Origin of the sequence: Pseudoduganella sp. UC29_106 (genome assembly GCF_044055365.1) — a bacterium.
Taxonomy (GTDB): domain Bacteria; phylum Pseudomonadota; class Gammaproteobacteria; order Burkholderiales; family Burkholderiaceae_D; genus Rugamonas.
Genome location: NZ_CP171977.1, coordinates 2,933,701 through 3,046,304 on the forward strand (window position 1 = coordinate 2,933,701; position 112,604 = coordinate 3,046,304).

Annotated in this window: 94 protein-coding genes, 1 tRNA gene and 24 pseudogenes (2 of these 119 only partly in view); 53 read left to right on the forward strand and 66 right to left on the reverse strand. The window is 61.8% G+C overall.

The window, feature by feature from the left end:
- The 7 genes from ACHMW6_RS15100 to ACHMW6_RS15130 form a co-directional block, all read right to left on the reverse strand.
- On the reverse strand, positions 1 to 259 hold the beginning of the coding sequence (locus tag ACHMW6_RS15100) for a hypothetical protein (protein ID WP_395407897.1). The gene continues 494 nt to the left of window position 1, outside the view; the window shows 259 of its 753 coding nt (coding positions 1-259); the start codon lies at positions 257 to 259; its stop codon lies off the left edge, out of view.
- A 19-nt stretch (positions 260 to 278) separates the two neighbouring features.
- Positions 279 to 1,055 carry an IS21-like element helper ATPase IstB gene (istB, locus tag ACHMW6_RS15105; protein ID WP_395408618.1) on the reverse strand — a complete coding sequence of 259 codons (777 nt, stop codon included), beginning with the start codon at positions 1,053 to 1,055 and terminating at the stop codon, positions 279 to 281.
- A gap of 2 nt (positions 1,056 to 1,057) precedes the next feature.
- Positions 1,058 to 2,671, reverse strand: coding sequence for an IS21 family transposase (gene istA, locus ACHMW6_RS15110; protein WP_395400544.1), 1,614 nt, complete (start codon positions 2,669 to 2,671; stop codon positions 1,058 to 1,060).
- Positions 2,672 to 2,759: 88 nt separating this feature from the next.
- Positions 2,760 to 4,127, reverse strand: a complete 1,368-nt coding sequence (locus tag ACHMW6_RS15115; protein ID WP_395407899.1) for a hypothetical protein — start codon at positions 4,125 to 4,127, stop codon at positions 2,760 to 2,762.
- Entirely contained in the window at positions 4,078 to 5,727 is a 1,650-nt protein-coding gene (locus ACHMW6_RS15120) for a tyrosine-type recombinase/integrase (protein ID WP_395407900.1), read from the reverse strand. Before ACHMW6_RS15120 ends, ACHMW6_RS15115 begins: the two co-directional genes overlap by 50 nt.
- A complete protein-coding gene (locus tag ACHMW6_RS15125) occupies positions 5,718 to 6,122 on the reverse strand; it encodes a tyrosine-type recombinase/integrase (RefSeq protein ID WP_395407901.1) in 405 nt (134 codons plus the stop codon). Before ACHMW6_RS15125 ends, ACHMW6_RS15120 begins: the two co-directional genes overlap by 10 nt.
- Positions 6,010 to 6,849, reverse strand: a complete 840-nt coding sequence (locus ACHMW6_RS15130; protein ID WP_395407902.1) for a tyrosine-type recombinase/integrase — start codon at positions 6,847 to 6,849, stop codon at positions 6,010 to 6,012. Before ACHMW6_RS15130 ends, ACHMW6_RS15125 begins: the two co-directional genes overlap by 113 nt.
- 68 nt (positions 6,850 to 6,917) lie before the next feature.
- Here ACHMW6_RS15130 and ACHMW6_RS15135 point away from each other — a divergent pair, with 68 nt between their 5' ends.
- The 3 genes and pseudogenes from ACHMW6_RS15135 to dcd all read left to right on the forward strand — a co-directional run bounded on the left by ACHMW6_RS15135 (position 6,918) and on the right by dcd (position 8,740).
- Positions 6,918 to 7,181: a ComEC/Rec2 family competence protein gene (locus tag ACHMW6_RS15135; RefSeq protein WP_395407903.1), complete on the forward strand. Its 264-nt coding sequence runs from the start codon at positions 6,918 to 6,920 to the stop codon at positions 7,179 to 7,181.
- Positions 7,182 to 7,238: 57 nt separating this feature from the next.
- Positions 7,239 to 7,991: an alpha/beta fold hydrolase gene (locus tag ACHMW6_RS15140; RefSeq protein ID WP_395407904.1), complete on the forward strand. Its 753-nt coding sequence runs from the start codon at positions 7,239 to 7,241 to the stop codon at positions 7,989 to 7,991.
- Between the two features lie 181 nt (positions 7,992 to 8,172).
- Positions 8,173 to 8,740: pseudogene (dcd, locus tag ACHMW6_RS15145) on the forward strand (dCTP deaminase).
- 16 nt (positions 8,741 to 8,756) lie between these two features.
- Here the strand turns inward: dcd and ACHMW6_RS15150 are convergent.
- The 3 genes and pseudogenes from ACHMW6_RS15150 to ACHMW6_RS15160 form a co-directional block, all read right to left on the reverse strand.
- Positions 8,757 to 9,038, reverse strand: coding sequence for a GRAS family protein (locus ACHMW6_RS15150; RefSeq protein ID WP_395408619.1), 282 nt, complete (start codon positions 9,036 to 9,038; stop codon positions 8,757 to 8,759).
- A gap of 56 nt (positions 9,039 to 9,094) precedes the next feature.
- Positions 9,095 to 9,832 (reverse strand): annotated as a pseudogene (locus ACHMW6_RS15155) (GRAS family protein); the annotation flags it as partial.
- A 106-nt stretch (positions 9,833 to 9,938) separates the two neighbouring features.
- The gene (locus tag ACHMW6_RS15160; protein ID WP_395407905.1) at positions 9,939 to 10,283 is read right to left on the reverse strand and encodes a sensor histidine kinase; all 345 of its coding nucleotides are present in this window, start codon (positions 10,281 to 10,283) and stop codon (positions 9,939 to 9,941) included.
- A gap of 21 nt (positions 10,284 to 10,304) precedes the next feature.
- Here ACHMW6_RS15160 and ACHMW6_RS15165 point away from each other — a divergent pair, with 21 nt between their 5' ends.
- Positions 10,305 to 10,430, forward strand: coding sequence for a hypothetical protein (locus tag ACHMW6_RS15165; RefSeq protein ID WP_395407906.1), 126 nt, complete (start codon positions 10,305 to 10,307; stop codon positions 10,428 to 10,430).
- Here the strand turns inward: ACHMW6_RS15165 and ACHMW6_RS15170 are convergent.
- Positions 10,420 to 11,454 carry a HAMP domain-containing protein gene (locus ACHMW6_RS15170; RefSeq protein WP_395407907.1) on the reverse strand — a complete coding sequence of 345 codons (1,035 nt, stop codon included), beginning with the start codon at positions 11,452 to 11,454 and terminating at the stop codon, positions 10,420 to 10,422. The two genes, ACHMW6_RS15165 and ACHMW6_RS15170, sit on opposite strands and share 11 nt — an antisense overlap.
- 4 nt (positions 11,455 to 11,458) lie before the next feature.
- A complete protein-coding gene (locus tag ACHMW6_RS15175; protein ID WP_395407908.1) occupies positions 11,459 to 12,148 on the reverse strand; it encodes a response regulator transcription factor in 690 nt (229 codons plus the stop codon).
- Between the two features lie 157 nt (positions 12,149 to 12,305).
- On the opposite strand from ACHMW6_RS15175, the gene ACHMW6_RS15180 reads away from it, so the two are divergent.
- From ACHMW6_RS15180 to ACHMW6_RS15190, 3 genes are read left to right on the forward strand one after another with little or no spacing between them, the layout of a single operon-like run.
- Positions 12,306 to 12,857, forward strand: a complete 552-nt coding sequence (locus tag ACHMW6_RS15180) for a Spy/CpxP family protein refolding chaperone (protein ID WP_395407909.1) — start codon at positions 12,306 to 12,308, stop codon at positions 12,855 to 12,857.
- The gene (locus ACHMW6_RS15185) at positions 12,854 to 13,465 is read left to right on the forward strand and encodes a hypothetical protein (RefSeq protein WP_395407910.1); all 612 of its coding nucleotides are present in this window, start codon (positions 12,854 to 12,856) and stop codon (positions 13,463 to 13,465) included. Before ACHMW6_RS15180 ends, ACHMW6_RS15185 begins: the two co-directional genes overlap by 4 nt.
- Before the next feature lie 8 nt (positions 13,466 to 13,473).
- Entirely contained in the window at positions 13,474 to 14,355 is an 882-nt protein-coding gene (locus ACHMW6_RS15190) for an intradiol ring-cleavage dioxygenase (RefSeq protein ID WP_395407911.1), read from the forward strand.
- 1 nt (position 14,356) lies between these two features.
- Here the strand turns inward: ACHMW6_RS15190 and ACHMW6_RS15195 are convergent, their stop codons facing one another.
- The 6 genes and pseudogenes from ACHMW6_RS15195 to ACHMW6_RS15220 form a co-directional block, all read right to left on the reverse strand.
- The gene (locus tag ACHMW6_RS15195; RefSeq protein ID WP_395407912.1) at positions 14,357 to 15,778 is read right to left on the reverse strand and encodes a DUF1501 domain-containing protein; all 1,422 of its coding nucleotides are present in this window, start codon (positions 15,776 to 15,778) and stop codon (positions 14,357 to 14,359) included.
- Between the two features lie 9 nt (positions 15,779 to 15,787).
- A complete protein-coding gene (locus tag ACHMW6_RS15200; protein ID WP_395407913.1) occupies positions 15,788 to 16,567 on the reverse strand; it encodes a DUF1800 family protein in 780 nt (259 codons plus the stop codon).
- A gap of 49 nt (positions 16,568 to 16,616) precedes the next feature.
- Positions 16,617 to 17,492, reverse strand: a complete 876-nt coding sequence (locus tag ACHMW6_RS15205; RefSeq protein ID WP_395407914.1) for a DUF1800 family protein — start codon at positions 17,490 to 17,492, stop codon at positions 16,617 to 16,619.
- A gap of 339 nt (positions 17,493 to 17,831) precedes the next feature.
- Positions 17,832 to 20,085: pseudogene (locus tag ACHMW6_RS15210) on the reverse strand (Orn/Lys/Arg decarboxylase N-terminal domain-containing protein).
- Between the two features lie 131 nt (positions 20,086 to 20,216).
- Positions 20,217 to 20,819, reverse strand: coding sequence for a DUF4337 domain-containing protein (locus ACHMW6_RS15215; protein ID WP_395407915.1), 603 nt, complete (start codon positions 20,817 to 20,819; stop codon positions 20,217 to 20,219).
- A gap of 18 nt (positions 20,820 to 20,837) precedes the next feature.
- Positions 20,838 to 21,331, reverse strand: a pseudogene (locus tag ACHMW6_RS15220) (dihydrofolate reductase).
- 174 nt (positions 21,332 to 21,505) lie between these two features.
- On the opposite strand from ACHMW6_RS15220, the gene carA reads away from it, so the two are divergent.
- From carA to ACHMW6_RS15245, 5 genes and pseudogenes are all read left to right on the forward strand, one after another.
- Entirely contained in the window at positions 21,506 to 22,663 is a 1,158-nt protein-coding gene (gene carA / locus ACHMW6_RS15225; RefSeq protein WP_395407916.1) for a glutamine-hydrolyzing carbamoyl-phosphate synthase small subunit, read from the forward strand.
- A pseudogene (gene carB, locus ACHMW6_RS15230) lies at positions 22,656 to 26,494 on the forward strand (carbamoyl-phosphate synthase large subunit). Before carA ends, carB begins: the two are co-directional and overlap by 8 nt.
- Positions 26,484 to 27,605: pseudogene (locus ACHMW6_RS15235) on the forward strand (Tar ligand binding domain-containing protein); the annotation flags it as partial. The pseudogenes carB and ACHMW6_RS15235, both read left to right, overlap by 11 nt.
- A 31-nt stretch (positions 27,606 to 27,636) precedes the next feature.
- Positions 27,637 to 28,242, forward strand: coding sequence for a methyl-accepting chemotaxis protein (locus tag ACHMW6_RS15240; protein ID WP_395407917.1), 606 nt, complete (start codon positions 27,637 to 27,639; stop codon positions 28,240 to 28,242).
- A gap of 14 nt (positions 28,243 to 28,256) precedes the next feature.
- Complete coding sequence (locus ACHMW6_RS15245; RefSeq protein WP_395407919.1) at positions 28,257 to 28,895, forward strand: type 1 glutamine amidotransferase family protein; 639 nt, start codon at positions 28,257 to 28,259, stop codon at positions 28,893 to 28,895.
- On the opposite strand, the gene ACHMW6_RS15250 is transcribed toward ACHMW6_RS15245, so the two are convergent.
- From ACHMW6_RS15250 to wrbA, 10 genes and pseudogenes are all read right to left on the reverse strand, one after another.
- A complete protein-coding gene (locus ACHMW6_RS15250) occupies positions 28,873 to 29,844 on the reverse strand; it encodes a thymidylate synthase (RefSeq protein WP_395407921.1) in 972 nt (323 codons plus the stop codon). The genes ACHMW6_RS15245 and ACHMW6_RS15250 overlap by 23 nt on opposite strands.
- 21 nt (positions 29,845 to 29,865) lie before the next feature.
- A pseudogene (locus ACHMW6_RS15255) lies at positions 29,866 to 31,442 on the reverse strand (DEAD/DEAH box helicase).
- A complete protein-coding gene (locus ACHMW6_RS15260) occupies positions 31,439 to 32,533 on the reverse strand; it encodes a threonine aldolase family protein (RefSeq protein WP_395407923.1) in 1,095 nt (364 codons plus the stop codon). The pseudogene ACHMW6_RS15255 and the gene ACHMW6_RS15260 overlap by 4 nt, the downstream one beginning before the upstream one ends.
- 11 nt (positions 32,534 to 32,544) lie before the next feature.
- Positions 32,545 to 34,388 (reverse strand): annotated as a pseudogene (locus tag ACHMW6_RS15265) (ABC transporter transmembrane domain-containing protein).
- A gap of 23 nt (positions 34,389 to 34,411) precedes the next feature.
- Positions 34,412 to 35,464, reverse strand: a complete 1,053-nt coding sequence (locus ACHMW6_RS15270) for a lipocalin-like domain-containing protein (RefSeq protein ID WP_395408620.1) — start codon at positions 35,462 to 35,464, stop codon at positions 34,412 to 34,414.
- Positions 35,464 to 38,031: pseudogene (locus ACHMW6_RS15275) on the reverse strand (FtsX-like permease family protein). The gene ACHMW6_RS15270 and the pseudogene ACHMW6_RS15275 overlap by 1 nt, the downstream one beginning before the upstream one ends.
- Positions 38,019 to 38,441 carry a DUF4124 domain-containing protein gene (locus tag ACHMW6_RS15280; RefSeq protein ID WP_395407924.1) on the reverse strand — a complete coding sequence of 141 codons (423 nt, stop codon included), beginning with the start codon at positions 38,439 to 38,441 and terminating at the stop codon, positions 38,019 to 38,021. The pseudogene ACHMW6_RS15275 and the gene ACHMW6_RS15280 overlap by 13 nt, the downstream one beginning before the upstream one ends.
- Positions 38,438 to 39,843: pseudogene (locus ACHMW6_RS15285) on the reverse strand (FAD-binding oxidoreductase). The gene ACHMW6_RS15280 and the pseudogene ACHMW6_RS15285 overlap by 4 nt, the downstream one beginning before the upstream one ends.
- Positions 39,844 to 39,972: 129 nt before the next feature.
- Positions 39,973 to 40,245, reverse strand: a pseudogene (locus tag ACHMW6_RS15290) (DUF2069 domain-containing protein); the annotation flags it as partial.
- Positions 40,242 to 40,849, reverse strand: a pseudogene (wrbA, locus tag ACHMW6_RS15295) (NAD(P)H:quinone oxidoreductase). The pseudogenes wrbA and ACHMW6_RS15290, both read right to left, overlap by 4 nt.
- 58 nt (positions 40,850 to 40,907) lie before the next feature.
- Here wrbA and ACHMW6_RS15300 point away from each other — a divergent pair.
- Positions 40,908 to 42,300 (forward strand): annotated as a pseudogene (locus tag ACHMW6_RS15300) (YihY family inner membrane protein).
- On the opposite strand, the gene ACHMW6_RS15305 reads toward ACHMW6_RS15300, so the two are convergent.
- Entirely contained in the window at positions 42,286 to 43,086 is an 801-nt protein-coding gene (locus ACHMW6_RS15305; RefSeq protein WP_395407925.1) for an alpha/beta fold hydrolase, read from the reverse strand. The pseudogene ACHMW6_RS15300 and the gene ACHMW6_RS15305 sit on opposite strands and share 15 nt — an antisense overlap.
- 1 nt (position 43,087) lies before the next feature.
- Positions 43,088 to 44,400, reverse strand: a pseudogene (locus ACHMW6_RS15310) (O-acetylhomoserine aminocarboxypropyltransferase).
- A 173-nt stretch (positions 44,401 to 44,573) separates the two neighbouring features.
- On the opposite strand from ACHMW6_RS15310, the gene ACHMW6_RS15315 reads away from it, so the two are divergent.
- Positions 44,574 to 45,032, forward strand: coding sequence for a CBS domain-containing protein (locus tag ACHMW6_RS15315; protein ID WP_395407927.1), 459 nt, complete (start codon positions 44,574 to 44,576; stop codon positions 45,030 to 45,032).
- 118 nt (positions 45,033 to 45,150) lie between these two features.
- On the opposite strand, the pseudogene ACHMW6_RS15320 reads toward ACHMW6_RS15315, so the two are convergent.
- Positions 45,151 to 47,413: pseudogene (locus ACHMW6_RS15320) on the reverse strand (EAL domain-containing protein).
- Positions 47,414 to 47,615: 202 nt separating this feature from the next.
- On the opposite strand from ACHMW6_RS15320, the gene aroC reads away from it, so the two are divergent.
- Both aroC and ACHMW6_RS15330 read left to right on the forward strand, forming a co-directional pair.
- Positions 47,616 to 48,716 carry a chorismate synthase gene (aroC, locus tag ACHMW6_RS15325; protein WP_395407929.1) on the forward strand — a complete coding sequence of 367 codons (1,101 nt, stop codon included), beginning with the start codon at positions 47,616 to 47,618 and terminating at the stop codon, positions 48,714 to 48,716.
- Entirely contained in the window at positions 48,716 to 49,864 is a 1,149-nt protein-coding gene (locus ACHMW6_RS15330) for an MFS transporter (protein WP_395407930.1), read from the forward strand. The genes aroC and ACHMW6_RS15330 overlap by 1 nt, the downstream gene beginning before the upstream one ends.
- Here ACHMW6_RS15330 and ACHMW6_RS15335 read toward each other — a convergent pair whose 3' ends face one another.
- Complete coding sequence (locus tag ACHMW6_RS15335) at positions 49,865 to 51,352, reverse strand: HDOD domain-containing protein (protein WP_395407931.1); 1,488 nt, start codon at positions 51,350 to 51,352, stop codon at positions 49,865 to 49,867.
- Positions 51,349 to 53,028 (reverse strand): putative bifunctional diguanylate cyclase/phosphodiesterase, encoded by a 1,680-nt coding sequence (locus ACHMW6_RS15340; protein WP_395407933.1) that lies wholly within the window; start codon positions 53,026 to 53,028, stop codon positions 51,349 to 51,351. Before ACHMW6_RS15340 ends, ACHMW6_RS15335 begins: the two co-directional genes overlap by 4 nt.
- 304 nt (positions 53,029 to 53,332) lie before the next feature.
- On the opposite strand from ACHMW6_RS15340, the pseudogene ACHMW6_RS15345 reads away from it, so the two are divergent.
- The 5 genes and pseudogenes from ACHMW6_RS15345 to ACHMW6_RS15365 all read left to right on the forward strand — a co-directional run bounded on the left by ACHMW6_RS15345 (position 53,333) and on the right by ACHMW6_RS15365 (position 57,079).
- Positions 53,333 to 55,019, forward strand: a pseudogene (locus ACHMW6_RS15345) (isovaleryl-CoA dehydrogenase).
- Positions 55,016 to 55,600, forward strand: a complete 585-nt coding sequence (locus ACHMW6_RS15350; protein WP_395407935.1) for a TetR/AcrR family transcriptional regulator — start codon at positions 55,016 to 55,018, stop codon at positions 55,598 to 55,600. The pseudogene ACHMW6_RS15345 and the gene ACHMW6_RS15350 overlap by 4 nt, the downstream one beginning before the upstream one ends.
- A 60-nt stretch (positions 55,601 to 55,660) precedes the next feature.
- Positions 55,661 to 56,311, forward strand: a complete 651-nt coding sequence (gene upp, locus ACHMW6_RS15355) for a uracil phosphoribosyltransferase (RefSeq protein WP_395407936.1) — start codon at positions 55,661 to 55,663, stop codon at positions 56,309 to 56,311.
- A 4-nt stretch (positions 56,312 to 56,315) separates the two neighbouring features.
- Positions 56,316 to 56,666: an Hpt domain-containing protein gene (locus ACHMW6_RS15360; protein ID WP_395407937.1), complete on the forward strand. Its 351-nt coding sequence runs from the start codon at positions 56,316 to 56,318 to the stop codon at positions 56,664 to 56,666.
- 209 nt (positions 56,667 to 56,875) lie between these two features.
- Entirely contained in the window at positions 56,876 to 57,079 is a 204-nt protein-coding gene (locus ACHMW6_RS15365) for a cold-shock protein (protein WP_395407938.1), read from the forward strand.
- A 92-nt stretch (positions 57,080 to 57,171) separates the two neighbouring features.
- Here ACHMW6_RS15365 and ACHMW6_RS15370 read toward each other — a convergent pair whose 3' ends face one another.
- Positions 57,172 to 58,086 carry a LysR family transcriptional regulator gene (locus ACHMW6_RS15370; protein WP_395407939.1) on the reverse strand — a complete coding sequence of 305 codons (915 nt, stop codon included), beginning with the start codon at positions 58,084 to 58,086 and terminating at the stop codon, positions 57,172 to 57,174.
- A 112-nt stretch (positions 58,087 to 58,198) separates the two neighbouring features.
- Here ACHMW6_RS15370 and aceB point away from each other — a divergent pair, with 112 nt between their 5' ends.
- On the forward strand, positions 58,199 to 59,788 hold the full coding sequence (gene aceB, locus ACHMW6_RS15375) for a malate synthase A (protein WP_395407940.1): 1,590 nt from the start codon (positions 58,199 to 58,201) through the stop codon (positions 59,786 to 59,788).
- Between the two features lie 88 nt (positions 59,789 to 59,876).
- Here the strand turns inward: aceB and ACHMW6_RS15380 are convergent, their stop codons facing one another.
- Positions 59,877 to 60,530: a 2-hydroxychromene-2-carboxylate isomerase gene (locus tag ACHMW6_RS15380; protein WP_395407941.1), complete on the reverse strand. Its 654-nt coding sequence runs from the start codon at positions 60,528 to 60,530 to the stop codon at positions 59,877 to 59,879.
- Between the two features lie 11 nt (positions 60,531 to 60,541).
- A complete protein-coding gene (gene gloB / locus ACHMW6_RS15385) occupies positions 60,542 to 61,327 on the reverse strand; it encodes a hydroxyacylglutathione hydrolase (protein ID WP_395407942.1) in 786 nt (261 codons plus the stop codon).
- 17 nt (positions 61,328 to 61,344) lie between these two features.
- On the opposite strand from gloB, the gene ACHMW6_RS15390 reads away from it, so the two are divergent.
- The 4 genes and pseudogenes from ACHMW6_RS15390 to ACHMW6_RS15405 all read left to right on the forward strand — a co-directional run bounded on the left by ACHMW6_RS15390 (position 61,345) and on the right by ACHMW6_RS15405 (position 63,409).
- Positions 61,345 to 62,127 carry a class I SAM-dependent methyltransferase gene (locus ACHMW6_RS15390; RefSeq protein ID WP_395407943.1) on the forward strand — a complete coding sequence of 261 codons (783 nt, stop codon included), beginning with the start codon at positions 61,345 to 61,347 and terminating at the stop codon, positions 62,125 to 62,127.
- A complete protein-coding gene (gene rnhA / locus ACHMW6_RS15395) occupies positions 62,114 to 62,554 on the forward strand; it encodes a ribonuclease HI (RefSeq protein ID WP_395407944.1) in 441 nt (146 codons plus the stop codon). The genes ACHMW6_RS15390 and rnhA overlap by 14 nt, the downstream gene beginning before the upstream one ends.
- 41 nt (positions 62,555 to 62,595) lie before the next feature.
- Positions 62,596 to 63,298, forward strand: a pseudogene (gene dnaQ / locus ACHMW6_RS15400) (DNA polymerase III subunit epsilon).
- 36 nt (positions 63,299 to 63,334) lie between these two features.
- Positions 63,335 to 63,409: transfer RNA gene (locus ACHMW6_RS15405), tRNA-Val, on the forward strand.
- 184 nt (positions 63,410 to 63,593) lie between these two features.
- Here the strand turns inward: ACHMW6_RS15405 and ACHMW6_RS15410 are convergent.
- The 7 genes from ACHMW6_RS15410 to ACHMW6_RS15440 all read right to left on the reverse strand — a co-directional run bounded on the left by ACHMW6_RS15410 (position 63,594) and on the right by ACHMW6_RS15440 (position 67,382).
- Entirely contained in the window at positions 63,594 to 64,415 is an 822-nt protein-coding gene (locus ACHMW6_RS15410) for an AbiJ-NTD4 domain-containing protein (RefSeq protein WP_395407945.1), read from the reverse strand.
- Between the two features lie 228 nt (positions 64,416 to 64,643).
- A complete protein-coding gene (locus ACHMW6_RS15415; RefSeq protein ID WP_395407946.1) occupies positions 64,644 to 65,078 on the reverse strand; it encodes a hypothetical protein in 435 nt (144 codons plus the stop codon).
- Positions 65,079 to 65,249: 171 nt separating this feature from the next.
- Entirely contained in the window at positions 65,250 to 65,423 is a 174-nt protein-coding gene (locus ACHMW6_RS15420; protein WP_395407947.1) for a hypothetical protein, read from the reverse strand.
- Between the two features lie 348 nt (positions 65,424 to 65,771).
- Positions 65,772 to 66,239, reverse strand: a complete 468-nt coding sequence (locus ACHMW6_RS15425; RefSeq protein WP_395407948.1) for a hypothetical protein — start codon at positions 66,237 to 66,239, stop codon at positions 65,772 to 65,774.
- A complete protein-coding gene (locus ACHMW6_RS15430) occupies positions 66,236 to 66,655 on the reverse strand; it encodes a hypothetical protein (protein WP_395407949.1) in 420 nt (139 codons plus the stop codon). Before ACHMW6_RS15430 ends, ACHMW6_RS15425 begins: the two co-directional genes overlap by 4 nt.
- A complete protein-coding gene (locus ACHMW6_RS15435) occupies positions 66,652 to 67,191 on the reverse strand; it encodes a hypothetical protein (protein ID WP_395407950.1) in 540 nt (179 codons plus the stop codon). The genes ACHMW6_RS15430 and ACHMW6_RS15435 overlap by 4 nt, the downstream gene beginning before the upstream one ends.
- Complete coding sequence (locus ACHMW6_RS15440) at positions 67,188 to 67,382, reverse strand: hypothetical protein (protein WP_395407951.1); 195 nt, start codon at positions 67,380 to 67,382, stop codon at positions 67,188 to 67,190. The genes ACHMW6_RS15435 and ACHMW6_RS15440 overlap by 4 nt, the downstream gene beginning before the upstream one ends.
- Before the next feature lie 1,327 nt (positions 67,383 to 68,709).
- Here ACHMW6_RS15440 and ACHMW6_RS15445 point away from each other — a divergent pair.
- The 3 genes from ACHMW6_RS15445 to ACHMW6_RS15455 all read left to right on the forward strand — a co-directional run bounded on the left by ACHMW6_RS15445 (position 68,710) and on the right by ACHMW6_RS15455 (position 70,022).
- Positions 68,710 to 69,345, forward strand: coding sequence for a hypothetical protein (locus ACHMW6_RS15445; RefSeq protein ID WP_395407952.1), 636 nt, complete (start codon positions 68,710 to 68,712; stop codon positions 69,343 to 69,345).
- A gap of 248 nt (positions 69,346 to 69,593) precedes the next feature.
- Positions 69,594 to 69,752, forward strand: a complete 159-nt coding sequence (locus ACHMW6_RS15450; protein WP_395407953.1) for a hypothetical protein — start codon at positions 69,594 to 69,596, stop codon at positions 69,750 to 69,752.
- Positions 69,753 to 69,803: 51 nt separating this feature from the next.
- Positions 69,804 to 70,022, forward strand: coding sequence for a hypothetical protein (locus ACHMW6_RS15455; RefSeq protein WP_395407954.1), 219 nt, complete (start codon positions 69,804 to 69,806; stop codon positions 70,020 to 70,022).
- A gap of 70 nt (positions 70,023 to 70,092) precedes the next feature.
- Here ACHMW6_RS15455 and ACHMW6_RS15460 read toward each other — a convergent pair whose 3' ends face one another.
- The 4 genes from ACHMW6_RS15460 to ACHMW6_RS15475 are packed head-to-tail and all read right to left on the reverse strand — an operon-like array spanning position 70,093 to position 71,838.
- A complete protein-coding gene (locus tag ACHMW6_RS15460) occupies positions 70,093 to 70,281 on the reverse strand; it encodes a hypothetical protein (RefSeq protein WP_395407955.1) in 189 nt (62 codons plus the stop codon).
- A gap of 10 nt (positions 70,282 to 70,291) precedes the next feature.
- Positions 70,292 to 70,708, reverse strand: coding sequence for a P27 family phage terminase small subunit (locus ACHMW6_RS15465; RefSeq protein ID WP_395407956.1), 417 nt, complete (start codon positions 70,706 to 70,708; stop codon positions 70,292 to 70,294).
- Positions 70,709 to 70,719: 11 nt separating this feature from the next.
- Positions 70,720 to 71,121 (reverse strand): HNH endonuclease, encoded by a 402-nt coding sequence (locus tag ACHMW6_RS15470; RefSeq protein WP_395407957.1) that lies wholly within the window; start codon positions 71,119 to 71,121, stop codon positions 70,720 to 70,722.
- 3 nt (positions 71,122 to 71,124) lie between these two features.
- Entirely contained in the window at positions 71,125 to 71,838 is a 714-nt protein-coding gene (locus ACHMW6_RS15475; RefSeq protein ID WP_395407959.1) for a hypothetical protein, read from the reverse strand.
- Between the two features lie 217 nt (positions 71,839 to 72,055).
- On the opposite strand from ACHMW6_RS15475, the gene ACHMW6_RS15480 reads away from it, so the two are divergent.
- On the forward strand, positions 72,056 to 72,748 hold the full coding sequence (locus ACHMW6_RS15480) for a hypothetical protein (protein ID WP_395407960.1): 693 nt from the start codon (positions 72,056 to 72,058) through the stop codon (positions 72,746 to 72,748).
- Between the two features lie 27 nt (positions 72,749 to 72,775).
- Here the strand turns inward: ACHMW6_RS15480 and ACHMW6_RS15485 are convergent, their stop codons facing one another.
- From ACHMW6_RS15485 to ACHMW6_RS15520, 8 genes are all read right to left on the reverse strand, one after another.
- Entirely contained in the window at positions 72,776 to 73,042 is a 267-nt protein-coding gene (locus tag ACHMW6_RS15485; RefSeq protein ID WP_395407961.1) for a hypothetical protein, read from the reverse strand.
- A 99-nt stretch (positions 73,043 to 73,141) separates the two neighbouring features.
- The gene (locus tag ACHMW6_RS15490; protein ID WP_395407962.1) at positions 73,142 to 73,348 is read right to left on the reverse strand and encodes a hypothetical protein; all 207 of its coding nucleotides are present in this window, start codon (positions 73,346 to 73,348) and stop codon (positions 73,142 to 73,144) included.
- 10 nt (positions 73,349 to 73,358) lie between these two features.
- Positions 73,359 to 74,417: a phage major capsid protein gene (locus tag ACHMW6_RS15495; RefSeq protein ID WP_395407963.1), complete on the reverse strand. Its 1,059-nt coding sequence runs from the start codon at positions 74,415 to 74,417 to the stop codon at positions 73,359 to 73,361.
- On the reverse strand, positions 74,414 to 74,695 hold the full coding sequence (locus tag ACHMW6_RS15500; protein WP_395407964.1) for a hypothetical protein: 282 nt from the start codon (positions 74,693 to 74,695) through the stop codon (positions 74,414 to 74,416). Before ACHMW6_RS15500 ends, ACHMW6_RS15495 begins: the two co-directional genes overlap by 4 nt.
- 828 nt (positions 74,696 to 75,523) lie before the next feature.
- The gene (locus ACHMW6_RS15505) at positions 75,524 to 75,973 is read right to left on the reverse strand and encodes a hypothetical protein (protein ID WP_395407965.1); all 450 of its coding nucleotides are present in this window, start codon (positions 75,971 to 75,973) and stop codon (positions 75,524 to 75,526) included.
- Between the two features lie 275 nt (positions 75,974 to 76,248).
- Entirely contained in the window at positions 76,249 to 76,455 is a 207-nt protein-coding gene (locus ACHMW6_RS15510) for a hypothetical protein (RefSeq protein WP_395407966.1), read from the reverse strand.
- Between the two features lie 104 nt (positions 76,456 to 76,559).
- On the reverse strand, positions 76,560 to 77,339 hold the full coding sequence (locus ACHMW6_RS15515; protein ID WP_395407967.1) for a hypothetical protein: 780 nt from the start codon (positions 77,337 to 77,339) through the stop codon (positions 76,560 to 76,562).
- 10 nt (positions 77,340 to 77,349) lie between these two features.
- Positions 77,350 to 78,585 carry a tyrosine-type recombinase/integrase gene (locus tag ACHMW6_RS15520; protein WP_395407968.1) on the reverse strand — a complete coding sequence of 412 codons (1,236 nt, stop codon included), beginning with the start codon at positions 78,583 to 78,585 and terminating at the stop codon, positions 77,350 to 77,352.
- Between the two features lie 190 nt (positions 78,586 to 78,775).
- On the opposite strand from ACHMW6_RS15520, the gene ACHMW6_RS15525 reads away from it, so the two are divergent.
- From ACHMW6_RS15525 to ACHMW6_RS15560, 8 genes and pseudogenes are all read left to right on the forward strand, one after another.
- Positions 78,776 to 79,225, forward strand: coding sequence for an FKBP-type peptidyl-prolyl cis-trans isomerase (locus ACHMW6_RS15525; RefSeq protein WP_395407970.1), 450 nt, complete (start codon positions 78,776 to 78,778; stop codon positions 79,223 to 79,225).
- 467 nt (positions 79,226 to 79,692) lie between these two features.
- Positions 79,693 to 79,842, forward strand: a pseudogene (locus tag ACHMW6_RS15530) (zinc ribbon domain-containing protein); the annotation flags it as partial.
- Between the two features lie 792 nt (positions 79,843 to 80,634).
- Complete coding sequence (locus ACHMW6_RS15535; protein ID WP_395408817.1) at positions 80,635 to 80,826, forward strand: hypothetical protein; 192 nt, start codon at positions 80,635 to 80,637, stop codon at positions 80,824 to 80,826.
- Between the two features lie 14 nt (positions 80,827 to 80,840).
- The gene (locus ACHMW6_RS15540; RefSeq protein WP_395407971.1) at positions 80,841 to 81,524 is read left to right on the forward strand and encodes a hypothetical protein; all 684 of its coding nucleotides are present in this window, start codon (positions 80,841 to 80,843) and stop codon (positions 81,522 to 81,524) included.
- 12 nt (positions 81,525 to 81,536) lie between these two features.
- The gene (locus ACHMW6_RS15545) at positions 81,537 to 82,652 is read left to right on the forward strand and encodes a hypothetical protein (protein ID WP_395407972.1); all 1,116 of its coding nucleotides are present in this window, start codon (positions 81,537 to 81,539) and stop codon (positions 82,650 to 82,652) included.
- An 8-nt stretch (positions 82,653 to 82,660) separates the two neighbouring features.
- On the forward strand, positions 82,661 to 83,719 hold the full coding sequence (locus ACHMW6_RS15550) for a zinc ribbon domain-containing protein (protein WP_395407973.1): 1,059 nt from the start codon (positions 82,661 to 82,663) through the stop codon (positions 83,717 to 83,719).
- Positions 83,716 to 84,810 carry a hypothetical protein gene (locus ACHMW6_RS15555; RefSeq protein ID WP_395407974.1) on the forward strand — a complete coding sequence of 365 codons (1,095 nt, stop codon included), beginning with the start codon at positions 83,716 to 83,718 and terminating at the stop codon, positions 84,808 to 84,810. Before ACHMW6_RS15550 ends, ACHMW6_RS15555 begins: the two co-directional genes overlap by 4 nt.
- 5 nt (positions 84,811 to 84,815) lie before the next feature.
- Positions 84,816 to 85,496: a zinc ribbon domain-containing protein gene (locus ACHMW6_RS15560; protein ID WP_395407975.1), complete on the forward strand. Its 681-nt coding sequence runs from the start codon at positions 84,816 to 84,818 to the stop codon at positions 85,494 to 85,496.
- A 55-nt stretch (positions 85,497 to 85,551) separates the two neighbouring features.
- Here ACHMW6_RS15560 and ACHMW6_RS15565 read toward each other — a convergent pair whose 3' ends face one another.
- Together ACHMW6_RS15565 and ACHMW6_RS15570 are read right to left on the reverse strand one after the other, a co-directional pair.
- Entirely contained in the window at positions 85,552 to 85,767 is a 216-nt protein-coding gene (locus ACHMW6_RS15565; RefSeq protein WP_395407976.1) for a hypothetical protein, read from the reverse strand.
- 255 nt (positions 85,768 to 86,022) lie between these two features.
- Complete coding sequence (locus ACHMW6_RS15570; RefSeq protein WP_395407977.1) at positions 86,023 to 87,087, reverse strand: substrate-binding domain-containing protein; 1,065 nt, start codon at positions 87,085 to 87,087, stop codon at positions 86,023 to 86,025.
- Positions 87,088 to 87,164: 77 nt separating this feature from the next.
- On the opposite strand from ACHMW6_RS15570, the gene ACHMW6_RS15575 reads away from it, so the two are divergent.
- The 4 genes and pseudogenes from ACHMW6_RS15575 to ACHMW6_RS15590 all read left to right on the forward strand — a co-directional run bounded on the left by ACHMW6_RS15575 (position 87,165) and on the right by ACHMW6_RS15590 (position 92,340).
- A complete protein-coding gene (locus ACHMW6_RS15575; RefSeq protein WP_395407978.1) occupies positions 87,165 to 87,668 on the forward strand; it encodes a formate dehydrogenase subunit gamma in 504 nt (167 codons plus the stop codon).
- On the forward strand, positions 87,665 to 89,224 hold the full coding sequence (locus ACHMW6_RS15580) for a formate dehydrogenase beta subunit (RefSeq protein ID WP_395407979.1): 1,560 nt from the start codon (positions 87,665 to 87,667) through the stop codon (positions 89,222 to 89,224). The genes ACHMW6_RS15575 and ACHMW6_RS15580 overlap by 4 nt, the downstream gene beginning before the upstream one ends.
- 10 nt (positions 89,225 to 89,234) lie before the next feature.
- Positions 89,235 to 92,107 (forward strand): annotated as a pseudogene (gene fdhF / locus ACHMW6_RS15585) (formate dehydrogenase subunit alpha).
- Positions 92,104 to 92,340: a formate dehydrogenase subunit delta gene (locus tag ACHMW6_RS15590; protein ID WP_395407980.1), complete on the forward strand. Its 237-nt coding sequence runs from the start codon at positions 92,104 to 92,106 to the stop codon at positions 92,338 to 92,340. The pseudogene fdhF and the gene ACHMW6_RS15590 overlap by 4 nt, the downstream one beginning before the upstream one ends.
- Positions 92,341 to 92,370: 30 nt before the next feature.
- On the opposite strand, the gene ACHMW6_RS15595 is transcribed toward ACHMW6_RS15590, so the two are convergent.
- Positions 92,371 to 92,778, reverse strand: coding sequence for a DMT family transporter (locus ACHMW6_RS15595; protein WP_395407981.1), 408 nt, complete (start codon positions 92,776 to 92,778; stop codon positions 92,371 to 92,373).
- A 177-nt stretch (positions 92,779 to 92,955) separates the two neighbouring features.
- Here ACHMW6_RS15595 and ACHMW6_RS15600 point away from each other — a divergent pair.
- Positions 92,956 to 93,878, forward strand: a pseudogene (locus ACHMW6_RS15600) (LysR family transcriptional regulator).
- A gap of 22 nt (positions 93,879 to 93,900) precedes the next feature.
- Here ACHMW6_RS15600 and ACHMW6_RS15605 read toward each other — a convergent pair.
- Positions 93,901 to 94,878: an NAD(P)H-quinone oxidoreductase gene (locus ACHMW6_RS15605; RefSeq protein ID WP_395407982.1), complete on the reverse strand. Its 978-nt coding sequence runs from the start codon at positions 94,876 to 94,878 to the stop codon at positions 93,901 to 93,903.
- 204 nt (positions 94,879 to 95,082) lie between these two features.
- On the opposite strand from ACHMW6_RS15605, the pseudogene frc (ACHMW6_RS15610) reads away from it, so the two are divergent.
- From frc (ACHMW6_RS15610) to ACHMW6_RS15620, 3 genes and pseudogenes are all read left to right on the forward strand, one after another.
- Positions 95,083 to 96,329 (forward strand): annotated as a pseudogene (frc, locus tag ACHMW6_RS15610) (formyl-CoA transferase).
- 13 nt (positions 96,330 to 96,342) lie between these two features.
- Positions 96,343 to 97,083 (forward strand): hypothetical protein, encoded by a 741-nt coding sequence (locus tag ACHMW6_RS15615; protein ID WP_395407983.1) that lies wholly within the window; start codon positions 96,343 to 96,345, stop codon positions 97,081 to 97,083.
- A 45-nt stretch (positions 97,084 to 97,128) separates the two neighbouring features.
- Entirely contained in the window at positions 97,129 to 98,076 is a 948-nt protein-coding gene (locus ACHMW6_RS15620; RefSeq protein ID WP_395407984.1) for a histone deacetylase family protein, read from the forward strand.
- Between the two features lie 49 nt (positions 98,077 to 98,125).
- On the opposite strand, the pseudogene ACHMW6_RS15625 reads toward ACHMW6_RS15620, so the two are convergent.
- Positions 98,126 to 99,071: pseudogene (locus tag ACHMW6_RS15625) on the reverse strand (LysR family transcriptional regulator).
- 124 nt (positions 99,072 to 99,195) lie between these two features.
- Here ACHMW6_RS15625 and ACHMW6_RS15630 point away from each other — a divergent pair.
- The 4 genes from ACHMW6_RS15630 (at position 99,196) to ACHMW6_RS15645 (ending at position 102,883) form a co-directional block, all read left to right on the forward strand.
- Positions 99,196 to 99,522: a hypothetical protein gene (locus tag ACHMW6_RS15630; protein WP_395407985.1), complete on the forward strand. Its 327-nt coding sequence runs from the start codon at positions 99,196 to 99,198 to the stop codon at positions 99,520 to 99,522.
- A 145-nt stretch (positions 99,523 to 99,667) separates the two neighbouring features.
- Entirely contained in the window at positions 99,668 to 100,999 is a 1,332-nt protein-coding gene (gene oxlT / locus ACHMW6_RS15635) for an oxalate/formate MFS antiporter (protein ID WP_395407986.1), read from the forward strand.
- Positions 101,000 to 101,085: 86 nt separating this feature from the next.
- Positions 101,086 to 101,853, forward strand: a complete 768-nt coding sequence (locus ACHMW6_RS15640; protein WP_395407987.1) for a fumarylacetoacetate hydrolase family protein — start codon at positions 101,086 to 101,088, stop codon at positions 101,851 to 101,853.
- A 16-nt stretch (positions 101,854 to 101,869) separates the two neighbouring features.
- Entirely contained in the window at positions 101,870 to 102,883 is a 1,014-nt protein-coding gene (locus ACHMW6_RS15645; protein ID WP_395407988.1) for a 2-dehydropantoate 2-reductase, read from the forward strand.
- Between the two features lie 23 nt (positions 102,884 to 102,906).
- Here the strand turns inward: ACHMW6_RS15645 and ACHMW6_RS15650 are convergent, their stop codons facing one another.
- Both ACHMW6_RS15650 and ACHMW6_RS15655 read right to left on the reverse strand, forming a co-directional pair.
- The gene (locus ACHMW6_RS15650) at positions 102,907 to 103,062 is read right to left on the reverse strand and encodes a hypothetical protein (RefSeq protein ID WP_395407989.1); all 156 of its coding nucleotides are present in this window, start codon (positions 103,060 to 103,062) and stop codon (positions 102,907 to 102,909) included.
- A 211-nt stretch (positions 103,063 to 103,273) separates the two neighbouring features.
- On the reverse strand, positions 103,274 to 103,882 hold the full coding sequence (locus tag ACHMW6_RS15655; protein ID WP_395407990.1) for a Crp/Fnr family transcriptional regulator: 609 nt from the start codon (positions 103,880 to 103,882) through the stop codon (positions 103,274 to 103,276).
- A gap of 253 nt (positions 103,883 to 104,135) precedes the next feature.
- Here ACHMW6_RS15655 and oxc point away from each other — a divergent pair.
- Both oxc and frc (ACHMW6_RS15665) read left to right on the forward strand, forming a co-directional pair.
- Positions 104,136 to 105,849, forward strand: a pseudogene (gene oxc / locus ACHMW6_RS15660) (oxalyl-CoA decarboxylase).
- Positions 105,850 to 105,870: 21 nt separating this feature from the next.
- Positions 105,871 to 107,124 (forward strand): formyl-CoA transferase, encoded by a 1,254-nt coding sequence (gene frc, locus ACHMW6_RS15665; RefSeq protein ID WP_395407991.1) that lies wholly within the window; start codon positions 105,871 to 105,873, stop codon positions 107,122 to 107,124.
- A gap of 102 nt (positions 107,125 to 107,226) precedes the next feature.
- Here frc (ACHMW6_RS15665) and ACHMW6_RS15670 read toward each other — a convergent pair whose 3' ends face one another.
- The 4 genes and pseudogenes from ACHMW6_RS15670 to ACHMW6_RS15685 all read right to left on the reverse strand — a co-directional run bounded on the left by ACHMW6_RS15670 (position 107,227) and on the right by ACHMW6_RS15685 (position 111,563).
- Entirely contained in the window at positions 107,227 to 108,465 is a 1,239-nt protein-coding gene (locus tag ACHMW6_RS15670) for an ABC transporter substrate-binding protein (RefSeq protein ID WP_395407992.1), read from the reverse strand.
- Positions 108,466 to 108,586: 121 nt separating this feature from the next.
- The gene (locus ACHMW6_RS15675) at positions 108,587 to 109,852 is read right to left on the reverse strand and encodes a glycerate kinase (protein ID WP_395407993.1); all 1,266 of its coding nucleotides are present in this window, start codon (positions 109,850 to 109,852) and stop codon (positions 108,587 to 108,589) included.
- A 2-nt stretch (positions 109,853 to 109,854) separates the two neighbouring features.
- Entirely contained in the window at positions 109,855 to 110,757 is a 903-nt protein-coding gene (glxR, locus tag ACHMW6_RS15680) for a 2-hydroxy-3-oxopropionate reductase (RefSeq protein ID WP_395407994.1), read from the reverse strand.
- Between the two features lie 36 nt (positions 110,758 to 110,793).
- Positions 110,794 to 111,563 (reverse strand): annotated as a pseudogene (locus ACHMW6_RS15685) (aldolase/citrate lyase family protein).
- Between the two features lie 319 nt (positions 111,564 to 111,882).
- On the opposite strand from ACHMW6_RS15685, the gene lldD reads away from it, so the two are divergent.
- Positions 111,883 to 112,604, forward strand: the 5' portion of a protein-coding gene (lldD, locus tag ACHMW6_RS15690) for an FMN-dependent L-lactate dehydrogenase LldD (protein ID WP_395407995.1). 412 nt of this gene lie beyond the right edge of the window; the window shows 722 of its 1,134 coding nt (coding positions 1-722); the start codon lies at positions 111,883 to 111,885; the stop codon falls past the right edge of the window.

A 112,604-nucleotide genomic window follows, 5' to 3' on the forward strand; every position in this document is an offset into this window, starting at 1 on the left:
TCTGATCCAATGTCCAGTGCCCGAGATGATCCTGCAGTGTAATGAGATCGCCCAGTTCGGCGCGGGCAACAAACCGAGCGTAGGATCTGCGGAATTGATGGGCATGAAGTCCATACGGAGCTCCGTCTAAGTCAACCGCGAATTGTTTGCAGAAGTTCTTGAGATCCCGGCCTATTTGGGCCCCGTTGGCCAGGTTAAATTCCTCCACCTTTGGCCAGGTCAAATTCCCCCAGGCAGGACAGTCCGGATTGTAGTTCATGTTCCTGCCGCCGGCCTTGTCAGTCCTGCTTGACGTCGGCAGACGTCAAGCGCGTAAGCCGCGACGCTGCCTCCTTCAGTCGGTAGCTTTTTCCCTCGAACTCCAGGATCTGCGCCCTGTGCATGAGCCGATCCAAGATGGTGGTCGCCATCGTGTTGTCGCCAAGGTACTTGCCCCAGTCCTGCACGACCCGGTTGGAGGTCACCACGATGCTGCGCTTGAGTTTGTAACGCTGGTGCACTAGCGTCTGCAGCAGCTCACCGGCCTTGTCGCCGATACGGCGCGCCAGGAACAGATCGTCGAGGACCAGAAGATCGGCGTCGATCAAGGTACGTAGCTGCTGCCGTTGTTCGGCATCGCCACCCAGCGCATAGGCCGCGAACGCGCCGTCGGCCTCCAGGTAGCGCACGTTGTGCCCCTGCAGCGTGGCCTGGTAGGCCACCGCCTTGGCGATGTGGCTCTTGCCGGTCCCTGGCCTGCCGATGATCAGGGCGTTCTGCCCCTCGGCGACGAACTTGAGGGTGTGCAGCTCGAAGCAGGCGGCCCGTGGCAGCTCGGGGTTGAAACGCCAGTCGAAGTCGGCCAGCGACATCCGTTCATCCAGTCCGCTTTGCTGGAAGCGCCGTTCCATCAGGCGCGAACGGCGCCGGTCCAGTTCATCCTGCAGGATCAGCGAGAAGGTGTCGAGGAAGGGCTCCTGGTTGGCTTGGGCCTGCAAGATGCGGGTGTCGAGAGTGGCGCGGATGCCCGACAGACGCAGCTCGCGCAGGGCGCGCTCGATTTCGTTCATGCTCATGCTCATGGTGCCTCCGTGGTCGGTGTAATGGCGGCGCTGGCGTTCGCCGCGCGCGTGAACAGGTCGGCGTAGTCCTCGCCTTCGCGGATCAGTGGATGGTGCTGCTGCAGGTCCAGTTCGGCCTGGAGCGGCGCGTCGATCTTGGCCAGCGCCTGCGCCAGCAAGCGTTCGGTCAGGACCTTGATCGACTTGTAGTTGCGCACGTTCTCCTGCAAAGCCTGGGCGCAAGCCTGGTCGATCAGACGGCGCGGAAAGCGCTTGGCCAGACCCACCACGCCGCGCAGCTTGCGCTGGCCCACTCGCCCTTCATGCTCGAACCATTGCTGGCACAGGGCCAGCGCGGCGTCGCCGATGTCGCCGGCCTGGGCCAGGATGCGGCGCGTTTCGCGTGAGGGGTTGAAGGGCCGCTCATCGTCGGGCAGCAGCACGCTGCCGGGGCGCTGGGCGCGCGGATGCGTGCGCAATAGGGCCAGCGTGAAGCGGTCGCGGATCTCGACGTGGCGCTCGAACAGGCGCACTAGCACCCGGCTGCCGATCTTCGCCGGGCGCGCCGCGTAGCTGCTATGGTCGATGCGGATGCAGGTGTCGTCGGCGACGGTGCGCTCGCACTCGGTGTAATAGCCGAAGCCCTGCTGCGGCAACGCGCCGAGGTGGGCGCGTTCCTCCTGAAACATGGCCTCGACCTGGCGCTTTGCGCTGCCGTGGATGCGCGGCGCCGCCCACTTGATTTCCCATTGTTCGAGGAAGGCGTTCTGCTCCTCGATGGTCTCGAAGCGGCGTCCCTTGAGCGCGGTGCTCTGGGTGTGCTGGATCGCGTTTTCGACCGTACCCTTGCGGTTTGGGTCACGCACCCTGGCCGGGTCGGCGACGACGCCGTAGTGGGCCAGCACGTCCCTGTAGACGGGGTTCAGCTCCGGTTCGTACAGGTCGGGCTTGATGACGCCTTCCTTGAGGTTGTCGAGCACGACGTAGGCCGTGGTGCCGCCGAAGTACCGGAAGGCCTGCTCGTGCAGTTGGGCCCACGTTTCCTTCGATGATTTCCAGACCACACGCCGGAAGCAGCGCCGCGAGTAACGCAGGGTCATGACGAACAGGCGTGGCCGCCGGTATCGGTCGCTGCCGGCGATGCGCGTCAGCGCGCCCTCGCCGTAGTCGACCTGGGCTTCCTCGCCGGGCGCGAACTCAAGGCGGTCGAACTGCTCCGGATCGCGCTGCACCAGACGGCCGGCGAAGCGCTTGACGCTGTTGTAGCGGCCCGTGAAGCCGAATTGGTCGACCAGGTCCTGATAGATCGCCGTGTAGTTGCGGCGAAGGCGCAGCTGGGCCTCGATGAAGGCACGGTGTGGTTCGCACAGGGACTGCGGGCCGGTATCTGGAGCCGGTGGCCGGGGTGGGGGAATTTCAAGCGGGGCGCCGGTGGCCGGGGTGGAGGAATTTGCTGTCGCTGATCCGGCGGCCAGGGTGGGGGAATTTGGTTCCGGCCCGGTCGTGCCCAGCGCCAGGCGGCGGATGGTTTTTCGGTCCACCCCGGTCAGCCGCGCTATCTCGCGCTGGCTGGTACCGGTTGCCAGCAGCGTGGCGACTGTGGTGCGTTTGTTTGGTTTCAAGACGTTCACCCTCCATGCTCCCCTTCGATGGTCGAAGGGGTAAGGTTACGTCCTGCCAGCGGGATTGCTCTCCGGGGACCGCCAGCCTACAGCAGCGCTACTCGGTCAGGAGGTGGGGGATTTTGACCCGGCCAGGGGTGGGGGATTTTGCCCGGCCAACGGGGATTTGGGCGCCGGAGATGACGGAGATTTCATTTTCAAATTTCGTCGAAATAGCCAGAAACAGCTTGTTTTGCTGGGAACGCACAAAATGACGCCTCTTTGAAAGGGCGGGAGATGGCCCGTCTATGGTTACCGACCTGTCATAAGAGTCGTGCTCGTTGCGAAGCCTATGTCTAAGCGGAGCGGAGAGTTGAGTGAGAACGGCAACGGCGTCGACGACTGGCTGGGGAACGAGCCATCTCTTCGGCCTTCTGCCCATCTTGTAAATGGTGCCGTGAAGCCAATTGACTTGCGTCTGCGTATCACTTGAGCTTTCGTGGGTCAGGCAGTCGGCCTCAAGCGATAATACTTCGCTGTCGCGCAGGCCTGAAAATATGTCGATTACAATGTAGCACGACGTCCGAAGAAGGATGGATTCTGAACGCAAGTGCATCGAACCCGAGAACCCACTTTCCCTGGCAGCATTCGTTCTTGCATCCACCACCGCTTGGCGAGGAAGCCCAAGAAGTGTATCGGTAATGCTCTGCGCCTTGTGTAATGCAGAGATGATTGTCGGCGCTCGTTGGTAAATGTAGTCGAAGGACGCTTTGATCAATGCTTTGGCGATTTGATCCGGAATCACCTCCGTTGTTGGTTTTCGATGATCACCGCCTCTCCGTTGACCGCTGATAGATTGTGCTGACTCCAACGGCCATGGTGCCTTAGTGAGCGCGTCCTTGAGCTTCTCGCGCTGTAGGTAAAGATATTCCAGAATGTGAAGACGGTAGTGAAGAGTGCTCTTACTGATCTCAACCTTACTTCCACTCTTGTAACGCGCATCCGCTGCATACTTCATCGTGTGGCCATCCAGCTGGTGAAATTGATCCATGCCTTGGACTACCATCCACCGAATAAGTGGGATCAGCAATTCGCCTTTAGCAATCAACGTGGCGTGGCTTAGCCGTCGGCCTGCTATAGGCGTAGAGAAAAGTGACCAGATGAAATCCTTGGCCGACTCAAGCAAGGGGGCATACTCCGGCGCAGTCAGTAGACTCCCGTTCTCAAGCCTGATGTTCCAATTCAGCTGCTTTTCTGATCTCTTCAGATTTTCTTGCGGAATGTAGGGGTAAAAATCCCAAATCGAATCAGCATACCGGCTCACAACTATCGTCTCGCCGTGGTCTGATTGGATTACGGATACAGGAAGAATATCTTTTGGTCCCTGGACATCAGTTTCAGGGAGCCGATAGGCATCTGCGGCGAGGGCTGTACCATCAAGTTCTCCAAGCTGGATGGGGAGAGTTCCGTGCTCGAGCGCGTGCATCCTCTACTTTGTCGATGGGGAATAGCGGGGCGATGTCTTCGTCTATCCGTCGAATGATGGGGCCGAATGTTTTCAACCAATGATCGCTTCTAAGCTTTGGGCGTTCTGAGAGTAGCTTCTCATAGAAGCTGAAAAGTCGCCAAAGATCATCCTCGAATACGATCATGTTAGGGCATTTGAAGCATGTAAAAAACTTCTTGCAGACCGACTCGTCTGACCGAAAAGGATTTTTGCAGTGCGCGACCCCAGTTGCGTATCCGGTTCGAAGCAGCTCCTTGACTTCGGCAGCAGGTATGGCCCCATCGGCCGCGAGTACGAAGCCGGCCGAAGTGCTCACGCGAGTAAACGAAGCACACATCGCATCCAGAACGATGGCATGGTCTCGTGTTGCATCGATGGATCTAGTGACATAATGCCGCGCGGTGGTCTCGGTTGAGGCATGACCTAATGCCGCGGACACCTGTCGAATATCCTTTGTTCGCCGATAGAGCTCCATGCCGAACGTCGGACGCAATCTGGCAAACGACAATGGGAACGGTTTCCCCATGCTGTCAAGAAGGCCATGACGCATTACGAAGCATCGAATACCTGCTTTAGCATCCGTGCGAGTCAAGCGCCGAACTTGGTCGATTCTCGGTCCCTTAGTTATGGGGCATAAGAATACGTAGTTATGAAGATCTGCACTAGCTCGAGCAATGTACCTGGCAGTGAATTCACCGATAGCTCGGATATGGTCTCCGAGGAAGTGCGGTATTGGATCAACTTTATTTGTAGTGGGCGCGGATGAGTCGATCGACTTCATTGAAATTGCGTGGGTGGTCCAACCCCGCCGCTTCTCCGTAATGAGAATTTCCCTGTCGGGCAGCGGGTGCGGCCGCAAGCTGTCGCGTTTGAGTTCCAGCAAGGGTTGCAGATTGAGCCCGGTGACAAGTCCTAGCGCTAACAGGTGCACGATCTGGATCTGGAGTGGGGAGAGCGAATCGAATCCATTTTCGTGCAGGAGTTTTAGGTCGCTGTTTATAGCAGCAGCGAGTCGTTGTTGTTCGTCTTGCGAATAGCTTTCCCTTGGTTTGCTAGAACGGTTGCAGTTGGGGAATGGGTTTCTTGGGAAATCAAGGTCAATAGCAACGCAGTTCGGATTCAGTCGCTGCCGATTGACGAGAATGCTCTTGATTCCACCATAAGTGTTTCGCTGGTGTGCCATCGAGAATGGTTTGCCTTCGTTTTTGTGCGCCGTTTGTATGACTTGCATTCCCAGCCAACTGAGGAATAATCCGATGATCGTGGTGTTGATCTGACGCATGTGGCGTATGGCTTCCCCATGTGCATCGCAATGATCCAAGAATTTCCAGAAGACCTTTACGGCCATGAAGTAGTTCGTAACGCTTGCAGCGGTGGTTGAGAACCGCATACTCCAAATGGCGTCGCGGAAGTCCTCCGCAAGTTCCAGGCGCCCGTCGTTGGCGAGCACGGAAAAGTCGAGGTCCACCACATCTCGATTTTCGAATGTCAGGCTGAAGGCCAGCCCGGGCGATAGCTCGGAAATTCCGTGCGATGCCGCTACCTGGACTCTCGAAATTTTTTTTCGTTTCAAGGCCATTTTGAGAATGCTCCTAAGAGCTCTGACTGATACAGGTCAATGTCATCATTCTTCAGGATTGCCGCGGTATGAAGATATTTTTCCGTTGTAGTTATGGACGTATGTCCCATTCGATCTCGGACCCAGAGAAGTGCTTGGCTCTGACTGTACTTGTTCACTACCCGCAGAAATTCATAGGTTCCATATGTGTGTCTCAGCATATGCGGGCGGCACACAACGCCTGTTTTCTTGGAATTGCTTGCGAATGCGTTGTTCAAGTACCTTGCCGAATATTCCTGTCCGTCAGTGGACAAAAAAGAGCCTGGTCGTTTCGCGACGATGGCGTTGTTCGAACATTCGTTGACGGAGTGGCCATTCCATGCAGAAGTAGTTCCACAATGCTGCAGCCAAATCATATGGCACCATGACCGTCCTCGTCTTCGACCCCTTCGTTGGAGTAAGGTTAGCATCTAACCTCATAGGTACAAGCTTCCTGGAGTCGAGCCCACATGGATTTGGAAGAACTTTAAAAGACAACGAGATGATTTCGTCTCGTCGCATTCCGCTAAGCAGGGCCAGGTAAGCCATGTGTTTTAACGTATGCGAGGTAAGCGCGGATATGAAGGCAAATGCGTCACGAATATGGATGAATTGAGGTGGCGCTTCGTATTGGGGTAGTGTGAGAACATTAGCGGTGGTTCGATTCGCGGAAGTATCAATATGAGATAGTAGTCCTCCGCGCTTAGTCACTCGCACAGACACCGTCGCTATCGGACTTTTCTCTATTAGATCTGAGTCACTTGCCCATTGAAAAAACGCTTGAGCGCAGCGTAGTCTCTGATTGACTGTCGATCGCGAACACTCTCGCTTGCGCATCGTGTCTCTCCAGGCTGCCATCTCGGCGATGCCGATTAGATCCCACCTAAGTTGGTTTGACTCCAGAAAACTGAAGAACTCATACAGGTGGTTGCCATAGGTCTCCCATGTTCGAGGAGAGGAGGTTTTTCCACTGATGATGGCAATGTAACGCAGGTACCTGTTCGGCGCGTCGACTAACCGCATCTGTGCATCACAAAGGAACGGGACTCCTGCGCGGCTTACGCCTTGCTGCTTGAAGGTGTCATCTGTGAAAAAAAGGTGCATCTTGCTGGCTCCCCGACGCTATCCCAGTGTGGAGGTTACACCTATCCGCACCACAATTGAGCTACACAGTGTGGCAGACCTATCACGGCAGCGGCACTTCGTCAACGCCGGCCTTCCTGCGGGCGGTACAGCCGCAGAGCGCCATATTCCAGCTGGGTTATCGCAACCGCTACCGGCACCCGCGCGCCGATGTGGTCGAGCGCTACCGGCAGCTCGGCGCAAGCCTGAACCGCACCGACGCGTCGGGCGCGATCCTGCTGCAGCTTGGTCAAAACGGCATCGCTGTTACAAAATATCGGGAGGAGCATGCTCGCTATTGGTACGGAAGGTGATGGATAATTAGAGGTTTTGTACCAAACATTTGCTGGTATTGTTTTTAGAATAAGCTGATGACGAAACCGAAAATCCATTTCTCGCACGCGAACAGCTACCCGTCGGGAACCTACCGCCAGTTCTTCGATTACCTGGGTAGGGATTTCGAGATCCAGGCCCTAGACATGCACGGCCATAATCCAGCCTATCCGGTGCACGACGGCTGGCATGCGCTCGTGCAGGAATTGATAACAGAGTTGGAAAATCGCTATGACCAGCCGGTGATCCTCGTCGGCCATTCGCTGGGCGGGATCCTGAGCCTGATGGCGGCGGCCGAACGTCCGGAGCTGGTGCGCTGCGTGGTGATGCTGGACTCGCCCGTGGTGGCGGGCTGGCGCGCCCTGTTGTGGCGACTCTTCAAGCGCTTCTCCTTCAGCGACCGCTTTTCCCCCGCGGCGCAATTCCGTCAAACGCCGCAATGTCTGGCCGGACCAGAGTGCCGCGATGCGCCATTTCGCCAGCAAGGAGCTGTTTGCCGCGTGGGCGCCCGGCGTGCTGCAGGATTACCTGGACGCCGGCCTGAAACCGCATCCGGCAAGGCGTGCAGCTGCGCTTCAGCCGCGAGACCGAGACGGCCATCTACCGCAGCTTGCCGCACCATATCGGCAATCTGGTCAGCGGCAAGTTCCCGGTGCCGGTTGGTTATATTGCGGGCCACCGCTCGGAGGAGAACCGCCAGGCGGGCCTGGACGCGACGCGCACCCTGGTCGGCCGCCATTTCCGCACCATGTACGGTGGCCATCTGTTCCCGATGGAGTCGCCGCAACTGACCGCCCAGCTGGTGAGCGACCTGATTCTGCAAATGGTGGGCGATGGCGAGGCTTTGCCGCATGCGATCCGGCGCCGGGCCTGATGTAAAAATGTTCAAACTGCGGGCTTTCGCGTAAAATCGCACCGGAACGGCGCCAGCCACCGGCGCGCGCCTCCCTGCAATCGAGAGAAAACACAGCGATGACGATTAAAAGCGATAAACGGATCCGCCGCATGGCGGAAGAGCATGGAATGATCGAACCCTTCGAAGCGGGCCAGGTCCGCTCGGTGGACGGCCGCAAGGTCATTTCCTACGGCACTTCGTCCTACGGCTACGATATCCGTTGCGCCGACGAGTTCAAGGTGTTCACCAACATCAACAGCACGATCGTCGATCCGAAGAACTTCGACTCCAACTCCTTCGTGGACATCAAGAGCGATGTCTGCATCATTCCGCCGAATTCCTTTGCGCTGGCCCGTACTATCGAGTACTTCCGCATTCCGCGTAATGTGCTGACCGTCTGCCTGGGCAAATCGACCTACGCGCGCTGCGGCATCATCGTGAACGTGACGCCGTTCGAGCCGGAATGGGAAGGCTACGTGACCCTGGAATTCTCCAATACCACCCCGCTGCCGGCGAAGATCTGACCCAGGCGAGGGCTGCGCCCAGGTGCTGTTCTTCGAAAGCGACGAGGTTTGCGAAACTTCGTACAAGGACCGCAACGGCAAATACCAGGGCCAGCACGGCGTGACCCTGCCGAAGGCGTAATTTCCACCGCGCCGCGTCAAACCGCCTGTATCACCGCCACCAGGGTCTGGTGGCCAAAATCCAATCCCAGATAGCCATCGCGCAAGGACACTGAGGTGATCCCGGCGGATGGCTGCTGCGCATCCTCCTGCCCTGGCGCCAGCACGCTGAAGCCGACGCGCCGCAGGCGGCCCATCCACATCGCGGCCGTTTCATGCCGTTCCACGCGGCGGTATTCGTCCTTCCCGAGTATGTCCTCGATCTCGCGCGAGAAGAAGTGCGTCTTGAGCGCGTTTTTTTCCAGTTGCGAAATCTCCATCTGGTCGATGGCGCGGAAGGCCAGGCCGAAGTGGCGCCAGCAGTTTCCAGCCTGGCCGACAGCACTGAAGTGTGATGGTCGGAGTGGGGTTCGCACAGCACGAAAGCCTTCGGCTGCAGGCCGCGCAGCCGGCGCAGCACATTGTCCTTGCAGTCGCCGCGCAGCAGGGAGGTGGCAACGTGGTGCAGCGAGAAGGCTTCGTTGATCACGAGCGGCCCTTGCAATGCCTTCAACTCGGCCCACTCGGCGTCGTCCAGGTCCTCCAGGCACTTTGCGATGGGGATGAATTCCAGCTCCACGCCGACAGCGGCCGCGATGCCGCGCACCGTCAGCTCGGCGGCGTGAAGACTGGCGAGCGCCGGCTCCACGCCCACTACCGTAAGCTTGCGCGGCAGCGTTTGCGTGTCCTCCATCTGGCGCAGCAGGGCTGCGATCTGCTGCCCGGAGCCGATGCCGATGTCCATGATGACTGCTTCGTCATGGCCGCGCAGGTGGCGCGCGAGCAGGCTGTTGGCGATGCGGCCGGCCTCCTTCACGAAGGGGAATTTGTTCACCATCAGGTTGAAAAGCTCGATCTGCGGCAGCGCGTAATCCTGCAGGTAGAGGTTTGAATGCTGGTGCGAGTCGGCATCTATGCGTTTCAGCAGCGCGGACGCGAAGATCATGCCGGACAGGTCGTCGCCATGCCGCGTGCATGACACCATGTCGATGAGGATTTGTTTTGCCTGCTGCGGCGCGCCGGCTTCGAGATGGGATACAGCTTTGGCGAGTGATGCGAAATTTGAATCAATCATGATGCAGGTTCCGGGAAAACAGACGCGATGAATTTATCAGCGCCTGTTTGCCGAAGCTGTCCTGCATTTGTCTTGAAAGTTCAACTGGGCCGAGATCAGTTTCAATTCATGCCAGAGGCAGTGCAATTTCGACACATAGGCCGCCATCCTGGCGATTGGCGGCTGCGATGCTGCCGCCGTGCTGCTGCACCACTTGCTGCGCGATGGCGAGTCCGAGACCGTGGCCTTCCACGTCTTTTGGCGTGCTGCTGCTGCGGTAGAAGGGCTGGAAGATGGCCTGCAGGTCTTCGCTTTGCACGCCGGGGCCCCGGTCCATTACGCGGATGCGCAGCGCGCGGGCCGCTTCGTCGCGAGCCATTTCCACGTCTACCGTGCCGCCCACGGGGCTATGCTTGATCGCGTTGCGCACCACGTTTTCGATGGCGCGCGCGAGCAGGTCGGGCTGGCCCAAGATGCAGCCATCCGCTTCGCCATGCTGCACCACGGCGCGGCCATGCGTGGCCGCTTCGAATTCGGCGTCGCCGACAATTTCACCCAGCAGTTCGGCGAGACTGATCTCTTCGCGGGACGTATTGATGGCGCCCGCCTCAAGGCGTGAGAGCGTGAGCAGTTCCGCCCACCAGTTTGTCCATGCGCATGCTTTCGCGCTCGATGCGCTCCATGGTGGCGCGCATCTTCTCCGGCTGCTGATGGGCGAGCCCGATTGCCGCCTGCAGCCGCGCCAGCGGCGACCGGAGCTCGTGCGAGACGTCGTGCAGCAGGCGTGTCTGGCCATCGATCAGATTGCGCAGGCGGGCGGTCATGCGGTCGAAGTCGTGTCCCAGCGCGTTCAGTTCGTCGCCGCGCTTGCTGGTGTGCCCGAAGCGCGGTTCGAGTTCGCCTTGCGAGGCGGCTTCGAAGGCGTCCCGCAGTGAGCGGATGGGACGGGAGAAGTACCACGCCAGCAGCGCTGCGAACAGCAGGCTTGCCAGCACGGCGGCGGCGAGGGGAATCCAGGGTGTCAGGGGACGGAAACGGGGCGGACGGCCATCCGGGCCGCCGGGAGCACCCGGGCCGCCAGCGTCCGGGCCCGCCGGAAGCGGGTGCGCGCGGTCAGGCGGCGGGCGGTCGCCGTCCGGTGGTGGCGGGTGGCGTTCTCGTGCACCGCGCATGCCTGGCAAGTCGACGACCGGTATGCCCGCGCCGGCGAGCAGCATGCGCGACCCCTCCATGCCACGCAGATGATCGCGCGACGGCAGGAACAGCAGATAGCGCTTGCCATCGCCCGAAGTCACATGGCGCACCACGCGCTGGTCTCCCTTGTCCATCAGCTTCTGCGCCTCGGAAAGCATGGCCGGATTGACGATCCGCCCCAGCAGCTCCTTGCCGCTGTCGTCCACCGCATAGACGCGATGATGCGGCATGTTCTCCAGCATCTGCTGCAAGCCCGAAGGCCCGCCGTAAGCCAGCGTTGCGGCGGCGGCTTCGATGGCCATTTCAGCCGGCGGGCTGGTGTCGATATCGCTGCGGCGGACCTGTTCCGCCTCGCGGTTCTTCAGCCAGAACGCGCCGCCGATGGCGAAGGTAGCCGCCAACTGCGCCAGGAGGATCGAAAAGAAGAATTTCCAGAACAGGCGGCCCACAGCCTCACTCCTTGATCAGCTGGTAGCCCATGCGGTAGACGGTTTGCAGGCACGAGCGTCCGTCGGCAATGGTACCGAGCTTGTGCCGCAGGCTGCTGAGGTGGACGTCGATATTGCGGTCGAAACGCGCCATCGGACGCCCCAACCCTTGCTCGGACAGGACGTTCTTGCTGACCGGCTTGCCCGCATTGCGCGCCAATACTTCCAGCAGATTGAATTCGGTGCTGGTCAGCTCCAGCGCCTTGCCCGCCCAGGCGGCGCGGCGCTGTTCCGGCCACATGGTGAGCTGCCCCACCACGAGAGGCGAGCCGACCATGCTGTCTGCCGGCGCGGCCAGTGTGCGGCGCAGGATGGCGCGGATGCGCGCCGTCAGCTCGCGCGGCGTGCAGGGCTTGGCGACATAATCGTCCGCACCCAGTTCAAGGCCGACGATGCGGTCCGTGTCGTCGCCGCGCGCGGTCAGCATCAGGATGGGCATGCGGCTGGCGGCGCGGATGCGGCGCAGGGTTTCAAGGCCGTTCATGCGCGGCATCATCACGTCCAGCACTGCGATCGCGTACTGGCCGGTGAGGGCGGCCGCGGTGCCGGACTCGCCATCGTTGGCAGTCTTCACGTGGAAGCCTTCCTGCTCCAGGTATTCCTGGAACATGCCTACCAGTTCTACGTCATCGTCTATCAGCAGTACCTTGCTCATTGCCTGTATGTCTAAAAATATAAGTGGAATGGGACCATCATAACAAAACGGGCCACTGCCGGACCGTCGTCTTTACATGGTTTTACCCCATCCTAACCGCGCTTTACACCCCTCAGCCAGACAATGGCCACTCCTGATTCTTCAACGTGGAGTGCATATGAAAAAGACAAAACAGAACCTGCCGCAGCTCCTGCTGGCAGCGGCCATGGCCTTGCCGCTGGCTGCCTACGCTGCGGAAGACGCTCCGCCGATGCCGGGCTTCGGTCCCGGCGCGCCCGGCATCCAGGCGCCCATGATGGACGGTCCGGGCATGCCGGCTCCTCCAGGCTTCGACGGTCCGCGGAGCGGCCGTTTCGATGGCCCGGGTCGCGAAGGCCCCGGCTCATTTGGCCACGGCGGCTTCCTGCGTGGTATTGAGCTGACCGAGGCGCAGGAAGACAAGATCTTCACCATCCTGCACGGCCAGGCTCCTTACCTGCGCGAGCAGCACAAGGCCGAGGAGAAGGCGATGCGCGGCCTGCACGAACTGCGCGACGCCGCCAGGTTCGACGATGCCGCTGCGATCAAACTGGCGCAAACCGCCGCCCAGGCGCACGCCAACATCACGCTGGCCGAAATCCGCACGCACCAGAAAGTGCTGGCCGTACTGACCCCTGAACAGCGCAAAGCGCTGGACGAACGCAAACCACGCTCCGGAGGCCTGAAATGACCATCTCTTCCCTGAATTCGACCAGCGCAGCGAGCCAGCTGAGCTACGTCAGCAAACTCCAGTCTTCCCTCAGCAGCGAACAGACGGAGGGCGTGCGTCCGCCGCCTCCACCGCGCGAAGGCGGTGGCTTCGTCAGCGCGATTGCCGATGCGCTGAAGTCGATCACTGATACCACGGCCAGCGCGGCGGATGGCGCGACCGATAGCTCGTCGGCCGATTCGTCGGGCAACGCGGCACAGGCGTTAGGCAACTTCCTGCAGGAGATGATGGGCGCCTTGCACGAGCAGGGCGGTGAGCAGGGCGGCGGCGGCCCCGGCGGCCCTGGTGGGCCGGGCAAGCTGGCAGAGGATTTGCAAAGCCTGATTTCGAAGCTGGGGAGCACGAGCAGCAGCGACAGCACGGGCAGCGCCGACAGCACGACGAGTACCGAGGGCACGGATAGTACGGACAGCCTGTCCTCGCTCGAAACCTCGTTCAAGAACCTGCTGCAAGCGCTGGGTGGCGACAGCAGCAACTCGTCCGATCAGCTGACCAGCTTCCTGCAAGCTTTGTCCAGCAAGCTGCCGGGTGCAGGCAGCAGCGGCAACCTGATTAACACGACTGCGTGAGGTAAAAGATGGAAGACCATGATCACAGCCTGGCGGCAGACCTACAGGCGATGCTCTCCATGGCGACGGGACGCCGCCAGTCCCTGCGCTGGCTGCTGGCCGGCGCCGCTCTGCCGATGATGGGTTGCGGCGGAGGTTCGTCGGACAGCACCAGCACAGACACGACCTCCAGCAACACCGGAACCAGCACCGGCACGAACACCGGAACAAACACGGGAACAAACACGGGAACCGGCACCACGAGCTGCTCGGTCATCCCCGAGGAAACGGGCGGACCATATCCGGGCGACGGTACGAACAGCAACAGCAGCGGCGTCGTGAATGTGCTGAACATGTCAGGCATCGTACGACAGGATATCCGCAGCAGCTTCGCCGGCGCCACCGGCACCGCGGCCGGCGTGCCATTGACGATCAAGCTGCATATCATCAATGCCAACAACAGCTGCGGCGTGGCCAGCAACTTCGCCGTCTACCTGTGGCACTGCGACCGCGAGGGCCGGTACTCGCTGTATTCGAGCGGCGTGACCAACCAGAACTACCTGCGCGGCGTGCAGGAAGCGGATGCCAATGGTGACGTCACCTTCACGACGATCTTCCCAGGCTGCTACGATGGCCGCATGCCGCACGTGCACTTCGAGGTCTACCGCACGCTGGCCGCCAGCGTGAGCGCCTCGAACCGCATCAAGACTTCGCAGTTCACCTTCCCGATGGCGACGCTGAACGAAGCGTATGCAAGCAGCGGCTACAGCACCAGCGTCACCAACCTGGCCCGCATCAGCTACGCCACGGACAACATCTTCAGCGACGGCTACTCGCTGCAGCTGGCGTCCATGACGGGCAATGCGACCGACGGCTATGTTGCGACGCTGACGCTGGCCGTCGCCGCCTGAATCAGCCCATGAAGCCGAGGTTCTGGTCGCTGTAGCGGTACAGCGTCGGGAACACGTCCGCCAGACCGGCGGCGCCCAGGCCGAACCATGTGGCCAGGGTGCCGCCGTACTGCTCGACGGAGATCTGCGGCAGCAGTGCGCCCTGTCCCACGTCCAGCGAGTGATTCAGGCCGACAGTGGGGAAGCTGCCGTAGATGTTCTTGCCGCGCACAGCCCCGCCAACAACGAAGTGGTGTGAACCCCAGCCGTGATCGGTGCCGTCGCCATTGCTGGTCAGCGTGCGGCCAAAATCGGAGGCCGTGAAAGCGGTCACCGAATTGCGCAAGTCGCTGCCCATCAGATTGGACAAGGCGCCATCAAACCACGCCAGCGCGTGATTCAGCTTTGCCATCAGCACGGCGTGGTTGACCTTCTGGCCGTCGTGCGTATCGAAGCCCCCCATCTGCACGAAGAACACCTGGCGCTTGGCGCCCAGCGTACCGCGGCCGGCGATCACTCGCGCCACCGTCTGCAACTGCACGGCCAGCGGATTCACTTCCGCCTGGCCCGTTTTCGGATTCGTGTACTTGGACGGCACCGGCACGCCGCCGCTGCCCGAAGCGGCCATGCCCGTGCTCAGGGTCGCCTGGCTGTCCAGCGAGCGCTTCACCACGTTGGCGTACTCCTGGGCCATCATATTGCCGCTGCTTGCCGTGACGATGGCGCGCGTGGGGTTGGTCCAGGTGCCGAACATATAGTCGTCCATATGCGCGACAGGCACTGCGCCGGAATTGCTGATCTGGTACTGGCGGATCTGGCGGCCGGAGACGAACACCGCATTGCCCGCGGCTGAAATGCAGGTGAAGGTGGCATTGCTGTTGGCGGAAGCCAGCAGGTCGCCAATGCGTCCTCCCCAGCCATAGCTGGCGCCTTCCGGCGCACTCGATTGCCACATCGACTGCTGGTCGTTGTGCGAGAACAGCTTGGGCGGCACATTGGCCCCCGCCTTGTATTGCGACAGCGTGATTGGCGCGACCAGCGTGCCGACGTTACTGACGACGGCTGCGCGGCCCGCGTCGAACAGGGCTTTGAGGGAGCCCAGTTGCGGGTGCAGCGCGAAAGAGCGTCCGGACTGCGGCGTAGCAGGATTGATCGGCAGGATGCCGCTGCTCTGGCCCACGCTGGCCAGGTGGATGGAGCCCAGGTCGCCCGTGTTGCGCAGGCTGTTGTACGTATTCCACGACGTGGGGTCGGTGGCCAGCACGGTGTTGTAGTGGTCATTCCCGCCGTGCAGGAAGATGCAGACCAGGGCTTTGTAATCGGAGGTGGCGGCGAGCGCAGGACCGATCGCAGCCAGGTTCATCGCAAAGGGTGCCGCGGAAGTCCCGGCGGCGGACAGCATGGCGCCCAGAAAACGTCGGCGCGAGAATTGTTCACTCTTCATTCAGTATCCTTATTGTTCGACGATGTACTCGGGCGAAGCCATCGTCAGGAAGATGGCGGCATACACGCGGTTCTTGCGCGCGGCCAGGCCGGAGGCGCTATAGCCATTGTTCGCGGTCGGAATGGCGATTGAATTCAGCACATTCTTGATCTGGCCGCGCAGTGTGGGCGACATGCGTCCGCTGAGCAGGAGTACGTTGATGCGGTCCAGCAGGCGGTCCGGCGTTGCAGCCATGTCGATCTCCGCACTGTAGTTCGGCAGGATGTCGTGGTTCTCGCCGATGCCCGACTGCACGGCCGCCTGGATCAGGTTCAGGTAGCCGATCACCGAAGGCTCGCCCGTGATCTGCATTTCCGGCGACACCTTGCCCGCCGTGGCGATGCTGGTATTCGGCGGCGTGTAGCCGGGGCGGTAGAAGTTGAACACGGACGGGGAGCGCATCGGCTGTTGCGAAAGGCCGGTGAGCGGGTCTTCCAGGCTCCACATCAGGAATTTGCCCGAAGTCGAACGCGCATTGAAGGCGCGCATCCATCCCGCCAGCCGCAGGATAGGCTCGCGGATCTTGCCGCTGTCGCCATCGACAGTCTGGGTGCGCGCTTCCGGATCGAGGAGCACGGCGGTCAGCACGGCCTTCATATCGCCGCGCACGCCGCTGCCATTGTTATTGAAGGCTGCAGCCACCCGGCTCACATAAGACGGGCTGGGATTGCTGGTGACCAGGCGCTGGATCAGCTGGCGGCCAATGAAGGGGCCGACGTTCGGATGGTTGAACAGCTTGTCCAGGGCCACCTTCAGGTCGGCCGCGCCTCCGCCGTTGGTGCTGGCGCCGAGGAAGGTCTTACTGCTGGTGGAGTGGAATTGTGCAGTAGTTCTGCATCGGCAGCACGTCGCGGTTGGGATCCGCCGTGCCGTTGTTGAAACGGTGCGTGGTGGTATCGGGGCCGTACCACGCCCAGCCCGTGAAGACTTTGGCCAGACCTGCGACATCGGCATGGGTATAGGTTTCGATAGGCTGGCCGTTGCTTAGCTTGCGGGTGCCGTCCTGGTTCAGCTGATACAGGCCGATCGTAAATAGCTGCATGACTTCGCGCGCGAAGTTCTCGTCCGGCGTACGATTGGCATCTTCCTTCTTGTTGCGCATGTGGGAGAGATAGATGCCCATCATCGGATGGAGCGTGACGGCCTGAAGCAGGTCGCGGAAATTGGCAAAGGCGTATTTGCCCAGCGTGTCGTAATAGCTGCCCACGCCGCGCGGATAGCCCGACACGTCCGAATCCTGCATGGACACCACGAAGATCTGGGACAGCGCATACGTGACACGCTGGCGCAGGTGGTCGTCGGCCATCACGGCATTGCGCCAGAAGATTTCATAGAACTGCACGTCGCTTGGCTTCCTGCCGCCGTTCTGCGCCATCCAGGAATCGAAGTAAGGCTTGGCGAGCGACTGGTTCTTGCGGAATTCGGCGTCCATCCAGGCACGCGGGCCCATGCTCGCCACCCGGCCAAGTTCGTAAGGGGTAGGGCCAAAGGACGCCTGGGTCAGGAATCGTGCCGCCTCATTCTGTGTAACCGCGGCGGCTGCGGAAGTGGTTGTGGTGGCTGCCAGTTGCACCGGCCCCACGCTGGAATCGGAGGTTTGATCGCCGCTGCCGCCGCCACAGGCCGCCAGTACGAAAAAGATCGCCGAAGAGGAAATGAGCTTTAGTCTGTTCATTGATTCACACATGAAAATTGACACGCGGAGTTTAGTCAGCGTTTTTCAATTGAGGTCAGGAAACGTGACTTGGCGAAGATCAACATTGTCGATGTTGAATTTTTTTGAGCGATGTTGGCGGGAGTTTGAGCGAACTTGGGCCACTATTTCCATCTCACAATGCCCCTTAGTATTCTTATACTGGGGAAATTTTTTACATTGTTGAGATGATTGCGCAATCCGTAATATTGCTCATGAATGATGAGCTCGCTCTGATTCGCTACGGCAATCGCTGGGGTCAGATCTGACCCCAAATAAAAAAAGCCACTCGGGGAGTGGCTTTGGGCGGGATGGTGAGGCTTATTGTTTGACGCAGTCGACGAAGTAGTCGCGCTTGCCGTTTTACTTCGCGCTTTACGAGGCCGTGGACGTCGGTTTCGAAGCCCGGGAAGCGCTCGTTGAAGTCGCGCGCGAAGCGCAGGTAGTCGACGATAGTCTTGTTGAAGCGCTCGCCCGGGATCAGCAGCGGGATGCCCGGCGGGTAAGGCGTCAGCAGGATGGACGTGATGCGGCCTTCCAGGTCGTCGATCGCTACACGCTCGATTTCGCGGTGGGCCATCTTGGCAAACGCTTCGGACGGTTTCATAGCTGGCACCATATCGGACAGATACATCTCGGTGGTCAGGCGGGCGACGTCGTAGGCCTTGTAGAAGTCGTGGATCGACTGGCACAGGTCGCGCAAGCCCATTTGCTCGTAGCGCTGGTTCGCAGCCGAGAACTCCGGCAGGATGCGCCACAGCGGGGCGTTCTTGTCGTAGTCGTCCTTGAACTGCTGCAGCGCGGTCACCAGCGTGTTCCAGCGGCCCTTGGTGATGCCGATGGTGAACATGATGAAGAAGGAATACAGGCCGCACTTCTCGACGATCACGCCATGCTCGGCCAGGTACTTGGTCACGATGGACGCCGGAATGCCGGAATCGGCAAAAGCGCCTTCCAGCGACAGGCCCGGGTTGACGATGGTGGCCTTGATCGGGTCCAGCATATTGAAGCCCGGCGCCAGCTTGCCGAAGCCGTGCCAGTCATCTTCGGCGCGGATGATCCAGTCTTCGCGGGTGCCGATGCCTTCTTCGGCGAAGCTCTCCGGACCCCAGACCTTGAACCACCAGTCCTTGCCCCATTCTTCATCGATCTTCTTCATCGCGCGGCGGAAGTCCAGCGCTTCGAGGATGGACTCTTCCACCAGGGCGGTACCGCCCGGCGCTTCCATCATGGCTGCGGCCACGTCGCAGGAAGCGATGATGGAGTATTGCGGCGAGGTGGAGGTGTGCATCAGGTAAGCCTCGTTGAAGGCATCCTTGTCCAGCTTTACCGATTCGGAATCGCGCACCAGCACCTGCGATGCCTGCGACAGGCCCGCCAGCAGCTTGTGGGTGGACTGGGTCGAGAAAATCATCGATTCCTTGGCGCGCGGACGGTCTTTGCCGATGGCGTGCATGTCCTTGTAGAAGTCGTGGAAGGTGGCGTGCGGCAGCCAGGCTTCGTCGAAGTGCAGGGTGTCGATTTTCCCGTCCAGCATTTCGCGCAGCACTTCCACGTTGTAGACCACGCCGTCGTAGGTGGACTGGGTGATGGTCAGGATGCGCGGCTTCTTGTTCTTGGCGTCGCGCGCGAACGGGTTGTTGGCGATCTTGCGCTCGATGCTCTCCATCGTGAATTCTTCCAGCGGGATCGGGCCGATGATGCCGAGGTGGTTACGGGTCGGCATCAGGAAGACGGGGATCGCGCCGCACATGATGATCGAGTGCAGGATGGACTTGTGGCAGTTGCGGTCCACGACCACGATGTCGCCCGGCGCCACGGTGGAGTGCCAGACCATCTTGTTCGAGGTCGAGGTGCCGTTGGTCACGAAGTAGCAGTGGTCGGCGTTGTAGATGCGGGCGGCGTTGCGCTCGGACGCGGCCACGGGGCCGGTGTGGTCCAGCAGCTGGCCCAGTTCCTCCACGGCGTTGCAGACGTCCGCGCGCAGCATGTTCTCGCCGAAGAACTGGTGGAACATCTGGCCGATCGGCGACTTGAGGAACGCCACGCCGCCGGAGTGGCCGGGGCAGTGCCAGGAGTAGGAACCGTCGTTCGCGTAGTGCACCAGGGCGCGGAAGAAGGGCGGCGACAGGCCGTCCAGGTAGGACTTGGCTTCGCGGATGATGTGACGGGCCACGAACTCCGGGGTATCCTCGAACATGTGGATGAAGCCGTGCAGCTCGCGCAGGATATCGTTCGGGATGTGGCGCGAGGTGCGTGTTTCGCCGTACAGGTAGATCGGGATGTCCGCATTCTTGTAGCGGATCTCTTCCACGAAGGCGCGCAGGGCCTTCAGCGCGGAATCGGTTTCTTCGACGCTGCCGGCGCCGAATTCTTCATCGTCGATCGAAAGGATGAAGGCCGAAGCGCGCGACTGCTGCTGGGCGAACTGCGACAGGTCGCCATAGCTGGTTACGCCGAGGACTTCCATGCCTTCCTTTTCCATCGCCGCGGCCAGGGCGCGAATGCCCAGGCCGGACGTGTTCTCGGAACGGAAATCCTCGTCGATGATAACGATGGGGAAACGGAATTTCATGGGGTTCTCCAGGCGAACCAGCGCCAAAAAAATAAGACCGGGATTGTCTCAGAAAATATGCAATCCCGCTTAAGAATTTAATGACAACTCAGTGACAGTGTTTAGTTCGGGGTCAGACCCCGAAGCGCGGCTTAGTGACCGCCGCCGGTGAGGGCGCCGATCGGGTCAATATGCAGCCATGCAAACACACCCAGCGCAATACCGGCGCCCGCGACGATATAGGTCGCCACCTGCAGCCACTTACGATTGGTCAGCAGGGTGATCGCCGCCAGGGAAATGGCGATCTGCTCGGCGGTGGTCGCCAGGGCCCACTGGTGGTGCTGGTGCAGGGCCAGGTCGGACTTCTTGTCCCACTCGGCGGACTTGGCTTCCCACGACTCCGCATCCTTCTTGATTTCTTCCTTCTCGGACTTGTAGCGCGCCACTTCAGCCTTGTACTTTTCCGGGTCAACGTTCGGCAGCGTCATGGCCAGTTCGGCCAGGTTCTGCTTGGCGGACTTCGACTGGTAATAATTCCAGCGGTTGGACGCCTCGGTCTTGGCGATGGCCGCATTATTCTTGAACAGGGCAGCGTCGTTCTGGGTCGCGCCGCCCTGGTAGCCGAACATGGCGCCGATGGTCGCCAGGATGGCGGTGGTCACGGCGATATTGCCGGAGAATTTGTCGTTGCTGTGTGCCGCGTGCTCGACCGCATGGTCATGCGGGCCGTGGACGTGAAAGCCGTGTCCGGACATTGGTGCGTGTTCCTATATTTAGTTATGGGCGCCTTTGCGGCGCAGGGTAATGAATGAATACGGCAAACCCTCGGCGGACGTGTGGTCCTCGCGGGCCGTTCCTGCCACTCGGCTTCCGCCAGGGCAGGGAAATGTGCATCGCACTGGAAGCGGCCGCCGACTCGTGTCAACACGACCTGATCGACGATGCCCAGCGCCTGCTGGTAAATCTGCGCACCGCCAATGATGAAAGCCTCGGCCTCGCCGCCAACAAGCTTGCGCGCCTCGTCCAGCGAAGTCACCGCTTCCGCGCCCGCATGCTGCCATTCCGCATTGCGGGACACGACGATGTTGCGGCGGTTGGGCAGCGGGCGGCCGATGGAATCGAAAGTCTTGCGGCCCATGATGATGGCGTGGCCCGTGGTCAGTCGCTTGAAATGCGCCAGGTCTTCCGGCAGGCGCCAGGGCAGCGTGTTGTTAATGCCGATGCCGTTGTCCAGATCGGCGGCAACGATGATAGTCAATAGAGTCATGGCCGCCATTATATATCGTGGAAGTTTGCCACTCCGGCATGTTGTGGAATTGCTGCGAGCCAATATATTTATCGCCGTTGTGACGATTGGAGAGTATGTGACAGACCTCCGTGTCCTATCGTATTACTGCGCGCATTTGATTTCACAGCAGTAATAACAGTTACGGAGATGACAATGAAACATCCACTCCAGCACGCCTTGGGGATGGTTGAGCGCGCGGTATTGGCCCTGGCGGACGGCACCCTGTTCCACGGCATATCGATTGGCGCCGCCGGCCGAACGGCGGGCGAAGTCGTGTTCAACACGGCCATGAGCGGCTATCAGGAAATCCTCAGTGATCCCAGCTACAGCCGCCAGATCGTCACGCTGACTTATCCGCACATCGGCAATACGGGCGTGAACCGCGAAGACGGCGAGTCACCGCGCATCCACGCCGCAGGCCTGATCATCCGTGACCTGCCGCTGCTGGCGTCGAGCTTCCGTTCCGAATACAGCCTGCACGATTGGCTGTGCGAGCAGGGCATCGTGGCCATCGCGGGCATCGACACCCGCAAGCTGACCCGCATCCTGCGCGAGAAAGGCGCACTGTCCGGCGCCATCGTCACGGGCGGCACGCCGCTGGAAGCGCTCGTGCTGGCGCGCAGCTTCCCCGGCCTGGCCGGCATGGACCTGGCGCGCACCGTGAGCACTGAAACAGCCTACGGCTGGAACGAAACCGAATGGCGGCTGGGCGAGGGCCACGGCCGCCAACTGGAGCCGCGCTATCACGTGGTGGCCTACGACTTCGGCGTGAAAGCCAATATCCTGCGCATGCTGGCGGAACGCGGCTGCCGCGTGACCGTACTGCCTGCGCAGGCGGGCGCCCAGGCTGCGCTGGAACTGAAGCCGGACGGTATCTTCCTGTCCAACGGACCTGGCGATCCTGAGCCCTGCGATTACGCAATCGAAGCGGCGCGCGAGCTGATCGACAGCGGCGTGCCGACCTTCGGTATCTGCCTCGGCCACCAGATCATGGGCCTGGCTTCCGGCGCACGCACGGTGAAGATGAAGTTCGGCCATCACGGCGCCAACCACCCGGTGCTGGAAATGGACACGAGCCGCGTGATGATCACGTCGCAGAACCACGGCTTCGCGGTGGATGCGGACACGCTGCCCGGCAACTGCCGCGTCACCCATATTTCGCTGTTCGACGGATCGCTGCAGGGCTTTTGCCGCACCGACCGTCCCGCTTTCTGCTTCCAGGGCCACCCGGAAGCATCGCCCGGCCCGCACGACCTGGCGCCATTGTTCGACCACTTTGTAAGCCTGATGGAAGGAACCCGCCATGCCTAAGCGCAGCGACATTCACCGCATCCTGATCATCGGGGCAGGGCCTATCGTCATCGGCCAGGCCTGTGAGTTCGACTATTCCGGCGCCCAGGCCTGCAAGGCGCTGCGGGAAGAAGGCTTCCAGGTCATCCTCGTCAACAGCAATCCGGCCACGATCATGACCGATCCCGGCATGGCGGACGTGACCTATATCGAACCGATTACCTGGGAAACGGTGGCGCGCATCATCGAGAAGGAGCGGCCGCAGGCCGTGCTGCCCACGATGGGCGGCCAGACGGCGCTGAACTGCGCTCTGGACCTGCACCGCCACGGCGTGCTGCAACGCTTCGGCGTGGAGCTGATCGGCGCGACGCCCGAAGCGATCGACCGCGCCGAGGACCGGGCCAAGTTCAAGGAAGCGATGACGCGCATCGGCCTGGCCTCGGCCCGTTCCGGTGTGGCGCACAGCATGGCGGAAGCCTGGGACGCGCAGGCCAGGCTGGGTTTCCCCGTCATCATCCGTCCCTCCTTCACTATGGGCGGCAGCGGTGGCGGCGTGGCGCGCAACGCGGAAGAATTCAACGCGATCTGCCTGCGTGGACTGGAATTGTCCCCGACTTCCGAGCTGCTGATCGAAGAGTCGCTGCTGGGCTGGAAAGAGTATGAGATGGAGGTGGTACGCGACCGCAAGGACAACTGCATCATCGTCTGCTCGATCGAAAACCTGGACCCGATGGGCGTGCACACCGGCGATTCGATTACCGTGGCGCCGGCGCAAACGCTGACGGACAAGGAATACCAGATCATGCGCAACGCGTCGCTGGCGGTGCTGCGCGAGATCGGCGTGGATACGGGCGGCTCCAACGTGCAGTTTGCAGTGAATCCGGCCGATGGCCGCATGATCGTGATCGAGATGAACCCGCGTGTTTCGCGTTCCTCGGCGCTGGCTTCCAAGGCCACCGGCTTCCCGATTGCCCGCGTGGCGGCCAAGCTGGCCGTCGGCTTCACGCTGGACGAGCTGCACAACGATATTACCGGCGGCGCCACGCCGGCTTCCTTCGAGCCGTCGATCGATTATGTGGTCACCAAGATCCCGCGCTTCGCTTTCGAGAAGTTCCCCGGCGCCGATGATCGCTTGACGACTCAGATGAAGTCCGTCGGTGAAGTGATGGCCATGGGCCGCAGCTTCCAGGAATCCTTCCAGAAGGCGTTGCGCGGCCTGGACATCGGCGTGGATGGCTTGCGCCGCGCCGCTACCGGCCGCGCAGTGATCGAACAGGAGCTGCGCCAGCCCGGACCCCAGCGTATCTGGTACGTGGGCGATGCGTTCGCTCAGGGCATGTCCATCGTCGAGGTGAATGCGCTGTCCGGCATCGATCCCTGGTTCCTGGCCCAGATCCAGGACCTGGTCGAAGTCGAAGAGTGGGTAGCCGCCCAGTCGCTGCTTGCGCTGGACACCGACATCATGCGCCGCCTGAAGGAACAAGGCTTCGGCGACCGCCGCCTGGCAGCCTTGCTGGGTGTGAGCGAGGGCGAAGTGCGGCTGCACCGCCATGCGCTGGGCCTGCGCCCGGTGTACAAGCGTGTGGATACCTGCGCCGGCGAATTTGCCACCCGCACCGCCTATATGTACTCGACTTATGACGAGGAATGCGAATCCGCGCCGAGCAACCGCAGGAAAATCATGGTGCTGGGCGGTGGCCCGAACCGCATCGGCCAGGGCATCGAGTTCGACTATTGCTGCGTGCATGCGGCGCTGGCGATGCGTGAAGATGGCTATGAAACCATCATGGTCAACTGCAATCCGGAGACCGTCTCCACCGATTACGATACCTCCGACCGCCTGTATTTCGAGTCGCTGACGCTGGAGGACGTGCTGGAAATTGTCCATCTGGAGAAGCCGTTGGGCGTGATCGTGCAATACGGCGGCCAGACGCCGCTGAAACTGGCCCTGGAGCTGGAGGCAAACGGTGTGCCCATCATCGGCACTTCGCCGGACATGATCGACGCCGCGGAGGACCGCGAGCGCTTCCAGAAACTGCTGCATGAACTGGACTTGCGCCAGCCGCCCAACCGCACCGCCCGCAATGAGGCCGACGCCGTGCGCCTGGCCGGGGAAATCGGCTATCCGCTGGTGGTGCGCCCTTCCTATGTGCTGGGCGGCCGCGCGATGGAAATCGTGCACGAGCAGGCGGACCTGGAGCGCTATATGCGCGAGGCAGTCAAGGTGTCCCATGATTCGCCCGTGCTGCTGGACCGCTTCCTCGATGAAGCAATCGAAGTCGATGTGGATTGTGTGGCAGACGGCAAGGACGTGGTAATTGGCGGCGTGATGGAGCACGTTGAGCAGGCCGGCATCCATTCCGGCGACTCCGCCTGCTGTCTGCCGCCTTATTCGCTGGCTGAGTCCACCGTGGCCGAGATCAAGCGCCAGACGCAGCGCCTGGCGCGAGGGCTCAACGTGGTGGGGCTGATGAACGTGCAGTTTGCAGTCCAGCGCGAGCGCGTGGATGGGCGCGTGCATGACCGCATCTTCGTGCTGGAAGTGAACCCGCGCGCCTCGCGTACCGTGCCTTTTGTGTCCAAGGCCACGGGCCGCCAGTTGGCAAAGATCGCTGCCCGCTGCATGGTTGGCCAGACGCTGGCGGAGCAGGGCATCAGCGGCGAAGCAGTGCCGCCGTATTACAGCGTGAAGGAGTCCGTACTACCGTTCGCCAAATTTCCCGGCGTGGATTGCATTTCTTGGCCCGGAAATGAAATCGACCGGCGAAGTGATGGGGACAGGCGCCAGCTTTGGCGAAGCTTTCCTCAAGGCCCAGATGGGCGCCGGCGTCCGCCTGCCGTCCCAGGGCTATGTCTACCTGCGTGTACGCAAATCGGACCAGGCGCGCGCCGTGGCACTGGCGCGCCGCCTGCACGAGGCGGGACTCTCCTTGTGCGGCAGCGACGTCACGGCCATGGTGATCAAGGCCGGCGATGTGCCAGTGTGCGTGATCGATGACGAAACCCTGCTTGGCATGCTCGCCCTGCGTGAGATCGCCATGACGGTGATCACGGTGCCTGAGCGCCGCACGGCGATTGCCGCTTCGCGCAAGCTGCGGGTGGCGGCGCTGGCATCCGGAACGGTGATCATGACGACGATAGCCGCTGCCGAAGCTGCGGCGGAGGCGATCCAGCACATTGGCAAGTGCGGGCTGCTGTCTCTTCAGGAGTTGCACGCGCACGATGGCGCCGGCGCGTGTGGCGCAGGCGGCGGAAGCCGGCCGCACGGCGCCGGATGCACGGGATCTCGCTGCGGCAGCCATCCAATTGCCCGAACGCCGCGCGCAGACGCGTCAGCGCAGCGTTGGCGTGGCGCCGCTGCAGCTCTTCATCCGCCAGCCTTTCACCGAGTCGGACGAGCGCGAACAGCGCATGATTGCCGACATCCTGGCCCTGATCGACAGCGCCTACGGCTTGCCGCATCCCTTCGACTACCTGACGGGGACCCAGGCCGAAAGCGCGGACACGTTCCGCCAGTCCTTCGAACGGAAGATGGGCATTCCGTTCACCCCGAAGAACTTCCGCCGCTACCGGCTTGCGCTGCTGGACCAGGCCGACGCCCTGATCAATATCCGCGTCGGCATGAGCGAGAGCAGCGCCTTTGAGCTGAGCTACCACATCTTCAAGGGACGGCGCACGCCCATCCTGTTCCTGGTCTGGAAGGGGGCGCCCATCAAGACCACGCTGTTGCGGGAACTGGATGACCTGTGCGACGTGACTTATATCGAATTCGACGAAGTCGCAGAGCTGCGCGGCGGCCTGCACCGCTTCTTCAACGCTATTTCATTGGAAGGAGTCCGCAATGTTCGCTAACCTCAAAGTGAAGACACTTGTCATCGGGGTGCTTGGCCTGCTGATTGGCCTGATGCTGGCGATCGGCGTGCTAGGCATTATCAGCGCCGACCGCTCGATCGAACTGGTCAAGGAAGTAACCCTGGCCGACCAGCGCAATATCACGGAACGCAATGCGATCCGGCTGGATATGGAGACAGGCCGCAGCCAGATCCTGCAGGCACTGCAGCACAATCCCGAGCTGTCCTGGGCCAAGCTGCATGACCATCCGCTCACGAATCACTTCAATATCGTGGACGAGGTCACGGCGCGCGTCGCCAAGCGCTGGGAGACTTACAGCGCCTCCATCAAGTCGCCGGAGGAGAAGAAGCTGGCGGAGGAGTGGTATGCCAAGAGCGCCGGCCTCGGTGTGGAGCATGTCCGCAAGGCCGCGGCGGCGATCAAGGATGGCCGCTGGGACGACGCCGAGACAGTACTGATCAGGAATATCAACCCATCCTACCGTGTTGGCGACACGGCCCTGAAGGCGCTGGCGGACTACAGCGACAAGGCCTCGAAGGCGGACGAGGAAGCTGTGAACAGCAGCCTGCAAAGTACTGCCACGATGGTGATCGCTGCGCTGCTGGCGGCGCTGGCCATCGGCGTGACCGTCGGCGTGATGCTGGTGCAGGCGATATCACGCCCACTGAAGCAGGCGATGGATGTGGCGAACCGTGTGGCCGAGGGCGATCTGAAAGGCAGTGTGGGCACGTATCACAACAACGAATTCGGCGCGCTGCTGAAGGCGCTGGACAAAATGAAGAACAACCTCGCGGCCATCGTGTCCGATGTGCGCATTGGCAGCGACACGATTTCCAGCGCGTCCGGCCAGATTGCGGCGGGTAATATGGACCTGTCTCAGCGCTCGGGCGAGCAGGCTGCCTCGCTGGAAGAGACGGCAGCGTCGATGGAAGAATTGACCAGCACCGTGAAGCAGAATGCAGACAACGCCCGTCAGGCCAACCAGCTGGCCGTTTCGGCTTCCGAAGTGGCGATCCGCGGCGGCCAGGTGGTGGCGCAGGTGGTCGACACCATGGGCTCGATCAACGGCTCCTCCAAGAAGATCGTGGACATCATCGGTGTGATCGACGGCATCGCGTTCCAGACCAATATCCTGGCCCTGAATGCCGCAGTGGAAGCGGCGCGTGCAGGCGAACAGGGGACGCGGCTTTGCCGTGGTGGCGTCCGAAGTGCGCAATCTGGCGCAGCGCTCGGCCGGCGCGGCCAAGGAAATCAAGGCGCTGATCGACGATTCCGTCGGCAAGGTGGAAGATGGCGCAAAACTCGTGGACCAGGCCGGGGAAACGATGAAGGAAATCGTCACCAGCATCCAGCGCGTAACGGACATCATGGGCGAAATCACCTCTGCTACACTGGAACAGACCGCCGGACTGGAGCAGATCAATAACGCCATCGTCGAGATGGACTCGATCACGCAGCAGAATGTGAGCGTGGTGGAAGATGCGGCGCAGGCGGCAGGCGCGCTGCAGTCGCAGGCCGAGACATTGCAGCGTACGGTGAGCGTGTTCCAGCTGGATGAAGTCAACGTGGCAGCACATGCGGCGCGCGCGGTGATCGACGCGGCGCGTACCAAGCCGGCGCCGGCTGCCGCGAAGGCTGCCCCGCGGCGCATCGCAGCGCGCAAGCCGGCTGCACCCGCTGCGAAATCCGCACCAGCTTCGGCGCGTTCACTCGGCACTGGCGTCAATACGGAATGGGAAGAGTTTTAAGACAGGGAGAGCAGATGAAGGTGTATCTCGTTGTTGTAAACACGCTGGCCGACTGGGAGATCGGCTATCTGACTGCGGAACTGCACAGCAGGCGCTTCTTCCGCTCGCCGGACCTTGCCTGCGAAGTGCTGAAGGTGGGCATTGACCGCACGCCGGTCACGTCGATGGGCGGCATGACGATCACGCCGGATCTCACGCTGGCCGACGTGAGCCTGGCGCCCGGCGACCTGCTCCTGCTGCCGGGCAGCGATGCCTGGCATGAAGAGGCCAATGCGCCGCTGCTGCGCTTTGCCGCCGGTGCGCTGGCGGAAGGGCATAAGGTCGCGGCCATCTGCGGCGCAACGGTCGGCCTGGCGCAGGTCGGCGCGCTGAACGGGCGCCGTCACGCCAGTAACGACCTGGGTTTCCTGAAGCAGTCCTGCCCGGCCTACACCGGTGCCGCACAATATGAAGACAAACCGGCCGTCCGCGACGGCAACCTGGTTACCGCCAGCGGACTGGCGGCCCTGGAGTTTTCGTATGAAGTGATAAGGATGCTCGGAGTATGGCGCGAAGCCACCGCCGATGCATGGTACAAGCTGCACAAGACCCGCGAGGCGCGCTGGTATTACGCCCTCGTGGAGTCCATGTCTACACTGCCATCGGAGCAGTAATCGGCGCGTGGTGCTGGTAGCCTTCCAGGTTGAAGTCGGAAGGCTCGACCTTTTCCAGCCACTCCGGCTCGTACTTGCCGGTCGTTGCGAAGTCCGGCACACGGTCTGAGATCTTCAGTTGCGGCAGCGGATACGGCTCGCGCGTCAGCTGTTCCTTGACCATTTCCATGTGGTTTTCGTAGATGTGGGCATCACCCACGAAGTAGCTGAACCAGCGCGCCGTGTAGCCGGTGAGGCGGGCCACCAGCGCGAGCAGGGCAGCGCCTTCGGCGATATTGAACGGCGTGCCCAGGCCGATATCGTTGCTGCGCACGTAGAGGCAGAGCGAGATCTCCTTGGTGTTGGCGTTCGGGATGAACTGGTACAGCAGGTGGCAGGCGGGTAGGGCGACCTGGTCCAGCACGGCCGGATTCCAGCCGTGGAACAGGATACGACGGCTGGACGGGTTGTTGACGATCGTGTCCAGGCATTCGCGCAGCTGGTCGACGGCCTTGTACAGCAGGACCTTTTTCACACCGTCTTCTTCCAGCGGGGCGACGATCTGGAAGCCGTTGCGCTGGGCGTCGGCGATCTGTTCGCCCTGGTCGGCATTCAGCAGCTTGTAGCCGGGCCACTGGCGCCACTGTACGCCATAGACGGGGCCGAGGTCGTCGACGCCTTCACGGTACGGGTTGGCCAGCCACTGCTGGTTCTCATTTGCGTTCTGGTCCCAGACCTTGCAGCCCAGCGCGCGGAAGTCGGCCGCGCTGCGCGAGGCGCGCAGGAAGGCGCACAGTTCGCCGACCACGGACTTGAAGGCCAGCTTCTTGGTGGTGACAGCGGGGAAACCGTCCTTCAGGTCGAAGCGCATCATGGCGCCCGGCACGCTCAGCGTGCGGATGCCCGTGCGGTTGTCCTGCCAGCTGCCCTGTTCGAGGACGGTTCGGATCAGTTCCTGGTATTGCTGCATTCTTCTCTCCGTTGTTCTGTTCTATCGTTTGCCGCCGCGCGGGCCGGACTTGTTGCCGCCCTGGCGCTCGGCCTTGCCCGCAGCCTTTGCGGCAGATTTCGCACCGCGACCAGTCACCACGACGACATTGGCCTTGCCGGCGCCGCGTCCAGCTCCGCCGCTTGGGCTGCGCTGGCCTGCACCCGGACGGCCGGGATTGCCGGGCCGGCCGGACTCGCCCTGGCCGCCGCGCTGCTTGCGCTCCGGCTCTTCATACATGCCCAGCGCGCCGTAGCCGCCAGCGGGACGTGGCGCGTCCACTGCCTCGCCGCGCGGCGGTTGCTTCGCCGTCCCGGCAGCCGCGCCGCGACCTGCGGACGCGCCACGGCCGGCGTCGCGCGGCTTGGCCGGCTGCGGGGTTGTGCGGCCGGACTTCGCGGCGGATTTGGCGGCGGGTTGGGGCGGCGTGCCGGTCGCGGGAACGCGATGGTTCGCTCGAATCCCGGCTCTTCCTGCCGCGTGAAAACCTGGCGTGTGAGGGTTTCGATCGCGCGCAGCAGTTCCACCTCGTCCGCGCAGACGAGAGAGACGGCCTCGCCCTCGGCGCCGGCGCGGCCGGTACGGCCGATGCGGTGCACATAATCCTCGGCCACGGTCGGCAAGTCAAAATTGACGACGAGCGGCAAAGCCTCGATGTCGAGACCGCGCGCGGCAACGTCCGTGGCAACCAGCACCTGCACCTCGCGCGCCTTGAAGCGCTCCAGTGCGCGCAGGCGCGCCGGCTGCGGCTTGTCGCCATGAATCGACTCGGCGGCGATGCCCTCCGACTGCAGCAGCGTCACCAGCGCCTCCACGCCCTTGCGCGTCTTGGCAAACACCAGCAGATGGTTCCAGCCAAGCTTTTCCATCAGGTGCAGGAACAGGTCCGGCTTCACCTTTTTGTCCGTCGTGTAGACCGACTGCCGCACCGTGCGCGCCGCTGTATTGGGCGCGCTGGCCTGAACGGACAACGGATCGGACAGCAATTGCTTCGCCATTGCGCGGATTGCGTCGGAGAAAGTAGCCGAGAATAGCAAAGTCTGGCGCTGGGCGGGCAGGGCGGCGAAGACCGCATCCAGGTCCGCCGCGAAGCCCAGGTCGAGCATGCGGTCCGCCTCGTCCAGCACCAGCGTCTGCAACTGCGCGAACGTCATGGCGCCCTGGCGCAGCAAGTCCAGCAGGCGTCCCGGCGTGGCCACCAGCACGTCCACCCCTTTGCGCAGCTTAGTGATTTGCGGCTCGATCGGCACGCCGCCGTAAGCCACGGCATAGCGCAGCGGCAGTGCACGGCCATAGGCACGGAAACTCTCATACACCTGTTCCGCCAGTTCGCGGGTCGGCACCAGCACCAGGCAGCGCACCCCGTTGGCGCTGACGGCGCCCTCCATCGTCAGCCGCTGCAGCACAGGCAGTGCGAAGGCGGCCGTCTTGCCGGTGCCCGTTTGCGCAGCCGCCATCAGGTCGCGGCCTGCAAGTACGGCGGGAATGGCCTGCTTCTGCACTGGCGTTGGCGTTGCATAGCCCAGCGTCTGCAGGGTTTGCTGCAGCGCCTCGATCAGTTTCAGCGAGGAGAAGCTCATCGGAACTCCGTGGAAATCGCATCGCGCCACACGGCCAGCGCTCGCCGCACGGCTTCGTCGGAGAGCTTCAGCATATTCTCGCCCACATACCATTCCACATAACTGTGGTTGGGCAGCAGCGAATGGCTGGCGCGGTTGAACAGCCAGATGCCGTGCCGCTCCGCGATTTCATTGCGGATTTCCAGCACGCGTTCGCGGCTCACGGGCATATGCAGATGCAGCATATTCGCTTGCGGACGCGCCGGATTCGGCGTCAGCCGCGGGAAATCGCGCAGCGTGTCGTACAGCCACTGCGTGCGGAGGAAATAGTCCGGCATCGCGGCCAGGCGTGCGTCGAACTGCATCGCCGCGGCCACCACATACGGCGTGCGGTGGATAACGTTGCCACCCTGGCGGCGGAACCACTCCTGCGCCTTGGCCACGAAAGTGGGTGAACCGGCCAGCATGGCGCCGCCCAGTCCGCCGATGCCCTTGTACAGTGACACATAGACGGAATCGAATCCCGCCGCGACTTCCGCCGGCGTGCGGCCATAGCCGGCCGCCGCTTCCCACAGGCGCGCGCCGTCCATGTGCAGATGGATGCCTTCCAGGCGGCAGTACTCCTTGATGGCCCGCAGCTCGTCCCACGATGGCGACTGGCCGCCCATTTCGCGCGCCGGTAATTCCAGCGACACGGCGCCGAGTTTGTCCGGCAGGGCCTTCAGCTCATCGAGCGTGAAGGGACGGTGCAGATCGCCCAGTTGCAGCGCATCGAAATGCCCCAGCAGCTGATGGTTGCCGCGTTCGTGCTTGAAGATATGGGCGGTCGGATGCAGCGCCACGATGCGGCTGCCGCGCTCCATGCAGGCCAGGCGCAGCGCCGTGACCTGGGTCATGGTGCCGGTAATGCAGAAGGTCGCGGCTTCAAAACCCAGCACGCCAGCGACCTTGCGCTCGAACGATTGCAGCAGTTCGCCTTCGCCATAGACATCGTGCTGGACTTCATTCAGTTCGCACCACGAAGCCATGGCCGCGAAAGTGGCGGCCGGCGTGGGCGCAGGATGGCCCGGCAGGATGGTTTGGCAGCGTTGGCGCAGTTCGGCGTCGGTCACGGGCTATCCTTTCAGTGGACCGCTTGGACGTTATGGAATTGCAGGGCCGCCAGGTTGGCGTAGATGCCGCCCAGCGCCACCAGCGACTGGTGCGTGCCGGTTTCCACGATCTTGCCGTCTTCCATGACAATGATGCGGTCCGCGCGCTGCACGGTGGCGAGACGGTGCGCGATGATGACGGTGGTGCGGCCTTCCATCGCCGCCTCCAGGGCGCCTTGCACCAGGCGCTCGGATTCCGCGTCCAGCGCGCTGGTGGCTTCGTCCAGCAGCAGCAGCGGGGGGATTCTTCAGCAGGGCGCGTGCGATCGCAATGCGCTGACGCTGGCCGCCGGACAGGCGCACGCCGCGTTCACCCAGGAAGGACTTGTAGCCGTTCGGCAGGCGCTCGATGAATTCATGGGCAGCCGCCATGCGTGCCGCGGCGATCACTTCCTGGTCGCTCGCATCGGCGCGGCCGTAGCGGATGTTTTCCATCGCATCGGCCGAGAAGATCACCGTTGTCCTGCGGCACGATGCCGATGGCGCCGCGCAGGGTGTGCAGGTCGAGCTGCTTGATGTCCACGCCATCGAGGCGGATGGTGCCCAGCTGGGGATCGTGGAAGCGCAGCAGCATCTGGAACAGCGTCGTCTTGCCGGCGCCGGAAGGACCGACGACGGCCACGGTCTCGCCGGGCTTGATGTCGAGCGAGAGCTGGAGCAGCGAGGCCGTATCGGGGCGGGACGGGTAGGAGAAGGTCACTTCCTGCAGGCTCAGTGCGGCGCCATTGGCCGCGCGCGGCGGCAGGGCCAGTGGATGCACCGGATTCTGGATGGCGGACTTCACGGACAGCAGTTCCAGCAGGCGCTCGGTGGCGCCGGCAGCGCGCTGGGCCTCGCCCATCACTTCGGACAGCGCCCCAATCGCCCCCGCCACGATGGATGCATACAGGATGAACTGGCCCAGGTCACCGCCCGTCATCGTGCCTTCCAGCACGGCGTGCGCGCCCAGCCACAGTACGAAGACGATGGTGCCGAACACCAGCACGATGGCCAGCGCTGTCAGGAAAGCGCGCGCCTGGATACGGCGCATTGCGGTACTGAAGGCATTCTCGATCGAGGAACCGAAGCGCTTCGACTCCATCTGTTCATGGGTGAAGGCTTGCACGGTCGGCATGGCGTTCAGGATTTCGCCGGCCATGGCGGAAGCATCGGCGATGCGGTCCTGCGAATCGCGCGAGAGCTTGCGCACGCGGCGGCCGAACATCACGATAGGCAGCACGGTCAGCACCAGCAGACCGATGATGATGGAAGAGAGCTTCGGGCTGGTAATGAACAGCATGCCCAGGCCGCCGAGGAAGAGCAGCACATTGCGCAGCGCCATGGAAATGCTGGTGCCGACCACGGACTGGATCAGCGTCGTATCGGTCGTAATGCGGGACAGTACCTCGCCTGTCTGCGTCGTCTCGAAGAATTCCGGGCTTTGCTGCACCACGTGCGAATACACGGCGCTGCGGATGTCCGCCGTTACGCGCTCGCCCAGCCAGGACACGGAATAGAAGCGCGCCGCCGTTGCCAGCGCCAGGATGGTGGCCACCGCGAACAGGGCCAGGAATACCGTATTCACGTTCTGGGCGCTATGGATACCCGCGTGCGCCCCGAAGCCCAGGTCGATCATCTGCTTGAACGCGTAGGGAATGGCCAGCGTGGAGCCGGCAGCGATAACGAGGGCGATGCCGGCAACGATGAAGCGGTTGCGATAGGGCTTCAGGAAAGGCGCCAGGCCTTTCAGCGCCGCCAGGCTGCCTTTTTTCAGTTCCCTTGTGTCGGACTGCGGGTTGCCGGTGGTGCTGGTGGTACTGGTCGTGCTGGTGCTCATCGTGTTGGCAGTGTTCTTCGTATTCATAGTTTCAGGGGCTTGTAATAGCCCGTCAGCTCAAGGTAGCCCCGTCCCGCGGGCTGCCCGTTGCGTTGCACGGTCACGGCGCCTTCCCAGTACACGGCGCCGCTGGACTGGCGCGCATCGAGTTCCTGGTCCTGCTGCAATGGCGTAAGCTGCCACTGGATATCGCCTGTGGCAATCGTGGTGGCAACGGGATACTCGGCATTGGTACGGGGCGACCGCCACCGCTTTTGCGGGGTAAAACTGACCTGGTCCTGCGCATAGTGCGTGATCTTACCGGATGCATCGCGCCATGTCGCGTGGGACCATATTCTACTACCTTGGCGCCCCCTTATCTGGAATGCCATGAGAGCGCCGCCATCGTCCAGATTGATGCCGGCCCAGTCCCAGCCATCCGCCTCCGGATCGAGGTACTGGGTGGACCATTCGTGATCGAGCCAGGTAACGCCGGTGACCGCCTGTTCCCGGCCATTTGCCGCCACGATGGCGCCTGTTGTCCGAAGTTGCGGCTCGCTGTAGTAATAGCTGGCCTGGTTGGGACGCGGCCCTTTGCGGGAAAAGCCCTGGTCGCCCTGCAGCAGCACGGGCTGGGTAGGCGTCAAGGTGAGCTTCAGCGTAAATTCCCGCGCCGGGATGTCGATCTGATAACGGTCAGCGGCGTCGCGCTGCATGCGCCAGCTATCGAGCTTGAGAAGGGTATCGCCGGGCATGGCGTAGGCGAGCCCGAAACCTTCGCGGGCGCTGCGCTGGTCGTGCAGCAGCTTGCCGTTTGCCGGGTCGGACAGCGCGGCGTGGGCAAGGATCAGGTCTTTGGCTGCGAATTTGCTGGGATTTTCGTCGCCCTGGCCGGTGGCGGCGCGGAAGAAGGTGACCTGGTAGCCGACGGTCTTGCCGTCCGCGGTCGTGAGCCAGCCGGTCGCGTACCACCATTCGGTCTTGAAACCGTGGTGGGCGCCGAAATCGCGCGGGAATTGCAGTGGGACGCCGGGCAGCACGGGCGTGAATGCCGTCAGCACGGCGACAGCCAGCGTGGCGAGCAGGAGTCGCAACATCACCAGTCCTCCCTTACGGCGCGGATAGGCCCCGCCGAGAGCGCGCGGCGGCCGGACAGCAGCGCGGTCACGGCGGCGGAAACAAGCAGTGCTGCCGCCACGGTAGCCAGCAAGGGCCACGGATAGTGCATTTCCATCGTCCAATGGAATGACTGCGGATTCACCACATGCACCAGCACCAGGCTGATGACCCACCCCAGCACGAATCCTATCAGGATGCCCAGCGCCGTCAGCGCGCCTCCTTCGAAGGCCAGCACGGCCAGCACCTGGCGCCGCGTGAGCCCCACATGGCGCAGCATGCCGAATTCCTTGGCGCGCGCCAGGGTTTGCGCGGAGAAGGTGGCGGCCACGCCGAACAGGCCGATAATGATGGCGATGGCTTCCAGCAGGTAGGTGACGGCGAAGCTGCGGTCGAACACGGTGAGCGTGCGGCGGCGGATTTCGCCGGGCGCGGTCATTTCCAGCAGGCCGCCGAATGGCAGGGCACGCAGGGCGCCTTGCACCTGTTCGGGCGCGGCGTTGGGCGCCAGCCAGATTGCAGCGTCGCCAGCGTCGCGATCGCCCGTGATGCGGATGTAATCCTTGCGGAAGATGATGACGGCGCCCGTCGACCGCGCGTAGTCGCGCCACACGCCGGCGATATGGAATTCATGCTGGCTGCCGGCCAGCGGCAGGCGGATCGTATCGCCTGCGTGCAAACCATACAGGTCGACCATGGCTTCCGATACCCAGGCCTGCGGTAACGTGCTGCCGGCCGGCAGGGGGGGCGGTGGGACCGGAGAGAATCAACGCATGCTCGATCTGCGCCGGCTCTATGTCTCGCGCCAGCAGCATCACGTTCGGACGGTCGGCGGCCAGCGAAAGCTGGCGGGTGCGCAGGAATTCGGTGCGGGCGATGCCGGGCGTTGCGCGCAGCGCCTCCTGCTCCCGTGGCTTTAGCAGGGCCGTACTGCCGCTGGCGGCCGTGCGCACATAAAGGTCGGCGGGCAGCAATTGCTGCACCCACTCGTCCACCGACACGCGGAAGCTGGCGACCATGATGGCCATCGCCACCATCAGGCTAAAGCTGGACAGCACGCCCCCCAGTGCAATACCGGCCTGGCTGGACGCATTCGCCAGCCGCGCCAGTGCGAGCGACGGGACGGTGCGCCGCGTGCGCCAGCGGGCCTGCGCGGCGCGGAACACGATTGCGGACAGGCGGGGCATCAGGGCGATGGCGCCGATCAGCATCAGCGCGATCGAGATATAGCCCAGGAGGGGCAGCTCCGCCACCGGCGGCGCCTGCGTGAGCACGGCGGCCAAAGCCAGGCAGGCCAGACCCGGCCAGGGGCGCGCCAGCCGCGCCAGCGCCACTTCGTCGGTGCCCGGACTTCAGCGCCACGGCCAGGCGGGCGCGCGAAGCTTCGACCGCCGGTGCGGCGCAGCCCAGCAGGGCCACCCCGACGCCGGTGCCGAAATAGACCAGCGCCGCAAATGGCGTAAAGCGCAGCTGCGGGCTGACGCCGGAGAAGAAGCCTGCGCCAAAGTCGCCGCCGAACAGCTGCAGCATGCCGGCGGCGATTACGTAGCCGCCGGCGATGCCGAGCAGGGCGCCCAGCACGCCGAGACCGAGGCCTTCGAGCAGGATCTGGCGCAGCAGCTGCCGCCGCTCCAGCCCGAGCACGCGCAGCAGCGCAAACTGGCCGCGCCGGCGCATGACGGATAGGGCCTGTGTGGTAAAGACCAGGAAGGCTCCTGTGAACAGGGCGACCAGGGCCAGCACCGTCAGGTTCACGCGGTAGGCGCGGCTCACATTGCCACTGCGGCTGTTTTGCTCGCCATTGCTGGCGCTCGTGACGCGGAACCGGCCCGGGAATTCGCGTTCCAGTTCCGCCGCCAGTGCGTCGCGGAAGGCAGTGCGGTCCTCGCCGTCGCGCAGGCGCAAGTCCACGCGCGACAGCTTGCCCAATTGCTGGAAGCGCCACTGGGCGGCGCCGATGTCCATCACGCCGAGGCGTTGTCCCGCCCGCGCGCCCGGCAATGACCCGGCAATGCGCAGGCGCAGCGTCTGCGTGCCGGACTGGAATTCGGCCTCGCCGCCGGGATGTACGCCGAGCCATTGCTGCGCAGCCGGAGACAGGAAAATCGCGTCGTCCGCGACGGTGTCGTAGGGCGTGTTGGCATCGGGCGCGCCGATCAGGCCGGGCGACACGGCAGCCGCACGGAACACATCGAGGCCGACAATCTTCAGAGGCTGGTTGCGGCCGGGGAGGGAAGCGTTCGAACGTCAGCACAGGGGACGCCATGCTTACGCCCGGCCGCTCGGCGAGCCGTGGGTAGATGGATTCGTCGATAAACGGCTCGGTGCCGCTGACCTGAATTTCCGCCTGGCCGGACAGGGTTTGCACGGCCGCCGAGAATTCATTCAGCGCCGCTGCGTTGACCAGGTGGATGGCAAAGCCCAGCGCCACGCCAACCGCAATGGCGGCAATGGCGACGAGAGCACGAATGGGATGCGCGCGCCACTCGCCCAGGAGCAGCCAGCGCGACAGGCGCCGCAGCGCGGGAGCCTGGGTCAGCTCCCGCATTCCAGTTTGTAGCGCTCGGCCACGCGGCGCGCCTTGATCTGGGCGCGTTCGCTGTTCTGGATCTGGGCGCCGCGCGCGTCTTCCTCAGCCCATTTCTGGTCCTGTTTGAGCTTCTGGCATTTGTCGCGCCGTTTGGCCGCGACGCGGTGGGTGGCTTCGTCCTCGCGGTCCTGGTGGGCTTCGCGCTTCAGGCGTTCTTTTTCCATCAGCTTCGCTTCGCGCTTCTGGCGCGCCAAGTCGGTTTTCGCTCCTGGATCGGGCGCCGGCGCGTCCGGCACGGCGATCACGGCCGCCTGCCCGCGCTCGCACGGCGCCTGGCTGTAAGTGACTTTCCCGTCGACGGTGCACTTGTGGACTTGCGCCTGCGCGGCGGCAGGCAGGACGAGTGCGAACAGTAGTAGTGTTTTCATATGATCTTCCCCGGGTTCATGATACCCAGGGGATCGAGCGCGGCCTTGATGGCGCGCATCATTTGCAGCTCCACCGGCGACTTGTAGCGCGCCAGTTCATCCCGTTTCAGCGCGCCGATGCCGTGTTCCGCCGAGATCGAGCCGCCGAAAGCCACTACATTGTCGTGCACCACGCGGTTCAGCGCTTCCTGGTTGACCAGGAATTCCTCGTTGCCGATGCCGGGCGGCGGCGCCACGTTGAAGTGCAGGTTGCCGTCGCCGAGATGGCCGAGCAGACCAGCTGGCAGCCCGGGAAGGCCTGCTGCAGCAGCGGTTCGGTGTGGGCGATGTACTGCGGGGATAGCGGAAACGGGCAGCGAGATATCGTGCTTGATGTTCTTGCCGTCGGCCGCCTGGGCCAGCGGGATGTGCTCGCGGATCTGCCACAAACCCAGCGACTGCGCGACCGAACTCGCCACGGCGGCGTCTTCAATCACGCCTTCTTCCAGTGCGGCGCCGATCGCGCTTTCCAGCAGCGCCACCGCGTGCTGCTCGGATTCGCTGCTGGACAGCTCCAGCAGCGCGTACTGGGCATGTTCCTGCGCGAATGGCTGCGGCAGCTGCGGAAGTGCTTGCGTACCAGTTTCAGGCAGAAAGCGGACATCAGCTCGAAGCCCGTCAGGCTGGCGCCGCAGCGGTCCTGCATGATGGCGAGCAGCCGCAGTGCGTGGGCCGGCGATTCGAGGGCCGTGAGGGCGGTGATGCTGGCCTTCGGCTGCGGGAACAGCTTCAGCACCGCACCGGTAATGATGCCCAGCGTGCCTTCGGCGCCGATGAACAGGTCGCGCAGGTCGTAGCCGGTATTGTCCTTGCGCAGGCCTCGCAGGCCGGACCAGATTCGCCTTGCGGCGTGACCACTTCCAGCCCCAGGCACAGCTCACGCGTGTTCCCGTAGCGCAGGACGGCCGTGCCGCCCGCATTGGTCGAGATTGCCGCCAATCGTGCAGCTGCCTTCGGCCGCCAGCGACAGCGGGAACAGGCAGCCATGCGCAGCAGCGGCTTCCTGGATGGTTTGCAGGATGCAGCCCGCATCCACCGTCATCGTGCGGTTGGCAGGATCGACTGCGCGCGCACGGTTCAGGCGCGTTACCGACAACACGACCGCCGTGCCGCTGGCATCGGGCACGCTGCCCAGCACCAGTCCCGTATTGCCGCCTTGCGGCACGATGGGGATGCGCGTTTCGGCGCAGAGACGAACGAGGTCCGCCACTTCCTGCACACTGCCAGGCCGCAGCACCGCCAATGCGCTGCCGGTAAAGCGGCCGCGCCAGTCGGTGAGGAAGGGCGCTTTGTCGGCGTCGCTGGTCAGCACGTGGGCATCGCCCAGGAGCTGGCGGCAGCGGGCTAAGAAGTCGGCGCTCATTTCACCGAATTGGAGTTGACCTTCGCCAGCAATTCCTTGGCGGCCTTCCGGGCGGCGCGCTTGGTAGGGCGCCACATAGAGAATGGCGCACAGGAAGTAGACCACCACGATGCCCGCTTCGACCCAGCCCAGCCAGGGCGAAACCTTGTCGCTCCAGCCGCGCACCACGCCTTCGATGAAGTACAGCAGGATCATCATCGACGTCCACTGCAGCGTATAGATATCGCGCTTGATGATGCCGGCCAGCGGAATGATCAGCGGCGCCGCCTTCAGCACCAGCCACGAACCGCCCGGCTTCAGTGGGCCAAGCAAGGTTTCCCACAACAGGCACCAGATGATCAGCGCCACCATGCTGGCGATGGCGCCCCAATGGAAGAATTTATGTTTGCCGTTATCCATCATGCCCCCTGCAACTTCACGGCGGTTTCGGCCAGGCGGCGCCCAGGGCGACGGCCAGGCGTTTCTCGTCTTCGGTAATCGGTTTCTTGCCATCCAGGCCGGACCAGTGGCTCGCGCCATAAGGGGAGCCGCCGCTGGCGGTGGTCATCAGCTCGGGATGGGTGTACGGCAGGCCCAGGATCATCAGGCCGTGGTGCATCAGCGGGATCATCATCGACAGCAGCGTCGATTCCTGGCCGCCATGCAGGCTGCCGGTGGACGTGAACACGCAGGCCGGCTTGCCTGCCAGGGTGCCGGACAGCCACTCGGCCGAGGTGCCGTCCCAGAAATACTTCATGGCCGAAGCCATATTGCCGAAGCGCGTAGGCGAGCCGACGGCCAGCGCCGCGCATTCGCGCAGATCATCCAGTTCCACATAGGGCGCGCCATCGGTGGGCACGGCAGGCTGGGTAGCTTCGGTCACGGTGGACACGGCCGGCACTGTGCGCAGGCGCGCGTCGCAGCCAGGCACGCTTTCGATGCCCTGGGCGATCATTTCGGCCAGTTTGCGCGTGGAGCCGTGCCGGGAATAAAACAATACGAGAATAATCAGGTTTGGTTGGTTCATCATTGTTATTATATGGCCCTTTAGCAATAAGCACGAAGAACCGCGAACAAGTCGAATAATGGTTTTAAAGTCTGCAATTACCTATGTTTCCCGCGGCTGCGGCAAGGCCGTGGCCGAGCTGCGCGCGCTGTCCTGGGCCGAGATCCGGGACCTCGTCCGCTTCGCACGCCGCCGCCTGCGCGAGGAAAGCCTGCCCCAGGTCGCCGGCGGCCTGACCTTCACCACGGTGTTTGCCCTGGTGCCGGTGCTGACGATCGCACTGGCGATCTTCACCACTTTCCCGATGTTCAAGACCTTCCGCACGGCCCTGGAAGCGTATTTCATCCAAAGCGTGATGCCGAAGGAAATCTCGAACACCATTCTCAATTACCTTACCAATTTCGCCAACAAGGCGACGCGCCTTTCGGCGGTGGGTGCGGTCACGCTGATGCTGACGTCGGTGGCTATGATGAGCACCATCGAGGGCGTTTTCAACCGCATCTGGCGCGTGAAGACCGTGCGGCGGCTGACCAAGCGCATCCTTGTGTACTGGGCGCTGATTACGCTGGGACCGCTGGTGGTGGGGGTATCGATTACCCTGTCCACCCATCTGTTCTCGGCCACAACCAGCCTGGTGGGCAATATTTTCGGGGGATCTGTCTATGCCTTGTTGTCGGTGGTGCTGACGACCCTGGGCTTCACCTTCCTCTATATTTCCGTGCCGAACCGGAATGTGGACTGGCGGGACGCTTTGGTGGGTGGCGCGGTGGCGGCAATTGCCTTCGAACTGGCGAAACGCGGTTTTGCGATCTTCATTTCGCAGGTACCCACGTATTCGAAGATTTTACGGCGCGCTGGCGGCGCTGCCGCTGTTCCTGCTGTGGATTTATGTATCCTGGCTGATCACGCTGATCGGCGCGCTGATCACGGCGGCGCTGCCGGTCGTCAAGTATGAACGCTGGTGGCATGAGGCGCCGCCGGGTGGAGCCTTCGTCGATGCGATGGCTGTACTGAAAGTGCTGCATGAAGCGCGCGAGCAGGCTGACAACGCTTTGGTCAACGCCGCCGAAATCCGCGTCCGCACACGGCTGGGCTTTGATGAAATGGACCGGCTACTGGACAAGATGCTGGCCCAGGGCTGGGTGGGGCGCGTGAAGGTGGCGCCGCCGCCGCGCGTGCAGTTCGGCAAGCGCGTCAGCGAAGGCGGCGAAAACTGGGTGCTGCTGGCCAACCTCGACAAACTCACGCTGGCCGACGTCTATCGCCTCTTCGTCTTCGGCGGCATGGCCGTGAACGCCGGCATGGCTTCCGACAGCGCCAGCGAGGACGACCGCCTCGTCAACCAGGAAGCCTCCATCCTCGCCCGCCAGGTCGAAGACGCCGTCGAAGCCGGCCTCGGCACCACCCTATCCGACCATTTTGGGGTCAGGCACTGGAACGTTACACGAGCTGATGTATCAAAACGTGCCTGACCCCAAATGAGACATGAGGGCGTCGAGGACGGCGTCGGGTTGTTCGGCCATCATCTGGTGGCCGGCGTCGACCGTGACGGTGCGGGCGTGGGGGAGCGCGGCAACAAGGGCCTTGGCTGAGCGGGGCGGGGTCATCATGTCCTTGGCGCCGTTGATGAAAAGCACGGGACATTTGACCGATTGCGCGGCCGTTTCGCCATTGGCGTAGGCATTGCACGCGCTGAAATCGGTGTGGAAGAGCTGCGGCTCGCCCTGCGCGGAAATGCGCTGCATCAGCCGTTGCGACATGCCGCTGACCCAGAAGCCAGGCCCCGGGCACGAGGGTTTCTGCGCCCAGGAGGAATGTGACCAGATGTTGACCATGTCGATGGCCGTCTGCTCGGCATTCCGGGCGGCGTCCAGCAGCGCGTCGGACACTTTCATGGGCCAGGTGGAGCCCAGCAGGGCGAGACTGGCCACGCGTTCCGGCGCGCGGTAAGCCGCTTCCAGCGCGATCAGGGAGCCCATGCTGTGTCCGACCAGGGCGGCGCGCGACACGCCGGCCGCGGATAGCAAGGCGATCACCCAGTCAGCCATCGCTTCGACCGTGCGCAGGGCGGGACCAGCGCTGCGGCCGTGGCCCGGCAGGTCAACGGCCAGCACGCCGAAGCCGTGGTGCGCCAGGTAGCGCGACTGCAGCGCCCATACGGAATGGTCATTCTGCGCGCCGTGGATGAAGACAACGCAGGGGAGAGCAGGGTCGAAGGCCTTGCCGCCGGTGTAGCAATAGGAACCGTTCAGCAGCATGTCAGGCTCCTTTCTGCGACAGCTTCAGGCCGCGCGCCAGGTCTTCGATCAGGTCGTCCACATCTTCCAGCCCGACCGAGAGCCGCATCGTGCCCTCCCGCAATGCCCGCTGCCGCCAGCTGGTCGGCCGGAATGCGGAAGTGCGTGGTGGAAGCAGGGTGGATGACCAAGGATTTCGCGTCGCCGACGTTGGCCAGGTGCGAGAACACCTTCAGGCTGTCCACGAAGCGCTTGCCCGCGGCGCGGTCGCCTTTCAGCGTGAACGCGAACACGGCGCCGCAGCCGCGCGGCAGCAGGCGCTGGGCCAGCGCATGGTCGGGATGCGAGTCCAGCTCCGGATAGGCGATCGATTCGACCGCCGGCTGGGAAAGCAGGAATTCGACCACCTTGCGCGTATTGGCCACATGCCGCTCCATGCGCAGGCTAAGGGTTTCGATGCCCTGCAGGATGGCGAAGGCATTATGCGGTGACATCACCGCGCCAAAGTCGCGCAAGCCTTCGCGCCGCGCGCGCAGCGAAAATGGCGCCACTGTCGATTCCTCGGCAAACACCATGCCGTGGAAGCCGTCATACGGTTCGCACAGTTCGGCGAAACGGCCGGTGCGCTCATAGGCTGCCTGCCAGTCGAAGGTGCCTCCATCGACCAGCAGCCCGCCGATGGCCGTGCCATGGCCGCACAGGAATTTAGTCGCCGAGTGGAATACCAGGTCGGCCCCATGGTCGAAGGGACGCAGCAGGTAAGGCGTGGTGAAGGTCGAATCCATCATCAACGGCAGCCCCGCTTCGTGCGCAATCGCGGCCACGGACGGGATATCCAGCACATCCAGCCCCGGATTGCCCAGGGTTTCGGCAAACAGCACCCTGGGTGTTGGGACGAATGGCGGCGCGCCACTCGTCGAGCGAGCGCGGATCGACGAAGGTGGTCTCAATACCGAAGCGCTTCAGCGTATAGGCCAGCAGGTTGTGCGAGCCCCCATACAGCGCGCGCGAAGCGACGATGTGCGAGCCGGCGCCGGCAATCGTGCACAGGCCGAGGTGCATGGCCGCCTGTCCGCTGGCCGTCGCGATGCCGGCCACACCGCCTTCCAGCGCCGCGATGCGTTCCTCAAGCACCGCATTGGTCGGGTTCGAAATGCGCGAATAGACATGGCCTGCGCGCTCCATATTGAACAGCGCGGCCGCATGGTCGGAATCGCGGAAAGCAAACGATGAGGTGAAATGGATGGGGGTGGCGCGGGCGCCGGTAGTGGGATCGGGCGTGGCGCCCGCGTGCAGCGAAAGAGTGTCGAAGCCTGGGTACTTGGGACCGCTCATGGAAACCTCGTCCGGATTTGAACTGGCCCCGATGCTACCGTGTTATCACACCGGTGAATAGTGTTGTAATTTGATTATGCTCAAAACTGGATTTTTTCCCACGCTTACGCTACATTCCGTCACAAGGCTTACAATAAAACAAAATCCATTCACTGCGGACAGGACGGCCCAAAATGAAAGTATCCGAAATTCTCCAAGTCAAAGGCAACATCCTCTACACGATCAATCCGGACCAGCCCCTCGTAGAGGCCGCCAATACGATGGCCGAGAAAGACATCGGCTCGCTGGTGGTGATGGAATACGGCGACCTGGTAGGGATGCTGACGTTCCGCGAAGTGCTGAAGGCCCTGCACGCCAACCAGGGTTCGGTCGGCGGCGGCACCGTGCGCAAGCATATGGAAGACCACCCGATTACCGTCACGCCGGACACGGAAGTGAACGAGGTGCGCCGGATCATGCTGGAAAAGCACGCGCGCTACCTGCCTGTGATGAACGCCAAGACCCTGCTGGGCGTGATCTCGTTCTATGACGTGGCGCGCGCCGTGCTCGAAGCGCAGAGCTTTGAGAACCGCATGCTGAAGGCCTATATCCGCGACTGGCCGGCTGAGGAAGAGGAGAAGTCGGAAAGCTGATCGCTGCCACTCAGCCCCAACAAAAACGCCACCCAGCCGGTGGCGTTTTTAAACCCACGGCAAAGACCTGGTGTCTGCCACAGCGTGGCAGACACCTGTTTTGGGCCGTGGGTTTTAATCAGGCGACGCCGGCCAGCGCGTCGTTGCTGAGCCATCCTTCGAGCGCGCTGCCCGTCATCGGGCGGGCGAACAGGAAGCCCTGGCCAAGCGGGCAGCCGAGGTTCTGCAGGATTTCGGCCTGGCGCTCGTCCTCCACCCCTTCGGCGATGACCGCCAGCCCCAGGTTGCGTCCCAGCTGCACCACCATCTCGGCGATGCTGCTGCCGCGTGCGGAATTCGTGATTTCGGTGACGAAGGCGCGATCGATCTTGAGGCGGTCGATCTGCAGGCGCTGCAGGTAGGAGAGGGACGAGAAGCCGGTGCCGAAGTCGTCGATCGCGATGCTCACGCCCGTCTGCTTGATCTGCCCCAGCATCTTGATCAGCAGGTCCGGTTCTTCCATCGCCATCGATTCGGTAATTTCCAGTTCCACGAATTCCGGCGGCGCGCCCGTTTCGGCCAGCGCGCGCCTCAGGGTTTCGAGGAAGAGCGGGTGGCGGAACTGCACCTGCGACACATTGATCGAAATCGTGAAGTCCTGATGGCCGGCCGCGCGCAACTCGACCAGTTCTCGGCAGGCCGTATGCATCACCCATTCGCCCAGATCGATGATCAGGCCCGAATACTCGGCGATCGGAATGAAGCGGTCCGGCGACACGAACTTGCCGTCGGGCGTTTGCCAGCGCAGCAGCGCTTCGGCGCCGACCGGCTTGCGCGTCAGCAGGTCGATCTGCGGCTGGTAGACGACGAACAGCTGGTTCTGGCCGAAGGCCGTGCGCAGCGCGTGCATCATGCGCACGCGTTCGCGGATTTCCACGCCCATGCTGCGCGAGAAGTAGAAGTGGCCCGCGCGCTGCTGGGTCTTGGCGCGCTTCAGCGCGATGTCCGCATCCTTCAGGGCATCGGCGCCGCTGCCATCATGTTCGGACAGGCGCACCAGGCCGAGCGTGGCGGACAGCTGCACGTCCTGGCCCTCGATGCTGAACGGCTTGGCGAACTGCGCGAGGATATTGGCCGGATCGACCTGTGCCGAATCGCCCAACACACAGAAAATGTCGCCGCCGATGCGCGCCACGGTAAGCTGTTGGCCCAGGCTGTTCTGCAGGCGTGCTGCGACGGAGGACAGCAGCAGGTCGCCAAACTCGTGGCCCAGCGCGTCGTTGGTCTCGGCGAAGTGGTCGAGGTCCACCAGGGACAGCGTAGCATCTTGCTTGGCGGGACCGGCCAGGGTCGCGTCCAGGATTTCAATCAGGCGCGTGCGGTTCGGCAGCTTGGAGAGGTTGTCGTAGAAAGCCGCCGTGTGCAGGTGGGACACCAGCTCCACATTCTCCAGCCCCACCGCCACATTGCTGCAGAAGATCTCCAGCAGCCCCTGTTCCAGTTCGCTGGCTTCCTGCGCCACTTCGAGGAAGGCGGCGAAAGTGTGGCTGGCCTTGCCGGCAAAGTGCAGGGTCACATAATCCGGGCCATAGAGATTTCTCCGCGCCGCCAGGCAGCGCTCCAGCGCTTCATGCGCGCGCGCGTCGTCCTCGGGCTTCAACTGCTTGCCAGTGAGGCGGGTGAAACTGCCGGCGGTAGCGACGATGGCCAGTTCATGCACGCCCGCGTCCGGGCACTCCTGGATGCACAGCACACCATTCGGCTTCATGCGACAGTACGCTCGCGGCCTGGGCCAGCACGCCGGCGGCAAAGTTGTGCATGCCGTGCAGCGCCATCAGCTCCGTGCTGGCGGTCAGGATCTTGCTCAGGCCGTGCCGGCTCTCAGTGATATTGCGGATCTGTTCGTAGGAGCGGATCGCGGCGGTCACGGTGGTGAACAGCTTGATGCGCGTGAGCTCGGACTTGGTCTTGTAATCGTTGATGTCGAAATCGCGGATGGCGTCGATCTCGGGCGCATAGCCCGGCTGGCCGGTGCGCAGGATAATGCGCACGTCCGCCAGCTTCAGGGTTTCACGGATATAGCGCACCAGGTGCAAACCGGCGTCATCCTGCTCCATCACGACGTCAAGCAGGATCACGGCGATTTCCTGTTCATGCTTCAGCAGCTCGCGCGCCTGCGCGGCCGAATAGGCGTGCACGAATTCAAGGGGGCGGTGCTGCATGTCCAGATTGCCGAGGGCGAAGGTGGTCGTCGAATGGACGTCCTCGTCGTCATCGATAATCATCACGCGCCAAACATTGCGGTGAGCGGTTGTGGCTGGCTGAGCGGGGTGCTCTTCTAAGAATACCAGATCATCCTGATCGTCCTTGCCTTGGTCAAGGGGCGTGATCGAAGGGGGCATGTGTCGCTTCTCCAGTGTCTCGGTGTTCTTTCCGAATTAAGTATATAGCGAATTGTTCAATAGAACGACCATTTAAACAATTTCCAGGGAGATAATTGGTTGCAATATGCAACATACATTTATTGCCGCTCCGGCATGTGGCTGGTTAGGCAAGTTGGAAAACGGTAGAATACGGGGTTCCCCCATCAGATGCGATCACGATATGTCCGGCAATACCTTTGGCAAGCTGTTCACCGTCACCACGTTTGGCGAATCCCACGGTCCCGCAATTGGCTGCGTTATTGACGGCTGCCCGCCGGGACTGCCGCTGTCCGAAACGGACATCCAGCCCGAGCTGGATCGCCGCAAGCCGGGTACTTCGCGCCATGTGACGCAGCGCCAGGAGCCGGACACCGTGCAGATCCTGTCCGGCGTCTACGAAGGCGTGACCACCGGTACTCCGATTGCACTGCTGATCAAGAATGAAGACCAGCGCAGCAAGGACTACGGCAATATCGCCGAGAGCTTCCGTCCTGGTCACGCCGATTACACCTACTGGCACAAATACGGCGTGCGCGACCCGCGCGGCGGCGGCCGTTCCTCGGCGCGCCTGACCGCGCCGATCGTCGGCGCCGCGGCCATCGCCAAGAAGTGGCTGAACCACCAGTACGGCACCGAATTCGCGGGCTGCATGAGCCAGCTGGGCGAGATCGAGGTGCCGTTCCAGAGCTCCGAGCACGTGCCGACCAATCCCTTCTTCGCCGCCACCGCGGATGAAGCCCTGATCGCGCGCATGGAAAGCTATATGGACGACCTGCGCAAGGCCGGCGACTCCATCGGCGCCCGCATCGACGTGGTCGCTCGCAACGTGCCCGTGGGACTGGGCCAGCCGATCTACGACAAGCTGGATGCCGACATCGCTTACGCCATGATGGGCATCAATGCCGTGAAGGGCGTGGAGATTGGCGCCGGCTTCGATTGCATCACCCAGCGCGGCTCCGAGCACGGCGACGAGCTGACGCCGGACGGCTTCGTCGGCAACAACGCGGGCGGTGTGCTGGGCGGCATTTCGACCGGCCAGGACATCACCGTGTCGATCGCCATCAAGCCCACATCCTCGATCCGCACGCCGCGCCGCTCGATCGACAAGCAGGGCAACCCGGTGACGGTCGAAACCTTCGGCCGCCACGATCCCTGCGTGGGCATCCGCGCCACGCCGATCGCCGAGGCCATGCTGGCCCTGGTGCTGATGGATCACGCGCTCATGAACCGCGCCCAGTGCGGCGACGTGAGTGTTTCGACGCCGGACATCGCCAGGAAGTAATGCCCGCCCAGTCATTCGGTTTCGCGCTTTTCCTCTTCTGTTACTACGCATACGCCGGCACCTTCTCCACCTATGCCTCCCTGTTCTTCAAGGGCAGGGGCATGTCGGTGGCGGAAATCGGCGTGCTGATGTCCCTGATCCAGGTGCTGCGCATCTTCGGCCCCAATCTCTGGGGCTATGTCGCGGATCATAGCGAACGCCGCGTCTTCGTGCTGCGCCTGACCGGCTGCATGGCGCTGACGGCTTTCACCGGCTTCTACATCGGTTCCACGTTCGCCGTCTATTTCGCAGCCATGGTGCTGCTCAATCTCTTCACCAGCGCGCAAGGTCCGATTTGTGAAGCGCTGATGATTTCCGAAATGCGTGGCGACCTCACGCACTACGGGCGCATCCGCCTGTGGGGCTCGATCGGTTTCATCATCACGGTGATGCTCGCGTCCTACGCGATGGACTGGTATGGCACGGAAGCGCTGCTGCCCGTTGCGGGTGCGCTGCTGGTATGTGTGATCGCCGCGGCTTTCCATCTGCGAGAAGTGCCACGCATGACGCACAGTGGCGCCAAGCCATCGCTGCTCGCCGTGTTGCGCAAGCGGGAAGTGATCGCCTTCTTTGCGTCGACAGCGCTGATGGTGGCCGCCCACACTTCGCTGTACACCTTCTACTCGCTCTATCTGGAACATCACGGCTACAGCAAGGCCGTTACCGGCGCCATGTGGTCGCTGGGTGTGATCGCGGAAGTGGCGCTGTTCTACTGGCAGGCGCCGCTGCTGAAGCGCTTTGGTCCGAAGCGGCTGATGTTCGTTTGCTTTGGCGTGGGCGTGGTGCGCTTTGCGCTCATGGGCGCAAGTCCGCATTCGCTGCATTTGCTGGTTATCGCGCAGCTGATGCACGCCGCGACCTTCGCCATGCACCACTCATCGTCCGTGATGACGATGCAGCGCTGGTTTGCCGGCCCGCTGCAGGCAAGGGGACAGGCGCTGTACATCAGCGTGTCCTATGGCCTGGGCGGAACGCTGGGCGGCCTGTTCCTGACGAAGTGCTGGGGTGCGTTGGGGCCGGAGTCGGTGTACTACGTGGCTTCCGGCCTGGTGGCGGCGGGCGCGGTGGCCGCGGCGCTGTCCTTCCGCTGGCAGCGCGCGGCCGCCTGATCAGGCCGCGGTCTTGCTGGCCGGTTCCGCCTGGTGGCGGCGCTCGACCGCCTTCATCACCAGCGAACGCATATCGTTCAACAGCGCGAACTCGGTGGGGCTGAGCGAAATCGGCGGGAAGGATTCGTCCCAGTCGCCGTAGAGGAAGCCGGTCGGCTGGCCGTTGGAGCACAGCGGGAGGATGACGAAGCTGCGGGCGTCCGACAGCGTGCTGCGCCACCACTGCGGGAGCTTGGCCGCGAATTTCGGGTCCTTGGCGTTTTCGATGAAGATCACGCGGTCACTGTTCAGCGCCGCGTGGAAAACGTTCGGCTCGTAACTATCGTCGAAGATCATTTCGGGCAGACGCTCGCGCACGCCTTCGCCGAAGGACATGCGCGCTGCATACTTGCCTTCGCGGCGGTTGCGCACAAACGCCACGGCGCGCGAGAAATCGAGACCCTTGTACACGCTTTCCAGTGCGATCTGCACCATCTGGCCCGGACTTGCGCTGTCGATGACGTCGCGCATATCGGCCAGGCCGCTGAGGAGAACGTTATTGCCTTGTGCGCGCTGGCGGGTCTTGGCCAGGGCCTTGGCGCGGCGCTCGGCAGGCTTGGACAGCGGCGCAATCGAGAGATCCGCGGCAGCGGCCACCTTGGCCTGCTCGATGGCCAGGGCCAGTTTGTCCGTGCTGACGCCGAGCATGCCGGAGTAGCGCGCCGTCAGGCGCTTCACTTCCTCGGCGCCTTCCTCGTCGTCGTGCCACAGCGCGCCCGCGCACATGGTGGACATGGTGGATACGCCGGCGATCCAGTCTTCATGGCTGACAGGTTCGCCTTCTTCCGGCGGCTCCACCACGCGCATGCCCGAAATCAGGTTGGACGGCAGGCCCCAGTGCAGGGCGGCCGCGCGGCCGATATCCTGCAGCGTGGTGCCGAGCAGCTCGTCCGCCGCGCTGTCTTCCTTGCCAACGCCGGCGCGGCGCTGCATCTCGGTCCAGCGCTCCGGCATGTAAAAGGTGACCATCATGCGGCCCAGGGTGTGCAGCATCGAGCACACGACCGCTTCCTCGCCGTGGCGGGACTCGGCGGAGGTCGACACCTCGCGCGCCACGATCCCGGCCAGCACGGCCTTTTCCATTTCGATGTGCGCCAGCCCCGAATCGGGCGACGCCACGGACAATTCTTCGATCAGCTTCAGTCCCAGCGCCAGATGGCCGATGGCGTCCGTTCCCAGCACCACCACGGCCTTGCTGACCGTGTTTACGTGCTGGCCGAAAGCCGAGTACATGCCGCTGTTCGCCAGGCGCAGCACCTTTTGCGTCAGCACGGGATCGGAGAGCACCGTGCGCGCCATATTGAATTCGGATTCGTCCTCGCCGCGCATGGCGCCAAGGATGGCCGTGATGGCCTTGGCAAAGCCCGGCATATCGCCCTGCAGGCGGGTGCGCTCCCACAGCAGGGCCAGGGTTTCTTCGCCCAGCGGGCTGCGCACGGTCGCGCTCATTGCACCACCTGCGGCTGTTCGGCGGCCTGCATCAGCGAAGCGTAGGTACGCTCCTTCAGCGCGGCCAGCGCGGTATGCGGCGCCATCGGCTTGCCGGTCAGGTAGCCCTGGATGTACTGGCAGCCGCGCGCTTCGATGTAGCTGTATTGATCCTCGGTTTCCACGCCCTCGGCCACGACGGACAGGTCCAGGTGCTTGGCCAGGTCCAGCACGGCGCTGCAAATGGCGGCATCCTTGTCGGAATTGGGCAGGTCGCGGATAAAGGTGCGGTCGATCTTCAGCACTGAGATGGGGAAACGCTTCAGATAGGCCAGCGAGGAATAGCCGGTACCGAAATCGTCGATGGCGATGCGCGCCTTGCGGTCGGCCATTTTACTGAGGATCGTTTCGGCGTGAACCGGATCGATCATGAGCGTGCCTTCCGTAATTTCCAGCACCAGCTTTTCGCCCGGCACGCCGGAGAAAGAAATTGCGTCATCAAGAACATCGAGGAATTTATCGTTTCGAAATTGCCTTGGACTAATATTAACAGAAATATAAAGTGGTCGCTTGGCAACTTCCTCAAACTGTTTTAACTGGACGCAAGCCGATTTCAAAGCCCAGGCGCCCAGCAAATTAATCAGGCCATTGGTTTCTGCAATTGGCACGAAACGGGCCGGCGGGACCATGCCCAAAGTAGGGTGTTTCCAGCGCATCAGGGTCTCGAAACCCTCGATCTCGCGCGTGCGGGCGTCCACGATAGGCTGGTAATACAGCAGGAATTCACCCTCGCGCACGGCCTGGAACATGGCCGCTTCCAGCGAAATATCGTGCTCCGGCGGGCCGCTGTGGCGCGGGCTGTAGACCACGCAGCGGGCCTTGCCGGTTTCCTTGGCGCGCGACATGGCGGCATCCGCCATCGCCACCAGGCGCACTTCGTCTTCGGCGTGCTGGGGATAGACGGCAACGCCGACCGACGCGCCCACATAAATCGTGTGCGAATCCACTTCGAACGAGGATTGCAGGGTGGCCAGCAGACGGCCCGTTACCAGTTTGATCTGCGCTTCGTTATAGGTGCCCGGCAGCACGGCGACGAATTCGTCGCCGCCGACGCGGGCCAGGGTATCGCTGTCGCGCAGGGTCTTGCGCAGGCGCTGGGCGGCCATGCGCAGCACGGCGTCGCCGACGGGGTGGCCGAGGCCATCGTTGACTTTCTTGAAACTGTCGAGGCCGATGGTGGCAACCGCGAAGCCCTGGCCGGAACGGCGCGCCTGGGCAATCGTCATGCGGATACGATCGGACAGCAGCAGGCGGTTCGGCAATTCGGTCAGCGCATCATGAGTCGCCATATGGCGCAGGCGCTCTTCGGTGGCGTGCTGGTTGGTCATGTCGCGGCCGACCACCAGGACTTCGTAAGCGCGCGCCGCGTTCGGATAAACGGAAAGCCGCAGCTCATACCAGATGTCGCGCTCGGGCGACTTGAAACGTACTTCCACGCGTACCGCGCCCTTGGCCAGGACTGACTCCGCCAGCGCCGATTTGATGGCTGCCTGGTCGAGTTCGGCGATCAGGGATAACAGGGGCTGGCCTTCGATTTCATTGCCACGGCCAAATTGGCTGACGCTACGGCGATTTGCAAACAGAACCTGGCCGAGCATATTAAGGCGAAAGACAATGTCACCAGCCTCTTCAAGCATGAAATCCATGTCCTGGCGAGGCGGTTGTAAAGGGACTGTCGGTGAGCTGGAAAGCATTGTTGCGCTCTATTCTTTCGCTGAGGTACATACCAGAAAGAAATGTAACACTGAACGCCCATTAATTACATGAAAAAAAACAATACATGACAATGTTTTGGGGAAATTTGTTGTCGCCAGTGGCAAATCTGCCTTTCAAAACTTTAACTAGTTACTTTAAGGAATTAATTTCACCGAGCAACTGCTTGCTTCGCAGTGACCATTGGTCTAGCCTTTAATGCAAGCGGACAAACCACAAGAGGGCGAGATGAACCGTTTTGATACCCATGAAGTATTCAACCAGGTCAGGCCTTTCGAAAACGTGAACCTGTTTACTTGCGACGTGGCGCTGCGCGAGGCGCTGGAGCGCGAGGGCGGCGGTTCTTCGATGGCGTCGCTGATGGAGCTTGGCGCGGATCTGGGCAGTTCGGATGTGCTCGATCTGGCCCGCCAGGCCAACGAGAATCCGCCCAAGCTGCGCAATTTCGACTCCGGTGGCCGCCGTATCGACGAACTGGAATTCCATCCATCCTGGCACAAGCTGATGGAAATGTTGATCGAAAACGGTGCTCACGCTTCGCCCTGGGAAGGCAAGCACCACGGCGCCCAGGTAGCGCGGGCCGCGCGCTACATCCTGTTCGGCCAGGTGGAAAACGGCTCGCAGTGCCCGGTGACGATGACTTATGCCTGCGTGCCGGCGCTGAAGCAGTCGCCCGCGCTGGCGGCACGCTGGCTGCCGAAAATCCTCTCGCGCGTGTACGACCCGCGCCCGCTGCCGATCGACCAGAAGCGGGGCGCCATCATCGGCATGGGTATGACGGAAAAGCAGGGCGGTTCGGACGTGCGCGCCAATACCACCGCGCGCCGAGCCGGTACCGCCGTCCGAAGCGCGCGACCTGTTTGGCGGCGATGGCGACCAGGTGTTCCGCATCACAGGCCACAAATTCTTCTTTTCGGCGCCCCAGTCCGATGCCCACCTTGTGCTGGCGCAGACGGAGGACGCGGGCAGCGCGGGTTTGTCCTGCTTCCTGATGCCGCGCTACCTGCCGGATGGGAGCCGTAACCAGATCCGCGTGCAGAGGTTGAAGGACAAGGTAGGCAACCGCTCCAACGCTTCGTCCGAAGTGGAATTCACGGGCGCCTACGGCTGGCTGCTCGGCCAGCAGGGCCGGGGCATTGCGACCATTCTCGAAATGGGCAACCACACGCGGCTCGATTGCGTGCTCGGCACGGCCGGCATCATGCGCAGTGCGCTGACCCATGCGCTGCACCACGCGCGGCGCCGCAGCGCCTTCGGCAAGCCGCTGGCGGAACAGCCCCTGATGCAGAACGTGCTGGCCGACCTGGCGCTGGAATCGGAGGCCGCCACCGTTTTCGCCATGCGCCTGGCGCGCTGCTTCGATCATATGAACAATCCGGCGGAAGCCATCCTGGCGCGCCTGCTCACGCCGGCCGGCAAATACTGGATCTGCAAGCGCGGCCCCGCCTTCGGCGCGGAAGCGATGGAGGTGATGGGCGGCAGCGGCTATGTCGAAGAGAGTGCGCTGGCGCGCCTGTACCGCGAGCTGCCGGTGAATTCCATCTGGGAGGGTTCGGGTAATGTGATGTGCCTGGACCTGCTGCGCGCGCTGGGCAAGTCGCCTCAGGCGCGCGAAGTGCTGGCGGCCGAACTGGCGCTGGGCGGCCATGGCAATCCGGACTACAGCCGCTATGTGGACAGCCTGCTCAATGAGCTCTCCAACGCCCACGGCGACGAATTCGGCGCCCGTGTGCTGGCCGAGCGCATGGTGCTGGCGGTCCAGGCGGCGCTGCTGCTGCGCCACGCGCCGGACTTCGTCAGCTCCGCCTTCGTGGCCACGCGCCTGGCGCGCGAGCCGGGCGGCGCATTCGGGCGCCTGCCTGCCGGCACGCAATGCGAGGCCATCCTGCAGCGCGCGCTGATCGAGAACGCATGACCCGCCTGCCGCCCGCCGATGCCAACCGGCGCGGCGAGCTGCTGCGCGTGGCGGCACGCCTGTTTCGCGAGAAGGGCTACGACGGCACGACCACGCGCGACATCGCCGACGCCGCGCACATGCGTCCGGGCAGCCCCTTCTACCACTTCAAGAGCAAGCAGGACTTGCTGGCCGCCGTGATGGAGGAAGGCTTGCTGGCCAGCCTGCCGGCGGCCGAGGAAATCGCCCGCGGTAGCGTGCCGCCGCGCGCCAAGTTCGAAGCGCTGGCCCAGGCCCACCTGGAGATGGTGCTGGGCGAAGGTCACGACTTCATTCCAGTGCTGCTCTACGAATGGCGCTGCCTGAGCCCCGAACTGAAGGAGCGGGTGAGGGCGCAGAAAGAGCGCTACGACGGCTTATGGCAGGTCGTGATCGCCGAGCTGGACGCGGCCGGCCTGCTGCGTACCGATGCCAGGACGGCGCGCCTGCTGCTGGTGGGTGCCCTCAACTACAGCGTGCAGTGGTACCAGCAGGGCGAGTACGGCTCCATCCGTGAACTGGCGCGCAAAGTGGGCGCCCTGTTTTTGCCGCCCGAACCATAGACAGCGCTTCCCCTTGGCTGGGATAATGCGGCATACCAACCGAATTCGTATAAAAAACACATGAAACAAGATCCGCGTTTCCCGAACCTCTTCATCACCGACCACCCGCTGATCCAGCACAAGCTGAGCCATATGCGCGACAAGGCCACGTCCACGCGCACCTTTCGGGAACTGCTGAAAGAAATCACCCTGCTGATGGGGTATGAAATCACCCGCGACCTGCCGCTGACCACGCGCCAGATCGAGACTCCGCTGATGACAATTGACGCGCCTGTCATTGCAGGCCGCAAGCTGGCCGTGGTGCCCATCCTGCGCGCCGGTATCGGCATGAGCGATGGCCTGCTGAACCTGGTGCCCTCCGCCCGCGTCGGCCACATCGGCGTGTTCCGCGACCCTGAAACCCACCAGCCGGTGGAATACCTGGTGCGTCTGCCGGACCTGGTCGACCGTACGTTCATCCTGTGCGACCCGATGGTGGCTACCGGCAATTCGGCCGTGCACGCGGTGGACGTGCTGAAGAAGCGCGGCGTCGGTGACGACCAGATCATCTTCCTGGCCCTGGTGGCGGCGCCGGAAGGCATCGAGGTGTTCCAGAAGTCCCATCCGGGCGTGAAGATGTACTGCGCCTCGCTGGACTCCCACCTGAACGACCACGCCTACATCATTCCGGGCCTGGGCGACGCGGGCGACCGCATCTTCGGTACCAAGTAAGACGATGGCCACCGGTCCTGTCGATCCCGCCTTCCAGGACCGGCTGCAGGCGCTGCGCGACAAGTACGCAGCCAGCATTCCCGAGCGCCTGCAGGCTGTCGCCGACGCGCTGGCGCTCTGCCGGGGCGCCATTGGCAGCGAGCAGCATATAGAACAGCTGCATCACGCCCTCCATTCCATCGCCGGTTCCGCCGGTTCCTTCGGCTTCAAACCACTTGGCGACGACGCGCGCCGGGTCGAACAGCAGGTTCGCGCCCTGATGGGAAAGGAGCGTAGTTGGGAGGGAATAGAGCAGGAAGTCGAGCAACTGTTGCAATTGTCATACAAACAATTCTCTTTGCGGCCGCACGGTTGATTTTTCTCAAACGCGGCCACAAAATATTGTCTATAGTGACACATATGACCCATTCGGGCACGAAAGACACGATTCGTATTTTTATTTTCACAGAATCGTGTTTTTGACGCCTAATTGGGTATAATGCGGGATCGTTTAGATTCAGTAGTAACAGCTGGGTTCAAACGATATCACGAGCGAAAGCTCTTTTAACTGTAATAGGAATTGTAATGGCAACTGGTATCGTAAAATGGTTCAATGACGCTAAGGGTTTCGGTTTTATCACCCCTGATGAAGGCGGCGAAGATCTGTTCGCGCACTTCTCGGCGATTCAATCGACCGGCTTCAAATCTCTGCAAGAGAACCAACGCGTATCCTTCGACGTCACCGCTGGTCCAAAAGGCAAGCAAGCATCGAACATCCAACCGCTGTAATACAGCTGGATCAAACGACAAAAAATCCTCGGCACCCGAGGATTTTTTTTCGCCCCTACATTTTGGGGCCAGGCACGAAATGCTACACGGCCTCATGTAACAGAACGTGCCTGACCCCATAGGCGCTGGGCGTAGGTGTGGCGCAGGAAGTCGACGAAGGCGCGGATGCGCAGGGGCAGGTGGCGGCGCTGGGCGAAGACGGCGTAGATGTCGTTGCCGGGCGCGCTGTATTCGTCGAGCACGGTGCGCAGGCGGCCGGCTTCGATGTCGCCGCCCACTTCCCACATCGAGCGCCAGGCCAGGCCTTTACCGGCCAGGACCCAGTCGTGCAGCACCGCGCCGTCGTTGCAGCTCATATTGCCGGACACCTTCAGCGTCACGTTCTTGTCGTTATCGCGGAAGGTCCAGCCGCGCTGGCTGCCTTCGCTGCTAATGGGCATGCAGTTGTGCCTGGTGAGATCGTCCAGCGTCTTCGGCACGCCGTAGCGCTTCAGGTAGGCCGGCGTGCCGACCACTACGCGCTGATTGTCCGCCAGCTTCACGCTGACCAGGTTGGAGTCCGACATCGATGCGATGCGGATCGCCACATCCACGCCCTCGCCAATGATGTCCACCACGCGGTCGTTGAGGTTCAGCGTGACCGATACTTCCCGATGCTCCGCCACAAAGGAGGGAATCAGCGGCGCCACATGCTGCCGTCCAAACCCCGCCGGCGCCGAGATCAGCAAGTGTCCTGTTGCGCGCGCGCTGCGTTCGGCCACCGCCGCCTCCGCGCTTTCCAGTTCGGAAAGAATGCGCTGACAGTCCTCAAGAAAAGCTGCGCCTTCATCAGTCAGAGCGAGCTTGCGCGTGGTACGCTGCAAGAGCTTCACGCCCAGCCGCTGCTCCAGCGCGTCCAGCCGGCGCCCGATAACGGCGGGCGCTATGCCCTCCGCACGCGCTGCTGCGGAGAGGCTGCCACGGTTCACTACTTCTACGAAAGTCGAAATCTGCCTGAACTGTCCCATAGGATCCCATCTATGACAAAAACGCACAGATGAAGTGCGTTTTTGTCTCGTTTGATTATGTTTTTAGTCAATATACTGGAAAAAACACACCTCAACTACAACGGAGAATACTATGAGCATCACTTTGCCAGCTGGTATGGAGATCAAGGGCGAAATCAAGCCGGGATATGAGCAGATCCTGACCCCGGAAGCCCTGGCCCTGGTGGCCAAACTGAGCCGCGCGTTCGAACCGCGCCGCCAGGAACTGCTGGCGATGCGCGTGGCCCGCGCCAAGCGCCTGGATGCCGGCGAGCGTCCGGACTTCCTCGCCGAAACGGCACACATCCGTAATGGCGACTGGACCATCGCACCGATCCCGAAAGCGCTGGAATGCCGCCGCGTGGAAATCACCGGCCCCGTTGAGCGCAAGATGGTCATCAACGCGCTGAACTCGGGCGCGGACGCCTACATGACCGACTTCGAGGATTCGAACACCCCGAACTGGAACAACCAGATCACCGGCCAGATCAACATGATCGACGCCGTGCGCAAGACCATCACGCTCGAGCAAAACGGCAAGTCGTACAAGCTGAACGAAAAGACCGCGACCCTGGTCGTGCGTCCGCGCGGCTGGCACCTGGATGAGAAACACGTGCTGGTGGACGGCAAGCGCATCTCCGGCGGCATCTTTGACTTCGCCCTGTTCATGGTCCACAACGCGAAAGAGCAGCTGGCGCGCGGCGCCGGTCCATACTTCTACCTGCCGAAGATGGAATCGCACCTGGAAGCGCGCCTGTGGAACGATATCTTCGTGATGACCCAGGACGAACTGGGCCTGCCGCAAGGCACGATCAAGGCCACGGTGCTGATCGAAACGATTCTCGCAGCCTTCGAAATGGATGAAATCCTGTACGAACTGCGCGAGCACAGCTCGGGCCTGAACGCCGGCCGCTGGGACTATATCTTCAGCTGCATCAAGAAGTTCAAGCTGGATAAGGACTTCTGCCTGGCCGACCGTCCGAAAGTTACGATGACGTCGCCCTTCATGCGTGCCTACGCGCTGCTGTTGCTGAAGACCTGCCACAAGCGCAATGCACCGGCGATCGGCGGCATGTCTGCACTGATCCCGATCAAGAACGATCCGGAGAAGAACGAAGTCGCCATGGGCGGCGTGCGCACCGACAAGGCGCGCGATGCGACCGATGGCTACGACGGCGGCTGGGTCGCGCACCCGGGCCTGGTCGACCTGGCCATGACCGAGTTCAAGAAAGTGCTGGGCGACGCGCCGAACCAAATTTCCAAGCAGCGTCCGGACGTGGACGTGAAGGGCGCCGATCTGCTGGATTTCAAGCCTGAAACTCCGATCACCGAAGCGGGCCTGCGCTACAACATCAACGTCGGCATCCATTACCTGGGCAGCTGGCTGGGCGGCAATGGCTGCGTGCCTATCCACAACCTGATGGAGGACGCCGCTACCGCCGAGATCTCGCGCTCGCAGGTGTGGCAGTGGATCCGTACGCCGAAGGGCGTGCTGGAAGATGGACGCAAGGTCACCGCCGAAATGGTGCGCGCGATGATTCCCGAAGAGCTGGCGAAGGTGAAGGAAGCGGCGCCGGATGGTTCGAGCCCGAACTACGGACGCGCGGCGCAGATTTTCGAGAAGATGTCGACGTCGGAAGCGTTCGAAGAATTCCTCACCTTGCCGCTGTACGAAGAGATTTAAAACCCACGGCCCAAACCTGGTGTCTGCCACATCGTGGCAGACACCTGTTTCATGCCGTGGGTTTTCGGCAGAAGCCGGCGGCGCTTTATCAAACGCGGCGCGTCGCGAGAGGTGGCTGATCGAGGAAGCGTTTGAGGCGCTCTTCGTCGATACGATGTCCGGCAATCCGCCGCATCAGATAATCGATGCGGTCCGCGCCCCAGAACAGTTCACCCTCATACTCAAACGTCGGCACGCCAAACACGCCCGCGGCCAGCGCGCGATCGGTCGCTGCAGCCAGCGCCTGTTTGACTTCAGGCGAACCGCATGCCGCCACCAGCGCCTCCCCATCCAGATCGCAGTCCGCAGCCACCGAACGCAGCACATCCACATTGGACACATCCCGTCCGCCCTCCCAGCATGCCGCGAACATCGCCACCACAAAGCGAATCCGCGCGCGACGATCGCCGATGGCCGTCGCCATGCGCAAACCGGGCAGGGGATTGAAGGGATGCCCCGGCGGACCCACAAACTCCAGCCCCTTGGCATCCGCCAGCCGCATCACATCACGGAAAGTCTGTTCGCGCTTGGACGGAATCTCGGCCGGACCTTTCTGCCCATTTGCATTGAGCATGGCTGCAAATAGCACCGGTTCCATCTCCACCACCACGCCAACCGACTCGATGCGCTCGATCTGCCTGGTGGCCAGCCACGCGAAAGGGCTGATCGGATCGAAGTAAAAGCGGACGACTTTGCTCTGCATAGGACTCCCGTTCAGAAGTTATTCTTCCACTGCCTCAAAGCTGCAAACACTGCCAGCGGCGATGCGTTGGGCGCCACTCTTCCCTCAGCCGCCAGCAGTTCGCCGATGGCCGGCTCCCAGCTGCGCAGGAAAGGATTGGTGGCGCGTTCCAGGCCGATCGTGCTCGGCACCGTCGGCATGCCGCGTTCGCGCTTGGACGATTCATCGTGCCAGCGCTGCTGCAGGAACTCGTTGCCCGGCTCCACCGTCAGTGCAAAGCGCAAGTTCGACAGCGTATACTCGTGCGCGCAGAACACCTTGGTTTCAGCCGGCAGTGCGGCCAGTTTGCCGAGCGAGGAAGTCATTTGCTCCGGCGTGCCTTCGAACAAGCGTCCGCAGCCGCCCGCAAACAGCGTATCGCCACAGAAGACCCAGGGCTCGGCGCCATCGCGCACATAGGCGATATGGCCGCGCGTATGGCCCGGTACATCCAGCACGCGCAGCTCCAGATCCAGCCCGGGCACCTTCAAATGGTCGCCTTCAGCAAGCGGATCGGTGACGGCAGCGATGGCGTCATTTTCAGGTCCGAATACGGGAACCTCGTAATGCTGCAATAATTGGGGCACGCCGCCGATGTGGTCAGCATGGTGGTGGGTGAGTAGAATGGCGGTAAGTACCAGTCCGTGATCATTCAGTGCGGCAAGTATTGGCGCCGCATCACCGGGGTCGACGGCCACGGCGTGTTTTCCGTCGTGGATCAGCCACAGATAATTGTCTTGGAAAGCGGGAACGGTGAGAACGGAAACTGGATTGGTCATTGGCTCAAAGGGATCGCATGGATAGCGCCGCATCCGAAAAATCCATTATAGCGCTGGACAACTGGTTGCAAACGCCGCCGGGTGCTTACGTGCGTGCCTGGGAACAAGTGTGCCTGGATTCGCTGGTGGCCGATATCTTCGGTTTCAACGCCGTGCAGATCGGCATGCCCCAGATCGACGCGCTGGCCGCCAACCGCATGCCCAATAAATGGCTGGCCGATACGCGCCTGCGCCTGCATGGCGAGTCCCAGCGTCCCGTGGCCGTGACCTTTGACCACGCTGAGTTGCCGTTCGCCACGCAGAGCCTGGACCTGGTCGTCATGCCTCATGTACTGGAATTCGCGCCCGACCCGCACCAGTTGCTGCGCGAAGTGGAGCGTGTGCTGATGCCTGAGGGCCAGCTGATCATCGTCGGCTTCAATCCAGCCAGCCTGTGGGGCATGCGCCAGGTGACGGCGCGCATCGCCGGCGCCCACTACCTGCCGGGCGCCGGAGAGTTCATCTCTATGCCGCGCGTCAAGGACTGGTTAAAATTGCTGAATATGGGCGTGAGCGAGAGCCATTTCGGCTGCTACGCGCCCGCTGCCCGTACTGAACGCTGGCTGCAGCGCTTTGCCTTCATGGATCGCGCCGGTCCGCGCTACTGGCCGTTCTTTGGGGCGGTGTATATGGTGCAGGCAATCAAGCGGGTCAAGGGCATGCGCCTGATCGGCCCGGCGAAATCACGTAAATCGGCGAAGGCACCGATGGCGGTGCCGGCCACAAACAAACACAGAGAACGGTTGGATGGACAAGGTTGAGATTTTTACCGACGGCGCGTGCAAGGGGAATCCCGGCGTCGGCGGATGGGGCGCCCTCATGGTTGCGGGCGAAGCGAAGAAGGAAATGTATGGCGGAGAGCTGAACACCACCAATAACCGCATGGAGCTGACGGCAGTGATCGAATCGCTGAAGGCGCTGAAGCGCCCCTGCGAAGTGGTACTGCACACGGACAGCCAGTACGTCCAGAAGGGCATCAGCGAGTGGATTCACGGCTGGAAATCGCGCGGCTGGAAAACGTCGACCAAGGAACCGGTGAAGAATGCCGACCTGTGGCAGGCGCTGGACCAGGCGCAGTCCGTGCACAAGGTGGACTGGCGCTGGGTGCGCGGCCACAACGGCCACCCCGGTAACGAACGCGCCGACCAGCTGGCGAACCTGGGCGTGGAATCAGTACGCCGCAAGTGAGCTGCTATACTTCGCCCCGCCTCGACCAATAACGAAAAACCATGCGTCAAATCGTCCTCGATACTGAAACTACCGGCATCAATCCCAAGCAGGGCAACCGCATTATCGAAATCGGCTGCGTGGAGTTGTTCAACCGCACGCTGACAGGCAATAACTTCCACCGCTACATCAATCCGGATCGCGATTCGGAAGAGGGCGCACTGGCGGTGCACGGCCTGACCACCGAGTTCCTGAGCGACAAGCCGCGCTTCCACGAAATCGTCGAAGAGCTGCGCGAATACATTCGGGATGCGGAAGTGATCATCCATAACGCACCGTTCGACCTGGGCTTCCTGAATCACGAATTTTCGATGCTGAAGCTGCCGTCCTTCGACGATCACATTGGCGGCGTGATCGATACGCTGGTGCAAGCGAAAGGAAATGCGTCCCGGCAAGCGCAACTCGCTGGACGCGCTGTGCGACCACTTCGGCATCTCCAACGCCCACCGCAAACTCCACGGCGCATTGCTTGACGCTGAGCTGCTGGCCGACGTCTACCTGGCCATGACCCGCGGCCAGAATTCGCTGGGCATGGAAATCGTGGCCGAGGCGGCCGGCGGCGGCATCCAGCTCGAGCAGGTGGCGCTGGGCGAGATCATCGTCGTGCGCGCGTCTGACGATGAACTGGCCGCGCACGACGACCTGCTGAACGGCCTGGACAAGGCCGTGAAGGGCACTTGCGTCTGGCGCACGCCCGACGCTTGACGTTCCCCGCAGCATTGCCTATAATGCTGCTTCTTCGGGAGGTTAGCTCAGGGGTAGAGCACTGCATTCACACTGCAGGGGTCGCAAGTTCGAAACTTGCACTTCCCACCAGAATTCAGTAGTAAAAACAAGGGCTTGCGATATTCGCAGGCCCTTTGTGTTTTCAGGTGCGGAAAAAGTACGGAAAGTCGTTTTAACGCCACATTTCGCGCGCTAACAGGAAAGTCTGTACAGGTTCATAGCCCATCTAGAGGGGGGCTCGAACCCACGACAACAGGAATCACAATCCTGAACGCTAATTTTTACGCGTTGCAACCATCAGATACGATACGAATGCTGAGCATGCAACGAGCATGAACTTAGCATCTTCATAGGTGATATCTGACTCATCCGACAATGCGTGCCGAATTCCGGATTCATCGTTTGTGTAGCCGTAGAGTTGCGAGAATGCTCCTGACATTGCTGGATGGAGGTTTTTCACGCGCTTTAGGGCTGCCCCAAGGGTAGCGGAAGGGCTATTGGTGACAATCCGACACGCCGCCTCTACTGCGGAGATTGACTCCTTGACTGAATTTCGGTAGTCGGGTTGTTCTTTATTGCTGAGCATCCGAAGTGCAGTCTCTATATGCGCGCGTGATGAGGCGTCGGCGGCTTCTAAGGCCTCTTCGATTGAATTAATTTCCGTCTTATCGGTTATCTCAACTATTTGGTCACTTACGAAGCGGTATGCGGCATTTTGCTTCTCTAGAACTTCGTTAATCCATCGTCTCGAACTTTCGTCAAATAGGTAGCCTTGGTCTGAGGCAAGTGCTTCTAAGAAATCATATACCTCGTACCAGTCACAACCAAAAAAATGGTCTTTGAGAAATTCATAGGCGCCGTCTTGTCCATGGAAGTCAGGTAGTTCGTCCAAATCTTTGTTAAAGTGGTCAAACCAAAGACGCTGCAAGAGCCCGTCGATTCTTGAGGACAGATCATATGCCTGGTAACGGTTGTAGCGATCCCAGATCCTTACCTTCAGGATGTTCCACAGCTGAGTTCGGAGTCCATGGTCGACCGATTCTCGCTGGAACGCACTTTGTACCGCTGAGTAACCATACCGTTCGGAAAATTTCACGCCGTATCTCCTGACGAAAAGCAATAATATTTCGTCAGTGTAATCACTGTTGAGACGCGTGGAAAGGCCACAAATCCCAGTTCCGTAACTCGAATGGATGAGGCGCTATTTACAAGGGCTAGTTTGACGCTAAAACTGCCCTCCTGCGGAACTAAGATTAATGTAAGTTATTGATTTCGCGACATATGGCGATGGACTTGAAAACTGCCGACCCAAGCACACGAAGGCTTAATTCTTTTCCTTTTGCTTCTCAGCCCAAGCAATTACCTCGATTGCCTTGTAAAGCGGCTGTGCCCGCCCAGTCGTTGTCGGTAAGCGGATGGCCTTCGGAAAAGACGGCAAACAGGCCATGCGTTCGCGAACAACCTTGGGATCGCGTTTCAAGTAGGCCGCAATCATCGCCATATCCCATAAGTCAATTTCGAGAGAGATTCTTGGGGTAGATCTTTTCGAGATCGCCAGCGCCAGCTTATCGATGAGGTCCAATTCCACCGCATCCGGTTGAGTGGCTACGCGCTTTGCAAGGTTATTCGCTTGGGCCTGAAGCTCAAGAGCGTGCAAAATCTCCGCCTGCCGGACCGTGTCGAGGTCTCGGAAGGCGGCAAGGAGTCGCGCCTCCTCAGTATTGCGAGCGTCGCCCATCGAATCACCATCAGTAATCACACCTTGCTGCAAACTTCAGTTTAGACCGCGTTACCGCTGAAATGGCATGCCTTTGATGCACATCAAACTGCCGCCGGATTGTTGAGCAAGGTCAATACGGCTGCTGCACACTAGTGGTGGTTCTGAGGACTTTGGCCCGCTGCGCGCGGGCGTTTTTTCAACTAGTCGTCGCTAGCTGGCGGCGCAATTTTGCGCTCTTTCACGCATCGCCGCTTTGGCGGCACCACACGGCCAATTCGCCGCCAGGCGCTTCGTGATTAGTAAGGTCTGCCTCTTGGCGCGGCGGTCCATGGTCCTGAAGGCTTCCAACAAGCGTCGTTCAGCGGGCTTGAGTTCGGTAGTCATGATGCGTCTCCCAATGCGGTTGGCGTGTGGTGCGATTTATTCGTGACCAGGCGCAGCCGGGGTGGCCGGTCGCACGGGAACTCACGAGCCAGATCCTCCATGTGATCGAGTATGTAATGACGGCTCTCTTGGTCCATGAGCCGATAGGCGGCTAAGGCCCTTGCCTCGGAAGGTGTGAGGGCGGCATTCATAATGTGCCTCCCCGGATAAGGCGCAGCAAGGGCGGCGGAGGCGGCGCTGGCCAATTTCGAGCCTGCCTCAACACGAATCTCATAGATTCATCCTTTGCTCGACTATCCATTGCTCGATACGCGGCGAGCACACGGGCTTCTGAGGGCGTGAGTTCTATCACCATTGCACCCTCCTGCTTTCTACGTTCCGTGCCTTATACGCTGCAAAGTCGATGACGTTACCCGCGCGGGTTGCCTGCTGCTGAATCTCGAGTGACGGCAATCCGCCCTGGTCCCCATACTTTCGCGCATGCCTTAGCAGTGCTTCGTTAAAGCGTCTGGTCGCCTCCGTTTTGTCTACGTAGATGCGGAGCGAGCATATGCCCTTGCGAAGGAGATGGATATGTTTTTCGCCGGCAGCCTTCCTGCGCGGGCCGCCGTAGCGCCCGTCTCGCGGAGTGGGGTCGTCCGCAAAAAAAACCACTGACCTAGCCGGCAGTCCAGGTGTAGTGCCCGGCATTTCTTCGGGCTTTACCAAGCCTGCAGCCAGCAAGGCCGACACATGCCCTATGTAGCTATCGGCATCGAGGCCCTTGTGTAACTGTACGCCGGGGGCGAAGTCTTCCTTATCGTCCAAGGGGCTCATGATGTACCTCCCGACACTGACGGACATGCGCTCGCTTTAGGCGGGATCGGAAGTACTTTCCCCCATCGCCGTTCTTCGCCTGGCAACGGCTTGTTGACGGCCTTCATCAGCTGCCGCGCGGCGGCCACATGGCCCTTGCGATGCAAGTACGAGAGAAATTCGGCTTCGCCTTCAGTAACCCACAAGTTAGGCCGGCTACCGGGCTTGTGCCATTCCGGCTGCCAGTACCATTCCCCTTTCGAGATTGCCAGAAGACGTAGCGCTGACTTTTCGTGCCCATGCTGGTAGAAGTACGAGAAAAATTCCGCGTCGGCAGTGGACATCTCCAATAGGAAGCGTTCACCATGTTTTGCTGCGGCAGTTGCTTCTTTTGCCGCACGTACCTGGGAGATTTGAATTACAGCGCCGGTGGTCATGGTGCGCCTCCGGTTTCAAGGTGCGGCGTCGCCACTCGATTCCCGTTGATTGCGGCCAAGCGGACGGTCCGAATAGCCGTATCTTTGTAACGCGCGCCAGAAGCAGCATAGGGATTGGGTGCAGATTCATCTTCCTTACCTTCCCTTGCTAGCCAGAAGTCCATGCCTTCACGCGGTGGAATGCCCATTTCGGTGATTTTGAACGGTATCTCAGGAAGTTTGTCATTTGCCAGAATCGCCACGAGTGCCCAGCGCGCCATCATGTCGAAGAAGCCGTCAGAGTGGCCGTAATCGCCATATTTGGTACACGCCTCCCTAGCCGCGTATTTCATTGTCCTGTAGGCCATCTCCGGCTTGACACGTGCGAGTTGAGCTACCTCGTCAAACCAGGTTTCTCCGATGCCGTAGTGTTCATGCCAGCTATTTTCACGATTCGGCATGAACCAGCTCAACATAACGCCTTTTGCATCACGCTTGGTAAATGAGAGGTCGTCGAATTTCCGGATACGGCGTGGCTTCGGGGTTGCGGGCTTCATTGCACACCTCCGCGCGCCATGCGGATAGCCACCGGGTGGCGGGGAATACTGCTGCCGACCGATTCCAGGACGGACAGGTAAAGCCGTTTCTGGTTTTCGTTCAGTTTGCGGAACAGCTTAAGCAGACGCGCTTCTAAGGCGCCGAGGACAGATACCGGATGATCGGGTGGTGGCGGGTAATGCTTAGACATGATGACCTCCGTGTGTGAAGGCCGCAGTCTCGTCGCCAAACGAGGGGGAGCGGCAGGTAGCAGGGTTGGCGAACCAGCACACACGGCAACTGGCATACCCGAAGGTATCCCCGCTACTGCCGCTCATGGACAGCGTAGCATGGACGAAAAAATACCGCCTGTTGGCGGTCGTCCGCCGTATGTATTCGGATCGCCAAATCCGATCGCGTCTTTGTCCGCGACACCTTCAGACTAGCTCATCTTGACGGGTTTACAAGGTCTTTTTTTCGTCCGTTGCCATGGTAGCAGGATCGGCTTGGCCACTTGGTTTTTGCGGAAAAATGCCAATTTGCGGAAAAAAGCAAATGCTTGGCTGTAGCTAATGATGAGCGGGAAACCCGCGTGGGTACTGGTGCCCCGAGCCGGAATCGAACCGGAACGGCGATGCGCACAACGGACAAAAAAACCGTTGTGCATAAAATCGTGGGTCTTAAGTTGCCTTACTGCTGAGTTAGGCGCACACTGACTTTTCCCTTACCGGGAAAACGAAAAGGAGGTGCCTGTTGGCCAAATTTTTGAATTCCCTCACCCTTCGCACCAGCTGACACTGGTGAGCGCCTAGCCTACGGGTACTTCGGGAAAAACATCAAATTGGCGACTTGACATCGTGAGTAGGACTTTAGCCGCGATGAGGAGGAGCCTACCAAGCGGCGTGTCAGCAATGCATGGTGCAAAGGCTGGATAGCTGGAGCATAAGATGGAAGGCGGTAGGCTAGGCCTGCCACAGATTGGAACCCATCAGCCGACTGGCCTGGACAATCCGATCTGCGAACGACGAAAGGGGCCGCCTTCATTCCCACTCACCTAATGACCATAGATATTCATCAGAACGTGCGGAAGTAGGATCGGTTATCCCGCCTTGCCCGCAGACATTCGAAACTTAAGTCCAAGGAGGCAATATATGTCCCGTCCAGGTCGCGTGCATAGAACAATCGAGGTTGATGCATACATTATTGAATGTCTCACCACTAATGCGAGTGGCGGAGGACATGGCGGACGATTTACCATTCGAGCCAAGGGAGCGCCAATCGATCAGGTCATTCACTCTCAAAATTCGAAGGAAACCAATTTCGATGATGAGCGAGATGCATTGGCTTGGGCTGAGCGGGCTGGCCGTGCGTGGCTGGAGTCTTATATGTCCACTAGCTCTAATCAATAACTCAGGTCTTGACTATCCGGCGCTGCCTCGGCGGAGGTGGGCCAGAATTTATCACTTAGCGGTCACAGCGTGCTAAGGTTATTCCGCAAAAGTTGCTTCCAACTCAAATCTCTTTTTGGAGGGCAGAAAATGAACCAGACCTTGCCACTGTTGATTCTCTTCCTCTTGACCGCGTGCGCTGGGAAGGTAGACTACGTTCGTCCTTCAGTCCAGCTGGGCTCTGCGAACAATTCCAAGATCATCGACAAGCCGCGAGACGTAGTCTGGAGCAGTAGCGTTCCAGAACTGGGAAAGCAATTCTTCGTCATCAATAATCTTGACAAGGCATCTGGCCTTATCAATGTTAGTTATAGCGGGAATCCCGAGAAATACATAGACTGCGGCCGTGTGACTTCATATGTCAAAAATGCCCGCGGTGAGCGAACCTATGATTTTGCGGGGGCCAGTGCGCACCAACAATATGAAGTTATGAATGGGAATGGCTTGTTTTACATAAGTCGCCGTCTCTCACTTGAGGGGCGCGTTAATCTCATCTTCGAAGAAGTAACGACAAACCAAACAAGGGTTACCGCAAGTACTCGCTACGTGGTCCAACGGCAAATTACTGCGACGGCCGCGGCGAACAATATCCCTCAATCTGGATCGGACAGCATTTCATTCAATTCGGGAAATTCTAGTGCGTTCCCTTCAAATCGAAATGGCCAAGCCACAGAGTGTGCGGCTACAGGTGTGTTGGAACGTGAAATTCTCTCTGTAATAAAATGACGAACAACGTTTCATTTAAGTAGCGATTTCGGTTACCAAATGGTTCTATTCGGAAAATTCGACTCCACCCACGGTATCGGTCTGCGCGCTCAGTTGTTGCGCGTTCCATGCCGTGGGACGAATGGGATGATTGGCTCGGGTGCGAAGATCCTGAGTTCGCGCGCACGTTCCTGCGACACTACCCGGCGGAACTGATGCGGTCGTGGGAGTATCCAATGCCGCCACGGAAGAAGGTTAGAGGTAACACCATGAACGACGATCGTCAGCGCAGCATCTATGAAGAAAAACACAATGACTTCGGCCTGCCTATGCCTTTCGTATTACCTGTGCTTATTTTCATCTTCGCTTGGGTGATCTTGTCTGCAATTGCGCCGTTGTACGCGCTCTGGCATTGGCTGGCCTCCTGACGTTAACCTTCCATGGAATGGTATTCTGAGGTACCACGCAGAGGAGCAAAAATGGAAGCTCAAAATATTGACGCGACGGCTGTAGGATTCTGGCCGATACCGGATGGAACACTTGTCAATGTGGCCTACGATGCCGGAGGCGGAGCAGCATCGACGGTTTCAGCAACATTTAGAGTGTGGGATCAGCAGGTAGGTTATTTGGTCCTTCAAGTGTCCGGCAAGCCCTTTTATATTCCGCTTAGCCGGATATACCATATCGCCGCGCGCTAAAGTTTCTCGGCCTCGTCACTGATCGCATCGTGACGCGGCTCTTGTCGGCGCACTGCCCGGCGACACGGTGCTAATCATCATCTTCCGGCACATGCGAGCAAAGCGGCGTTATGGCCTTGTGCATGTACGGCAGCAGGGCGATAGCAGCCTGAATGCGCGCCTCGCTCATGGTCGGGTCCGGGTCGTTCACGAACCGCATCAAGAACTCGAGCGGCGTCAATTCTGGTGGTGGCGGGACTACTTTCAGCTTCGTTGCCATGATTTCCCTTTCACTTGGAATGAACTAGCTTTGGTGGCGGAGACCGGTGCCGAGCGAATCGACCGCCGGTTAGCGCCTTTTCTGTCGCGATCGCGGCCGCGGCCTTCTTGCCAATATCTGTTACTGCGCTGGTGGTGAGTTTCGTCAACCGCGTCATGTCTGCTGCAGCGCGGTTCCTGATGGTCAGCCAGGGTGAAGGCATCTGATATCCAGACGGAGCGGTTACCACTTCACCTTCGGCCCGGAGCATTGCATCCGCGTTGACCTGGCGCGCGTAGCAAAGGCAGTAGTCCACGGCGTGATCTACGCCGAGAATAACTACGGCATCTTGCCAAACCTTCAGCGCCAGCAGTTCGCGATACTTCGCTTTCGCGACAGGGTTGTCTTTCAATGGCTTCGGGATGCTAATCGCTTTCTTCTTCTGCAAGATACCCCCCCTCAAAAAGGCAAATTTTTCTGCGCGTGGGGCAGAGTGCGGTGTCCAAGATGCTTCGATCTGGGATTTCCGACTACCCCCCCCGGGTCTGTATCTCGTCCGGCGCGCTCGCTGGCCTCGGCCGCGGTCTTCGTGGCGTGACACGGTTTGCAAAGCGACTGGAGGTTTGTTTCATCATCGGCGCCGCCTTTCCAGAGCGGGATGATGTGGTCGACCTCTTCGACCACTGCGGTTATGCCCGAGGCCTCGCATATCACGCACAGTGGATGATCTCGCTTCCAGCGCTCGTTGCGCTCGACACCAGCGCGGCCGCGGAGCCTGGGCGTTGCCGGCGTGCTGGGTATGGATGCAATGCGGCTGGTCCCAAGAGTTATTAGCCGCGGCTTGAGTGTGGTCAGCTTCATTGGCTAACACATCGTGAAGACTTGCGGACGACGCTGCGGAATAACGGCACTGTTCGCCGTCAATACGTCCAGAATGCACTCGCCACCGTTGTTGCCGCTGCCCGCTGCCGAGGCCGCGACGGTAACGCCTGATTGAACAGACGTCACGCCTTTACAGGACGATCGAGAGCTGGCAGCAGCAGCGCCTCCGCCGTTACTCTTGGACGTAATATTCGTGAACCCGGATGGATCTGCCGGAATGGCTGAAGATGAAGCCAGTACACCATTTGAGAACAGAATCAGATCATCCGATTGCGACGTATTAAGCGTGAAGCTTGGAGTTGCCGCGCCGTTGTACGACTGCTTCTGTGGCAGCCCGGCGTTGCTGTCCCATGGTGCGGCTGTGTTGCAACCGTGAACACCGTAAGCAAGGAACGTCGCATCGTCAAACGTTCCTGTGTAGTTGACGGTGAATGTCACCGACGATAGCGCCGAAGGTGCCAGGGCCCACCACACCTCCAGGTTACCGTGCGATGAACCGTTGGACCGGCAGCGCAAGGCAAACGTCAGGCCGCCGCCTGTGACGGATGTCACGGTGGGCGCTGCAGAGCCGGGGTTCTCGCAATAGGCAACGATGATGATAATGTCGTTCGTCTGCGTCGTCGTTAGGGTGACGGTGCCCGAACTTGCTGTGCTCCTTTGGTCGCCGACGCTTCCATCGATAGTTGGTGCTGCCATATCAGAACCCCTTCAACATAAACAGAGTGCGGTATTTAGGTGCCATGCAGTAGTGGCGCGGCTTTATGACAACACGCTCGGAGCGCAAAATTGCGCCGCCTTGTGGATCGATTTCGTATCTACGCACTCCAGTCTCATCCTTTCAGTGTGTGTTGATTTAGGCGCTTTAGATAACGACTCGGCCTCATGATATGCTTTCCTTTTGGCAAGGATTGGCATGAAATCCAAATATCTCAAATGGGCTGTTATTGCTGTCTTTGTGCTTGCGATACTCTTGGTCACTCACCAGTTGCTGGCAGCACGCGCTACCGCGCAAAAGGCACCGCCTCATGGAGCCGGTGATTGGGCGACTTGGTTTGGAGCTGTGGGCACTATTGCTGCAGCGGGTGTTGCGCTCTGGATTGCTGGTCAGCAGGAGCGGACGCGGCGCAAGATCGAACTTACGCAAGCCAACATCGTTGCAGCGCGCCTGGTCCATAAACTTGGAATGGCTCGCGCGCACGTCCAATCCTTTGCTGCCAGGTTCGCCTTTCATGAGTCGGGCACGCCATATTTGAACCCATACGCGGAGGCAAAACCATTTCTTGAATCCCCTCCGCTCATTGTCGATCACGCTGACCTTGTAGCGCTCGCCGGGCTTGGTGGAAACTACGCCGCCCAACTCGCCTATGTAATAGGCATGCTTGATGACTTCAAGGTAGTAGTCAGACGAAATGAAGGAAACATTGATTATTGGACTGCGAGGCCATTGCCGCCGGAAATAGCTGAACGATGGGAAGCTGGCGCAAGAGATATCGCCGACAGGATTGCTGTGATCTTGCGGGCATGCGAAGCGGCCGCAACAATTCACGCGCCAGAACCGACTCAGGAAGAATTGTATGGGCCCGGCTATGGCGATCACGACGTATGAGTTGATATCGAGCCTCATGCTGAATCCTTAGTGCTTCGTGTGGGGCGCGTAGTCGCTTAGTGCGGCGATGTACGGTGTACAGTCTTCGTTGATGTGAGATTCAATCCGGACGCTCTGCGGTTTCATCTCCTCGATGAATTCGACAATGCGTTCCATCGTCAGGAAATTGACTGCGAGAGCGTCAGCGCCAGCACGATATAAAATCACCAGCGCTACCGCTTCGGGATGGATCTGATAAAGCCGCTCCGTTGCGCGCTTCGGCGTGAGAACAAGCATGTCTTCGAGTTCCAGCATTTGTACTCCTTGAATAGGTGCCCGTCGCGGAGCCAATCCAAACCCCCACGGGCGCTGCCGGCGTCTCGGCAGGTACTACCTCCCCCCGGCGTAGGGAACTCACATATCTTTCGTCATATACGTATGTCGTGGATTGCCGAGATGGGCCTTCTGACCATCTAGAGAGTGGAGTCGTTTCTCCAACTCGGCCACGCGCACTTCCAGGGCCTCGGTACGCTTGATCGCAAGCTTATGGACCTGTTCCATCACCCCCTTACAACATCCAAAAACGACATCCGCGACGAATTTTTGATCTTCTGGACTCATAGTGTCCTCCTCAGTAGCTCACGCCGGTCAGTAGGGCGATGAATGGGCGACGCAACTGCCAGTTCGTCCACAGCGTGCCGCGGAAGGCGGCGCAACTGACTTGGAAAAGGCTGACCATGTTCGCCGCGGCGCCAGTGACGCTGTTGTTGGTTGGGTTGTCCAGCATTTCCAGGGAGCCTTGTCGAAAGACTTCCACTTGGGCTGCACCTTCGTCGACGATTGCGACCTGTGATTGGTCCAGCAGGACGATATGCGCGAGAGCAGGACTGCCAGGCTCAGGCAAGTTGGCGCTCACGATAACGGGCAGGCCCTTTAAGATGCCGCCGAGTACGGTGACCTGCGGATAGGCTAAGCCGCCATTAGGATCGCGCAGCGTGCTGAGTGCAATCGCAGTTTCGGGGCGGAGTATCCACACTGAGTTGAGCATGTCGGAGCCGGCCGACACAACCATCTGCATCATGTTCGTCAAGTCTGCGTCAATCTGAGCGAAGGTGGCGCCGGTCGAGGCGAAGGACGGAGCGCCGTGTGTAACGGCCGCCGGTCTTTCGTTTGCCACGCCCGCGTTTGCCGGATCCAAAAATGCCTTATCCATCGCTTCGGCGCATGCCGCCGCCAGGTCATCGGACAGAATGGAATCTGCAGCCGGTGAACTCGATTCAAGCAACTCGTTGCCAAATACGCCGATGCCAGACACCTTCAATTCGGCCAGGACACCGCCGGTGAGTTCGAGCTTGCTGACTCGAATAGGTTGACCCTGTCCCACAAAAGCAGCCGACGACTTGCCCTGATTGTTAAGGATTCGAACGAGGGGCGGAACCTTGCGAGCGGCAGTCAGTCGACCGACAACGGTGCGTGCACGCACTGCAGCGCTAAAGTCTGCGGCTGTTGCAGTGACGGCATAGTCTGCGGTACTCATTGCCGTAGCGATGGATTTGCAGTCGGCGGCGATCAAGGATGCTTCGGCCCAGTTTTGAGCCATCGCGTAATGTGCCGCAGTTTCCACCGCACCCTTAGCGGCATACATGGTTCGGATGAATTTTGCCGTGACGTTGCGTTGAACTTTGCTCATTGCTGCTTGTCCTCATGGTTGGCTGACGATTCAATTGTCGTCGACCCTTCAATATTTTTCTGTCCTCGCGAGGAGAGGGAATTCAAGCGCTGCCAAACCCTTTGCTCGCATTGCGTACTCCCCGCAATCGCTGAAACCTTCAGGTGGTCGCGACATAAGCTGGTCTTTTCCTTTGACGAGAGCCAGGAGCCTATGGCGAAGGCTAGGAACTTCTCAAACGCCTTATCGCGCGGAAGGTCATGATTTACAGCGTGCGCCCATTCGCCCAGCGCCAGCACTCGGTCTTCTCGATCAAGTACGTCAAACTCTTTGCGTACTGGCCCGGTGCACCGATTGAAAATGTCGTGTAGTAAGTTCATCGTGTCCTTTCGACGCGTGGTGACGCGTCACTCTCGCGTGCTCGCGATTGATCGCGAATGTTCTCGATCGCTTCCCGAATGCTTCCCGCGTTCACTTGCGTTCGAGTGCGTTCGTGGTGTTGCAGTCCGCTGTTGCAGGTGCCGTTACAGGTGCGTTGCAGCTCACAGCAGCGCCCGGCCTGGAGCGCAAAATTGCGCCACCAGAATTTATGGCCTTGCGCAGCGCATCTACAGATTCCGTAGCAGATGCGTGTACGTTTCCTGTACACCTTGTACAAGATCCGTACAGGTAACGACTGGGTAACGCGCTGAGCGTTAGCCACCCTTGCAAGGGGCTTCGAAGGGGCTTCGATGTCCACAATCTGTCCGCGAACTGTCCCGATGCTGTCCCCAGGGACAACCGCAGGACAGCGAAAGCCTTTGCGGAAGCCTTACCCGAAGGCTTAGCGGAACCCTTTCGAAACCCTTCGCGAATGCTTTCAGGCTGTCCCGATTTGGGCCTTGTCCTGTTTCGGGACAGGTGTCCTGATTCGGGACTATCGAATCTTGCCGAGGCCACTGTTTCAGGGCTCTCAACATCGTTGCCTTCTACTGCTCTAAACCTTCACGCGTAGATGGCGCATATACAGGGTTACCGTGTGGCGGACATCGGGAATTGCCGAAAAAACCCTCTACTGTTCCGTCTGACGGTACTATGGGCACTTGTTGATGTCCGCCACACGGAACAGTAGGGGCGTTTGATGTCCGTCACACGGACGTCGCCTTGATGACCGTCTTACGGACATCAACCGGCGGACCGACCAATAGATACTCATTAAGTCGGAAAGCCTTTTCAGTGCCTGGATCAAATCCATCGCAACGATCCAACGGCAACCATGTCGCAGCGTATTGGCTCGCCTTCTTTGGTTTGTGGCCTTGTGCAGTCAGGAACAAAAGCCCAGCGTCCACAAGCTCTTTCTTTGCTCTCTGTGTCACGTCGCGTGAATTCCATCCGAGTTCTGCCAAGTAGTTCACTGAAGCTCGCAGGTCGCCGTTGTTGTGGCCGGTGAATTGAATGACGATGTCCCAAAGGAGGCACTTTGCGGCGAGCGACAGTCGTCGATAGGCATGCGACTTCAATACTTGCCGGGGGATGGCGACAAAGTGTCCGTGTAGCCTTCCGCCCTTGCCTTTCTTCGCTGCCGGATCGTGTCCCACGCGCTGGCCTCATTTCGCTTTGCGCCAGGCGCGAACGATTTTGCGGTCCGCCGCGGTCAGTGAATATTCGCCGGCTAGTACTTCATCACCGTAACGATTGCGCACACGGACCATGCGGCACGGTATTTCCAGACTACGGCGCCGAAGGCACTTGATGTCACTTGGCGCATGTGTTGAGCCAACACCAATCTGCAGGGCCATAGTGGATTGAGGTGCCGGCCAAAGCATTTCGATAATTAGCAAATGGCGCTGGCTCTTTGGGGCAGAGAGGCGGCTCATTTCGCACCTCGCTTACCAGCGCCAGCGGTTTGTTCCTCAAGGCTTGCGCGCCACGCGGCGGCCGCCTCGGCGCTGATAAAAGTCCGGCGCCCGATCTTCATTAGGCGCGGGCCGTTACCCTGGTTGACGATTTTATGGAAGAAGCATTTGGAGATGCCGTGGTCTGAACAGAACTCGGCGATGGTGCTAACTGGTTTGCTCATTGGTTCCTCAGGTTTAGTGATATACACAGCGCCCGCTGCGTACTGAGGAACACTTTAATGTTGCTTTTGGGATATTAAAATATACGCCCGCAGCGGACGTATATTTAATCCTTCTTAGACTTGGAGCGACCGCGCTTCCGTGCAGCCTCTGGAATATGCAATTTCCCTTTCTTAGTGGCATCATTTAGCCACTTACGGATCATTCGAGTAGATGGAGGTACCCACCAGACAATCTTATCCGTGATCTCTGGTCTGTTTATTTGTTTAAAGATCTCACTCACCACCTCGCCAATGCGCGGCGTAGGGCTTTGTGAAAATCGCTTTTGGGCGAAAGGAATTATCTGCCGCTGTAATTCGGTGTAGTCATCTGTGTGCTTCCCGGCGCCGTTCGCGTATGCGGCCTTGCGTGGTTCCTCGGCCACCTCTTTAGCCTCCAGTTCCACGGTGAGCGCATAGCCGGCCGCAATTGCTTCGCAGATGATCTGCATGGCCAACAGGGCGGAGACAGGTGCGTCTTGCTTCACTAGCGCCGCGCGCAACTCACCAGCACCGACCAGAATTCTTGCAGCGGCTGCTGCAATGGGCGAGAGTCCAGCGCAGGACTCTGACACATAGGCTGCCGCTACGGCTACCCACCACAACCGCCATCCCTCTAAGTCATCTCGTGGGCTCGGAGGGGGCGCCGCCGTAGATTTGTGTTCTTTGTGCAAACGCGATACCGCCTCGCTCTCAATGTAGGGCAGAAATGGATGCTCAAAAATGTTATGCCCGTCCCTGGTCAAGGGAAGCCAATCGTCGCGAATCCGCCAGGCGATATTGGCGGGGTCCAGCGAAAAGACCCGCTGGCCGTCTTGCAATACAAAACCACTGACTCGATTTGTCATGCGTCCGCCCTCAGACAACCAGCTTAGCCAAGGCTGATGCCGCGATATCGGCGCGCAGATGCCCGTAGTGCTTCTCGATCATCGCGACGCTGGTACCGCTGATTTGCGCCACCGTGAGCAGGTCAAGCCCGCCGATCACCAGGTCTGTGATGGCAGCGTGGCGCAATGTGTAGGCAGTCACCGCATCCGGCAGGCCGGCGGCGCGAGCGGCCTCTTTGACGGGGTCTTTCCACGAGTCTTTGTCCCACGCCTTGCCGTCTGCGCGAGTAAGTAGAGGGGCGGTCGGCAGTTTGTCCTTTGTCGCCTCCTGCAAGACGTTGGCAACCTGAGGTGGGAGGATGATCCGGCGGTCTGCGCCGGATTTGTCTTTGCCAACCTTGAGCTCGCCGATGCGGGGATCGAAGTCGCGCGTGAGCAGCGCGGCCAACGCGCCAGGGCGCAAGGGCAGGGCGGATAGGCAGCGTAGGAACAGCGCCAGATCCGCTGGAGCAGCCTTCACGAAGGCACGGCGCTGCTCGATATCCAGATACAGCGTCCGGCGCTTTGTGACGTTCTTGAAGGCCTTCAACGGCTCGCGCCAGGCAAAATCCGTCGTGACAATACCGTCCTTGAGCGCATGGTTGAGGGCGGCGCGAACTGCGGCCATGTCGCGATTCACCGTGTCTCGCGAGCGCTGCTCTGGTTCTTCTTGCTTGGATTTCTTCGGGGCCTTCACAAGGCGCTGCCGGTATGCTTTTACGTCCTGGCGATCTAGTTTCGCCAGCTCGATGTCTGCAATCGGATCAGACGCCACCCATCGCCGGTAACGCCCTAAGAGTTCTTCCGCCGGAGCATCGCTCTTTTGTTCGCGGATGTGTTCGGCGTAAGCTGTGCAGGCTTCCATCACCGTACTAACGGTCGTTGCTCCGCCATTGCTGAGATGCTGAAACCACTTGTCCGCCAACGCTACAGCGCGCGAATAGCGCTCATGGGCCGGAAACTCATCCAGGGCGCCAAGGCTGTGCGTCGACTGACCACCCGACTTCAGCCGGTACCGGGCCAACCACGTCCCCGGCGAATCCGGCGTCATGCGCCGAAAACCGATAAATTGGCCGTCTGAGCGCTTTGACCAGTAAGGCTCGCGCCGAGGCGTAAGCCCGTCCCGTGATGAAACCGTGTCGATCTTGGTAGCCATGCGGACTCCCCAGTACGGAAAAAGTACGGAAAAGCGGCGCGAAATCTGATGTACTTCCAGAAACTTTCGCACACAGTTCTCCTATGAGGATTAGTTTACACGAGTATCCTGAAGTAATAAAATGTGGCATTCACACTGCAGGGGTCGCAAGTTCGAAACTTGCACTTCCCACCAGAATTCCAGTGAAATTAAAGGCTTGTGAGGTTATCTCACAGGCCTTTTTTGTTATGTACGCTGTCACTCACTCATGCGAGATATTCATTTGAAAAAGCTGCTTTCCTATTCCGCCCTTGCCCTGACGATGGCCTTTGCCATGTCCGCTTGCAAGCGCGCTGAGCCGCCGGCACCAACTTCGTCAGAGGCGGCTCCGGCGATTTCCCTTCAAAAGATTGATACCGCGGTCGGCACCGGCAAGGAGGCTACTGCTGGCTCTACCGCCGTTGTCAATTACACGGGTTGGCTGTATGCGCCAAAGGCTGAGTCGCAGCATGGCGCGAAGTTTGATTCGTCTGTGGGGCGTTCGCCGTTCAGTTTCAAGGTCGATGGCGGCCAGGTAATCAAGGGTTGGGACGAGGGCGTGCAGGGCATGAAGGTGGGCGGAAAGCGCACGATTATTGTTCCGGCGGAGATGGGCTACGGCGCTAACGGTATCGGCCCGATTCCGCCGAACGCAAATCTGATCTTTGATGTTGAGCTGCTGGATGTTCAGTAATTAGCGCAATAAAAACTTGTCCTTTTCTACCAGTGGCAAGTCCTAAAATACGTTGACGAATAGCCGCTCTATTCCTTGTTCGTATATCAATTGAAGACAAGAGACGCCCGATGTACCTCATCGGGCGTTTTGTTTTTCAGCGCATGTTGCTGACGCACGTGGTTCTAAGTTTGGATGGCTTCGCGTAGCATGACCGCCCGAATGCGCCAGCCTCTGCGGTTTAACGAGCATAAATTCGAGCAGCTCAGTGACGTGACCCTACCGGTTCTCGTGCCAATCACCTCAGCACTTCAGCTTTGCCCTAAATCAAAGCAGTTGGACGATCCTACTCAATACTGACATTACGCCTGCTTGTTTGACAGTATTTGCATAAAAAGAATTAAAAAATATCATTTGTAATTCCGGAAAGTAATTTCCTGTTGTACACTAATGTTATTTTCTGGATATTTTTACTTGCAAGGAGAGTCATGAGCAGTTGCGTTAAATGTGGCAATCTCAATAAGCCCGGTGCCAAGTTTTGCAAGTCCTGCGGTGAAAAGACTGCCCCGGTCTCCGCTGCGGACAAGTTGACATGCGCGGGCTGCGCGGCGCCGCTTCCGCCTGCGGCGAAGTTCTGCAAGCAGTGCGGGACCGCGGTGGCTGCCGCAGCAATGCCGGCAGCTTCCGTGGCGACGTCAGAGTCGACTGAGCCGGTTGGAAAAGCGGTTCAGGCTACCGCGCAGCCTGGCATTGCGCCTGCTGTGCCTGCCGCAGCTCACACGCCTGCCGCAGCTCACACGGCGCCCGCCGCAGCTCACACGGCGCCTGCCGCAGCTCACACCGCGCCTGCATCAGTTCACACGGCGCCAGCCGCTGCTGCAGCTCCAATGCCTGCGGACGCCGCTCGCATGGGCGGAGCTGTCGAAACGCCCGCGGCATCGCCGCTGCCGAAAATCGCTGGGGTGTTATGTGCCGCGGTGCTTATTGCCGGCGGCGGGTTCTATGCCTACAAGCGGAGTACCGCACCAGCTTCCGCGGCAGGCGAGCCGCAGGCGTCAGCCAGCGCGCAGGCGGCGGCCGCTCCTTCTGAGCCTGGCTCGACACCACAAGGCCCTGCGGCAACGCCTGTGCCGAATGTGGAAACTGCCGCCGCCCCCGTGACTGCCGCACCTGCCGCTCCGGTGGCGCCAACTGCCATGCCAGCCGATGCCAGTACAGCGCAACCCGCGCCGGTTCAGCCCGCAAATCCGGAACCATTGAAAGCGGCCACCGCCCCGGAAAAGCCAACGACTCCGGCGAAGTCTCAAACGCAAGCCCGAGGCGCTGAAACATCCCGCACGGCCGCGCGGACCGCAACTGCAACGACAGCGCCAGCATCGGCGCAGCCGGTCCCGTTCAGCGCTCAGTCCGCGTCAGACCTCAACGAAACGATGGCCCGCAAAGTCTCCGCATTGATCGCGAAGGCGAACGGCTACGTGGACAGCAAGCAGTACGACAAAGCCATTGCCACGGCCGAAACCGCCCTGGAACTCGATCCACGCAGCAGCGCAGCGCACGCCATGATCAGCAAGGCGAAAGCGCGGCAAATGGAAGCGCTGCGCTCGGGTAGCACTCTTGAATAACGAAAGGAAGCAACATGATCAGCATTAAACAATCCCTTCTTGTCGTCAGCATCGCTTCCATGCTGGTGACCGGATGCGCAGCACCGGGCGGGCATGGTAATTCCGGAAGCGCCGACAATAACCCGGCATTGCGCTGCGCCGGTTTCGGCGTCGGCGGTGCGCTTCTCGGCGCTTTCGTCGGCGGCAAGAATGCCGCAGTGAAGGGCGCACTGGTCGGCCTGGCCGCTTGCGCCGTGGTGGAAATCGCATCGCGCCAGACGAAATCGTCGGACGTGGTCGACCAGCAGTACCGCAGCAGCAACCGCAACCAGTTGCCGCAAAACGCAAAGATCGATGGCTACAACACTTCGGTCAGCCCGAATGGCGTAGCGAAGGCCGGCGACGCGATCCGCGTTCAGTCGACCATTCGCGCCGTGTCGGGTGTCAACGAACCGGTCACCGAAGTGAAGGAGCAACTCGTGGTCTACGCGCCGAGCGGTGAAGAGTTCAAGCGCGGCGAGAAGAAAGTCAATGATGCGGCGGGCAGCGGCGAGTTCGAGAATGCCTTCACCCTGCGCCTGCCAGAAGGCGCGCCGCAAGGCGTGTACAAGTTCAGGACGCAGCTCTTCCTGAACGGCAAGCCAGCCACCGTGCGCGAAAGCAGCGTGCAGGTTGCGGGCATTGAGGCTCCTTCCAACCTGGCCCTGGCCGCTCGCTGATCGAGGATTTTAATGAATACAAACTCATATGGCGTAACGCCAAGCTATGGCTTGCTGCGTGCAGCCGAGGCCGTGACCAACTGGCGCGCACTGGCGGCCACCGGGCTGGCCGGCATGGCGATCCTGCTGAGTGTGTTTCTGACTGGAGCGCTGGCCAAGGCGAGCATGATCCTGGGTGCGCTCGGCGTGCTGTTCACCTTTGTTGTGGTGCTGACCGGCTACTCGGCTGTCGGAATCCTGCTGATGCGCCAGGCCCAGCAGCAGCCCATCGGCATCCCGGATGCTTTTATCCAGGCCATTTTCACCGTCCACCGCTTGCTGGGTGTGGCCGCGATGATGTTCCTGTGCGTGCTGGGCGTCAGCCTGTTCGCCGTGCTGATCCTGCTCTGCTGCAAGCTGCCGGGCGTCGGCAGCCTGCTGTATGCCGTGGCCTCGCCGGTATTGACGGTGCTGATCGGCGCCACTATTGCTGGCTTGCTGTACGTGGCCTTGCCGCTGGCGGCGCCGGCAGTATGGGAGGGCAACACCGTGTGGCAAACCACGGCTCGCCTGTTGGTGATCGTGCGCCAGCGCCTGGTGAGCGTCATCATCAACCTGGTCATCCTCAGCTTGCTGGTGCTGGTGCTGGCCGGCGTGGTGTATGTGGTGCTCTCCTCGGGCTATCTGACCACGGCCGGGCTTTCGTCGGCAGTTGGAATTGATTCAATTGGCGGACTGTCGCAATCGTTGACCGGAATGATGATGTCCGGTCTTGGGAGCGGCGGTGGCTTTCATGGCGGCGAGTCGCAGTCCTACGCCGGCGCTTTCATTTTCTCCACCGGCGTTCTGGTGATGATCGGCGCCATCATTCCTGCCCTGACTTACATCAATGGCACTTGCCTGGTGTACCTGCAGACCGTGGAAGGCCTGAACTTCGGTGAGGCGGAAGAGCAAATCCAGACGCGCATGGAAGAAGCCAGGCGCGTCGCGCGAGAAGCCAAGGAGCGCGCCAATGCACAAATGCAGCAGGCCAAGGCTGCAGCCCAGCGTCCCGAAGCCGCGGCGGAACAGCGCTCGTGCACCGTCTGCAAGGCGCCTATGGCGGCGGATGATGTGTTCTGCGGCGAGTGTGGCGCTAAGCACGCTTAAGGAAATTCATGGCACGATTCTGCGCCAAATGTGGCACTGCGGTGGATGCCGACGCTTGCTTTTGCGGCGAGTGCGGCGTGCCCCTAAGGCCCGCTGCCGCGGCGGCAGCCGCACCGGCGCCAACGGCCGCGCGCCGGGCCGGCAAACTGGCTTTTCTTGCCGCTGGCGGCGTGCTGGCGGTGTTCGGGGTGGTGGGCGGGCTGGCCTACCTGACGGCCGACGAGGCGGCTTCGCCGGAAGTTTTCGCGAAGGCGATCGGCAAATACTACGAGACAAATCCCGCTGCGGAGGCCAGGCTGCGTTGTGTCGCCGACCTGGATCTGGAAAAAGATCCAGTCGCGGTCAGGGGCTTTGAATCCCGGCGGCGTGCGACCATGGACGAACTCGTTGCGGCCGGCCTATATGCGCCTCCCGAGGTGCAGTCCAGCGGCGGCTTCTTCTCCATGCAATCTTATCGCTACCAGCGCACCGACGCGGGTAGCCGAGTCATCAAGGACGGCAAGTTATGCGTGGCGCCGGCAATCGAGGTGCGGAATGTGCGCTTCGAGCAAGGGGCGGCCGGTTCCACGATGGCGGCGCAATTTCAGTACGATCTGAAACGTCCGGAGCCCTGGTTCAAGGGGGAACTTGCCCGGCAGCTTGGGCGCAGCCTCCCCCTGGAAAAAGAGAATTTTGCCGTACTGGAGCTGCGTGACGGTAAATGGGTGATGAGCAGTGATACCCCTCGTTTTGCCAGGGCCGTTGCGGCAGGGCGGACGGCGGTGCCAGCGCAATCGCTGGGACAGCGCGTCCAAAGCTGGTTCCGGACGGGTAACCCGTTGATTGGCCAATGGCGCATCACAAATTCGCCTTGGCTGGCCGGCACCCGCCTGGTTTTCAACGCGAACCAGGCCAGCGTGGGCCGCCCGAACGAAGCAGTGCGTTATGAAGTCAAGCGGGACAGCGTCACCGTGCATTACGTGGAGCGCAACACCAGCGACGTGTTCCAGATACAGGATGACGATCATATCAACCTGCTGAGTGATGCTGGCGTATTCCTGTTGGAACGAATCAAGGAAGGAAAATGAGTTACGAATTTAATCCTGAGAATAAGGTCTTCGAATTTCCCAACCCCTACAAAGTCGAAAACCTGGCCTGGCTGGCGGCAGGCGGCTTGTTGGCGGTGGGTGGCGTCGGCATGCTGTTCGTGGTGCGCGATCGTATTGCCCACGGAGTGGACCTGGCCGGGCTGAAGGTGATCGGTCTCGCGGTGATCCTGATGTTGCTCGGCTTCGGCTCCCTGGCGCGCGCCTTCACCCAGTTGCGCTTTTTCTTCGGCCGCAACCGGCCGGACAGTCTCGCGCCGCTAGTGGCCAACGAAGCCGACGGCGACAGCCAGAAGGCTGCTGCTTACAAGGAGACCTTGCGCCAGAATGCGATTACCTATCCGGAGCCGAAGGGGGCGCTGAACGGTTTGCTGTACTCACTGCTGCCATCGCTAATCTTTGCGCCGCAGGTGGTAAGGCGGTCGGCGGAGGCGCAGTTCTACAACTTCATGGTGCTGGCCGCCACCGTTGTCAGCTTCCTGGTCTGTTGGCTGGCGTTCGGCCAAAGCGCTGCGGCAGGCTGGATCGGCCTGTCGTATGGCGTATTCGCGTTGGTGCAGATCATGCGGCCCATGGCAGCGGGCGGTGCGGGCCGCAGCGTCGAGCGCCAGGTCAGCACCGGCAGCCTGATTGGCCTGATCCTGCTGGCAGTGCTGGGCCCAGTGGTGCTGGGCATGATGGCCGGGAGCTTGCCTTCGCTGGGCGAACTGTCCATCAATGGCGTGGTGTTCATTGCCTTGCTGTGTGCGCTGGCCAGCTGCGTGGTGTTTGGCCTGGCCCTGAAAAATCAGCTGCGCTCGGCGCCGGACGCGGTGGGCTCGGCGCGCGTGACGGAAACCGTCACCATGAACTCCCATCCCAACAAGCTGATCGAGGAACTGGATCGCATCCTGATGGGGCGCTGGCACGGCAATATCCCGAACCGCCGCTATAGCCGCCGCTCGCCGCAGGTGGATGCAGCCCAGGGACAGTTCGCGGCCGAAATGTTCGAGGAGACGCAGCCGCGTCCGCAAACTCATGGGTGGCGGAAAACCTCGGCCACGCCTTCGCCAGTCCGCGCTTTTTCTGGCTGACCTGCTTGACCGCGCTGGGTCTGCTCTGCGTGGTAGCCGGCGCCAGCGCCACATTCCTGGCCAGCAAGCACATTCTGGACGGCGAGCCCGTCGCCAGCATCATCGCGTTCGCAGTCAGCCAGTTCGGCGTGGGCTTGTTCTGCCTGAACTCCGCCCATGTGCTGTGGGGACGGTTTGATTTCGTCTCGGAGCTGATCTGGGTGGACATCAGCGGCAGCTACGAGTCGGCGCGTGTGAATGTGGGCAATCAGGTGACGTCGCAAGTGCACAGCAGCAAAAACGTGATCAATATCGAATCGATGACTATGCGCGTGTGGGTGTCGGAGATCGATACCGTCATCTTCGGCAAGGATTCCTTCCGACAGATGGTCGGCATGCGCGGCCTGCCGGTGTTTGCGGAAGAGCTGGCGCGGTCGCTCAAGGGCTTTGGCGAAACGTGTTCGTCAATCGTGGCACCGTCGTCTCAGCAGGATCTGGAACGCGCCCGCAATCTGGCCGTGGTAGGCCAGGTGATGGGCGGCGAAGACCCGTTGGGACTGGTGGAGAAATTGAGCCTCAAGACGGAAGCGGCGCCATCCGCCCCGGCGGCTGCGGTGGTGGCAGCCGTACTGCCAGGCTGCAAGCAATGCGGCGCCGGCCTGGAGCCGGACGACCGCTTCTGTGGTGATTGCGGCGCCGCTGTGTAATGACTGCCCAGCCTCGCCGTGAACGGAAGGCTGGGCATAGGACTGTGTTGAAGGATTAGCTTTCGGGCATACCGCGCAAGAGCTCAATGTCCTTCACTGCATGAACCCAGGCGGCATCGGGGCCGATGCGCACGCCGCTGGTCAGGGGGAGTTCGATATCTTTCAGGACTTTGCCGTCCAGCGAAATCTTGTATCGAAGGGGAGTGTACTCGACCTCATAGGTCCGTTTCTGGCCTTGCTGACGAGTGTAGGTGTCATGGGATGCGGGCATATGACCTCCTTGGATCTGTTGGGAAATTAGCATAGCACGAAGCGTTCGCGGACGCTGCCGCTAGTCCGATTGTATATCCGAGTTGGCGTCGTTTCTCATGAATCCGGTATCGTGCACGGCGAACACGTTTGCCGGCAAGGAACGCTAGCTACCAGCGGTCACGTGTCGGCGGGCAGCCGTCAATGCTGTCAGCTGGTTCGAGCGCTCCGGCGACGCGAGCACACACCATTCGTCGTGAGATGGCGGTCCTCGTTGTTACAACAACGACGCCACCTGCACGATGCTGCCGCACTGGGCACCATCGTAGCCGGGCAGGGTGGATAGCTGGGCTTTGAAAGCATCGCTGGACATAACGGCCAGGGTGGCGGCTACCACCGGCAAGGCGAGCGCGTTGCGGGCGCAGGCGAAGAAGTACTGTTCGCGGATCACGGGCACGAAGTCCAGGTCGAAGCGGCGGGCGGCGGTTTCAACGCCGAAGCTGGCGTCGGCCATGCCGCTGGCCACATAGGCGGCCACGGCGGCGTGCGTGAACTCGGCGCTTTCGTAGCCGTTGATCGTGTCCTGGCCGATGCCTTCGGCGGCGAGCAGGAGTTCCAGCAGCAGGCGCGTGCCGGAGCCGCGCTGGCGGTTCACGAAGCGCACGTCGTCACGCGCCAGGTCGGCCAGTGTGCGGATGTCCTTGGGATTGCCCTTGGCGGCGAACAGGCCCTGTGTGCGGAAGGCCAGGTGGATCAGCATGTGCTTTTCCGGATCGAGCCAGGAAAGGTACTTGGATGCTGCGGCGCGTTCGAATGGCCCCACCGGAAGGTGGAAGCCGGCCAGATGGCATTCGCCGCGGCCCAGCGCTGCCAGCGCTTCTGTGCTGCTGCGGTATTGCAGGTCGACCACCGTGCCATGTTGTTCGATTTGCGAGATCAACGCTGCCACCGCGAATCCGTGCGAGGCTGTGAGGCGCAGCGCGGGGGCGGGATCGGGCATAACGCTGGCCAGTTCCTGCTGCAGTTCGGATGCCAGGCTGTCCAACATGGGCGAGAGGCGGGCGCGGATGCGCTTGTCGGCCCAGATCAGCTTTTCCGCCAGCGGCGACAGGGCCGTGCCGTGCCCCCGCACCTTGCTCACCAGTTCCGCGCCGAAGTGCGCTTCGAAGTCGCGCAGCATGCCCCACGCGTGGCGGTAGGACAGGCCGCAGGTCGTCGCGGCCCGGCTGATGCTGCCCAGGTCACGCACGGCCGTCAGCAGCGCAAGTAGCGCGGGCAGCGGCGTGGCGTCGCCATCGGGTTGACGCAGTACCCAGTCGGGCTGGATTTCAACTTTGAGCATATGCAAATTCTTTCATATTGAATTGCCAATTTTACCGTGTTAGCCTGCATCTGTAGCGAGCATTATAAGCACAAGATATGTTCAGTAAAACATATACGGAGACAGCATGCAGCCACACCGAATCCATCCTCGCCGAATGCGGCGGCACGCAGGACCAGCTCCTTCCGGCCCTGCACGCGATCCAGGACGCCGCCGGTTATATCCCGGCCGACGCCGTAGCCGACATTGCCGCGGCCTTCAACCTGTCGCGCGCTGAAGTGCACGGCGTGATCACTTTCTATCACTACTTCCGCACAGAAGCGCCGGCCCGCCACGTGGTGCAGATCTGCCGTGCCGAAGCTTGCCAGAGCATGGGGGGCGACGCGCTGGCGGCTCACGCTGAACGCGCCACCGGCTGCAAGCTGCACGCACACGGCGAAGGCCACAGCTGCGGTTCGCATGGCGACGTGACGCTGGAACCGGTGTATTGCCTGGGCCAGTGCGCAACGGCTCCCGCCGTGATGATAGACGGTCAGTTGCATGCACGCGTCACCCCGCAACGTTTCGATGCGCTGCTGGCGCGCGCAAAGGAGGCCGTATGAGCATCCGCATCTATGTACCGGGCGATTCCGCCGCACTGGCGCTGGGCGCCGACATGGTGGCGGACGCCATCGTCGCCGAGGCGAGCGCACGCGGCGTGGAGATTGAACTGGTGCGCAACGGCACGCGTGGTCTGCTGTACCTGGAGCCGCTGGTGGAAGTGGCCACCGCTTCCGGCCGCGTGGGCTACGGCCCGGTAGACGTGGCGGACGTGCCCGGCCTGTTCGAAGCCGGCTTCCACCTGGGTCAGGACGGCCACCCACTGGCACTGGGTCTGGTGGAGCAGATCCCCTATCTGGCGAAGCAGCAGCGCCTGACCTTCGCGCGCGCCGGTATCACCGACCCGCTGTCTCTGGCCGACTACGAAGCGATGGACGGCTACAAAGGCTTGCGCAACGCGCTGGGCATGGAGCCTGCCGCCATCGTGGCTGCCGTCACGGCGTCCGGCCTGCGCGGACGGGGTGGCGCGGCTTTCCCGACTGGCATTAAGTGGAACACGGTGCTGAAGGCGCAGGCTGCGCAGAAGTACATCGTCTGCAACGCGGACGAAGGCGACTCCGGCACCTTTGCCGACCGCATCGTGATGGAGAGCGATCCCTTCGTGCTGATCGAGGGCATGACGATTGCCGGCCTGGCGGTGGGCGCCACGCGCGGCTACATCTATGTGCGCAGCGAATACCCGCACGCCATCGATCAGTTGAACCGCGCCATCGGCATCGCGCAGGCGAACGGCTACCTGGGCGTCGACGTGATGGGCAGCGGCCGCACCTTCCACCTGGAAGTGCGCAAGGGCGCCGGCGCTTATATCTGCGGCGAGGAGACGGCCCTGCTGGAGAGCATCGAGGGCAAGCGCGGCGTGGTGCGTGCCAAGCCGCCGCTGCCGGCGCTTTCCGGCCTGTTCGGCCAGCCGACCGTCATCAACAATGTGCTGTCGCTGGCCGCTGTGCCGCTGATCCTGGACAAGGGAGCGGCCTACTACCAGGACTACGGCATGGGCCGTTCACGCGGCACCTTGCCCGTGCAACTGGCGGGGAATATCAAACACGGAGGACTGATCGAACTGGCCTTCGGCGTTACGCTGCGCGACATCCTGTACGAATACGGCGGCGGCAGCGCTTCCGGCCGTCCGATCAAGGCTGTGCAGGTGGGCGGTCCGTTGGGCGCTTACCTGCCGGAGTCGCAATGGGATACGCCGCTGGACTATGAAGCCTTCGCTTCGCTGTGGGCGGTGCTGGGCCACGGCGGCATCGTGGTGCACGATGACTCGGCGGATATGGCGAAGCTGGCTCGCTACGCGATGGAGTTCTGCGCCATCGAATCCTGCGGTAAATGCACGCCATGCCGCATCGGTTCCACGCGCGGCGTGGAAGTGATCGACAAGATCACCGCCAACGAGGACCGTCCCAAGCAGGTGATCCTGCTGCGCTCCCTGTGCGACACCATGCTCAATGGTTCGCTGTGCGCCATGGGCGGGATGACGCCGTATCCAGTGCTGTCCGCCCTCAACCACTTCCCGCAAGACTTCGGCCAGGTCGCAGGCGACCAGCAAGCCGCCTAGGAGAACAAGAATGATCGAGACTATCCTGACCCGCGACTTCGGCACGCCGCCCCAGCGTAGCCACCGATTTCGTCACGCTCACCATCGACGGCCAGCGCGTGACTGTGCCGGCCGGGACTTCCGTGATGCGCGCGGCGGCCGAGAGCAGCATCAATATCCCCAAGCTGTGCGCGACGGACAGCCTGGAACCTTTCGGTTCCTGCCGCCTGTGCCTGGTGGAGATCGAGGGCCGCCGCGGCTATCCTGCTTCCTGCACCACGCCTGTGGAAGAGGGCATGGTGGTGCGCACGCAAACCCCGAAGCTGCAGGAGCTGCGCAAGGGTGTGATGGAGCTGTACATTTCCGACCACCCTCTGGACTGCCTCACTTGCCCGGCCAACGGTAATTGCGAGCTGCAGGACATGGCGGGTGTAACCGGCCTGCGCGAGGTGCGCTACGGCTACGAGGGCGATAATCACCTGAAGCTGAAGAAGGATGAATCGAATCCTTACTTCACCTTCGATTCGTCCAAGTGCATCGTGTGCAACCGCTGCGTGCGGGCTTGCGAGGAAACCCAGGGCACCTTTGCGCTGACCATTTCCGGGCGCGGCTTTGAGTCGCGCGTGTCGGCGGGGCAGAGCCAGAGCTTCATGGAATCTGAATGCGTATCCTGCGGCGCCTGCGTGGAAGCCTGCCCGACCGCTACGCTGCAGGAGAAATCGGTGATCTGGCTCGGCCAGGCCGAGCACAAGGTCACCACTACTTGCGCTTATTGCGGCGTGGGCTGCTCGCTGGACGCCGAGATGAAGGGCAGCGAGGTCGTGCGCATGGTGCCGAGCAAGGATGGCAAGGCGAACGAAGGCCACGCTTGCGTGAAAGGCCGCTTCGCCTGGGGCTATGCGACGCACAAGGACCGTATCCTGAAGCCCATGATCCGCTCGAAGATCACGGACCCGTGGAAGGAAGTGTCGTGGGACGAGGCGCTGGACTACGCCGCATCCGAATTCAAGCGCATCCAGGCCAAACATGGCCGCGACTCGGTGGGCGGCATTGTGTCCTCCCGTTGCACGAACGAGGAAGGCTACCTGGTGCAGAAGCTGGTGCGCGCTGCCTTCGGCAACAACAACGTCGACACTTGCGCACGCGTTTGCCATTCGCCCACCGGCTATGGATTGAAGCAGACGCTGGGCGAATCGGCCGGCACGCAAACCTTCAAGTCGGTGGCGAAGTCCGATGTGATCATGGTGATCGGCGCCAACCCAACCGACGGCCATCCGGTGTTCGCTTCTCGCATGAAGCGCCGCATCCGCCAGGGCGCGAAGCTGATCGTGATCGATCCGCGCCGCATCGACCTGGTGAAGTCGGCGCACGTGAAAGCGCATTATCATCTGGCGCTGCGTCCCGGCACCAATGTGGCGATGGTCAGCTCGCTGGCGCACGTGATCGTGACTGAGGGCCTGCTGGCCGAGCAGTTCATCGCCGAGCGCTGCGAAGACCGTGCCTTCCAGCAGTGGCGCGATTTCGTGGCGCAGGAATCCAATTCGCCGGAAGCGATGGAGTCCGTGACGGGCGTGCCGGCACAGCAGGTTCGCGAAGCGGCGCGCCTGTTCGCCACCGGCGGCAATGGCGCCATCTATTACGGCCTGGGCGTGACCGAGCATGCGCAGGGTTCCACCACCGTCATGGGCATTGCCAACCTGGCCATGGCGACTGGCAACGTGGGTCGCGAAGGCGTGGGCGTGAATCCGCTGCGCGGCCAGAACAATGTGCAGGGCTCCTGCGACATCGGCTCCTTCCCGCACGAGCTGCCGGGCTACCGCCACGTGTCCGACACCACGGTGCGCACCCAGTTCGAGGAAGCCTGGGTGTGAGCCTGCAGGCGGAGCCAGGCCTGCGCATCCCGAACATGTTCGATGCGGCGCTGGACGGCAGCTTCAAGGGCCTGTACTGCCAGGGCGAGGATATCGTGCAGTCCGACCCGAACACCCAGCACGTGACGGCCGCGCTGGAGTCGATGGAGTGCATCGTGGTGCAGGACATCTTCCTCAACGAGACCGCCAAGTATGCCCACGTGCTGCTGCCCGGCTCCTCCTTCCTGGAGAAGGACGGCACCTTCACCAACGCCGAACGCCGCATCTCGCGCGTGCGCAAGGTGATGGCGCCGCGCGCCGGCTACGCCGATTGGGAAGTGACGGTACAGCTGGCGAACCGCCTTGGCTATCCGATGAACTACAAGCACCCGTCCGAAATCATGGACGAAATCGCGCGCCTCACGCCAACCTTCAGCGGCGTGAGCTACGCCAAGCTGGAAAAGCTGGGCAGCATCCAGTGGCCGTGCAACGACGAGGCGCCGGAAGGCACCCCGACCATGCATATCGACAGCTTCGTGCGCGGCAAGGGACGCTTCATCATCACGCAATACGTGCCGACGACCGAGAAGGTGACACGCATGTATCCGCTGATCCTGACCACGGGCCGCATCCTGTCGCAGTACAACGTGGGTGCGCAGACGCGCCGCACGGAGAATGTGCGCTGGCATGCGGAGGACCGGCTGGAGCTGCATCCGCACGATGCGCAGGAGCGCGGCATCAAGGATGGTGAATGGGTCGGCATCCAGAGCCGGGCAGGGGAGACGGTGCTGCGCGCAATGATCACCGAGCGCATGCAGCCGGGCGTGGTGTACACCACCTTCCACTTCCCGGAATCCGGCGCCAATGTCATCACCACCGAGAATTCGGACTGGGCGACCAATTGCCCCGAGTACAAGGTGACGGCGGTGCAGGTGATGCCGGTGCAGCAGCAGTCCGACTGGCAGCTGGAGTACGCGCGCTTCAACGAGGCGCAGCTCGGGCTGGCGCAGGGCGGCGCGCTGGCAAACCCATGACGATAAGGAGACTTGAATGAACCAACTCCACCTGGCCATGATGGCCAACCAGATCGGCTCCTTCTTCCTGTCCTACCCGGACCAGGAGGAGGCCCGGGCGGAAATCGCCACGCACATCCAGCGCTTCTGGGCGCCGCGCATGCGCTCCCAGTTGCTGGAGCACGTAGCTCTGACCGGCGGCCACGGCCTCGATCCGCTGGTGATCGAGGCGATCCAGGCGCACCGCGCGCGCCTGCTGCCGCTGGCCGCTTGAGCTTTTAGGGGGGCGTGCAGCCTGGCCACCTCACCGGGCGATATTGGCAGCTTGCGTTGTGCTCGCAAGCTGCACGAGGAGCACGCCGCCCAGGATCAGGCCGACGCCGGCGAGGCGCACCAGGTTGACGGGCTTGGCCTCAATGCCCATCAGGCCAAAGTGATCGACCAGCATTGCCACCACCATTTGCCCGGCAACGACGCAGGCGAGAAATCCGCCTGCGCCAAGCTTCGGCGTGACCGCGGCGGCGCCACCTACATAGATCGCGCCAACGACGCCGCCAATCCAGAGCCACCACGGTCCCTGCAGCGCACTCCCCAATGCAGGTGCGGACGCCCGCTGGGCGCCGAGCATTGGCAGAATCACCAAAGTGCTGATCATCAGCGACGTCAGGGCGCCCCAGAACGGGTGCCCCAGCGCCGCGGCCGACGGCTGCATTGCCCGCCGCCTGAAACGGGAGGCCGGCGCCTGCAAGCAGGGCGAGGCCCACTGGCCAGAGGGAAAATGCTGTTTTTACTTATCATGACTGCTCCCTGGATTTATTCGGATAGCCGTATGATCGATCATCCATGGAGATGATGGAAATCGTTCGTATGCACGTGCTATATTCGTCTCATGGATGAACTCCGGCGAATTGATCTCAACCTGCTTTTAACCCTGCACGCCCTGTTGGCGGAAAAGCACGTCACTCGCGCAGCGCTTCGGCTGCATAAGAGTCAGCCCGCGGTCAGCCATTCGCTTGCGCAGCTGCGCGAGCTTTTTGACGATCCGCTCTTGATTCGGCGGGCCGGCAGCATGACATTAGTACGAGGGCGCAGGGGCTCGTTCAGCCGCTCGAGAATGCGCTGGGCAGCCTGAACGCCTTGCTTGGTGCACCGGAATTCGATCCCGCGTCGGTACGCGGGCGTTTTCGCATTGCGATGTCCGACTATGCCGCACGCATTTTCTTGCCGCGGCTAATGCGGCATGTGCGCCAGCACGCTCCGGGCCTTGACCTGGCAATCAGCCAGACCAGCCGGGATGCGATGCTGGCGCAGCTTGCCGACGGCGAACTGGATCTGGCGCTGGGCGTTTTTCCTGGCGCGTCAGAAGAGATCCAGGTTCAGGCGCTTTTCGAGGAGCACTTTGTCAGCCTCGCGGATAGGAGCGCGCTGCCCAAAAAGAGTGTGCTGACGCTGGAGGACTGGCTAAGGCGTCCGCACGTCGTACTGGCGATGCGGCCGGAGCCCAATGACGAAATCGAAAGGGAGCTGGAGTCACGCGGCTTGAAGCGGCACATCGCACTTGTGCTGCCACACTGGGGCGCCGCCGTCTCGGTAATCGCAGGGACGGACCTGATACTGACGGTCGCCAGTCGTGCAGTAGAAGCGTTGGACCAGCATAAAACCCTGAAAGAATTTGCGCCTCCGCTGGATCTTCCGCGATTCGCGTACCAGCAGGCGTGGCATGTGCGTAGAGATGGCGATCCGGCGCACAAGTGGTTGCGGGAGGCGATCCGGATGGCTGGCGCGCCGATTCAGCGTGCGCGCCAGCCGTGAGGCGTGAAGAGGCGGGTGCCGTTCAGGCCAGCAGCATCACCTTGCCCACGTGCGCGCTGGTTTCCATCAGCGCGTGCGCCTGGGCTGCTTCGTGCATGGGGAAGGTGCGATAGATCACGGGTTTGATCATGCCATCTTCGATCAGCGGCCATACGCGCTCGCGCAGCTTGCGCGCGATGGCGGCCTTGAACTCGACGGAGCGGGGACGCAGCGTGGAACCGGTGATGGTGAGTCGCCGCCGCAGCACATGGCCAAAATTGACTTCGGCCTTGCCGCCTCCCAGCAGGGCGATGAAGACCAGGCGTCCGTCATCGGCCAGGCAGCCGATTTCGCGCTGCACGTAGTCGCCGCCGACCATGTCCAGGATCACGTCCACGCCCCTGCCGTGCGTGGTTTCCTTGATCACGGCCGCGAAGTCCTGGTTGCGGTAATTGATGGCGCGGTCGGCTCCCAGCGCTTCGCAGGCGCGGCATTTCTCTTCGCTGCCTGCGGTAGCGAACACGCGGTTCCCCAGCGCCGCCGCGAGCTGGATGGCCGCGACGCCGATGCCGGACGTGCCGCCTTGCACGAGCAGCGTCTCCGCCGGGCCCAGTGCGGCGCGGTCGTACACATTGCTCCATACCGTAAAGTAGGTCTCGGGCAGCGACGCCGCTTCCAGCATCGACAGCCCACGCGGGATCGGCAGGCACAGGTCGATATCCGCAGCGCAGTACTGGGCGTAGCCGCCGCCCTGCACCAGCGCGCATACCTGGTCGCCCAGGCGCCAGCCGCTGTCGCCGGGCTGGCCGGCCACGATTTCGCCCGCTACCTCGAGGCCCGGCAAATCGGACGCGCCTTCCGGCACCGGATATTTCCCGATGCGCTGCAGCAGGTCCGGACGGTTGATGCCGGCGGCATGAACCTTGATCAGCACTTGTCCCGGCTTGAGCGAGGGGCGCGGACGCTCGCAGGCCTGCAGCACCTCCGGCCCGCCGGGCGTGGTAATTTCCATCGCTAACATAGGCTCTCTCCCTTTGAAGGACTGGGGACCGATGGTAGGACGGAAGACGCTAGAATAGCCTTGACCGCAGTCAAGAATCGGCAAGGCGTGGACTTCTCGGGAAACTTGACCGTGGTCAATGTAATAAAAATGACCGGCTGGCTATGATGGGTGAACGGTACGCACAGCGGCACACCAAAAATATATCAAATGCAGGAGACATCAATGAGCAAGGCATTAGAGGGAGTACGCATCCTGGACTTCACCCATGTCCAGTCGGGGCCCACCTGTACCCAGCTTCTCGCTTGGTTCGGTGCGGACGTAATCAAGGTGGAGCGGGCCGGGAGGGCGACGCCACGCGCGGCCAGCTGCGCGACATTCCGGACGTGGACAGCCTGTATTTCACCATGCTGAACCACAACAAACGGTCCATCACCCTTGATACCAAAAAGCCACTTGGCAAGGAAGTGCTGGAAATGCTGATCAAGCGCTGCGATGTGCTGGTGGAGAATTTCGCACCGGGCGCGCTGGATCGCATGGGCTTCAGCTGGGAACGCATCAACGAAATCAATCCGCGCATGATCGTGGCGTCGGTCAAGGGCTTCGGCCCGGGCCCGTACCAGGACTGCAAGGTTTATGAGAACGTGGCCCAGTGCACGGGCGGCTCCGCCGCTACTACCGGTTTCGCGGATGGGCCACCAGTAGTTACTGGCGCGCAGATCGGCGACAGCGGCAGCGGCCTCCATCTGGCGCTCGGCATCGTCACCGCGCTCTACCAGCGCAACGCCACGGGACGCGGCCAGAAAGTCAGCACCGCCATGCAGGACGCCGTCCTGAACCTGTGCCGCGTTAAGCTGCGCGACCAGCAGCGCCTGGAGCGCAATGGCGTGATGGAAGAATATCCACAGTACCCCAATGGCCAGTTCGGCGATTCCGTGCCGCGTGCAGGCAACGCCTCGGGCGGCGGCCAGCCGGGGTGGATCCTGAAATGCAAAGGCTGGGAGAGCGATCCCAATGCCTACATCTACTTCATCGCCCAGGCGCCTGTGTGGGCGGCGATCTGCGGCGTGATCGGCAAGCCGGAATGGATCGATCATCCCGATTACGCCACGCCGCGCGCCCGTCTGCCGCGCCTGATGTCCATCTTCGCCACGGTGGAGGAGTGGACGGTGCAACACACCAAGTTCGAGGTGATGGACATCCTGAACAAGTTCGATATCCCTTGCGGCCCGATCCTGTCGATGAAGGAAATCGCGGAAGACAAGGCCCTGCGCGCCACCGGGACCATCGTGGAGGTGGACCATCCGGAACGCGGCAAGTACCTCAGCGTGGGCAATCCGATCAAGCTGTCCGACAGTCCGACCGAAGTCACGCGTTCGCCGCTGCTGGGCGAACACACGGACGAAGTGCTGGCGGAGCTGGGCTTCAGCGGCAGCGACATCGATGTGCTGCGGCGGGAACGCGTCGTCTGACCTGGTAGCCGCCATGATCAAGTTCGCAGCAGACCTGGACTCGCTGTTCGGCGGGCTGCCCTTCCTAGACCGCTTCGAGGCGGCGGCGGCGGCCGGCTACCGCGGCGTGGAGTGCCGCTCGCCGTATGGCTGGCCGGTGGAGCAGATCGCCCATCGCCTGTGCCAGTACGGACTGGAGCTGGTGCAGCATGCCTTGCCGCCGGCTTCAGGAGGCGAAGGCGTCTCCGGCACGCTGGACGGCGCCACCGCCACGGTTGCCGCTGCAGCGGCCGCGCAAAGGGCGCGTCGTGCGGAATTGGAACAGGCGGTGCGCTATGCGCGGGCGCTGGGCGTGCGCCAGCTGAGTTGTCCGTTGCCGGATGGGGCGGACGGCGCGGCGCAACTGGCGGGGACGGCGGCGCTGCTGCGCCAGCATGGCCTGGCGCTGGTGGCCGCGCTGCGCAGCGCCGGCGGCTGCGGCGCCGCGTTTGCGCAAGTCGCCGCATTGCGCAGCGGCGGCGCCGAGAATGTGTACCTGCAGTACCGCATCGACAGCAGCGCGAGCGCCGACGGCGCCGCTGCCGTGCTGGCGGGGAAGCTGCCGTTGATCCGCCATGTGCGCCTGCGCGATGCGGCTGCTCCGTCGGCGGAACCGTGGCTGGCCTTGCTGGACCGGCTGGGCTATCACGGCTGGGTGAGTTGCGGCGCTCCGCGGCCAAACGTACGGACGGAGCACGCGGCGCCCCGGAGCCCGGTCGCTGACACCCTCGCTTAACCGCTTTTACTTAACCCCCCCCACTTCGACCTGAGAGGAGTTGCGATGACTATCCGCGTCTATACCCATGTCGACTGCTATGGCCACCAGCCGGGCAGCGGTCATCCGGAGTCGCCACAGCGGCTGGCGGTCGTGCTGGAAACGCTCAAGGCGCCCGAATTCAAGGAGCTGGAATGGCGCGAGGCTCCGCTGGGCACGCGCGCCCAGGTGGAGATGATCCACGAATCCGATTATGTTGACATCATCAGCGAAGCCGCTCCGCTGCATGGGCTGGTACCGCTCGATGGCGGCGACACCGTCATGTCGCCCGGATCCTGGAGTGCGGTGATGCGCTGCGTGGGCGCGGCCTGCGCGGCGGTGGATGATGTGATGCTGGGCGAGGCGCGCGCCGTGTTCTGCGCCACGCGGCCCTGCGGCCACCATGCGGAGCCGGATCGCGCCATGGGCTTCTGTATCTTCAACCAGGCCGCCATCGCCGCCGCCCACGCCAGTCGCGCCTATGAGCTGGACCGCGTCGCGGTGGTGGACTTCGATGTCCACCATGGTAATGGGACGCAGGCCGCGTTCTCGCCGCTGCGCGGCATGTATTACGCGTCCTGCCACCAGTCGCCGCTATATCCAGGCACGGGGCATCCGCGCGAGCATGGGGCGCACCACAATATCCTGAATGTGCCGCTGCCGCCCGAATGCCCGTCGGCCGTATTCCGCAGGCGGATTACTGAGCAGATGTTGCCTGTGCTGCGCGAGTGGGCGCCACAGCTGATTGTGATTTCGGCCGGGTTTGATGCGCATCGCGATGATCCGCTGGCTACGATGAACCTGGATGATTCGGACTTTCACTGGATTACGGAGCAGCTGGCGGCCATTGCGGGGGAGACGGCGCAGGGGAGGATCGTGTCTATTCTCGAAGGGGGATACAGCCCGGGTGGGTTGTCCGGCGGCTCGGCGGCGCATTTGCGGGCGCTTATGGGCAGGCCGCAGCCTTTGAATTAGAACCCACGGCATAAAGCAGGTGGCTGCCACGGCGTGGCAGCCACCAGGGTTACGCCTGTGGTTTTAAGACTGCCGGCGGCGGCTTGAGGTATTGCTCGATCAAGCCCGCGCCTTCCTGCAGCAGGAAGTTCTTGAACGCCTGCGCCACCGGCGGCAGGCGCTTGTTCTTGCGGCTCACCACGTACCAGTTCAGCATCACGGGGAAGCCCTGCACGTCCAGCATTGCCAGGCTGCCCGCCTGCAGCTCCAGGCTGATCGTGTGCGCCGACAGGAACGCGATGCCCATGCCCGCGATTACGGCCTGCTTGATGGTTTCCGTGCTGCGGATCTGCATGGCGATGTTCAGGTCCGCCAGGCGGTCGCCAAAGCCATCTTCCATCGAATTCCACGTATCCGAGCCGCGCTCGCGCACCACGAACGGTTCGCGCACTACTTCGTCGACCGGAATGTTGCGGCGGCCCGCCAGCGGATGGCTGGGCGGCGCCACGATTACGTAAGGGTGTGGCGCGAAGGCGGCGTGCTCGGCGTCGCGCTCCGTGGGCGGACGCACCATCACCGCCAGGTCGGTCTGGTTGTGCTGCAGCTGCTCCAGCAGCTCGGCGCGGTTGTGCACCGTCAGGTTCAGCGACACGCCCGGATGGCGGCGCGCGAATTCCACCATCAGGCGCGGGAAGAAATAGTCGCCCGCGCTGATCACGGCCACGTTCAGGCGTCCGCCCGTAATGCCGCGGAACTGCGTCAGCGATTCCTCGGCCTCGCGGAACTGCTCGATGATCACCCGGCTGTGGTACAGCAGCTCGGCGCCGCCCGGCGTCAGGTAGATGCGCTTTCCCAGCTGCTCGAACAGCACCAGCCCCACGTGGCTTTCCAGCGTCTTCACCTGGGTCGAGACGGCGGGCTGGGGTCAGGTGCAGCTCATCGGCGGCGCGCGAAAAACTCAGGTGGCGGGCAACGGATTCGAACACCTTGAGCTGGCGCAGCGTGGCGTGTTTCATAGCCCACCCCTTATGCATAAACGATGATGAATCATTATGCATAAAACCTTTAACTATTGCTAATGATCTTTTCTCACTACGATGAGGTGTCCTTTCAACACTATTGAAGAAGAGGAGACTAGCGATGGACATCAACATCACGCCGCTCGCCAGCGCCGCGGCGCAGCGGAATGCGTTCAACGCGGCGTTCTATGAACTGGGCCTGCGCTGGCACTGGGACGACGAGTGCTACGCCTGCGCTCTGTGCGAGGAAGACCAGCGCAACTACCTGCGCCACTACGTGCAGAAGGAGCAGCCGCACATGCTGCGCGTGTACGACATGGAATTCCTGGTCAACGCCATCCTCACCGTCAAAGGGCGCCACCTGGCTGGCGCAGCGGTGGCCGATGCGCTGAATCCGGCGGTTTCGGTGAATTGGGCAGCTTTGCAGCAACGCGAAGTCGGTTTTTAAACCTTTCCGCCGAAAACAGTGGAAGAATGGCAAATCTTAACCGCGGTCAAGGATATTGCTAATTTTATCTTCCACAATCGGTTCCGTTCAACGGGTAAACGGCGCAGCCGCCCGGCCCTCAAAACCATAAGAGTGGAGACAGAACATGAAACATGAAGACGACGTGGCGGTGCAGCGGCCGCCAAGCTACCGTTGGATGCAACTGGTGATGGGCATTGTTTGTATGGCCATGATCGCCAACCTGCAGTATGGCTGGACCCTGTTTGTGAATCCGATTGCAGAGAAGTACGAATGGAGCAAGGCCGCCATCCAGGTTGCCTTCACCATCTTCATCCTGACCGAAACCTGGCTGGTGCCCATTGAAGGCTGGGCGGTGGACAAGTTCGGACCGCGTCCCGTAGTCCTGTTCGGCGGCCTGCTGTGCGCCCTGGGCTGGGTGATGAACTCCTTCGCCAGCACGCTGACGATGCTGTATATCGCGGCGGCCATCAGCGGCATCGGCGCCGGCGCTGTCTACGGCACCTGCGTGGGCTCGGCGCTGAAATGGTTCCCGGACCGCCGCGGCCTGGCTGCCGGCCTTACGGCGGCGGGCTTTGGGGCTGGCTCTGCGGCCACCATCATCCCGATTTCGATGATGATCGAGAAGAGCGGCTATGAAGCCACGTTCTTCACCTTCGGCATCGCCCAGGGCGTGATCGTGATGCTGCTGGCACTGATGATGGGCCGTCCGCCGGAGCACTCCAGCGCCAAGCTGCAGAAGCAGACCAAGGTGCAGCAGGCCCGCGTCAACTACGGCCCGTCGCAGATCGTGCGCAAGCCGGTGTTCTGGGTGATGTACCTGATGTTCGTGCTGGTGGCAGCCGGCGGCCTGATGGCAACGGCGCAAATGGGCCCGATCGCCAAGGACTTCAAGATCGACGGCGTGACATTCAATGTGATGGGCATGGTGCTGCCGGCACTGACCTTCGCCCTTGCCATCGACCGTGTGCTGAACGGCCTGACGCGACCCTTCTTCGGCTGGGTGTCTGACCAGATCGGCCGCGAGAAGACCATGTTCATCGCCTTTGCCCTGGAATCGGTCGGCATCCTGGCGCTGTACTACTTCGGCCGCGATCCGATCATGTTCGTGATCCTTACCGGCCTGGTGTTCTTCGCCTGGGGCGAGATCTACAGCCTGTTCCCGGCCACCTGTGCGGACACCTTCGGCACCAAGAACGCCGCCGGCAACGCAGGCCTGCTGTACACGGCCAAGGGCACGGCATCGATCTTCGTGCCGGTGTCCAGTATGATCACGGCCGCCACCGGCAGCTGGGAAGCGGTGTTCTTCGTCGGCTGCGGCCTGAACGCAGCGGCTGCCATCCTGGCCTGGTGGGTACTGCGCCCGATGCGGGCCCGCTTCATGGACCAGAGCGCGGCCGCCGCTGCCGCCGAAGTGCCGCCTGAACAGATCGCCACCGTGGCGCGCATGGCCAACTAAGCAGCACGACGCAGTAACTCCCCGCTGTCAAGCAGACCACGCCGGCGGCCGTCCTGGCCGCCGGTGTTCACCTGGGACGACCAATCATGATCCATCGCTGGCTACGCTTCAAGCATTTTGACACCGTGCGTTTCGGCACCGTCGAAGGCGACAAGATCCGCATCTACCAGGGCGACATGTTCAACGCCCCGGAACGGACCGACTACTCGCTGCACCTGTCCGAGGTCACGCTGCTGACGCCCGTGGTGCCCGGCAAGGTGCTGGCGATGTGGAACAACTTCCACGCCCTGAGCAAGCGCCTGGGCCTGGAGCCGCCGCCGGAACCGCTGTACCTGATGAAAACGCCCAATTCCTACCTCGCTCCCGGCGGCACCATCCGTGCGCCGCTGTGCGAGGGCAAGGTGGCCTTCGAGGGCGAACTGGGCATCGTGATCGGCAAGCGCACCTTCAACGTCAGCGAAGACGAAGCGCTCGGCCACGTGTTCGGCTATACCTGCGCCAATGATGTCACCGTAAGCGACATCGTCAAGCGCGATCCCACATTCCAGCAGTGGGTGCGGGCCAAGGGCTTCGACACCTTCTGCCCGTTCGGGCCGGTGATTGCCACCGGCCTGGACCCTGCCATGCTGGTGGTGCGCACCATCCTCAACAACGAGGTGCGCCAGGACTACCCGATCAACGACATGGTGTTTTCAGTCGCCCAGCTGGTCAGCCGCATATCGCAGGACATGACGCTGGAACCGGGCGACATCCTGCTGTGCGGCACCTCCGTGGGCATAGGCTCCATGCGGTCCGGCAGCACCATCGAAGTCGAGATCGACGGCATTGGCAAGCTCACCAACCGTTTCGAGTAAACCCAAGGAGCTGCAAATGAAAGTCGCGATCGTAGGAGCAGGAGCGATAGGGGGCTATGTCGGCGCCATGCTGGCACTGGCGGGCGAGGAAGTCACCTTCCTCGTGCGCGGCGCCAACCTGGCCGCCATCCGCAAGCAGGGCATCAAGCTCATCTCGCATGACGGCGTGGAGCGCGTGGCCACGTCCGTGAAGGCCACCGACAATTACGCCGAAGCCGGTCCGCAGGACCTGGTGATCCTGGCGCTCAAGGCGCACCAGGTGGACGCCGTGGCAGACAAGGTGCCCAAGCTGTTCGGGCCGGACACCTGCGTGGTCACCATGCAGAACGGCATCCCGTTCTGGTACTTCCACAAACATGGCGGCGCGCTGGAAGGCCGCCAGGTGAGCAGCGTGGACGCGGAAGGCCGCCTGGCCGCCTGCATCCCGCCGGAGCGCATCATCGGCTGCGTCGTCTATCCGGCTTCGGAGCTGGTGGCGCCGGGCGTGGTGCGCCATGTGGAGGGCGAGCGTTTCCCGGTGGGCGAACTGGATGGTTCGCACAGCGCGCGAGTGCAGGCGATATCCGACTGCTTCACGCGGGCCGGTTTCAAGGCCCCCGTGCTGGACAACATCCGCGCCGAGATCTGGCTCAAGCTGTGGGGCAACCTGAGCTTCAACCCGATCAGCGCGCTGTCGCACGCTACGCTGGAAGGCATCTGCCAGTTCCCGCTCAGCCGCGAGCTGGCGGCGAATATGATGCGCGAGGCGGAAACGGTGGCGTCCAAGCTCGGCATCAGCTTCCGCGTGACTCTGGAAAAGCGCATTGCGGGGGCCGAGAAAGTAGGGCGCCACAAGACGTCGATGCTGATGGACGTGGAAGCGGGACGCGGGCCGGAAATCGACGCGCTGGTGGGATCGGTGGTGGAACTGGGCCGCTTCACCGACACGCCCACGCCGCATATCGACGCCGTGTACTCGCTGGTGAAGCTGCTGGAACGCACCATGACCGATGAACAGGGCCAGGTGCGCTTGCTGAAGCTGGCGGCCTGACGGCCGCCGCCTGGGGCAGGGGCTTACAGGCCCCAGGTGTAGGCTGCGTCGGACTGGTCGCCCTTGTTTTCGCTGTTCAGCTGCTCGCGCAGCTGGATGGCGAAGATGGTTTCGAGGATGCCAATCAGGCTGAACGGGCCCGACGACGGAGCGGTTTCGCGGTTGGTCAGAGTGGTCATGTTTATCTTCCTGGAGTTAAAAATTGGTTGCCAGCGCTGGGGTTGAAACGAGTATAGGCAGCTGCCTCTCAGCTGCCTAATTGCGTCCCGGCATATCCGACATTCAGGAAGTAAATAATGCCTATGAGGAAGGCCCTTTTTCCCGCTTAAACTAATTTCAGGATTCTTGACCTGGGTCAAGATTCTGTGTGCGCTGCAGCAAAAAAGCGCCTCAGATCTTGCCCTGGTTTTTCAGGCGGCTCAGGGTTTCCGGCGACAGGTTCAGGTAGGACGCCAACTGCTTTTTCGGCAGACGTTCGAACAGCTCTGCCTGTTTGCGCATGAAGCGGTGCACGCGGCCCGGCGCATCGAGCAGGTGCAGGGTGATGGTGTGGCCCATGATCTCGCTCATGAGGCGCATCACCTCATATTCGAAGTTCTGCTTGATCTGCGAATGACTCTCCAGGAAGTTCACCCATTGCGGCATCGGCAGCTTGGCCACGCGCGCCTTGCTCACGCAGACGATGCTGTACGGCGTTGGTGTCTTCAGGCGCCAGGCGGCGTAGCTCGTTTCGATATCGCGCTCGGATGCGAAGCGCAGAATCATTTCCTTCGCACTGGGACTGGTCACCACGCGCTTCAGGATGCCGTCCAGGATGAAGTACTGCTCCATCTCGTGCACGCCCTGGTTGAGCAGCAAATCCCCCTTCTGATAATCGACCACCGTGAGATGCGGTTCCAGCGCCGCCATTTCGCTGTCGCGTAATTCCTTGAGTACCAGATTCTGCCGCAGCTGCACGCGGATGATGTTGCGTTCAGGGTGATTCGCCAACAGGGTCATAGGGAGTTAAGCCGGGTTTATTTGTAAATGTTGAACATCATCTGACGAAAATTGACCGCGGTCAATGAGGTATTGCAGGCGCGCTCGATATGATCCTTTCCAGCGAATCAAGCTTCGTGGTGCGGCGCACACCAGGCAGCGTACTCGCCGGCAGGGCACCGAGGTTGTTTCAAGATGGGCATGGTCAAGAAGAACAAACGCCCTGGACATTTTGAAACGGCCTCCGAATACAACCACTATATGAGACGACATCATGACCAATACCACGCAGTCGCCTGAACTGACCGACGGTTTCCACCTCGTTGTCGATGCGCTCAAGCATAACGACATCGACACCATCTACGGCCTGGTCGGCATCCCGATCACGGACCTGGCCCGCCTGGCCCAGGCCGAGGGCATGCGCTTCATCGGCTTCCGCCACGAACAGCATGCGGGCAACGCCGCAGCCATCGCGGGCTATATGACGAAGAAGCCGGGCATCTGCCTGACCGTGTCCGCACCGGGCTTCCTGAATGGCCTGACAGCGCTGGCGAACGCCACGACCAACTGTTTCCCGATGATCCTGATCTCCGGTTCCAGCGAACGCGAAATCGTCGACCTGCAGCAGGGCGACTACGAAGAGATGGACCAGCTCAATGCCGCCAAGCCTTATGCCAAGGCAGCCTACCGCATCAACAAGGCGGAAGACATCGGCATCGGTGTGGCGCGCGCCATCCGTGCCGCAGTTTCGGGCCGTCCCGGCGGCGTGTACCTGGACCTGCCGGCGCAACTGCTGGCGCAAACGCTGGACGCTGAACACGGCAAGCGCTCGCTGGTGAAGGTGATCGATGCCCGCGCCGCGCCAGATCCCGGCGCCGGAGTCCGTGGAGCGTGCACTGAACGTGCTGCGCGGCGCGAAGAAGCCTCTGATCCTGCTGGGCAAAGGCGCCGCCTACGCGCAGGCCGACGCGGACATCCGCGCGCTGGTGGAAGAAAGCGGCATTCCCTACCTGCCCATGTCCATGGCCAAGGGCCTGCTGCCGGACACGCACGCACAGTCGGCATCGGCCGCACGCTCCTACGTGCTGGCCGAAGCGGATGTGGTGGTGCTGGTCGGCGCCCGCCTGAACTGGCTGCTCTCGCACGGCAAGGGCAAGACCTGGGGCAGCCCGAAGCAGTTCATCCAGATCGATATCGCGCCGACTGAAATGGACAGCAACGTGGCCATCTCCGCGCCGGTTGTCGGCGACATCGGTTCCTGCGTGCAGGCGCTGCTGGAAGGCATCCGCAGCGGTGGCTTCGAACAGCCTGACACGGCATGGACCGGCGCCATCGCCGAGCGCAAGGACAAGAACCTGACCAAGATGGCGGCAATGCTGGCGCAGAATCCGTCGCCAATGAATTTCCATAGCGCGCTGCGTGCCATCCGCGACGTGCTGAAAACCCGCCCGGATATCAATGTCGTCAACGAAGGCGCGAACACGCTGGACTTCGCGCGTTCCATCATCGACATGTACGAACCCCGCAAACGTTTTGACTCGGGAACCTGGGGCATCATGGGCATCGGCATGGGCTTCGCCATCGGCGCTGCCGTCACAAGCGGCAAGCCGGTAGTAGCCATCGAAGGCGACAGCGCCTTCGGCTTCAGCGGCATGGAGCTGGAAACCATCTGCCGTTACGAGCTGCCGGTGACCACTATCATCTTCAACAACAACGGCGTGTACCGCGGAACGGATGTGAACCCGACCGGCGGCAAGGATGTGGCGCCTACCGTGTTTGTGAAGAACGCCCGCTACGACAAGATGATCGAAGCCTTCGGCGGCATCGGCTACAACGTGACGACCCCGGATGAACTGACGCGCGCGCTGCAGGAATCCATTGCGCACGGCAAGCCGGCCCTGATCAACGCAATGATCGACGAATCGGCCGGCACCGAGAGCGGCCGCCTGACCAACCTGAATCCGCAAAGCGCTGCGGGCAAGAAATAACCTAACCAGGAGACGAGCAAAATGACCAAACCATTGGAAGGCATCCGCATCATCGACTTCACCCACGTGCAGGCCGGCCCGGCATGCACCCAGCTGCTGGCCTGGTACGGTGCCGATGTGATCAAGGTGGAGCGCCCCGGCGCAGGCGACGTGACCCGCTCGCAGCTGCGCGATATCGAAGGCGTGGACGCGCTGTATTTCACCATGTTGAACAGCAATAAGAAGTCCATCACGCTGGACACCAAGACGCCGGAAGGCAAGGAAGTGCTGACGCGCCTGATCAAGCAGTCCGACGTGCTGGTGGAAAACTTCGGCCCGGGCGCCCTGGACCGCATGGGCTTCACCTGGGAGCATATCCGCGAACTGAATCCGGGCATGATCGTGGCGTCCGTGAAGGGCTTCAGCGACGGCCACCATTACGAAGACCTGAAGGTTTACGAGAACGTGGCGCAGTGCGCTGGCGGCGCCGCCTCCACCACCGGCTTTGAAGAAGGTCCTCCAACCGTGTCCGCCGCTGCCCTGGGCGACAGCAACACCGGCATGCACCTGGCGATCGGCATCCTGACCGCGCTGCACGCCCGCAACCGCAACGGCGGCAAGGGCCAGAAGGTGGCCGTGTCGATGCAGGACAGCGTGCTGAACCTGTGCCGCGTGAAGCTGCGCGACCAGCAGCGCCTGGAACGCGTGGGCTACCTGGAGGAATATCCGCAGTACCCACACGGCAAATTCAGCGACGTCGTGCCGCGCGGCGGCAATGCGGGTGGTGGCGGCCAGCCGGGCTGGGTGCTGAAGTGCAAGGGCTGGGAAACCGACCCGAATGCGTATATCTACTTCACCATCCAGGGCCACGCCTGGGCGCCGATCTGCCGCGCCATCGGCAAGGAGCAGTGGATCGATGATCCGGCCTACAACACGCCGCGCGCTCGCCAGGACAAGATCTTCAGCATCTTCGCCATCATCGAAGACTGGCTGAAGGACAAGACCAAGTTTGAAGCCGTGAACGTCCTGCGCAAATTCGACATCCCTTGCGCACCGGTGATGACCATGAAGGAGCTGGCCAACGATCCGTCTCTGCGCGCCAGCGGCACCATCGTTGAAGTGGACCACAAGGAGCGCGGCAAGTACCTGACCGTGGGCAGCCCGATCAAGTTCTCGGACCTGCAAGTGGAAGTCACCGGCTCGCCGCTGCTGGGCGAGCACACCGACGAGGTGCTGGAGCGCCTCGGCTACAACAGCCGTGAAATCGCCGCGCTGCACGAAGCACGCGCGGTGTGATGCGGTAGGCGCGCGCAGCGTGGTGCGCTGCGCGCGTGCAGCGAAGCAGTAGTAATTCTCCTTAGTATCTCGTTCGGCCAGGCATGGCAGCCTGGCCATTTTTTATTCTTTCCCCTTGTGGCGCGCTTTCTCGATATGCTGGACCGCCTGTTCCGTGTCGTGCGGCGGTTTGAGGAAGAGTCGCAGGCCTTCGTAGGTCGGGCCAACCAGCTCCGTCTTCGCGTCGCGGTCGAAGAAGTAGGTCAGGCCGGCGGCATTCGACAGGATGCTGTTGGTGGCCTCGCCCAGCAAAGCCGGCGATTGCAGGTCCGGCTGGGCGGCGAAAGTCTGGTCGGCATCCGCGATCATGCGCAGGGATCCGCTTTCGACGAGGTAGGTGAGGAAGCGGTTGCGGGCGCGGTGGTTCACTCCTGTCGTTGGCAGGACCAGTACATCGAGCGGCGCCTCTTCATAGTTGGGAATGTCCGGCGAATAGCTCGGGAAGGGGAAGAAGCCCATGTCGGACGCGATCGCGCCGGGGAATTTGGCGGCGATGAAGCTCCCCATCAGCACCATTCCCACGTGATTGCGGTACAGGTAGGGCAGCACGCGCTCCATTTCCTGGTCCATCGTCGCTTCCAGGAAGTAGCCCTTGCGCAGCAGGTCGCCCCAGGTGTCGAATACCTGGCGGACTTTCGGGTCGGTGAAGCGCACGTCGCCCCGCAATAGCTTGCGCTGGAAATCGATGCCGTTGATGCGCAGGTTCAGGTAATCGAACCAGCCCGCCGCCGGCCAGATGCTTTTGGCGCCGAGGCCGAATGGCGTGATTCCGGCAGCCTTCAACCGTTCGCACGCTTGCTGGAACTCGGCCCAGGTCGCGGGCGGACGGATGTCCAGGCGGTTGAACAGGGATTTACGGTAGACGAAGCCCCAGGCGTAGTAGTACAGCGGGAAGCCGTACACCTCACCGCCGACGCGTGTGCCCTCGATGGTGGCGGGGGCGAATTTCTTCTTTTTCAGCAGGGCTACCAGGTCGGCGTCCAGCGGCGCGAGCAGCTTGTGCTCCGCCGCGTCGCGCAGTCGCTCGCCGGCATACCAGAAGGCCAGGTCGGCGCGACCGGTCTTCAGACGGTTGATGAAGTCTTTCTTGTAGGGCTCCTGCGGGTAGCCGTTGTGCTTGACCTGGATGTCCGGATTTGCCGCGGCAAATTGATCGATAATGGTCAGCAATGCCTTGCGCTGCGGGGTGTTGGAGACGACATAGTCGATGATCAGTTGCTCGGCCGCGATGGCGAAGCTGGGCAGCGCGACCGCTGCACATATCAGGCCGTTCGCCAGCCAGTTTTGGATACGTGTCGACATGGCGAAAGTCTCGTTGGGAACGCGGTTTATGTCAATCGGCGGCGGCGGATTTGACACGGCGGATCAATGATCCGCCCTACGCGCCCCCCCGGAGGAGGTCGACGCCGGCAGGGGCGGGAGGTCAGGTGGGATAGACCAGGATGGCGCGGAAGTCGTTGACGTTGGTGAGGGTCGGGCCCGAGATGACGGAGTCGCCAAGCGCCTGGAAAAAGCCGTGGCCGTCGTTATTGGCGAGCGCTTCGCGGGGCACGATGCCGAGCGTGCGGGCGCGGGCAAGCGAGTCGGGCGAGAGCAGGGCGCCGGCGATTTCTTCCTGGCCGTCCACGCCGTCCGTATCGCAGGCGATCGCATAGATGCCTGGATGTCCGTTGAGCGCTACGCCCAGAGACAGCAGGAATTCCACATTGCGCCCGCCGCGCCCATCGCCGCGCACGGTCACCGTGGTTTCGCCGCCGGACAGGAACACGCAAGGAGCACGGAAAGGCTGCCCGTGCCGCGCAACATGCGTGGCAATGCCGGCCATGACGATGCCCACATCGCGCGCCTCACCCTCGATGCTGTCGCCGAGAATGTGCGCAGGCAGGCCGCTTTCGCGTGCGACCGCCGCCGCGGCTTCCAGCGCCATCAGCGGCGTGGCGACCATGTGCAAGGTGCTGCGCGCCAGGCGCGGATCGCCGGGCTTGACCGATTCGCCACGGCCGCTTTCGAGCAGCTCGCGAACTTTCGGAGGGATTTCAATGCGGTAGCGTCGCAGGACCGCCAGTGCGTCAGCGCAGGTCGTGCGGTCCGCGCAGGTCGGACCACTGGCAATGTCGCTCGGATCGTCGCCGGGGACATCCGAAATCAGCAGGGTGACCACCTGTGCCGGATGACAGGCGGCCGCCAGCCGTCCGCCCTTGATGGCGGAAAGATGCCGGCGCACGCAATTGATCTCGCTGATCGTGGCGCCACTCTTTAAAAGCGCCGTGTTGATCACCTGCTTGTCGGCCAGCGTCAGCGCATCATCCGGCAGCGCGAGGAGGGCTGAGCCGCCACCCGAAATCAGGCAGATGACCAGATCGTCCTCGGTCAAGTCCGACACCAGATCGCGGATGCGGCGCGCCGCGTTCACCCCGGCCTGGTCCGGCACGGGATGGGCGGCTTCCACGACTTCAATACGCTCGCATGGCACCGCGTAGCCGTAACGGGTAACGACCAGCCCACTCAGCTCGCCTTCCCAGTGCTGCTCCACTACGCGCGCCATCTCCGCGGACGCCTTGCCGGCGCCGATGACCAGCGTGCGTCCGCGGGGCGGGGACGGCAGATACTTCGGCAGGCTGACCGACGGCTGCGCCGCTGCCACCGCCGCGTCGAACATCTCCCGCAACAATTTACGCTGGTCGATCATGCTCACTCCTTATGCGGCAATTCCGCGCCGATTTCGAAGTTCGCCATCAGCTCCAGCGCACGCACCAGTGCCGAATGGTCCCAGGCCTTGCCGCCATGGGCCGCGCAGCTGTTGAACAGTTCCTGCGCGGTGGCGGTGTTGGGCAGGCTCAGGCCCAACTGGCGGGCGGTGCTCAATGCCAGGTTCAGATCCTTCTGATGCAGCTCGATGCGGAAGCCGGGATTGAAGGTACGGTTAATCATGCGCTCGCCGTGCACTTCAAGAATGCGCGACGAGGCGAAACCGCCCATCAGCGCCTGGCGCACCTTGGCTGCGTCTGCGCCCATGCGCGATGCAAACAGCAGCGCCTCGCCGACGGCCTCGATGTTCAGGGCCACGATGATCTGGTTGGCGACCTTGGTGGTCTGGCCGTCGCCATTGCCGCCCACCAGGGTGATGTTCTTGCCCATCAGGTCGAACAGCGGCTTGACGCGTGCGAACGCTTCCTCCGAGCCGCCGACCATGATGGTCAGCGTCGCGGCCTTGGCGCCCACTTCGCCGCCGGACACCGGCGCGTCCAGGTAATCGCAATTCAGGGCGTTGATGCGGGCCGCGAACTGCTTGGTTTCGAGCGGGGAGATGGAGCTCATGTCCACCACGACCTTGCCCGGCGCCAGGCCTTCAGCCACGCCGTTTTCGCCGAACAGCACGGCCGCCACGTGTGGCGTGTCCGGCACCATGACGATGACGATGTCCGAATTCTGCGCCACTTCCTTGCCGGAAGCGCAGGCCACTGCGCCTGCCTGCAGCAATTCCTCAGGCACGGGCTTCACGTCATGCACGTGCAGGGTGTGGCCGCCCTTGACCAGGTGGGATGCCATGGGCGTGCCCATGATGCCGAGACCGATAAAACCGACTTTGCTCATTGTTGCTTGCTCCTCGTTGTGTTGTGTTGAATGCGCTTATTGCGCCTGCTTGAAACGGCCAGCCAGGGCTTCGGCGTTGCGCGCCAGGATGCCGATGTCGCTGCCGACTGCCGTGAAAGTGGAACCGGCTTCGATGTAGCGGTGGGCCATGGTCTCGTCGGGCGAGAGATGCCGGCTGCCTTGCCGCAGGCGCGGATGCGGCGGATCGCTTGCTCGATGGCGGCCACGACTTCCGGATGCTTGGGATCGCCGATATGGCCCATCGATGCCGCCAGGTCGCCCGGGCCGATGAAGATGCCGTCAACGCCCTCGACGGCTGCGATTTCCTCAATGTTGGCAATGGCGTGGGGCGTTTCCACCTGCACCAGCACGCAGATCTCTTCTTCGCAGCGCTTGGCGTAATCCTTCACGCGGCCATAGTCCGAGGCGCGGGCGGCAGCCGAATAACCGCGCACGCCCAGCGGCGGGTAGCGCGTGGCGGCCACCGCTCGGCGCGCTTCCTCGGCATCCTGCACGAAGGGGATCAACAGCGTTTGCGCGCCGATGTCCAGCAGGCGCTTGATGACCACCGTGTCGTTCCACGCCGGGCGAACGATAGGATGGGCGCTGCCCTGGGAGATGGCCTGCAGCTGCGAGTGCACCATCGGCAGCTCGTTCGGCGAGTGCTCGGTATCCAGCAGCAGCCAGTCGAAGCCGGCGTTGGCCAGCACTTCAACCGTGATATGGCTGGACAGCCCGGACCAGAAGCCCAGTTGCTTTTTCCCCGACAGGATGGCGTGCTTGAACGTGTTGATCGGCAAATTCATGTTACGGACTCCAAGGCTAGGTTGAACTTCAGGAATTCAATTCGGGCCGCGCAGGGCGGCGGGAGTGCCGGGTAGTGAAGCTTGCGGCCGGGGCACTCGCGGGCTGCATGACATTCAGTAAAGTCATCGTACAACTAGCTTCGCGACTTAGCAAGCAGAATTTGCTGCGCCCGCACATTTTTTCGATTTTCTGCCCGTTTCGCTTGTAGCTACGGGCTGTCGGCTGTACGAAGCAATCTTTTGAGAAATATTAGTTGTATGATCTCTTGCGCTTAGCAATCACGTAAAATTGAGCGAATGCTCAACAATTAAATCCGTCATGATCATTTCGTCCGCAACCGATTTCCGAGAAGCTGCACGCCGCAAACTGCCACCTTTCCTGTTCCACTACCTCGATGGGGGCGCCGGAGCCGAACAAACGCTCGAAGCCAATGTGAGCGACCTGCAGCAGGTCAAGCTGCGCCAACGGGTGTTGCGTGGATCGGAAGAGCTGGATCTGTCGGCGCAATGGTTCGGGAAGCGCTATGGGCTGCCCATTGCCCTGGCGCCGGTCGGCCTGACCGGCATGTACGCGCGGCGGGGCGAAGTGCAGGCGGCGCGCGCCGCATGTGCGCGTGATATTCCGTTCATCCAGTCGACAGTGTCGGTTTGTCCCCTGGCCGAAGTGGCGGGAGCGGTCGACAAGCCGATCTGGTTCCAGCTGTATGTGCTGAAGGACCGCAGCTTCATGCGCGACGTGCTGCAGCGCGCGAAGGCGCTGGGGGCGACCACGCTCGTGTTCACGGTGGACATGCCCGTCCCCGGCGCGCGCTACCGCGATGCGCACAGTGGGATGAGCGGCCCCAATGGACCGATGCGCCGCGTGTGGCAGGCGATGTGGCATCCGCAGTGGGCCTGGGACGTGGGCTTGTTCGGACGCCCGCATGACCTGGGCAATATCTCCGCCTATCGCGGCCATGCGACCGGACTGGCCGATTACATCGGCTGGCTCGGTGCGAATTTCGATCCGGCCATTGCCTGGCATGACTTGCAGTGGATTCG

Excerpts from the sequence above, each read along its gene's own strand:
- ACHMW6_RS15475 (WP_395407959.1), bottom strand. The coding sequence starts at position 71,838 with ATGGCAGCACCAACTATCGATGGAAGCGTCGGCGACCAAAGGAGCACA.
- ACHMW6_RS15150 (WP_395408619.1), bottom strand. The coding sequence starts at position 9,038 with ATGGAGATTTCGCAACTGGAAAAAAACGCGCTCAAGACGCACTTCTTC.
- ACHMW6_RS15425 (WP_395407948.1), bottom strand. The coding sequence starts at position 66,239 with ATGAGCCCCTTGGACGATAAGGAAGACTTCGCCCCCGGCGTACAGTTA.
- ACHMW6_RS15540 (WP_395407971.1), top strand. The coding sequence starts at position 80,841 with ATGATCAGCATTAAACAATCCCTTCTTGTCGTCAGCATCGCTTCCATG.
- ACHMW6_RS15120 (WP_395407900.1), bottom strand. The coding sequence starts at position 5,727 with ATGGCCTTGAAACGAAAAAAAATTTCGAGAGTCCAGGTAGCGGCATCG.
- ACHMW6_RS15365 (WP_395407938.1), top strand. The coding sequence starts at position 56,876 with ATGGCAACTGGTATCGTAAAATGGTTCAATGACGCTAAGGGTTTCGGT.
- ACHMW6_RS15545 (WP_395407972.1), top strand. The coding sequence starts at position 81,537 with ATGAATACAAACTCATATGGCGTAACGCCAAGCTATGGCTTGCTGCGT.
- ACHMW6_RS15330 (WP_395407930.1), top strand. The coding sequence starts at position 48,716 with ATGCCCGCCCAGTCATTCGGTTTCGCGCTTTTCCTCTTCTGTTACTAC.
- ACHMW6_RS15605 (WP_395407982.1), bottom strand. The coding sequence starts at position 94,878 with ATGTTAGCGATGGAAATTACCACGCCCGGCGGGCCGGAGGTGCTGCAG.
- ACHMW6_RS15180 (WP_395407909.1), top strand. The coding sequence starts at position 12,306 with ATGAAAAAGACAAAACAGAACCTGCCGCAGCTCCTGCTGGCAGCGGCC.
- ACHMW6_RS15215 (WP_395407915.1), bottom strand. The coding sequence starts at position 20,819 with ATGTCCGGACACGGCTTTCACGTCCACGGCCCGCATGACCATGCGGTC.
- ACHMW6_RS15390 (WP_395407943.1), top strand. The coding sequence starts at position 61,345 with ATGGATAGCGCCGCATCCGAAAAATCCATTATAGCGCTGGACAACTGG.
- ACHMW6_RS15250 (WP_395407921.1), bottom strand. The coding sequence starts at position 29,844 with ATGCAGCAATACCAGGAACTGATCCGAACCGTCCTCGAACAGGGCAGC.
- gloB (WP_395407942.1), bottom strand. The coding sequence starts at position 61,327 with ATGACCAATCCAGTTTCCGTTCTCACCGTTCCCGCTTTCCAAGACAAT.
- ACHMW6_RS15115 (WP_395407899.1), bottom strand. The coding sequence starts at position 4,127 with ATGCACGCGCTCGAGCACGGAACTCTCCCCATCCAGCTTGGAGAACTT.
- ACHMW6_RS15510 (WP_395407966.1), bottom strand. The coding sequence starts at position 76,455 with ATGAGCAAACCAGTTAGCACCATCGCCGAGTTCTGTTCAGACCACGGC.
- ACHMW6_RS15350 (WP_395407935.1), top strand. The coding sequence starts at position 55,016 with ATGACCCGCCTGCCGCCCGCCGATGCCAACCGGCGCGGCGAGCTGCTG.
- ACHMW6_RS15440 (WP_395407951.1), bottom strand. The coding sequence starts at position 67,382 with ATGTCTAAGCATTACCCGCCACCACCCGATCATCCGGTATCTGTCCTC.
- ACHMW6_RS15630 (WP_395407985.1), top strand. The coding sequence starts at position 99,196 with ATGGACATCAACATCACGCCGCTCGCCAGCGCCGCGGCGCAGCGGAAT.
- ACHMW6_RS15595 (WP_395407981.1), bottom strand. The coding sequence starts at position 92,778 with ATGCAGCCGTCGGCCGCGGCGCTGGGGCACCCGTTCTGGGGCGCCCTG.
- ACHMW6_RS15140 (WP_395407904.1), top strand. The coding sequence starts at position 7,239 with ATGACGAAACCGAAAATCCATTTCTCGCACGCGAACAGCTACCCGTCG.
- ACHMW6_RS15620 (WP_395407984.1), top strand. The coding sequence starts at position 97,129 with ATGACTATCCGCGTCTATACCCATGTCGACTGCTATGGCCACCAGCCG.
- ACHMW6_RS15580 (WP_395407979.1), top strand. The coding sequence starts at position 87,665 with ATGAGCATCCGCATCTATGTACCGGGCGATTCCGCCGCACTGGCGCTG.
- ACHMW6_RS15490 (WP_395407962.1), bottom strand. The coding sequence starts at position 73,348 with ATGAGTCCAGAAGATCAAAAATTCGTCGCGGATGTCGTTTTTGGATGT.
- ACHMW6_RS15165 (WP_395407906.1), top strand. The coding sequence starts at position 10,305 with ATGCTGCACCACGGCGCGGCCATGCGTGGCCGCTTCGAATTCGGCGTC.
- frc (WP_395407991.1), top strand. The coding sequence starts at position 105,871 with ATGACCAAACCATTGGAAGGCATCCGCATCATCGACTTCACCCACGTG.
- ACHMW6_RS15615 (WP_395407983.1), top strand. The coding sequence starts at position 96,343 with ATGATCAAGTTCGCAGCAGACCTGGACTCGCTGTTCGGCGGGCTGCCC.
- ACHMW6_RS15205 (WP_395407914.1), bottom strand. The coding sequence starts at position 17,492 with ATGAACAGACTAAAGCTCATTTCCTCTTCGGCGATCTTTTTCGTACTG.
- ACHMW6_RS15305 (WP_395407925.1), bottom strand. The coding sequence starts at position 43,086 with ATGCTGCTGAACGGTTCCTATTGCTACACCGGCGGCAAGGCCTTCGAC.
- ACHMW6_RS15640 (WP_395407987.1), top strand. The coding sequence starts at position 101,086 with ATGATCCATCGCTGGCTACGCTTCAAGCATTTTGACACCGTGCGTTTC.
- ACHMW6_RS15185 (WP_395407910.1), top strand. The coding sequence starts at position 12,854 with ATGACCATCTCTTCCCTGAATTCGACCAGCGCAGCGAGCCAGCTGAGC.
- ACHMW6_RS15550 (WP_395407973.1), top strand. The coding sequence starts at position 82,661 with ATGGCACGATTCTGCGCCAAATGTGGCACTGCGGTGGATGCCGACGCT.
- rnhA (WP_395407944.1), top strand. The coding sequence starts at position 62,114 with ATGGACAAGGTTGAGATTTTTACCGACGGCGCGTGCAAGGGGAATCCC.
- ACHMW6_RS15495 (WP_395407963.1), bottom strand. The coding sequence starts at position 74,417 with ATGAGCAAAGTTCAACGCAACGTCACGGCAAAATTCATCCGAACCATG.
- ACHMW6_RS15125 (WP_395407901.1), bottom strand. The coding sequence starts at position 6,122 with ATGATTTGGCTGCAGCATTGTGGAACTACTTCTGCATGGAATGGCCAC.
- ACHMW6_RS15535 (WP_395408817.1), top strand. The coding sequence starts at position 80,635 with ATGGCCCGCAAAGTCTCCGCATTGATCGCGAAGGCGAACGGCTACGTG.
- ACHMW6_RS15645 (WP_395407988.1), top strand. The coding sequence starts at position 101,870 with ATGAAAGTCGCGATCGTAGGAGCAGGAGCGATAGGGGGCTATGTCGGC.
- ACHMW6_RS15340 (WP_395407933.1), bottom strand. The coding sequence starts at position 53,028 with ATGCTTGAAGAGGCTGGTGACATTGTCTTTCGCCTTAATATGCTCGGC.
- oxlT (WP_395407986.1), top strand. The coding sequence starts at position 99,668 with ATGAAACATGAAGACGACGTGGCGGTGCAGCGGCCGCCAAGCTACCGT.
- ACHMW6_RS15675 (WP_395407993.1), bottom strand. The coding sequence starts at position 109,852 with ATGATCGACCAGCGTAAATTGTTGCGGGAGATGTTCGACGCGGCGGTG.
- ACHMW6_RS15655 (WP_395407990.1), bottom strand. The coding sequence starts at position 103,882 with ATGACCCTGTTGGCGAATCACCCTGAACGCAACATCATCCGCGTGCAG.
- ACHMW6_RS15190 (WP_395407911.1), top strand. The coding sequence starts at position 13,474 with ATGGAAGACCATGATCACAGCCTGGCGGCAGACCTACAGGCGATGCTC.
- ACHMW6_RS15460 (WP_395407955.1), bottom strand. The coding sequence starts at position 70,281 with ATGGCAACGAAGCTGAAAGTAGTCCCGCCACCACCAGAATTGACGCCG.
- ACHMW6_RS15380 (WP_395407941.1), bottom strand. The coding sequence starts at position 60,530 with ATGCAGAGCAAAGTCGTCCGCTTTTACTTCGATCCGATCAGCCCTTTC.
- ACHMW6_RS15175 (WP_395407908.1), bottom strand. The coding sequence starts at position 12,148 with ATGAGCAAGGTACTGCTGATAGACGATGACGTAGAACTGGTAGGCATG.
- ACHMW6_RS15270 (WP_395408620.1), bottom strand. The coding sequence starts at position 35,464 with ATGTTGCGACTCCTGCTCGCCACGCTGGCTGTCGCCGTGCTGACGGCA.
- aceB (WP_395407940.1), top strand. The coding sequence starts at position 58,199 with ATGAGCATCACTTTGCCAGCTGGTATGGAGATCAAGGGCGAAATCAAG.
- upp (WP_395407936.1), top strand. The coding sequence starts at position 55,661 with ATGAAACAAGATCCGCGTTTCCCGAACCTCTTCATCACCGACCACCCG.
- istB (WP_395408618.1), bottom strand. The coding sequence starts at position 1,055 with ATGAGCATGAACGAAATCGAGCGCGCCCTGCGCGAGCTGCGTCTGTCG.
- ACHMW6_RS15670 (WP_395407992.1), bottom strand. The coding sequence starts at position 108,465 with ATGTCGACACGTATCCAAAACTGGCTGGCGAACGGCCTGATATGTGCA.
- ACHMW6_RS15455 (WP_395407954.1), top strand. The coding sequence starts at position 69,804 with ATGGAAGCTCAAAATATTGACGCGACGGCTGTAGGATTCTGGCCGATA.
- ACHMW6_RS15195 (WP_395407912.1), bottom strand. The coding sequence starts at position 15,778 with ATGAAGAGTGAACAATTCTCGCGCCGACGTTTTCTGGGCGCCATGCTG.
- ACHMW6_RS15315 (WP_395407927.1), top strand. The coding sequence starts at position 44,574 with ATGAAAGTATCCGAAATTCTCCAAGTCAAAGGCAACATCCTCTACACG.
- ACHMW6_RS15370 (WP_395407939.1), bottom strand. The coding sequence starts at position 58,086 with ATGGGACAGTTCAGGCAGATTTCGACTTTCGTAGAAGTAGTGAACCGT.
- ACHMW6_RS15280 (WP_395407924.1), bottom strand. The coding sequence starts at position 38,441 with ATGAAAACACTACTACTGTTCGCACTCGTCCTGCCTGCCGCCGCGCAG.
- ACHMW6_RS15435 (WP_395407950.1), bottom strand. The coding sequence starts at position 67,191 with ATGAAGCCCGCAACCCCGAAGCCACGCCGTATCCGGAAATTCGACGAC.
- ACHMW6_RS15240 (WP_395407917.1), top strand. The coding sequence starts at position 27,637 with ATGCCGCAGTGGAAGCGGCGCGTGCAGGCGAACAGGGGACGCGGCTTT.
- ACHMW6_RS15130 (WP_395407902.1), bottom strand. The coding sequence starts at position 6,849 with ATGCACCTTTTTTTCACAGATGACACCTTCAAGCAGCAAGGCGTAAGC.
- ACHMW6_RS15450 (WP_395407953.1), top strand. The coding sequence starts at position 69,594 with ATGAACGACGATCGTCAGCGCAGCATCTATGAAGAAAAACACAATGAC.
- ACHMW6_RS15445 (WP_395407952.1), top strand. The coding sequence starts at position 68,710 with ATGAACCAGACCTTGCCACTGTTGATTCTCTTCCTCTTGACCGCGTGC.
- ACHMW6_RS15565 (WP_395407976.1), bottom strand. The coding sequence starts at position 85,767 with ATGCCCGCATCCCATGACACCTACACTCGTCAGCAAGGCCAGAAACGG.
- glxR (WP_395407994.1), bottom strand. The coding sequence starts at position 110,757 with ATGAGCAAAGTCGGTTTTATCGGTCTCGGCATCATGGGCACGCCCATG.
- ACHMW6_RS15480 (WP_395407960.1), top strand. The coding sequence starts at position 72,056 with ATGAAATCCAAATATCTCAAATGGGCTGTTATTGCTGTCTTTGTGCTT.
- ACHMW6_RS15515 (WP_395407967.1), bottom strand. The coding sequence starts at position 77,339 with ATGACAAATCGAGTCAGTGGTTTTGTATTGCAAGACGGCCAGCGGGTC.
- ACHMW6_RS15420 (WP_395407947.1), bottom strand. The coding sequence starts at position 65,423 with ATGACTACCGAACTCAAGCCCGCTGAACGACGCTTGTTGGAAGCCTTC.
- aroC (WP_395407929.1), top strand. The coding sequence starts at position 47,616 with ATGTCCGGCAATACCTTTGGCAAGCTGTTCACCGTCACCACGTTTGGC.
- ACHMW6_RS15555 (WP_395407974.1), top strand. The coding sequence starts at position 83,716 with ATGAGTTACGAATTTAATCCTGAGAATAAGGTCTTCGAATTTCCCAAC.
- ACHMW6_RS15570 (WP_395407977.1), bottom strand. The coding sequence starts at position 87,087 with ATGCTCAAAGTTGAAATCCAGCCCGACTGGGTACTGCGTCAACCCGAT.
- carA (WP_395407916.1), top strand. The coding sequence starts at position 21,506 with ATGAAACATCCACTCCAGCACGCCTTGGGGATGGTTGAGCGCGCGGTA.
- ACHMW6_RS15360 (WP_395407937.1), top strand. The coding sequence starts at position 56,316 with ATGGCCACCGGTCCTGTCGATCCCGCCTTCCAGGACCGGCTGCAGGCG.
- ACHMW6_RS15575 (WP_395407978.1), top strand. The coding sequence starts at position 87,165 with ATGTTCAGTAAAACATATACGGAGACAGCATGCAGCCACACCGAATCC.
- ACHMW6_RS15470 (WP_395407957.1), bottom strand. The coding sequence starts at position 71,121 with ATGAAGCTGACCACACTCAAGCCGCGGCTAATAACTCTTGGGACCAGC.
- ACHMW6_RS15650 (WP_395407989.1), bottom strand. The coding sequence starts at position 103,062 with ATGACCACTCTGACCAACCGCGAAACCGCTCCGTCGTCGGGCCCGTTC.
- ACHMW6_RS15485 (WP_395407961.1), bottom strand. The coding sequence starts at position 73,042 with ATGCTGGAACTCGAAGACATGCTTGTTCTCACGCCGAAGCGCGCAACG.
- ACHMW6_RS15245 (WP_395407919.1), top strand. The coding sequence starts at position 28,257 with ATGAAGGTGTATCTCGTTGTTGTAAACACGCTGGCCGACTGGGAGATC.
- ACHMW6_RS15430 (WP_395407949.1), bottom strand. The coding sequence starts at position 66,655 with ATGACCACCGGCGCTGTAATTCAAATCTCCCAGGTACGTGCGGCAAAA.
- ACHMW6_RS15590 (WP_395407980.1), top strand. The coding sequence starts at position 92,104 with ATGAACCAACTCCACCTGGCCATGATGGCCAACCAGATCGGCTCCTTC.
- ACHMW6_RS15335 (WP_395407931.1), bottom strand. The coding sequence starts at position 51,352 with ATGAGCGCGACCGTGCGCAGCCCGCTGGGCGAAGAAACCCTGGCCCTG.